General features: G+C 59.6%; 106 protein-coding genes and 1 pseudogene (1 of these 107 cut by a window edge). 47 read left to right on the forward strand and 60 right to left on the reverse strand.

The window, feature by feature from the left end; translation table 11 throughout:
• From dnaA to gyrB, 4 genes are read left to right on the forward strand one after another with little or no spacing between them, the layout of a single operon-like run.
• Entirely contained in the window at nt 1–1,518 is a 1,518-nt protein-coding gene (gene dnaA / locus ACA054_RS00005; RefSeq protein WP_497687646.1) for a chromosomal replication initiator protein DnaA, read from the forward strand.
• 38 nt (nt 1,519–1,556) lie between these two features.
• On the forward strand, nt 1,557–2,660 hold the full coding sequence (gene dnaN / locus ACA054_RS00010; RefSeq protein ID WP_020797992.1) for a DNA polymerase III subunit beta: 1,104 nt from the start codon (nt 1,557–1,559) through the stop codon (nt 2,658–2,660).
• A 20-nt stretch (nt 2,661–2,680) separates the two neighbouring features.
• A complete protein-coding gene (gene recF, locus ACA054_RS00015) occupies nt 2,681–3,784 on the forward strand; it encodes a DNA replication/repair protein RecF (protein WP_497687647.1) in 1,104 nt (367 codons plus the stop codon).
• A 5-nt stretch (nt 3,785–3,789) separates the two neighbouring features.
• Nucleotides 3,790–6,207, forward strand: a complete 2,418-nt coding sequence (gene gyrB / locus ACA054_RS00020) for a DNA topoisomerase (ATP-hydrolyzing) subunit B (protein ID WP_497687648.1) — start codon at nt 3,790–3,792, stop codon at nt 6,205–6,207.
• A 264-nt stretch (nt 6,208–6,471) separates the two neighbouring features.
• Here gyrB and ACA054_RS00025 read toward each other — a convergent pair whose 3' ends face one another.
• The 4 genes from ACA054_RS00025 to glyQ form a co-directional block, all read right to left on the reverse strand.
• On the reverse strand, nt 6,472–7,251 hold the full coding sequence (locus ACA054_RS00025) for a lysophospholipid acyltransferase family protein (RefSeq protein WP_497687649.1): 780 nt from the start codon (nt 7,249–7,251) through the stop codon (nt 6,472–6,474).
• Nucleotides 7,252–7,317: 66 nt separating this feature from the next.
• Nucleotides 7,318–7,851, reverse strand: coding sequence for a D-glycero-beta-D-manno-heptose 1,7-bisphosphate 7-phosphatase (gene gmhB / locus ACA054_RS00030; protein WP_497687650.1), 534 nt, complete (start codon nt 7,849–7,851; stop codon nt 7,318–7,320).
• 6 nt (nt 7,852–7,857) lie between these two features.
• Nucleotides 7,858–9,912 carry a glycine--tRNA ligase subunit beta gene (glyS, locus tag ACA054_RS00035; RefSeq protein WP_497687651.1) on the reverse strand — a complete coding sequence of 685 codons (2,055 nt, stop codon included), beginning with the start codon at nt 9,910–9,912 and terminating at the stop codon, nt 7,858–7,860.
• The gene (glyQ, locus tag ACA054_RS00040; RefSeq protein ID WP_008155694.1) at nt 9,909–10,862 is read right to left on the reverse strand and encodes a glycine--tRNA ligase subunit alpha; all 954 of its coding nucleotides are present in this window, start codon (nt 10,860–10,862) and stop codon (nt 9,909–9,911) included. The genes glyS and glyQ overlap by 4 nt, the downstream gene beginning before the upstream one ends.
• Nucleotides 10,863–10,943: 81 nt before the next feature.
• Between glyQ and tag the strand changes: the two genes are divergently transcribed.
• Nucleotides 10,944–11,501 carry a DNA-3-methyladenine glycosylase I gene (gene tag / locus ACA054_RS00045; protein ID WP_497687652.1) on the forward strand — a complete coding sequence of 186 codons (558 nt, stop codon included), beginning with the start codon at nt 10,944–10,946 and terminating at the stop codon, nt 11,499–11,501.
• Nucleotides 11,502–11,541: 40 nt separating this feature from the next.
• Nucleotides 11,542–12,429 carry a lysophospholipid acyltransferase gene (locus tag ACA054_RS00050; protein ID WP_497687653.1) on the forward strand — a complete coding sequence of 296 codons (888 nt, stop codon included), beginning with the start codon at nt 11,542–11,544 and terminating at the stop codon, nt 12,427–12,429.
• A 25-nt stretch (nt 12,430–12,454) separates the two neighbouring features.
• On the opposite strand, the gene ACA054_RS00055 is transcribed toward ACA054_RS00050, so the two are convergent.
• The 5 genes from ACA054_RS00055 to def form a co-directional block, all read right to left on the reverse strand.
• Nucleotides 12,455–12,769 (reverse strand): tetratricopeptide repeat protein, encoded by a 315-nt coding sequence (locus ACA054_RS00055; RefSeq protein ID WP_497687654.1) that lies wholly within the window; start codon nt 12,767–12,769, stop codon nt 12,455–12,457.
• Nucleotides 12,770–12,893: 124 nt separating this feature from the next.
• Complete coding sequence (gene trkA / locus ACA054_RS00060; protein WP_020798000.1) at nt 12,894–14,267, reverse strand: Trk system potassium transporter TrkA; 1,374 nt, start codon at nt 14,265–14,267, stop codon at nt 12,894–12,896.
• A gap of 22 nt (nt 14,268–14,289) precedes the next feature.
• Nucleotides 14,290–15,600 carry a 16S rRNA (cytosine(967)-C(5))-methyltransferase RsmB gene (gene rsmB / locus ACA054_RS00065; protein WP_497687655.1) on the reverse strand — a complete coding sequence of 437 codons (1,311 nt, stop codon included), beginning with the start codon at nt 15,598–15,600 and terminating at the stop codon, nt 14,290–14,292.
• Nucleotides 15,597–16,556, reverse strand: a complete 960-nt coding sequence (gene fmt / locus ACA054_RS00070; RefSeq protein WP_497687656.1) for a methionyl-tRNA formyltransferase — start codon at nt 16,554–16,556, stop codon at nt 15,597–15,599. The genes rsmB and fmt overlap by 4 nt, the downstream gene beginning before the upstream one ends.
• Nucleotides 16,557–16,625: 69 nt before the next feature.
• Nucleotides 16,626–17,132: a peptide deformylase gene (def, locus tag ACA054_RS00075; RefSeq protein WP_008064647.1), complete on the reverse strand. Its 507-nt coding sequence runs from the start codon at nt 17,130–17,132 to the stop codon at nt 16,626–16,628.
• Between the two features lie 172 nt (nt 17,133–17,304).
• On the opposite strand from def, the gene ACA054_RS00080 reads away from it, so the two are divergent.
• The 3 genes from ACA054_RS00080 (at nt 17,305) to tsaC (ending at nt 20,129) form a co-directional block, all read left to right on the forward strand.
• Entirely contained in the window at nt 17,305–18,330 is a 1,026-nt protein-coding gene (locus ACA054_RS00080) for a LysM peptidoglycan-binding domain-containing protein (protein ID WP_497687657.1), read from the forward strand.
• An 80-nt stretch (nt 18,331–18,410) separates the two neighbouring features.
• The gene (gene dprA, locus ACA054_RS00085) at nt 18,411–19,517 is read left to right on the forward strand and encodes a DNA-processing protein DprA (RefSeq protein WP_497687658.1); all 1,107 of its coding nucleotides are present in this window, start codon (nt 18,411–18,413) and stop codon (nt 19,515–19,517) included.
• A 54-nt stretch (nt 19,518–19,571) separates the two neighbouring features.
• On the forward strand, nt 19,572–20,129 hold the full coding sequence (gene tsaC, locus ACA054_RS00090) for an L-threonylcarbamoyladenylate synthase type 1 TsaC (protein WP_497687659.1): 558 nt from the start codon (nt 19,572–19,574) through the stop codon (nt 20,127–20,129).
• A 96-nt stretch (nt 20,130–20,225) separates the two neighbouring features.
• On the opposite strand, the gene ACA054_RS00095 is transcribed toward tsaC, so the two are convergent.
• Nucleotides 20,226–21,203, reverse strand: a complete 978-nt coding sequence (locus ACA054_RS00095) for an NADPH:quinone reductase (RefSeq protein ID WP_497687660.1) — start codon at nt 21,201–21,203, stop codon at nt 20,226–20,228.
• A gap of 163 nt (nt 21,204–21,366) precedes the next feature.
• Here ACA054_RS00095 and hemF point away from each other — a divergent pair, with 163 nt between their 5' ends.
• A complete protein-coding gene (gene hemF, locus ACA054_RS00100) occupies nt 21,367–22,281 on the forward strand; it encodes an oxygen-dependent coproporphyrinogen oxidase (RefSeq protein WP_497687661.1) in 915 nt (304 codons plus the stop codon).
• Nucleotides 22,282–22,294: 13 nt separating this feature from the next.
• Nucleotides 22,295–23,116 (forward strand): shikimate dehydrogenase, encoded by an 822-nt coding sequence (gene aroE, locus ACA054_RS00105; RefSeq protein ID WP_497687662.1) that lies wholly within the window; start codon nt 22,295–22,297, stop codon nt 23,114–23,116.
• 122 nt (nt 23,117–23,238) lie between these two features.
• Here aroE and ACA054_RS00110 read toward each other — a convergent pair whose 3' ends face one another.
• From ACA054_RS00110 to betC, 3 genes are all read right to left on the reverse strand, one after another.
• Nucleotides 23,239–24,807 carry a SulP family inorganic anion transporter gene (locus ACA054_RS00110; RefSeq protein ID WP_497687663.1) on the reverse strand — a complete coding sequence of 523 codons (1,569 nt, stop codon included), beginning with the start codon at nt 24,805–24,807 and terminating at the stop codon, nt 23,239–23,241.
• Nucleotides 24,808–24,947: 140 nt separating this feature from the next.
• Nucleotides 24,948–25,868 (reverse strand): choline ABC transporter substrate-binding protein, encoded by a 921-nt coding sequence (locus tag ACA054_RS00115; protein ID WP_497687664.1) that lies wholly within the window; start codon nt 25,866–25,868, stop codon nt 24,948–24,950.
• Between the two features lie 16 nt (nt 25,869–25,884).
• Entirely contained in the window at nt 25,885–27,399 is a 1,515-nt protein-coding gene (gene betC, locus ACA054_RS00120; RefSeq protein WP_497687665.1) for a choline-sulfatase, read from the reverse strand.
• Nucleotides 27,400–27,513: 114 nt separating this feature from the next.
• On the opposite strand from betC, the gene ACA054_RS00125 reads away from it, so the two are divergent.
• Nucleotides 27,514–28,464 carry a choline sulfate utilization transcriptional regulator gene (locus ACA054_RS00125; RefSeq protein ID WP_497687666.1) on the forward strand — a complete coding sequence of 317 codons (951 nt, stop codon included), beginning with the start codon at nt 27,514–27,516 and terminating at the stop codon, nt 28,462–28,464.
• Here the strand turns inward: ACA054_RS00125 and ACA054_RS00130 are convergent.
• Complete coding sequence (locus tag ACA054_RS00130; RefSeq protein WP_497687667.1) at nt 28,461–29,123, reverse strand: NAD(P)-dependent oxidoreductase; 663 nt, start codon at nt 29,121–29,123, stop codon at nt 28,461–28,463. The genes ACA054_RS00125 and ACA054_RS00130 overlap by 4 nt on opposite strands.
• A gap of 85 nt (nt 29,124–29,208) precedes the next feature.
• Between ACA054_RS00130 and ACA054_RS00135 the strand changes: the two genes are divergently transcribed.
• Nucleotides 29,209–29,535 carry a DOPA 4,5-dioxygenase family protein gene (locus tag ACA054_RS00135; protein WP_497687668.1) on the forward strand — a complete coding sequence of 109 codons (327 nt, stop codon included), beginning with the start codon at nt 29,209–29,211 and terminating at the stop codon, nt 29,533–29,535.
• On the opposite strand, the gene ACA054_RS00140 is transcribed toward ACA054_RS00135, so the two are convergent.
• Complete coding sequence (locus tag ACA054_RS00140) at nt 29,536–29,937, reverse strand: GFA family protein (protein ID WP_497687669.1); 402 nt, start codon at nt 29,935–29,937, stop codon at nt 29,536–29,538.
• A 419-nt stretch (nt 29,938–30,356) separates the two neighbouring features.
• Here ACA054_RS00140 and ACA054_RS00145 point away from each other — a divergent pair, with 419 nt between their 5' ends.
• The 9 genes from ACA054_RS00145 to ACA054_RS00185 all read left to right on the forward strand — a co-directional run bounded on the left by ACA054_RS00145 (nt 30,357) and on the right by ACA054_RS00185 (nt 40,692).
• Entirely contained in the window at nt 30,357–31,664 is a 1,308-nt protein-coding gene (locus tag ACA054_RS00145) for a CitMHS family transporter (RefSeq protein WP_497687670.1), read from the forward strand.
• Nucleotides 31,665–31,749: 85 nt separating this feature from the next.
• A complete protein-coding gene (locus tag ACA054_RS00150; protein WP_497687671.1) occupies nt 31,750–32,517 on the forward strand; it encodes a TerC family protein in 768 nt (255 codons plus the stop codon).
• Nucleotides 32,518–32,820: 303 nt separating this feature from the next.
• The gene (locus tag ACA054_RS00155; RefSeq protein ID WP_497687672.1) at nt 32,821–34,479 is read left to right on the forward strand and encodes a Na/Pi cotransporter family protein; all 1,659 of its coding nucleotides are present in this window, start codon (nt 32,821–32,823) and stop codon (nt 34,477–34,479) included.
• A 177-nt stretch (nt 34,480–34,656) separates the two neighbouring features.
• Entirely contained in the window at nt 34,657–36,033 is a 1,377-nt protein-coding gene (locus ACA054_RS00160) for a M16 family metallopeptidase (RefSeq protein ID WP_497687673.1), read from the forward strand.
• Between the two features lie 64 nt (nt 36,034–36,097).
• Nucleotides 36,098–37,126: a DUF5924 family protein gene (locus ACA054_RS00165; protein ID WP_497687674.1), complete on the forward strand. Its 1,029-nt coding sequence runs from the start codon at nt 36,098–36,100 to the stop codon at nt 37,124–37,126.
• Nucleotides 37,127–37,180: 54 nt separating this feature from the next.
• The gene (locus ACA054_RS00170; RefSeq protein ID WP_497687675.1) at nt 37,181–38,329 is read left to right on the forward strand and encodes an ABC transporter permease; all 1,149 of its coding nucleotides are present in this window, start codon (nt 37,181–37,183) and stop codon (nt 38,327–38,329) included.
• Nucleotides 38,326–39,129, forward strand: a complete 804-nt coding sequence (locus tag ACA054_RS00175) for an ABC transporter ATP-binding protein (RefSeq protein WP_497687676.1) — start codon at nt 38,326–38,328, stop codon at nt 39,127–39,129. Before ACA054_RS00170 ends, ACA054_RS00175 begins: the two co-directional genes overlap by 4 nt.
• A 1-nt stretch (nt 39,130) precedes the next feature.
• Nucleotides 39,131–40,069: an MlaD family protein gene (locus ACA054_RS00180; protein WP_497687677.1), complete on the forward strand. Its 939-nt coding sequence runs from the start codon at nt 39,131–39,133 to the stop codon at nt 40,067–40,069.
• Complete coding sequence (locus ACA054_RS00185) at nt 40,066–40,692, forward strand: ABC-type transport auxiliary lipoprotein family protein (RefSeq protein ID WP_497687678.1); 627 nt, start codon at nt 40,066–40,068, stop codon at nt 40,690–40,692. Before ACA054_RS00180 ends, ACA054_RS00185 begins: the two co-directional genes overlap by 4 nt.
• A gap of 119 nt (nt 40,693–40,811) precedes the next feature.
• Here the strand turns inward: ACA054_RS00185 and ACA054_RS00190 are convergent, their stop codons facing one another.
• The 5 genes from ACA054_RS00190 to ACA054_RS00210 all read right to left on the reverse strand — a co-directional run bounded on the left by ACA054_RS00190 (nt 40,812) and on the right by ACA054_RS00210 (nt 45,254).
• Nucleotides 40,812–42,041 carry a nucleoside recognition domain-containing protein gene (locus ACA054_RS00190; RefSeq protein ID WP_497687679.1) on the reverse strand — a complete coding sequence of 410 codons (1,230 nt, stop codon included), beginning with the start codon at nt 42,039–42,041 and terminating at the stop codon, nt 40,812–40,814.
• 232 nt (nt 42,042–42,273) lie between these two features.
• Entirely contained in the window at nt 42,274–43,605 is a 1,332-nt protein-coding gene (gene gltP, locus ACA054_RS00195) for a glutamate/aspartate:proton symporter GltP (RefSeq protein ID WP_497687680.1), read from the reverse strand.
• 658 nt (nt 43,606–44,263) lie between these two features.
• Nucleotides 44,264–44,728, reverse strand: coding sequence for an inhibitor of vertebrate lysozyme family protein (locus ACA054_RS00200; protein WP_497687681.1), 465 nt, complete (start codon nt 44,726–44,728; stop codon nt 44,264–44,266).
• 2 nt (nt 44,729–44,730) lie between these two features.
• Nucleotides 44,731–44,895, reverse strand: a complete 165-nt coding sequence (locus ACA054_RS00205; protein ID WP_020798027.1) for a DUF1328 domain-containing protein — start codon at nt 44,893–44,895, stop codon at nt 44,731–44,733.
• Between the two features lie 71 nt (nt 44,896–44,966).
• Nucleotides 44,967–45,254, reverse strand: a complete 288-nt coding sequence (locus tag ACA054_RS00210; protein WP_497687682.1) for a hypothetical protein — start codon at nt 45,252–45,254, stop codon at nt 44,967–44,969.
• Nucleotides 45,255–45,688: 434 nt separating this feature from the next.
• Between ACA054_RS00210 and algB the strand changes: the two genes are divergently transcribed.
• Together algB and ACA054_RS00220 are read left to right on the forward strand one after the other, a co-directional pair.
• Nucleotides 45,689–47,035: a sigma-54-dependent response regulator transcription factor AlgB gene (algB, locus tag ACA054_RS00215; RefSeq protein WP_497687683.1), complete on the forward strand. Its 1,347-nt coding sequence runs from the start codon at nt 45,689–45,691 to the stop codon at nt 47,033–47,035.
• A gap of 10 nt (nt 47,036–47,045) precedes the next feature.
• Complete coding sequence (locus ACA054_RS00220) at nt 47,046–48,836, forward strand: KinB sensor domain-containing domain (protein ID WP_497687684.1); 1,791 nt, start codon at nt 47,046–47,048, stop codon at nt 48,834–48,836.
• 7 nt (nt 48,837–48,843) lie between these two features.
• Here the strand turns inward: ACA054_RS00220 and ACA054_RS00225 are convergent, their stop codons facing one another.
• The 7 genes from ACA054_RS00225 to ACA054_RS00255 all read right to left on the reverse strand — a co-directional run bounded on the left by ACA054_RS00225 (nt 48,844) and on the right by ACA054_RS00255 (nt 56,100).
• Nucleotides 48,844–50,460 (reverse strand): EAL domain-containing protein, encoded by a 1,617-nt coding sequence (locus ACA054_RS00225; RefSeq protein WP_497687685.1) that lies wholly within the window; start codon nt 50,458–50,460, stop codon nt 48,844–48,846.
• A 75-nt stretch (nt 50,461–50,535) separates the two neighbouring features.
• Nucleotides 50,536–51,315 carry an N-acetylmuramoyl-L-alanine amidase gene (locus ACA054_RS00230; protein WP_497687686.1) on the reverse strand — a complete coding sequence of 260 codons (780 nt, stop codon included), beginning with the start codon at nt 51,313–51,315 and terminating at the stop codon, nt 50,536–50,538.
• 102 nt (nt 51,316–51,417) lie between these two features.
• Nucleotides 51,418–53,409 carry a GGDEF domain-containing protein gene (locus ACA054_RS00235; RefSeq protein WP_497687687.1) on the reverse strand — a complete coding sequence of 664 codons (1,992 nt, stop codon included), beginning with the start codon at nt 53,407–53,409 and terminating at the stop codon, nt 51,418–51,420.
• On the reverse strand, nt 53,406–54,284 hold the full coding sequence (locus ACA054_RS00240) for an endonuclease/exonuclease/phosphatase family protein (RefSeq protein WP_497687688.1): 879 nt from the start codon (nt 54,282–54,284) through the stop codon (nt 53,406–53,408). Before ACA054_RS00240 ends, ACA054_RS00235 begins: the two co-directional genes overlap by 4 nt.
• Before the next feature lie 12 nt (nt 54,285–54,296).
• Nucleotides 54,297–54,938, reverse strand: a complete 642-nt coding sequence (locus ACA054_RS00245) for a thiol:disulfide interchange protein DsbA/DsbL (protein WP_497687689.1) — start codon at nt 54,936–54,938, stop codon at nt 54,297–54,299.
• A gap of 198 nt (nt 54,939–55,136) precedes the next feature.
• The gene (locus tag ACA054_RS00250) at nt 55,137–55,766 is read right to left on the reverse strand and encodes a c-type cytochrome (protein WP_497687690.1); all 630 of its coding nucleotides are present in this window, start codon (nt 55,764–55,766) and stop codon (nt 55,137–55,139) included.
• A gap of 43 nt (nt 55,767–55,809) precedes the next feature.
• Nucleotides 55,810–56,100 carry a c-type cytochrome gene (locus ACA054_RS00255; protein WP_497687691.1) on the reverse strand — a complete coding sequence of 97 codons (291 nt, stop codon included), beginning with the start codon at nt 56,098–56,100 and terminating at the stop codon, nt 55,810–55,812.
• Between the two features lie 191 nt (nt 56,101–56,291).
• Here ACA054_RS00255 and yihA point away from each other — a divergent pair, with 191 nt between their 5' ends.
• Complete coding sequence (gene yihA, locus ACA054_RS00260; RefSeq protein ID WP_046818665.1) at nt 56,292–56,936, forward strand: ribosome biogenesis GTP-binding protein YihA/YsxC; 645 nt, start codon at nt 56,292–56,294, stop codon at nt 56,934–56,936.
• A 336-nt stretch (nt 56,937–57,272) separates the two neighbouring features.
• Here the strand turns inward: yihA and polA are convergent, their stop codons facing one another.
• Complete coding sequence (polA, locus tag ACA054_RS00265; RefSeq protein ID WP_497687692.1) at nt 57,273–60,080, reverse strand: DNA polymerase I; 2,808 nt, start codon at nt 60,078–60,080, stop codon at nt 57,273–57,275.
• A 74-nt stretch (nt 60,081–60,154) separates the two neighbouring features.
• Here polA and ACA054_RS00270 point away from each other — a divergent pair, with 74 nt between their 5' ends.
• Together ACA054_RS00270 and ACA054_RS00275 are read left to right on the forward strand one after the other, a co-directional pair.
• Complete coding sequence (locus tag ACA054_RS00270) at nt 60,155–60,445, forward strand: DUF2782 domain-containing protein (protein WP_497687693.1); 291 nt, start codon at nt 60,155–60,157, stop codon at nt 60,443–60,445.
• A gap of 59 nt (nt 60,446–60,504) precedes the next feature.
• A complete protein-coding gene (locus tag ACA054_RS00275) occupies nt 60,505–61,455 on the forward strand; it encodes a homoserine kinase (protein WP_497687694.1) in 951 nt (316 codons plus the stop codon).
• 136 nt (nt 61,456–61,591) lie between these two features.
• On the opposite strand, the gene ACA054_RS00280 is transcribed toward ACA054_RS00275, so the two are convergent.
• Entirely contained in the window at nt 61,592–62,512 is a 921-nt protein-coding gene (locus ACA054_RS00280) for a zinc ABC transporter substrate-binding protein (RefSeq protein ID WP_497687695.1), read from the reverse strand.
• Nucleotides 62,513–62,578: 66 nt separating this feature from the next.
• On the opposite strand from ACA054_RS00280, the gene ACA054_RS00285 reads away from it, so the two are divergent.
• From ACA054_RS00285 to ACA054_RS00300, 4 genes are read left to right on the forward strand one after another with little or no spacing between them, the layout of a single operon-like run.
• Complete coding sequence (locus ACA054_RS00285) at nt 62,579–63,061, forward strand: Fur family transcriptional regulator (RefSeq protein WP_497687696.1); 483 nt, start codon at nt 62,579–62,581, stop codon at nt 63,059–63,061.
• Nucleotides 63,061–63,846, forward strand: a complete 786-nt coding sequence (gene znuC, locus ACA054_RS00290; RefSeq protein ID WP_497687697.1) for a zinc ABC transporter ATP-binding protein ZnuC — start codon at nt 63,061–63,063, stop codon at nt 63,844–63,846. The genes ACA054_RS00285 and znuC overlap by 1 nt, the downstream gene beginning before the upstream one ends.
• Nucleotides 63,839–64,627 (forward strand): zinc ABC transporter permease subunit ZnuB, encoded by a 789-nt coding sequence (gene znuB, locus ACA054_RS00295; RefSeq protein ID WP_497687698.1) that lies wholly within the window; start codon nt 63,839–63,841, stop codon nt 64,625–64,627. The genes znuC and znuB overlap by 8 nt, the downstream gene beginning before the upstream one ends.
• Before the next feature lie 37 nt (nt 64,628–64,664).
• Entirely contained in the window at nt 64,665–65,381 is a 717-nt protein-coding gene (locus ACA054_RS00300; protein WP_497687699.1) for a PA5502 family lipoprotein, read from the forward strand.
• 95 nt (nt 65,382–65,476) lie between these two features.
• Here ACA054_RS00300 and katE read toward each other — a convergent pair whose 3' ends face one another.
• The gene (gene katE / locus ACA054_RS00305; protein ID WP_497690403.1) at nt 65,477–67,636 is read right to left on the reverse strand and encodes a catalase HPII; all 2,160 of its coding nucleotides are present in this window, start codon (nt 67,634–67,636) and stop codon (nt 65,477–65,479) included.
• A 189-nt stretch (nt 67,637–67,825) separates the two neighbouring features.
• On the opposite strand from katE, the gene ACA054_RS00310 reads away from it, so the two are divergent.
• From ACA054_RS00310 to ACA054_RS00320, 3 genes are read left to right on the forward strand one after another with little or no spacing between them, the layout of a single operon-like run.
• The gene (locus tag ACA054_RS00310) at nt 67,826–68,833 is read left to right on the forward strand and encodes a methionine ABC transporter ATP-binding protein (protein ID WP_497687700.1); all 1,008 of its coding nucleotides are present in this window, start codon (nt 67,826–67,828) and stop codon (nt 68,831–68,833) included.
• On the forward strand, nt 68,833–69,507 hold the full coding sequence (locus ACA054_RS00315; RefSeq protein WP_497687701.1) for a methionine ABC transporter permease: 675 nt from the start codon (nt 68,833–68,835) through the stop codon (nt 69,505–69,507). Before ACA054_RS00310 ends, ACA054_RS00315 begins: the two co-directional genes overlap by 1 nt.
• A 59-nt stretch (nt 69,508–69,566) precedes the next feature.
• Nucleotides 69,567–70,340 (forward strand): MetQ/NlpA family ABC transporter substrate-binding protein, encoded by a 774-nt coding sequence (locus tag ACA054_RS00320; RefSeq protein ID WP_497687702.1) that lies wholly within the window; start codon nt 69,567–69,569, stop codon nt 70,338–70,340.
• 156 nt (nt 70,341–70,496) lie between these two features.
• Here ACA054_RS00320 and ACA054_RS00325 read toward each other — a convergent pair whose 3' ends face one another.
• From ACA054_RS00325 to ACA054_RS00345, 5 genes are read right to left on the reverse strand one after another with little or no spacing between them, the layout of a single operon-like run.
• Nucleotides 70,497–71,132 carry an SCO family protein gene (locus ACA054_RS00325; protein ID WP_497687703.1) on the reverse strand — a complete coding sequence of 212 codons (636 nt, stop codon included), beginning with the start codon at nt 71,130–71,132 and terminating at the stop codon, nt 70,497–70,499.
• Nucleotides 71,129–72,028 carry a heme o synthase gene (gene cyoE, locus ACA054_RS00330; RefSeq protein WP_497687704.1) on the reverse strand — a complete coding sequence of 300 codons (900 nt, stop codon included), beginning with the start codon at nt 72,026–72,028 and terminating at the stop codon, nt 71,129–71,131. Before cyoE ends, ACA054_RS00325 begins: the two co-directional genes overlap by 4 nt.
• Complete coding sequence (locus tag ACA054_RS00335) at nt 72,016–73,089, reverse strand: COX15/CtaA family protein (RefSeq protein ID WP_497687705.1); 1,074 nt, start codon at nt 73,087–73,089, stop codon at nt 72,016–72,018. Before ACA054_RS00335 ends, cyoE begins: the two co-directional genes overlap by 13 nt.
• Nucleotides 73,090–73,099: 10 nt before the next feature.
• Nucleotides 73,100–73,693 (reverse strand): PA_0111/PP_0108 family redox-active disulfide protein, encoded by a 594-nt coding sequence (locus ACA054_RS00340; RefSeq protein ID WP_497687706.1) that lies wholly within the window; start codon nt 73,691–73,693, stop codon nt 73,100–73,102.
• Nucleotides 73,659–74,399 (reverse strand): SURF1 family protein, encoded by a 741-nt coding sequence (locus tag ACA054_RS00345; RefSeq protein ID WP_497687707.1) that lies wholly within the window; start codon nt 74,397–74,399, stop codon nt 73,659–73,661. The genes ACA054_RS00340 and ACA054_RS00345 overlap by 35 nt, the downstream gene beginning before the upstream one ends.
• A gap of 72 nt (nt 74,400–74,471) precedes the next feature.
• Here ACA054_RS00345 and ACA054_RS00350 point away from each other — a divergent pair, with 72 nt between their 5' ends.
• Nucleotides 74,472–74,675 (forward strand): twin transmembrane helix small protein, encoded by a 204-nt coding sequence (locus ACA054_RS00350; protein ID WP_008064738.1) that lies wholly within the window; start codon nt 74,472–74,474, stop codon nt 74,673–74,675.
• Between the two features lie 96 nt (nt 74,676–74,771).
• Here ACA054_RS00350 and ACA054_RS00355 read toward each other — a convergent pair whose 3' ends face one another.
• The 4 genes from ACA054_RS00355 to coxB all read right to left on the reverse strand — a co-directional run bounded on the left by ACA054_RS00355 (nt 74,772) and on the right by coxB (nt 79,150).
• Nucleotides 74,772–75,659, reverse strand: a complete 888-nt coding sequence (locus tag ACA054_RS00355) for a cytochrome c oxidase subunit 3 (protein ID WP_497687708.1) — start codon at nt 75,657–75,659, stop codon at nt 74,772–74,774.
• Between the two features lie 25 nt (nt 75,660–75,684).
• Entirely contained in the window at nt 75,685–76,236 is a 552-nt protein-coding gene (locus ACA054_RS00360) for a cytochrome c oxidase assembly protein (RefSeq protein ID WP_497687709.1), read from the reverse strand.
• Between the two features lie 105 nt (nt 76,237–76,341).
• Entirely contained in the window at nt 76,342–77,940 is a 1,599-nt protein-coding gene (gene ctaD / locus ACA054_RS00365; protein WP_497687710.1) for a cytochrome c oxidase subunit I, read from the reverse strand.
• Between the two features lie 82 nt (nt 77,941–78,022).
• Entirely contained in the window at nt 78,023–79,150 is a 1,128-nt protein-coding gene (coxB, locus tag ACA054_RS00370) for a cytochrome c oxidase subunit II (RefSeq protein WP_497687711.1), read from the reverse strand.
• A 369-nt stretch (nt 79,151–79,519) separates the two neighbouring features.
• Here coxB and ACA054_RS00375 point away from each other — a divergent pair, with 369 nt between their 5' ends.
• Entirely contained in the window at nt 79,520–80,170 is a 651-nt protein-coding gene (locus tag ACA054_RS00375) for a hypothetical protein (RefSeq protein ID WP_497687712.1), read from the forward strand.
• 101 nt (nt 80,171–80,271) lie between these two features.
• Here ACA054_RS00375 and ACA054_RS00380 read toward each other — a convergent pair whose 3' ends face one another.
• From ACA054_RS00380 to ACA054_RS00390, 3 genes are all read right to left on the reverse strand, one after another.
• Nucleotides 80,272–81,798, reverse strand: coding sequence for a SulP family inorganic anion transporter (locus tag ACA054_RS00380; RefSeq protein WP_497687713.1), 1,527 nt, complete (start codon nt 81,796–81,798; stop codon nt 80,272–80,274).
• 90 nt (nt 81,799–81,888) lie between these two features.
• Nucleotides 81,889–82,620 (reverse strand): carbonic anhydrase, encoded by a 732-nt coding sequence (locus tag ACA054_RS00385; protein WP_046818688.1) that lies wholly within the window; start codon nt 82,618–82,620, stop codon nt 81,889–81,891.
• Nucleotides 82,621–82,862: 242 nt separating this feature from the next.
• Complete coding sequence (locus tag ACA054_RS00390) at nt 82,863–83,921, reverse strand: PA0069 family radical SAM protein (protein WP_497687714.1); 1,059 nt, start codon at nt 83,919–83,921, stop codon at nt 82,863–82,865.
• A gap of 193 nt (nt 83,922–84,114) precedes the next feature.
• Here ACA054_RS00390 and ACA054_RS00395 point away from each other — a divergent pair, with 193 nt between their 5' ends.
• Nucleotides 84,115–84,420 carry a hypothetical protein gene (locus ACA054_RS00395; RefSeq protein ID WP_497687715.1) on the forward strand — a complete coding sequence of 102 codons (306 nt, stop codon included), beginning with the start codon at nt 84,115–84,117 and terminating at the stop codon, nt 84,418–84,420.
• Between the two features lie 60 nt (nt 84,421–84,480).
• Here ACA054_RS00395 and ACA054_RS00400 read toward each other — a convergent pair whose 3' ends face one another.
• Nucleotides 84,481–84,768, reverse strand: a complete 288-nt coding sequence (locus tag ACA054_RS00400; RefSeq protein ID WP_497687716.1) for a YheV family putative zinc ribbon protein — start codon at nt 84,766–84,768, stop codon at nt 84,481–84,483.
• A complete protein-coding gene (gene prlC, locus ACA054_RS00405) occupies nt 84,765–86,816 on the reverse strand; it encodes an oligopeptidase A (protein WP_497687717.1) in 2,052 nt (683 codons plus the stop codon). The genes ACA054_RS00400 and prlC overlap by 4 nt, the downstream gene beginning before the upstream one ends.
• A gap of 89 nt (nt 86,817–86,905) precedes the next feature.
• Here prlC and ACA054_RS00410 point away from each other — a divergent pair, with 89 nt between their 5' ends.
• Entirely contained in the window at nt 86,906–87,451 is a 546-nt protein-coding gene (locus tag ACA054_RS00410) for a gamma carbonic anhydrase family protein (RefSeq protein WP_497687718.1), read from the forward strand.
• Nucleotides 87,452–87,495: 44 nt separating this feature from the next.
• Nucleotides 87,496–88,146 carry an HAD family hydrolase gene (locus ACA054_RS00415; RefSeq protein ID WP_497687719.1) on the forward strand — a complete coding sequence of 217 codons (651 nt, stop codon included), beginning with the start codon at nt 87,496–87,498 and terminating at the stop codon, nt 88,144–88,146.
• A 100-nt stretch (nt 88,147–88,246) separates the two neighbouring features.
• Here the strand turns inward: ACA054_RS00415 and ACA054_RS00420 are convergent, their stop codons facing one another.
• The gene (locus ACA054_RS00420; protein WP_497687720.1) at nt 88,247–89,323 is read right to left on the reverse strand and encodes an aminopeptidase; all 1,077 of its coding nucleotides are present in this window, start codon (nt 89,321–89,323) and stop codon (nt 88,247–88,249) included.
• A 59-nt stretch (nt 89,324–89,382) separates the two neighbouring features.
• On the opposite strand from ACA054_RS00420, the gene ACA054_RS00425 reads away from it, so the two are divergent.
• Nucleotides 89,383–89,805 (forward strand): PA0061/PA0062 family lipoprotein, encoded by a 423-nt coding sequence (locus ACA054_RS00425; RefSeq protein ID WP_497687721.1) that lies wholly within the window; start codon nt 89,383–89,385, stop codon nt 89,803–89,805.
• A gap of 40 nt (nt 89,806–89,845) precedes the next feature.
• Nucleotides 89,846–90,265, forward strand: coding sequence for a PA0061/PA0062 family lipoprotein (locus ACA054_RS00430; RefSeq protein ID WP_497687722.1), 420 nt, complete (start codon nt 89,846–89,848; stop codon nt 90,263–90,265).
• A gap of 6 nt (nt 90,266–90,271) precedes the next feature.
• Here the strand turns inward: ACA054_RS00430 and ACA054_RS00435 are convergent, their stop codons facing one another.
• Nucleotides 90,272–90,505 (reverse strand): DUF1161 domain-containing protein, encoded by a 234-nt coding sequence (locus ACA054_RS00435; protein WP_497687723.1) that lies wholly within the window; start codon nt 90,503–90,505, stop codon nt 90,272–90,274.
• Between the two features lie 176 nt (nt 90,506–90,681).
• Nucleotides 90,682–91,113: an OsmC family protein gene (locus tag ACA054_RS00440; RefSeq protein ID WP_497687724.1), complete on the reverse strand. Its 432-nt coding sequence runs from the start codon at nt 91,111–91,113 to the stop codon at nt 90,682–90,684.
• Nucleotides 91,114–91,353: 240 nt separating this feature from the next.
• Between ACA054_RS00440 and ACA054_RS00445 the strand changes: the two genes are divergently transcribed.
• Nucleotides 91,354–92,355, forward strand: a complete 1,002-nt coding sequence (locus ACA054_RS00445; protein ID WP_497687725.1) for an LLM class flavin-dependent oxidoreductase — start codon at nt 91,354–91,356, stop codon at nt 92,353–92,355.
• A 59-nt stretch (nt 92,356–92,414) separates the two neighbouring features.
• Here the strand turns inward: ACA054_RS00445 and ACA054_RS00450 are convergent, their stop codons facing one another.
• Nucleotides 92,415–92,639, reverse strand: a complete 225-nt coding sequence (locus tag ACA054_RS00450; RefSeq protein WP_497687726.1) for a DUF1161 domain-containing protein — start codon at nt 92,637–92,639, stop codon at nt 92,415–92,417.
• Between the two features lie 122 nt (nt 92,640–92,761).
• A complete protein-coding gene (locus ACA054_RS00455) occupies nt 92,762–92,977 on the reverse strand; it encodes a dodecin (protein WP_008027736.1) in 216 nt (71 codons plus the stop codon).
• A 156-nt stretch (nt 92,978–93,133) separates the two neighbouring features.
• On the opposite strand from ACA054_RS00455, the gene ACA054_RS00460 reads away from it, so the two are divergent.
• Nucleotides 93,134–93,460: an ElaB/YgaM/YqjD family protein gene (locus tag ACA054_RS00460; RefSeq protein WP_077185133.1), complete on the forward strand. Its 327-nt coding sequence runs from the start codon at nt 93,134–93,136 to the stop codon at nt 93,458–93,460.
• Here the strand turns inward: ACA054_RS00460 and ACA054_RS00465 are convergent.
• Nucleotides 93,433–94,350 carry a LysR family transcriptional regulator gene (locus ACA054_RS00465; protein WP_497687727.1) on the reverse strand — a complete coding sequence of 306 codons (918 nt, stop codon included), beginning with the start codon at nt 94,348–94,350 and terminating at the stop codon, nt 93,433–93,435. The genes ACA054_RS00460 and ACA054_RS00465 overlap by 28 nt on opposite strands.
• A gap of 125 nt (nt 94,351–94,475) precedes the next feature.
• Here ACA054_RS00465 and trpB point away from each other — a divergent pair, with 125 nt between their 5' ends.
• From trpB to ACA054_RS00480, 3 genes and pseudogenes are all read left to right on the forward strand, one after another.
• Nucleotides 94,476–95,711, forward strand: coding sequence for a tryptophan synthase subunit beta (trpB, locus tag ACA054_RS00470; RefSeq protein ID WP_497687728.1), 1,236 nt, complete (start codon nt 94,476–94,478; stop codon nt 95,709–95,711).
• A complete protein-coding gene (gene trpA, locus ACA054_RS00475) occupies nt 95,711–96,523 on the forward strand; it encodes a tryptophan synthase subunit alpha (protein WP_497687729.1) in 813 nt (270 codons plus the stop codon). The genes trpB and trpA overlap by 1 nt, the downstream gene beginning before the upstream one ends.
• Nucleotides 96,524–96,628 (forward strand): annotated as a pseudogene (locus tag ACA054_RS00480) (anti-virulence regulator CigR family protein); the annotation flags it as partial. It lies immediately after the preceding gene.
• Between the two features lie 60 nt (nt 96,629–96,688).
• On the opposite strand, the gene ACA054_RS00485 reads toward ACA054_RS00480, so the two are convergent.
• From ACA054_RS00485 to ACA054_RS00530, 10 genes are all read right to left on the reverse strand, one after another.
• On the reverse strand, nt 96,689–98,650 hold the full coding sequence (locus ACA054_RS00485; RefSeq protein WP_497687730.1) for a DUF7844 domain-containing protein: 1,962 nt from the start codon (nt 98,648–98,650) through the stop codon (nt 96,689–96,691).
• Entirely contained in the window at nt 98,647–98,967 is a 321-nt protein-coding gene (locus tag ACA054_RS00490; RefSeq protein WP_020798084.1) for a DUF2388 domain-containing protein, read from the reverse strand. Before ACA054_RS00490 ends, ACA054_RS00485 begins: the two co-directional genes overlap by 4 nt.
• A 28-nt stretch (nt 98,968–98,995) precedes the next feature.
• Nucleotides 98,996–99,313 (reverse strand): DUF2388 domain-containing protein, encoded by a 318-nt coding sequence (locus ACA054_RS00495; protein WP_497687731.1) that lies wholly within the window; start codon nt 99,311–99,313, stop codon nt 98,996–98,998.
• Nucleotides 99,314–99,420: 107 nt separating this feature from the next.
• A complete protein-coding gene (locus ACA054_RS00500) occupies nt 99,421–99,738 on the reverse strand; it encodes a DUF2388 domain-containing protein (RefSeq protein WP_497687732.1) in 318 nt (105 codons plus the stop codon).
• Nucleotides 99,739–100,076: 338 nt separating this feature from the next.
• Complete coding sequence (locus ACA054_RS00505; protein ID WP_007902752.1) at nt 100,077–100,292, reverse strand: DUF1127 domain-containing protein; 216 nt, start codon at nt 100,290–100,292, stop codon at nt 100,077–100,079.
• Between the two features lie 319 nt (nt 100,293–100,611).
• Nucleotides 100,612–102,105 carry a succinyl-CoA:acetate CoA-transferase ScpC gene (scpC, locus tag ACA054_RS00510; protein WP_497687733.1) on the reverse strand — a complete coding sequence of 498 codons (1,494 nt, stop codon included), beginning with the start codon at nt 102,103–102,105 and terminating at the stop codon, nt 100,612–100,614.
• Nucleotides 102,106–102,319: 214 nt separating this feature from the next.
• On the reverse strand, nt 102,320–103,753 hold the full coding sequence (locus ACA054_RS00515) for an NAD(P)(+) transhydrogenase (Re/Si-specific) subunit beta (protein WP_497687734.1): 1,434 nt from the start codon (nt 103,751–103,753) through the stop codon (nt 102,320–102,322).
• The gene (locus ACA054_RS00520; RefSeq protein WP_497687735.1) at nt 103,750–104,106 is read right to left on the reverse strand and encodes an NAD(P) transhydrogenase subunit alpha part 2; all 357 of its coding nucleotides are present in this window, start codon (nt 104,104–104,106) and stop codon (nt 103,750–103,752) included. The genes ACA054_RS00515 and ACA054_RS00520 overlap by 4 nt, the downstream gene beginning before the upstream one ends.
• An 11-nt stretch (nt 104,107–104,117) precedes the next feature.
• Nucleotides 104,118–105,239 carry a Re/Si-specific NAD(P)(+) transhydrogenase subunit alpha gene (locus ACA054_RS00525; RefSeq protein WP_497687736.1) on the reverse strand — a complete coding sequence of 374 codons (1,122 nt, stop codon included), beginning with the start codon at nt 105,237–105,239 and terminating at the stop codon, nt 104,118–104,120.
• Between the two features lie 435 nt (nt 105,240–105,674).
• Nucleotides 105,675–106,574 (reverse strand): LysR family transcriptional regulator, encoded by a 900-nt coding sequence (locus tag ACA054_RS00530; protein ID WP_497637369.1) that lies wholly within the window; start codon nt 106,572–106,574, stop codon nt 105,675–105,677.
• A gap of 157 nt (nt 106,575–106,731) precedes the next feature.
• On the opposite strand from ACA054_RS00530, the gene ACA054_RS00535 reads away from it, so the two are divergent.
• On the forward strand, nt 106,732–107,500 hold the 5' portion of the coding sequence (locus ACA054_RS00535) for an acyl-CoA dehydrogenase (protein WP_497687737.1). The gene runs 413 nt beyond the window's last position; 769 of the gene's 1,182 nt are visible here — the first part of the coding sequence; the start codon lies at nt 106,732–106,734; its stop codon lies beyond the right edge, outside the window.

Here is a 107,500-nt window from a genome sequence, read left to right on the forward strand (position 1 = left end):
GTGTCAGTGGAACTTTGGCAGCAGTGCGTGGAGCTTTTGCGCGAGGAGCTGCCTGCCCAACAATTCAACACTTGGATCCGTCCACTACAGGTCGAAGCCGAAGGCGACGAGCTGCGTGTCTATGCGCCCAATCGTTTCGTCCTGGACTGGGTCAACGAGAAATACCTGAGTCGCGTCCTGGAATTGCTCGACGAGCACGGCAACGGTATGGCACCTGCGCTTTCCTTATTAATAGGCAGCAAACGCAGCTCTGCTCCGCGCGCCGCGCCAAATGCGCCGCTGGCCGCCGCGGCGGCGTCCCAGGTTCAGGCTGCTGCGGCCGCTTCCGCGCCTGTGGCTGCGCCTGCATCTCCGACCAAGCGTGCGACGCAAAAAGCCGCTGAGACCGAGCTTGAGCCTTCGCGTGACAGCTTCGACCCCATGGCCGGTGCCAGTTCGCAACAGGCTCCGGTTCGCGCCGAGCAACGCACTGTTCAGGTTGAAGGCGCGCTCAAACACACCAGCTACCTGAACCGCACCTTTACCTTCGAAAACTTCGTTGAGGGTAAGTCCAACCAACTGGCCCGGGCCGCGGCCTGGCAAGTGGCGGACAATCCCAAGCACGGTTACAACCCGCTCTTCCTTTATGGTGGTGTAGGTCTGGGTAAAACCCACTTGATGCATGCTGTGGGTAACCATCTATTAAAGAAGAATCCGAATGCCAAGGTCGTGTACCTGCATTCCGAGCGTTTCGTGGCTGACATGGTCAAGGCCCTGCAGCTGAACGCGATCAACGAATTCAAGCGCTTCTACCGTTCGGTGGATGCGTTGCTGATCGACGACATTCAGTTCTTCGCCCGCAAGGAACGTTCCCAGGAAGAGTTTTTCCACACCTTCAACGCCCTGCTTGAAGGTGGCCAGCAGGTCATTCTTACCAGTGACCGCTACCCGAAAGAAATCGAAGGCCTTGAAGAACGCCTGAAGTCGCGCTTCGGCTGGGGCCTAACGGTAGCTGTGGAGCCGCCGGAACTGGAAACCCGTGTCGCGATCCTGATGAAGAAGGCCGACCAGGCCAAGGTCGAACTGCCACACGATGCAGCGTTCTTCATTGCCCAACGCATTCGCTCCAACGTCCGCGAACTGGAAGGTGCGCTCAAACGCGTGATCGCCCATTCGCACTTCATGGGTCGCGATATCACCATCGAGTTGATCCGCGAGTCCCTGAAGGATCTGTTGGCGCTGCAAGACAAACTGGTCTCTGTGGATAACATTCAGCGCACCGTCGCTGAGTACTACAAGATCAAGATCTCGGATTTGTTGTCCAAACGTCGTTCGCGTTCGGTTGCCCGTCCACGCCAGGTCGCCATGGCGTTGTCCAAGGAACTGACCAACCACAGCCTGCCGGAAATCGGAGATGTGTTTGGTGGACGTGACCACACGACTGTTTTGCACGCCTGCCGCAAGATCAACGAACTTAAGGAATCCGACGCGGACATCCGCGAGGACTACAAGAACCTGCTGCGTACACTGACCACTTGATGAACACCAGCGCAGCTTTTAAGGCAAGGGACTAGACCATGCATTTCACCATTCAACGCGAAGCCCTGTTGAAACCCCTGCAACTGGTCGCAGGCGTCGTCGAGCGCCGACAGACCTTGCCGGTGCTTTCCAACGTGCTGCTGGTTGTCGAAGGCCAGCAACTGTCGCTGACCGGTACCGATCTGGAAGTCGAGCTGGTCGGTCGTGTGCAACTCGAAGAGCCTGCTGAAACAGGTTCCATCACCGTGCCTGCACGCAAGCTGATGGATATCTGCAAAAGCCTGCCGAACGATGCGCTGATCGATATCAAGGTCGATGAACAGAAGCTGGTGGTGAAGGCTGGCCGTAGCCGCTTTACCCTCTCGACCTTGCCGGCCAACGATTTCCCTACCGTTGAAGAAGGCCCGGGCTCGCTGACGTGCAGCCTTGAACAAAGCAAACTGCGTCGCCTGATCGAGCGCACCAGCTTCGCCATGGCCCAGCAGGACGTACGTTACTACCTCAACGGCATGCTGCTGGAAGTCTCCGCAGGCGTTATTCGCGCCGTGGCCACCGACGGTCACCGCTTGGCGATGTGCTCGATGCAGGCTGATATCGGCCAGCCGGATCGCCACCAGGTTATCGTACCGCGCAAGGGTATCCTTGAGCTTGCACGTTTGCTGACCGAGCCAGACGGTATCGTCAGCATTGTCCTGGGTCAGCACCATATTCGCGCTACCACCGGTGAGTTCACCTTCACCTCGAAACTGGTCGATGGCAAATTCCCGGACTACGAGCGCGTCCTGCCAAAAGGCGGCGACAAACTGGTGCTCGGTGATCGTCAGGCGCTGCGCGAGGCCTTCAGCCGCACGGCGATTCTTTCCAATGAGAAGTACCGTGGCATCCGTCTGCAACTGGCCCCGGGTCAGCTGAAGATCCAGGCGAACAACCCGGAGCAGGAGGAAGCGGAGGAAGAAGTTGGTGTTGAGTACAACGGCGGCTCCCTGGAAATCGGCTTCAACGTCAGCTACTTGCTCGACGTTCTGGGTGTGATGACCACCGAGCAGGTCCGTCTGATCCTGTCCGACTCCAACAGCAGTGCGCTGGTACAAGAGTCCGACAACGACGACTCGGCCTACGTCGTCATGCCGATGCGTCTGTAATCATGTTCAGCAGAAGCTAGATGTCCCTAAGTCGCGTCTCGGTCACCGCGGTGCGCAATCTGCACCCGGTGACCTTCTCCCCCTCCCCCCGAATCAATATTCTTTACGGCGCCAACGGCAGCGGCAAAACCAGTGTCCTGGAAGCCATTCACCTGCTGGGGCTTGCTCGTTCGTTTCGTAGCACCCGATTGTTGCCTGTCATTCAATACGAACAATTGGCGTGCACGGTATTTGGCCAGGTCGAGTTGGCCGAAGGCGGACACAGCGCCCTGGGCATTTCGCGGGATCGCCAGGGGGAGTTCCAGATCCGGATCGACGGACAGAACGCGCGTAGTGCGGCGCAACTGGCCGAGATCCTGCCGCTGCAGTTGATCAACCCGGACAGCTTCCGCTTGCTGGAAGGCGCGCCGAAGATTCGCCGACAGTTCCTCGACTGGGGCGTGTTCCACGTGGAACCTCGTTTCATGTCCACCTGGCAACGCCTGCAGAAGGCCCTGCGCCAGAGAAACTCTTGGCTGCGGCATGGTACACTTGACGCCGTTTCGCAAGCGGTTTGGGACAGGGAACTGTGCCAAGCCAGCGCTGAAATAGATGAATACCGCCGCGCCTATATCAAAGCCTTGAAACCGGTATTTGAACAGACCTTGAGCGAACTGGTTGAGCTCGAGGGTCTAACGCTCAGCTATTACCGGGGCTGGGACAAAGACCGTGAACTGAGCGCTGTGCTCACCGGATCCCTTCAGCGGGATCAGCAGATGGGGCATACCCAGGCAGGACCGCAACGTGCTGATTTGCGCCTCAGATTGGGCGCTCACAATGCCGCGGACATCCTGTCCCGAGGACAGCAAAAGTTGGTGGTCTGTGCATTGCGGATCGCCCAAGGTCACCTGGTCAGCCAGGCCCGTCGCGGTCAGTGTATTTATCTGGTGGATGACTTGCCGTCCGAACTGGACGAGCAGCACCGTCGCGCGCTTTGCCGCTTGCTGGAAGACTTACGCTGCCAGGTGTTTATCACCTGTGTAGATCACGAATTATTGAGGGAAGTCTGGCAGACGGAAACGCCAGTCGCCCTGTTCCACGTGGAACAGGGCCGTATCACCCAGACCCACGACCATCGGGAGTGAAGGCATTGAGCGAAGAAAATACGTACGACTCAACGAGCATTAAAGTGCTGAAAGGCCTGGATGCCGTACGCAAACGTCCCGGTATGTACATTGGTGACACCGACGATGGCAGCGGTCTGCACCACATGGTGTTCGAGGTGGTCGATAACTCGATCGACGAAGCGCTCGCCGGCCACTGCGACGACATCAGCATCATCATTCACCCGGATGAATCCATCACCGTTAAAGACAACGGCCGTGGCATCCCGGTAGACGTGCACAAAGAAGAAGGCGTTTCGGCAGCCGAGGTCATTATGACCGTGTTGCACGCCGGCGGTAAGTTCGATGACAACTCCTACAAAGTATCCGGCGGTCTGCACGGTGTAGGTGTGTCGGTTGTGAACGCCCTGTCTGAAGAGCTTGTCCTCACCGTTCGCCGCAGCGGCAAGATCTGGGAACAGACTTACGTCCACGGCGTTCCGCAAGAGCCGATGAAAATTGTCGGTGACAGCGAGTCCACCGGTACGCAGATTCACTTCAAGCCTTCGGCTGACACCTTCAAGAACATCCACTTCAGCTGGGACATCCTGGCCAAGCGGATTCGTGAACTGTCCTTCCTCAACTCCGGCGTTGGCATCGTCCTCAAGGATGAGCGCAGCGGCAAGGAAGAACTGTTCAAGTACGAAGGTGGCTTGCGCGCGTTCGTTGAATACCTGAACACCAACAAGACTCCGGTCAACCAGGTGTTCCACTTCAACATCCAGCGTGAAGACGGCATCGGCGTAGAAATTGCCCTGCAGTGGAACGACAGCTTCAACGAGAACCTGTTGTGCTTCACCAACAACATCCCGCAGCGCGACGGCGGTACCCACCTGGTGGGCTTCCGTTCTGCCCTGACACGTAACCTCAACACCTATATCGAAGCCGAAGGTCTGGCGAAGAAGCACAAGGTTGCGACCACCGGTGATGATGCCCGTGAAGGCCTGACCGCGATCATTTCGGTAAAAGTGCCGGACCCGAAGTTCAGCTCCCAGACCAAAGACAAGCTGGTCTCTTCCGAAGTGAAGACCGCGGTCGAACAGGAAATGGGCAAGTACTTCTCCGACTTCCTGCTGGAAAACCCGAACGAAGCCAAGCTGGTTGTCGGCAAGATGATCGACGCTGCACGTGCACGTGAAGCGGCGCGCAAGGCCCGTGAGATGACCCGCCGCAAAGGCGCGCTGGACATCGCTGGCCTGCCGGGCAAACTAGCTGACTGCCAGGAAAAGGACCCTGCCCTCTCCGAACTGTACCTCGTGGAAGGTGACTCTGCTGGCGGCTCCGCCAAGCAGGGACGTAACCGTCGGACCCAGGCCATCCTGCCGCTGAAGGGCAAGATCCTGAACGTCGAGAAGGCGCGCTTCGACAAGATGATCTCTTCCCAGGAAGTAGGCACCTTGATCACCGCGCTGGGCTGCGGCATCGGCCGGGACGAGTACAACATCGACAAGCTGCGTTACCACAACATCATCATCATGACCGATGCTGACGTCGACGGTTCGCACATCCGTACCCTGCTGCTGACCTTCTTCTTCCGTCAGTTGCCGGAGCTGATCGAACGCGGCTACATCTACATCGCTCAGCCACCGCTGTACAAGGTCAAGAAGGGCAAGCAAGAGCAATACATCAAAGACGACGAGGCCATGGAAGAGTACATGACCCAGTCGGCCCTGGAAGATGCGAGCCTGCACCTGAACGAAGAAGCACCTGGTATCTCCGGTGAAGCGCTTGAGCGTCTGGTGAATGACTTCCGTCTGGTGATGAAGACCCTCAAGCGTCTGTCGCGCCTGTACCCACAGGAGCTGACCGAGCACTTCATCTACCTGCCTGCGGTGAGCATGGAGCAACTGTCCGATCACGCAGCGATGCAAGATTGGCTGGCTCAGTATGAAGTTCGCTTGCGCACCGTCGAGAAGTCCGGCCTGGTATACAAAGCCAGCCTGCGTGAAGATCGTGAACGTAACGTCTGGCTACCAGAGGTCGAACTGATCTCCCACGGCCTGTCGAACTACGTCACCTTCAACCGCGACTTCTTCGGCAGTAACGATTACAAGACTGTCGTTTCGCTAGGCGCTCAACTGAGCACCCTGCTGGACGACGGCGCGTACATCCAGCGTGGCGAGCGCAAGAAGCCGGTGACCGAGTTCAAGGAAGCCCTTGAATGGCTGATGGCTGAAAGCACCAAGCGTCACACCATCCAGCGATACAAAGGTCTGGGCGAAATGAACCCGGATCAGCTGTGGGAAACCACCATGGACCCAAGCCAGCGCCGGATGCTCAAAGTGACCATCGAAGACGCTATTGGCGCGGACCAGATCTTCAACACCCTGATGGGTGATGCGGTCGAACCTCGCCGTGACTTCATCGAAAGCAACGCCCTGGCGGTTTCCAACCTGGACTTCTGATCGCGGGTATCTCGCCAAACGAAAAAGGCCAACGTCACGCGTTGGCCTTTTTTGTGTCAAAAAATAAATCTTCTGCAAGAGTGAAACACCCACATTACAGGCATAAAAAAACCGGCTATATGAGCCGGTTTTTTTGCGCCCGAAAAAAACTTATGCACGTTTTTCGGGTTTTTTACTGTTTAAGAAATATCTATATAAATCATCAAGTTAGAAACAAAACAGAGCGCTATTCTCACAAACGATACACAGGTTATCCACAGAACCTCAGACAACCGCCTGATCGTTGGCAACCGGCGCTTTGGGGGCCGGTGGCAGAGAGCCCATTTCCCTTTGCATCTGCTCGTTCCAGGCCTGAACCCGATCGTTCAGATCGGCGATGGCGCGTGGTCCGCTACCTTCGGCATACATGGGTGCGCCGATGATCACGGTGATGACACCCTGCTTCTTCTTCCAGCCGGCTTTCGGCCAGAACTTGCCAGCGTTGTGTGCAATCGGCAGGACCGGCAGTTCGGCATTGACCGCCAGCGCCGTACCGCCGCGTGAGAATTTGCCGATGGTGCCGTAGGGAACGCGTGTGCCTTCGGGGAAAATCAGCACCCAGACGTTATCCTTGAGCAACTCATGGCCTTTCTTGGCGACATGCTTGAGTGCCGCTTTTGGGTTGTCCCGGTCGATGGCGATCGGACGCAGCATGGCCATGGCCCAGCCGAAGAAAGGCATGTAGAGCAATTCGCGCTTGAGCACTTGGCTCAATGGCTCGAAATAGGCTGAGAGAAAGAATGTCTCCCAGGTGCTCTGGTGGTTCGACTGAATCACGCAGGGCTGTGCCGGCACGTTCTCGGCACCCTTCACTTCGTAGCTAATACCCAGGAACACCTTGCTCAGCCACAAGGCGCAGCGGCACCAATATACGTTGATGAACCGATAGCGCGCCTTGAACGGCAGAAATGGCGCGATAAAAAAACTCAGGCTGCACCACAGCAAAGAGCTGGTGCCTAGCAGCAGGTAAAAGAGGAATGTTCTGATGGCCTGCAGTATCGACATGGCGACGTTTACCGTTACGGGCAATGCCCGACTGTTCAAGCGCACTCCCGATCTGTCGAAAGCGCTCTAATTGTGGATAAGTTCTGCGGCAATCGCCGCCAGATCGTCGAAAATCAAAGTGCCTGCCGGTAGGGTCTTGCCCAAAGTCTTTTCGCCTTTCCCGGTCTTAACTAAAACTGGCTGAGAATCGACGGCTTTGGCGGCTTCCAGGTCACCGAGACTATCGCCGACGAACCATAGATTTGTCAGCGATACGTTGTAATGTGCGGCGATGCTTTTCAACATCCCGGGTTTGGGCTTGCGGCAATCGCAGCCTTCGTCCGGCCCGTGCGGGCAATAGACGATCAGCCCGACTTCACCACCCTGCTCGGCCACCAGCGAGCGCAAGCGCTCGTGCATGGCGTCCAGGGTGGCGAGATCGTAATAGCCGCGAGCGATGCCCGACTGGTTGGTGGCGACCGCCACCGTCCAGCCGGCCTTGCTCAACTGCGCGATGGCTTCGATCGAACCGGGGAGTGGAATCCACTCCTCCACCGACTTGATGTAAGCGTCGGAGTCGTAATTGATCACCCCGTCCCGATCGAGAATCAGCAGTTTCAATCAGTCTTACCCCAGCAACGAAATATCGGCGACGCCGAGGAACAAGCCACGCAGACGCGCCAGCAGTGCATAACGGTTCGCGCGCACATTGGCGTCTTCCGCGTTGACCATCACCGCTTCGAAGAACGCATCCACCGGCTCGCGCAATGCGGCCAGGCGTGCCAGCGATTCGCTGTACTGACGCGCCGCAGCCATAGGCTGGACGGCCTGGTCAGCCTGCTGGATTGCCGAGTACAGGGAGAACTCGTTGGCATTGTCGAAGTACTTGGCTTCTACCACGGTCGGCACCGAGCCTTCGACCTTGCTCAGCAAGTTCGATACGCGCTTGTTCACCGCCGCCAGGGCCGCGGCTTCCGGCAACTTGCGGAAGGCCTGTACCGCTTGCACGCGCTGGTCGAAGTCCAGGGCCGAGCCCGGGTTCAAGGCGCGAACCGACAGGTAGGTCGCCACGTCGACGCCTTCATCCTCATAACGGGCACGCAGACGGTCGAAGATGAATTCCAGCACTGCGTCGTTGAGGCCGGCTGCCTTGACCTTGGCACCGAACGCATTCACGGCGAAGGCCACGGCGTCGTTCAGGTCCAGATCCAGTTGTTTCTCGATGAGGATACGCAGCACACCCAATGCGGCACGGCGCAGTGCGTACGGGTCTTTGCTACCGGTCGGCAGCATGCCGATACCGAAGATACCCACGAGGGTGTCGAGCTTGTCGGCGATGGCCACGGCCGCACCGGTCAGGGTGGCTGGCAGTTCGGCACCGGCACCGCGCGGCATGTACTGCTCGTTCAGGGCCAAGGCGACGTCTTCCGGCTCGCCGTCATTGAGGGCGTAGTAGTAACCGGCGACACCTTGCATCTCCGGGAACTCGCCGACCATTTCGGTCGCCAGGTCGCATTTCGACAGCAAGCCTGCGCGAGCGGCCCACGAAGCGTTGCCGCCAATACGCGCAGCGATGTAGGCGGCGAGTTTGGAAACGCGTTCGGCCTTGTCGTAGACGCTGCCGAGTTTTTCCTGGAACACCACGTTCTGCAGGCGCTGGTTGAAGTCTTCGAGCTTCTGCTTCTTGTCTTGCTTGAAGAAGAACTCGGCGTCGGTCAGGCGTGGGCGAACCACTTTCTCGTTACCAGCGATGATCTGCTGCGGGTCTTTGCTTTCGATGTTGGCCACGGTGATGAAACGTGGCAGCAACTTGCCGTCGGCATCCAGCAGGCAGAAGTACTTCTGGTTGTCCTGCATGGTGGTAATCAGCGCTTCTTGCGGCACGTCGAGGAAACGCTCCTCGAACGAGCACACCAGCGGCACCGGCCATTCGACCAGTGCGGTCACTTCATCGAGCAGGGCTGGCGGAACGATCGCCGTGCCTTCCTGACGGGTGGCCAGCTCTTCGGTGCGCTTGCTGATGATGTCGCGACGCTCGTTGGCGTCGGCCAGCACGTAAGCGGCACGCAGGTCGGCCAGGTAGCTGGACGGCGAACCGATACGCACGTTTTCCGGATGGTGGAAGCGGTGACCACGGGATTCACGGCCGGACTTCTGGGCGAGGATGGTGCAGTCGATGACCTGGTCACCGAGCAGCATCACCAGCCACTGGGTCGGACGCACGAACTCTTCCTTGCGCGCACCCCAACGCATGCGTTTCGGGATCGGCAGGTCGTTCAGCGAATCTTCGACGATGGTCGGCAGCAGGCTCGCGGTCGGCTTGCCGGCGATACTCTGGCTGTAGCGCAGTTTCGGACCGCTCTGATCGATTTCGCTCAGGTCGACCCCGCACTTCTTGGCAAAGCCCAGTGCCGCTTGGGTCGGGTTGCCTTCGGCATCGAAAGCGGCCTGACGTGGCGGGCCATCGAGGTTGATGCTGCGATCAGGTTGCTGGGTGGCCAGCGAGGTGATCAGCACCGCCAGACGGCGCGGCGCGGCATAGACGGTTTTGGTCTCGTAGTTCAGGCCGGCAGCTTGCAGGCCCTTGTCGATACCGGCAAGGAACGCCTCGGCCAGGGTGTTCAGGGCCTTGGGTGGCAGCTCTTCAGTGCCCAGTTCAACCAGAAAATCCAGAGCACTCATTGTGCAGCCTCCAGCTTGGCCAGTACTTCGTCACGCAGGTCCGGGGTCGCCATCGGGAAGCCCAGCTTGGCGCGAGCCAGCAGGTAGGCTTGCGCAACGGAACGCGCCAGGGTGCGTACACGCAGGATGTATTGCTGACGCGCGGTCACGGAAATCGCCCGGCGCGCATCCAGCAGGTTGAAGGTGTGGGACGCCTTCAACACCATTTCGTAGCTCGGCAACGGCAGCGGCTGGTCGAGTTCGATCAGGCGCTTGGCTTCGCTCTCGTAGAAATCGAACAGTTCGAACAGTTTTTCGACGTTGGCGTGTTCGAAGTTGTAGGTCGACTGCTCCACTTCGTTCTGGTGGAACACGTCGCCGTAGGTGACCTTGCCCATCGGGCCGTCAGCCCAGACCAGGTCGTAGACCGAGTCCACGCCTTGCAGGTACATGGCCAGGCGTTCCAGACCGTAGGTGATCTCGCCGGTCACCGGGTAGCACTCGATGCCGCCCGCTTGCTGGAAGTAGGTGAACTGGGTCACTTCCATGCCATTGAGCCAGACTTCCCAGCCCAGACCCCAGGCGCCGAGGGTCGGCGATTCCCAGTTGTCTTCGACGAAGCGGATGTCATGCACCAATGGGTCCAGGCCCACGTGCTTGAGGGAGCCCAGGTACAGTTCCTGGAAGTTGTCCGGGTTCGGCTTCAACACCACCTGGAACTGGTAGTAGTGCTGCAGACGGTTCGGGTTTTCGCCGTAGCGGCCGTCAGTCGGGCGACGACTTGGCTGCACATAAGCGGCGTTCCAGGTTTCCGGGCCAATGGCGCGCAGGAATGTTGCGGTGTGGAAAGTGCCGGCGCCTACTTCCATATCGTAGGGCTGAAGTACCACACAACCTTGCTCGGCCCAGTATTGCTGGAGGGCGAGGATCAAGTCTTGGAAGGTACGCACGGCTGGCGTAGGCTGGCTCACGAAATTCACCTGTTTCTTGGGCTGCGATTTAAAGAGCGGGAGTATACCCGATTCGTTGCTGCGCACGCCCCCTGGAGCCTTATGCCACGCTGCTTTTGGTGTTCCGAAGATCCGCTGTACATGGCTTATCACGATCAGGAGTGGGGCACGCCGCTACGCGATGCGCAGGCATTGTTCGAGTTGCTTTTGCTCGAAGGGTTCCAGGCCGGCCTTTCCTGGATCACGGTGCTACGCAAACGCGAGCATTATCGCCAGGTGATGTACGGCTTCGACGTGCAGCGCGTGGCGCAGATGAGCGACGCGGAAATCGATGAATTGATGCTTGATCCGGGGATCATCCGCAATCGCCTCAAGCTCAATGCGGCCCGGCGCAATGCCCAGGCCTGGATGGCGCTGGAGGACCCGGTGGCGTTTCTGTGGTCATTTGTCGGCGGTGTGCCGAAGATCAATCATTTCAAGGATCGCAGCGAAGTGCCGGCCATCACGCCCGAGGCGGTGGAGATGAGCAAAGGCTTGAAAAAAGCCGGGTTCACCTTCGTTGGCCCAACCATCTGCTACGCGCTGATGCAGGCTTCGGGCATGGTCATGGACCATACCCGGGATTGCGATCGCTACGCGCTGCTGGCGAACGGCGGTTAGAATAGCCGCCTCGCGCACAGCACAAGATCAGGAGTGACCTGTGGATAAGTTGAAAGGCGCCTTGCTGGTAGGCGCTCTGCGGCTGTTTGCCCTGCTCCCGTGGCGGGCAGTACAAGCCGTGGGCTCGGCGATAGGCTGGGTCATGTGGAAAACCCCGAACCGTTCCCGCGACGTGGTGCGGATCAATCTGTCCAAGTGCTTTCCCGACATGGACCCCACCGAGCGTGAGCGCCTGGTGGGCCAGAGCCTCAGGGACATCGGCAAGTCCCTGACCGAAAGCGCCTGCGCCTGGATCTGGCCGGCCCAGCGTTCCATTGACCTGGTCCGCGAAGTGGAGGGCCTCGACGTATTGAAAGACGCCCTCGCCTCCGGCAAAGGCGTGGTGGGCATCACCAGTCACCTGGGCAACTGGGAAGTGCTCAACCACTTCTATTGCAGCCAGTGCAAACCGATCATTTTCTATCGCCCGCCGAAATTGAAAGCGGTGGATGAATTGCTGCAAAAGCAACGGGTGCAGCTGGGCAACAAGGTGGCCGCCTCCACCAAGGAAGGCATCCTCAGCGTGATCAAGGAAGTGCGCAAAGGTGGTGCAGTGGGGATTCCCGCTGACCCGGAACCGGCCGAATCCGCCGGGATCTTCGTGCCGTTTTTCGCCACCCAGGCGTTGACCAGCAAGTTCGTGCCGAACATGCTCGCCGGTGGCAAAGCGGTTGGCGTGTTCCTGCATGCGCTGCGGTTGCCGGACGGTTCGGGATACAAGGTGATCCTGGAAGCCGCGCCCGAGGCCATGTATAGCACCGATACCGCCACTTCTTGTGCAGCCATGAGCCAGGTCGTCGAGCGCTATGTGAGGGCGTATCCGAGCCAGTACATGTGGAGCATGAAGCGCTTCAAGAAGCGTCCACCGGGTGAAGAACGCTGGTACTGAGTCGGATGGCTTGCGCTATCTCTGATCAGTGTGCCTGACGGTCGAGCTTCTTCAGAAATACTGTCATTTCCTTCTCGGCCTGTTTGTCGCCGTGGTTTTGGGCGGCTAACAGGCCTTTCTCCCAGGCTTGTCGCGCCGCAGCAAAATCCGCCAGCGCCAGATGAGCCTTGCCTAACAGTTTCCAGGCGGCCGAATACTTCGGATCGATCTCGACGCAGCGCTGGAAATGCTCAACTGCCTTGGCGTTTTCCCCAAGATCCAGGTAACCCTTGCCCAGGCCGAAGCGCAGCAATGTGTTATCCACACCCTTGGCGAGCATTTTTTCCAGGGATTCGATCATGGGTGACACCTCTTGTGATCGTTCCCACGCTCTGCGTGGGAACGCCTCAATGGACGCTCTGCGTCCGCTTTGGGACGCGGAGCGTCCCGGGCTGCATTCCCACGCAGAGCGTGGGAACGATCAGTTAGAAGAAGCTGAGTCCGACATGGAACAGCTTTTCCACATCGCGAATATGCTTTTTATCCACAAGGAACAGGATCACATGGTCGCCGGCGGCGATCACGGTGTCATCGTGCGCGATAATGACCTCTTCATCGCGAATAATGGCGCCAATCGTCGTACCTGGTGGCAAGCCGATATTCTCGATGGCCTTGCCAATGACCTTGCTCGATTTCGCATCGCCATGGGCAATGGCCTCGATGGCTTCAGCCGCACCGCGGCGAAGTGAGTGCACGCTGACGATATCGCCGCGACGCACGTGCGCCAACAAGGTGCCGATGGTCGCCAGTTGCGGGCTGATGGCGATGTCGATGTCGCCGCCCTGGATCAGGTCGACGTAGGCCGGATTGTTGATGATGGTCATCACCTTCTTCGCCCCCAGGCGCTTGGCCAGCAGCGATGACATGATGTTGGCCTCGTCATCGTTGGTCAGGGCCAGGAAGATGTCCGCGTCGGCGATGTTCTCTTCCAGCAACAGGTCACGGTCGGAGGCACTGCCCTGCAACACCACGGTGCTGTCGAGGGTGTCCGAGAGATGACGGCAACGTGCCGGATTCATTTCGATGATCTTCACCTGGTAACGGCTTTCGATGGCTTCGGCCAGGCGTTCCCCGATCTGCCCGCCACCGGCGATGACGATACGCTTGTAGGTCTCGTCGAGACGGCGCATTTCACTCATGACGGCACGAATATTCGCCCGTGCGGCAATGAAAAACACTTCGTCGTCCGCTTCGATCACTGTATCGCCCTGAGGCAGGATCGGCCGGTCGCGACGAAAAATCGCGGCCACGCGGGTTTCGACGTTCGGCATGTGTTCACGCAGTTGGCGCAGTTGCTGGCCCACCAGCGGCCCGCCGTAATAGGCCCGCACCGCGACCAACTGCGCCTTGCCCTCGGCGAAGTCGATCACCTGCAAGGCGCCCGGGTGCTGGATCAGGCGCTTGATGTAATTGGTGACCACTTGCTCGGGGCTGATCAGCACATCCACCGGGATCGCTTCGTTGTCGAACAGTTCGTTGCGGGTCAGGTACGCCGCTTCACGGACGCGGGCGATCTTGGTCGGTGTATGAAACAGGGTATGGGCAACCTGACAGGCCACCATGTTGGTTTCATCGCTGCTGGTCACGGCGACCAGCATGTCGGCATCGTCGGCGCCGGCCTGGCGCAGAATGCTCGGCAGCGAACCGCGACCCTGTACCGTGCGGATGTCCAGCCGGTCACCGAGATCCCGCAGGCGTTCGCCGTCGGTGTCGACCACGGTAATGTCATTCGCTTCGCTTGCCAGGTGCTCCGCCAGCGAACCGCCGACCTGCCCTGCTCCGAGGATGATGATTTTCATCCAGTCACTCCGTTGAATCCGTTTAACCGCGTGCGGCGGCGATCTTGATCAGCTTGGCGTAGTAGAACCCGTCGTGGCCGCCTTCCTGGGCCAGCAATTGCCGCCCATGGGGCTGCTTGATCCCGGCCGTCGTGGCCAGGTCCAGTTCGCGGGCGCCCGATGTGCGAGCGAGGAAGGCCTCGATCACTTCGGTGTTTTCGGTCGGCAGCGTGGAACAGGTGGCGTAGAGCAGGATGCCGCCGACTTCCAGCGTCATCCACAGGGCATCCAGCAATTCGCCTTGCAGCGACGCCAGCGCGGCAATGTCATCGGGCTGGCGAGTCAGCTTGATGTCCGGGTGACGGCGAATCACGCCGGTGGCCGAGCACGGCGCATCGAGGAGGATGCGCTGGAAGGGCTTGCCGTCCCACCAGGTGGCGGTGTCGCGGCCGTCGGCGGCGATCAGTTCGGCACTCAATTTCAGGCGTTCGAGGTTCTCGCGTACCCGTACCAGGCGTTTGGCTTCAAGGTCCACCGCTACCACGCCGGCCAGTTTGGGTTCGGCTTCGAGGATGTGGCAGGTCTTGCCGCCAGGTGCACAGCAAGCATCGAGCACGCGTTGGCCCGGCGCCAGATCCAGCAAGTCGGCGGCCAGTTGGGCCGCTTCGTCTTGCACGCTGATCCAGCCTTCGGCGAAGCCTGGCAGGCTGCGCACGTCGGCGGCTGCGTCGAGGATGATGCCGTCGCGACTGTACACGCAGGCACTGGCGGCAATTGCAGCTTCAATGAGCAACCCAAGGTAGGCATCACGGCTGTGATGGCGGCGGTTGACCCGCAGGATCATGGGCGGGTGCGCGTTGTTCGCCGCACAAATGGCTTCCCACTGCTCGGGCCAGAAGGCTTTGAGCGACTTCTGCAGCCAGCGCGGGTGAGCGGTGCGCACCACCGGGTCGTGTTCCAGCTCGCTCAGCAGGGTTTCGCTTTCCCGCTGCGCGCGGCGCAGTACGGCATTGAGCAAGGCCTTGGCCCAGGGCTTTTTCAGCTTGTCGGCGCAACCAACGGTTTCGCCGATCGCGGCGTGGGGCGGAACGCGGGTGTAGAGCAGTTGGTAGAGACCGACCAGCAACAGGGCTTCGACATCGGCGTCGGCAGCCTTGAACGGTTTTTGCAGCAGCTTGGCCGCCAGCGCCGACAAGCGCGGCTGCCAGCGAGCGGTGCCGAACGCCAGATCCTGGGTGAAGCCGCGATCACGGTCTTCGACCTTGTCCAGTTGCGTCGGCAGTGAACTGTTGAGCGAGGCTTTTCCGTTCAGGACAGCGGCGAGTGCCTTGGCGGCGGCTAGACGCGGGTTCATTGAGCGTCCACCGCTTGACCGAGGACGGTGCCAATGGCGAATTTCTCACGGCGGCTGTTGAACAGGTCGCTGAAGGCCAGCGCCTTGCCACCGGGCAATTGCAGGCGGGTCAGGCACAGGGCCTGCTGACCGCAGGCGACGATCAGCCCGTCCTTGCTGGCGCCGAGAATTTCACCCGCTGCGCCCTGCCCTTCGACAAGGTTCGCCGCCAGCACTTTCAACGCTTCGCCGTTCAGTGTGCTGTGGGTGATCGGCCAAGGGTTGAAAGCGCGAACCAGACGCTCCAGCTCAACCGCTGGACGCGTCCAGTCGATGCGCGCCTCGTCCTTGTTCAATTTGTGTGCGTAGGTGGCCAGGCTGTCGTCCTGCACTTCACCTTCCAGCATACCGGCGGCGAGGCCGGCAATCGCCTGGACCACGGCGGGCGGACCCATTTCGGCCAGACGGTCGTGCAGGCTGCCACCGGTGTCCTCGGCGCTGATCGGCGTGATGACTTTCAGCAGCATCGGCCCGGTGTCGAGGCCGGCTTCCATGCGCATCACCGTCACGCCGCTTTCGCTATCGCCGGCTTCGACGGCGCGCTGGATCGGCGCCGCACCGCGCCAGCGAGGCAGCAGCGAAGCGTGGCTGTTGATGCAGCCCAGGCGCGGAATATCCAGTACCACCTGCGGCAGGATCAGGCCGTAGGCAACCACCACCATCAAGTCCGGCTTCAGCGCGGCCAATTCGGCCTGGGCGTCTGCATTGCGCAAGGTAGGGGGTTGCAACACCGCAATATTGTTTTCAAGGGCGAGTTGCTTGACCGGGCTCGGCATCAGCTTTTGCCCACGCCCCGCCGGACGATCCGGCTGGGTGTAGACCGCAACGATCTCGTAAGGGCTGTCGAGCAGGGCCTTGAGGTGTTCGGCGGCGAATTCCGGGGTGCCGGCAAAGACAATGCGCAGTGGCTCAGTCATGAAAGCTCTCGATTACAAAGCATCTTGAAAAGAAAAAGGCTTGCCGCAGCAAGCCTTTGAAGAGGGGCATCAAGCGTTCTGGCGGTGAAGTTTTTCCAGTTTCTTCTTGATACGGTCGCGTTTGAGCGTGGACAGGTAGTCGACGAACAATTTGCCGTTGAGGTGGTCGCATTCGTGCTGGATGCAAACGGCGAGCAGGCCTTCGGCGATCAGTTCGTAAGGCTGGCCATCGCGGTCCAGGGCCTTGACCTTGACCTTCTGCGGGCGATCGACGTTTTCGTAGAAACCCGGCACCGAGAGGCAGCCTTCCTGGTATTGCTCCATCTCGTCGGTCAGGGGCTCGAACTCGGGGTTGATGAACACCCGTGGTTCGGTGCGGTCTTCGGAGAGGTCCATCACGACGATACGTTTGTGCACGTTGACCTGGGTCGCGGCGAGGCCGATGCCTGGCGCTTCATACATTGTTTCAAACATATCATCGACCAGCTGACGCACTTCGTCGTCCACTACGGTCACTGTCTTGGCGATCGTACGCAGGCGTGGGTCAGGGAATTCGAGGATGTTTAAAATGGCCATAAGCTTTGATTACTGCACGTGTGAAGTAAAGTCGGGTCGATGGCCTGGCCGCTCCGAAGATGCAGGCTACCGTTGTAAAACGTAGCTCCCTTCTTTTTATAAGCAAGCCGGGAGCGAGCCATTGAGGGCTCTGGCGTTTCACGCGAATGCACATAATAAAGGGATTCATCGCATGAGGAAATCACTACTCGCCCTGCTCCTTCTGGCCTCGGCAGGTTTTGCGCACGGGCAAGTGCAACTTCGGGAGGGTTTTCCACAGCAGTACACCGTGGCAACGGGCGACACACTCTGGGACATATCGGGAAAATATCTGCGTGAGCCGTGGCGGTGGCCGCAACTCTGGCAGGCCAATCCACAGATAGAAAATCCGAATCTCATCTATCCCGGTGACACGTTATCGCTGGTCTACGTCAACGGCCAGCCGCGACTGACCCTCAATCGCGGCGCCTCGCGGGGCACCATCAAACTGTCGCCACAGGTGCGCAGCAGTCCGGTGGCCGACGCGATCCCGAGCATCCCGCTGAAATCGATCAACAGCTTTTTGCTGAGCAACCGCATCGTCGACAAGGCCGAGGACTTCGACAAGGCGCCTTATATCGTTGCCGGTGATGCCGAGCGCGTACTCAGCGGCACAGGCGACCGTATCTTCGCCCGCGGCCACTTCGACCCGGCTCAACCGATGTACGGCATCTTCCGCCAGGGCAAGGTCTACACCGATCCGCAGACCCAGGAGTTCCTGGGCATCAACGCCGACGACATTGGCGGTGGCGAGATCGTCGCCACCGAAGGCGACGTCGCGACCCTGGCGCTGCAACGCACGACCCAGGAAGTTCGCCTCGGCGACCGCCTGTTCAGCGGCGAGGAGCGCTCGATCAATTCGACCTTCATGCCCAGCGCGCCCGATACCCAGGTCAATGGCCTGATCATTGACGTGCCACGCGGGGTCACGCAGATCGGTGCGCTGGACGTGGTCACCTTGAACAAGGGGCAACGCGACGGCCTGGTCGAAGGGAATGTCCTGGCAGTAATGAAAACCGGCGAAACCGTGCGCGACCGGATCACCGGCCAGCCCTTGAAAATTCCCGATGAACGCGCCGGCCTGCTGATGGTTTTTCGTAGCTACGACAAGCTCAGCTATGGGCTGGTGCTGATTGCCTCACGTTCTTTGGCCGTGCTGGACAAGGTGCAAAATCCTTAGCTCACTTCACAAGTTACCAACAGAGTTATCCACAGCTTATTCCCGTTTCGACGGGTGCTCATAACGATCAAGGATGATCCATGTCGATACCACCTGTTACACCGGTTTCCCCTGCGGAACTGGAAGCGCGTTTACGTCTGCACCGTCTGCCGGAACTTGGCCCGGCGCGTTTCAGGAAATTGCTGGAAGCCTTCGGTTCGGCGTCCAAAGCCATCAGTGCACCTGCCAGTGCGTGGCGAGCATTGGGCTTGCCGCAGGTGTGTGGCGAGGCCAGGCGCGCCCCGGAAATTCGTGACGGCGCCAGCCACGCATTGGCCTGGATAGAGCGTCAGGACCAGCATTTACTGATGTGGGACCAGCCCGACTACCCGGCGCTGCTGGCGCAAATCAGCGATGCGCCGCCGTTGCTATTCGTGGCGGGCGATCCGCAGATTCTGGAAAAACCACAGCTGGCGATGGTCGGCAGCCGTCGTGCTTCACGGCCAGGCATGGACACCGCCACCGCGTTTTCCCGCAGCTTGGCCGGTGCCGGGTTCGTCATCACCAGCGGTCTGGCCTTGGGGATCGATGCTGCCGCGCACCAGGCGGCACTGGATGTCGGCGGCCGAACGGTGGGGGTACTTGGCACGGGGCTTGAAAACTTTTATCCACAGCGCAATCGTCGACTGGCGGACGCCATGATCGCGTCGGGCAGCGCGGTGCTCTCGGAGTTTCCGCTGGACGCCGGTCCCAGCGCCAGCAACTTTCCCCGACGCAACCGGATCATCAGCGGATTGTCCTTGGGCGTGCTGGTGGTCGAAGCCAGTGTTGCTAGTGGTTCGTTGATCACGGCCAGGCTGGCGGCGGATCAGGGGCGCGAGGTGTATGCGATTCCTGGGTCGATTCATCATCCCGGCGCTCGCGGTTGCCATCAGTTGATCCGCGACGGCGCCGTGTTGGTGGAGACCATCGAGCATATCCTTGAAGCCTTGCGTGGCTGGCAGCAGCTGCCGTTTTCAGCAGAAACACCCGCGGTCGCAACGAGCCATCCGCTGCTGACGCTGCTTCATGCCGCCCCCCACACCAGTGAAGCGCTGGCCGATGCCAGTGGTTGGACTTTGCCCAAGGTCCTGGCGACGTTGACGGAGCTGGAAATGGATGGCCGCGCTGTCTGCGAAAACGGGCGCTGGTTTGCGCGGGTAAGCTAGGTTTTACAAGGAAGATCGGTAAACTGCGCAGAGCCTTATTCTGGAGAGTTTTTCATGGTCAACAGTTGGCGTGTGCAGCAAGCCGCACGAGCAATTCGCGCAGGGGCGGTGATTGCCTACCCAACCGAAGCTGTCTGGGGTCTGGGTTGCAACCCGTGGGATGAAGAGGCAGTGGATCGTTTGCTGCTGATCAAGGGTCGGTCTGTGGACAAGGGCCTGATCCTGGTGGCCGACAATATCCGCCAGTTCGACTTCCTCTTTGAAGACTTCCCCGAGCTGTGGATGGACCGCATGGCCAGTACCTGGCCGGGGCCGAACACCTGGCTGGTGCCGCATCAGAACATGTTGCCGGAGTGGATTACCGGTGTGCATGAAACGGTGGCATTGCGGGTCAGCGATCATCCTCAGGTGCGGGATTTGTGCGCGCTGGTAGGTCCGCTGGTGTCGACGTCCGCCAACCCCCAGGGCCGGCCGGCGGCGCGCACGCGGATTCGCGTGGAGCAGTATTTCCGTGGTCAGGTTGACCTGGTGTTGGGTGGGAACCTGGGTGGGCGCAAGAACCCGAGTGTTATCCGGGATCTGGCGACCGCGCATGTTGTGCGCCCCGACTGATACCGCGTCGCGCCCTTCGCGAGCAGGCTCGCTCCCACATTGGTTTTGTGTCGATCATAAAAACCTGTGGGAGCGAGCCTGCTCGCGAAGGGGCCATCAAGGCAACAAAATGACCGAACCGGTTGTACGCCGCGCCGACAACTCGGTCTGCGCCTTCGCCGCTTCAGCCAATGGATAACGCTGGCTGATGTCCACGGTCAGCTTGCCGCTGATGATCATCTCGAACAACTCATCGGCCATGCGCTGCAGGTTCTCGGCATTGTTGGCGTAGGTCGCCAGCGTCGGTCGGGTGACATACAACGAGCCTTTCCCCGCCAGAATCCCCAGGTTCACCCCGTCCACCGCCCCGGATGCATTACCGAAGCTCACAACCAGCCCACGAGGCGCCGCGCTGTCGAGCGAGGTCAGCCAGGTGTCCTTGCCGACGCCGTCGTACACCACCGGGACCTTTTTGCCGTCAGTCAATTCCAGTACGCGTTGTGCGACGTTTTCATGGCTGTAGTCGATGGTCGCCCAGGCACCATTGGCCTTGGCCAGTGCGGCTTTGTGCGCGGAACTCACGGTGCCGATCAACTTCACGCCCAAGGCCCTGGCCCATTGGCAGGCCAGGGAACCGACACCACCGGCAGCGGCGTGGAACAGGATGGTTTCGCCACCCTTGAGTTCATAGGTCTGACGCAGCAGGTACTGCACGGTCAGGCCCTTGAGCATCACACCGGCTGCCTGTTCGAAACTGATAGCGTCCGGAAGGTGTACCAGGTTGGCCTCGGGCAGAACGTGAACCTCGCTGTAGGCACCCAACGGGCCGCTGCCGTAAGCCACCCGATCTCCGACCTTGAACCGGGTCACTTCGCTGCCGACCGCCTCGACCACGCCCGCGCCTTCCGCGCCGACACCCGATGGCAGGGACGGTGGCGGATAGAGGCCGCTGCGGTAATAGGTGTCGATGAAGTTCAGGCCGATGGCCTTGTTGGTCACGCGGACCTGCTGCGGGCCGGGCTCGGCGGGCTGGTAATCGACATACTCAAGCACTTCGGGGCCACCATGGGCACGGAACTGGATACGCTTTGCCATCTGCACTCTCCTGAGATTGTTTTACCAAGCGCCCTATCGGACTCCTAAGCGTGACCTGCGTCAACTGCGACGAGCGCATCGGCGGTGGTATGCTACGCGCCCATTTGCGCAGGCTGAGCTCCGATGGAGCGCCGCGTAGCTTTGCCCGATCCAAGGTGATGTCATGACTACCCGCACCGAGGCCGTAAAAGCCTACCTGCTCGACCTGCAAGACCGTATTTGCACTGCCCTGGAGGCCGAAGACGGTGGCACGCGTTTCGTCGAAGATGCCTGGACACGGCCTGCCGGCGGTGGCGGACGCACACGAGTGATCGAAAATGGCGCGGTCATCGAAAAGGGCGGCGTCAACTTTTCCCACGTCTTCGGCAGCGGTTTGCCGCCGTCGGCCAGCGCCCATCGACCGGAACTGGCCGGGCGTGGCTTCGAGGCCCTGGGCGTGTCACTGGTAATCCACCCGCACAACCCGCATGTACCGACTTCCCACGCCAACGTGCGGTTTTTCATCGCCGAGAAAGAAGGCGAAGAGCCGGTCTGGTGGTTTGGTGGCGGCTTCGACCTGACGCCGTACTACGGCAACGAAGAAGATTGCGTGCACTGGCACCGCGTCGCCGAGCAGGCCTGTGCGCCGTTCGGTGCGGATGTCTACCCGCGTTACAAGGCCTGGTGCGACAGCTACTTCCACATCAAGCATCGCCACGAACCCCGGGGTATCGGCGGCTTGTTTTTCGATGACCTGAACGAGTGGGACTTTGACACCAGCTTCGCTTTCATGCGTGCCATCGGTGATGCGTACCTCGAGGCGTATCTGCCGATCGTGCAGCGCCGCAAAAACGACGCCTATACCGCCAAACAGCGGGAGTTCCAGGAGTTCCGTCGTGGGCGTTACGTCGAGTTCAACCTGGTCTACGACCGTGGCACCTTGTTCGGCCTGCAATCGGGCGGACGTACCGAGTCGATCCTCATGTCGCTGCCGCCGCAAGTACGCTGGGGTTACGATTGGAAAGCCGAGCCTGGCAGCGAAGAAGCGCGCCTGACTGAATATTTCCTGCAAGACCGCGATTGGTTGGCCAAGGCCTGAACGAGGAATCCAGATGGACCGTTACGTCGTATTCGGTAACCCGATTGGCCACAGCAAATCCCCGTTGATTCATCGTTTGTTCGCCGAGCAGACCGGGCAGAAACTCGACTACAGCACTTCGCTGGCGCCGCTCGATGATTTTTCCGGCTGTGCCCGGGCGTTTTTCCTCGAAGGCCGTGGCGCGAATGTGACGGTACCGTTCAAGGAAGAGGCTTATCGCCTGGCCGACAGTCTGACGGCGCGGGCGCAACGGGCCGGCGCGGTGAACACCCTGAGCAAACTGGCCGATGGCAGCTTGCTGGGCGATAACACCGACGGTGCAGGTCTGGTACGGGACCTGACGGTCAATGCCGGTTTCAGCCTCAAGGGCAAGCGCATCCTGCTGCTCGGTGCCGGCGGCGCAGTGCGCGGCGCGCTGGAGCCATTGTTGGCCGAGCAGCCAGCTTCGGTGATCATTGCCAACCGTACGGTGGACAAGGCCGAGTTGCTGGCGGAACTGTTCTGCGACCTGGGCCCGGTATCGGCCAGTGGTTATGACTGGCTGCAAGAGTCGGTGGACCTGATCATCAATGCGACGTCCGCGAGCCTGTCAGGCGATGTTCCGCCGATTGCCAGCAGCCTGATCGAACCGGGCAAGACCCTTTGCTACGACATGATGTACGGCAAGGAGCCGACCTCGTTTTGCCGTTGGGCCAGCGAACACGGCGCCGCGGTATCGATGGATGGACTGGGGATGTTGGCCGAGCAGGCGGCGGAAGCCTTCTTCCTGTGGCGCGGGGTGCGCCCGGATACGGCGCCAGTGTTGGCCGAGCTTCGTCGGCAACTGGCCGCATAAGCCCCCCCTGTGGGAGCGAGCCTGCTCGCGAAGAACCCAAGGACAACGCATGCATCCTGAATGCACGCGTTATCGTTGACGTCCATCGCGAGCAGGCTCGCTCCTACACGTATTAGGTTGTTTCAATCCTCAAAGCGGATCGGGCATTTCTCTGCCCCTTCCAGCTTCCTCAATTCATCCACCACCTGTGGCCGAGCCCGGCGCAGGGTCAGGCTGCGGTCCTGGCGCAGCAGCCGCCGCGCTTCCTGATGCAGCATCTCCACCCCTGAATAGTCGATGAAGTTGATCTGCTGCGCCTCGATCACCACGCGTGCACCGTGCATTCGTTGCAGGCGAACTTGCAGGTAATGGCTGGCGCCGAAAAAGATCGAGCCGCCGACCCGCAGGATATCTTCATCGCCGTCGCGTAAATGCTGCACGCGTGGTTGCGAGGTGCGCTTGAGGTAAAAGAACAGCGACGCCAACACCCCGGCATAGATCGCCGTCTGCAGTTCCAGCAGCAGCGTGGCGATACAGGTCAGGCCCATGACCACGAACTCGGCGCGGCTGACCCGCAGCAACGCACGAATGCCACGATGATCCACCAGGCCCCAGGCGATCAGCAAAATGCTGCCGGCCATGGCCGGGATAGGAATGTGTGCGATCAGACCGGCACCGAAGATGGCGAACAACGCCACCCACAAGGCCGAAAAGACTCCCGCCAATGGCGAACAGGCCCCCGCTTCGTAGCTCAGGCCTGAGCGGGTGAAGGAACCGGCCGAGAGCGATCCGGAAAAAAACGCACCGACGATGTTGGACAAGCCTTGGGCGCGGACTTCCTGATTGGCGTCGAGCAACTGCTGCGAGCGCGCCGACAGCGAGCGGGCTATCGACAGGCTGGTGACCAGCCCGAGCATCCCGACCGCCACGGCACTGGGCAGCAGGCGCAGGATCAGGTCGAGGTCCAGCGGCAGTGGGCTAAAAGGCGGCAACTTGCCGGTGAAGGCGCTGACCAGTGCCACATGACCGAACATCGAGGGCCAGAGCCAGACCAGTAGTGCACCCAGGACCAGGGTAATCAACAGCGTCGGCCAGCGCGGCAAGCACAGCTTGAGGATCACGCCGACCACGACGGTGGCCAATCCGAGTATGAGCGAAGGGTTATCCACTTCGCCGAGGTGTCTGAGCAACGTGATGAAACTGTCCAGTGCGGTGGCCTGGCTGGGCAGGTCCAGCCCCAGCAGGTTGGGCAACTGGCCAACGACAATCACCACGGCCGCGCCGAGGGTGAAGCCAAGCACCACCGAATGAGAGACGAAATTGACCAGCGCACCAAAGCGCAGCAAACCCAGCAACCACTGGAAAACCCCGGCAAGGAAGGTCAGCAACAGGATCACGGTGACGTAGTCCTGCGTCGTCGGAACGGCCAGAGGACTGACGCTGGCGTACAAAACGATGGAGATGGCCGCCGTCGGACCGCAGATCAAATGCCACGACGAGCCCCACAGACAAGCGATCAGCACCGGGATGATCGCTGCATATAAGCCGTATTCCGGTGGAAGACCGGCAATCAATGCGTAGGCAATGGATTGCGGCAACGCGAGAATCGCGCCACTGAGGCCGACGATCAGGTCACGCCCGACGCTGGCGCGGGTTTGCCGGGGTAACCATGTGAGGAATGGGAAGAGTGAATGGCGGCTGGGAAGGGCCATGGGTCCTCTCGGGTTAGGTTTAACACAAGGGTATCAGCACCAGACATTGTGGGAGCGAGCCTGCTCGCGAATGCGGAGTGTCAGCCGATATATATTTCGGATCTGACGGCCCTTTCGCGAGCAGGCTCGCTCCCACAGATTTAGAGCTTGGCTTTGACCGCCGGCAATGCATCCTTGCCATCCACGGTCTTCACGCCATCGAGCCACTTATCCAGCACTGCCGGGTTGGCCTTGATCCACGCCTTGGCCGCATCGGTATTGCTGACTTTCTTGTTCGCCACCTCGGCCATGATGCTGTTCTCCATCTCCTGGGTGAAGCTCAGGTTGGTGAGCAGCTTGCCGACGTTCGGGCAGGCCTGTGCATAACCTTTGCGGGTCAGGGTGTGGACGCTACCGGTGCCACCGAAGTATTTCTCGCCGCCTTTCAGATAATGCATTTTCAGCTGCACATTCATCGGATGCGGCGTCCAGCCGAGGAAGGTCACGAACTTCTGTTTCTTCACCGCGCGGGACACTTCCGCCAGCATCGCCTGCTCGCTGGACTCGACTAGTTTCCACTGACCCATGCCGAAATCATTTTTCTTGATGATCTCTTGCAGCGAAATGTTTGCCGGTGCGCCAGACCCGATGCCGTAAATCTTGTGGTCGAACTTGTCGGCGAACTTGTCCAGGTCGGCAAAGTCATGCACACCCGCGTCCCAGACGTAGTCCGGGACAGCGAGGGTGAACTCGGTGCCGTCGAGGTTCTTCGCCAATTGGGTGACGTCACCGGTGGCGACGAACTTGTCGTAGAAGCCCTGCTGCGCCGGCATCCAGTTGCCGAGGAAGACATCCACCTGGCCGTCTTTGAGCCCGCCGAAGGTGATCGGCACCGCGAGGGTGTCGACCTTGGCCTTGTAGCCCATGCCGTCCAGCAGAAACCCGGTGATGGCGTTGGTCGCGGCGATGTCGCTCCAGCCCGGGTCGGCCATTTTCACCGTCTCGCAACTCTGATCGGCATAAACCGATGCACTGCCCAGGGCCAGGAGCCCGACCGTCAGTACTGTGGATAACCTTTGCATGGACTTCCCCTTAACATTATTGGTTTTGGCAGGGTTGTGGATAACGTGCTTTGCGCTCCAGATCGTCGAGGTCGATGTGATTGCGCATGTACTGCTGACTGGCGTCCACCAGTGGCTGGTGATCCCAGCTCTTCAGCTTTCCGATGGTCAGGGCTTCGGCGACGAAACGCCGGCGCCGCTGGCTCGCGAGCACCTGTTGGCGAATTGCCGGAATGTCCCATTTGGCGCGCGCTTCGGCGAGAAAATCGTCGAACAACTGGCGATGTTGCGGCGACTGGCTGAGTTCTTCCAGTTCCCGTGGGTCATTGTTCACGTCGAAGAGTAGGCAAGGGTCGTCTTCACTGTAGATAAATTTGTAGGCGCCACGGCGAATCATCATCAGCGGGCCGATGGTGCCTTCGGCCATGTATTCGCCAAACACTTCGTCGTGACCGCCCTGCCCTTGCAGGTGCGCAACCAGCGAACGGCCATCCAGCGGCAAGCCCGGTTCGAGGGAGCCGCCGGCCAGTTCTACGAAGGTCGGCAACAAGTCGGCGGTGGACACCGATGCACTGACCCGGCCGGCGCCGAATTGCCCTGGAGCACTTATCAACAGCGGCACGCGGGCTGCCATCTCGTACCAGTGCATTTTGTACCAGAGGCCACGTTCGCCGAGCATGTCGCCGTGGTCGCCCGAGAACACGATGATCGTGTCATCAATCAGCCCGGTATCCTCGAGAGTTTGCAGAAGTTTGCCGACGTTGCTGTCGATATAGCTGCAAGCACCGAAGTAGGCGCGACGAGCGTCGCGGATTTTATCCACAGGCAGGGGCTTGTCCCACAGGTCATAGACCTTGAGGAGTCGCTGGGCGTGCGGATCGAGATCGTGTTGATCCGGTGTTTCAGGCAACGGGATGTCAGCGTCGTCGTACAGGTCCCAGAAAGCCTTGGGAATCGTGTACGGGTCGTGGGGGTGAGTCATTGAAACAGTCAGGCAAAACGGCTGGTCGCCATCCTCGCGAATGTGGTCGAACAGGTACTGCTGGGCCTTGAACACCACCTCCTCGTCGAAATCCAGTTGATTGGTGCGCACGCAGGGGCCTGCCTGCAGCACCGACGACATGTTGTGGTACCAGGTCGGACGCACGTCTGGTTCGTCCCAGTTCACCGCCCAGCCGTAGTCGGCCGGGTAGATATCGCTGGTCAGGCGTTCTTCATAGCCGTGCAATTGATCGGGACCACAAAAATGCATCTTGCCCGACAGCGCGGTGCGGTAGCCGAGGCGCCGCAGGTAATGGGCGTAAGTCGGTACATCGGCGGGGAAATCGGCCGCGTTGTCATAGGCGCCGATCTTGCTCGGCAGCTGACCGCTGACCAGGGTAAAACGCGAAGGCGCGCACAGCGGGCTGTTGCAGTAAGCGCTGTCGAACACCACGCCATCAGCGGCGAGGCGGCTCAGATTAGGCAGTTTGATGGGCGAAGGACCATAGATCGGCAACATTGGCGCGGCCATTTGATCGGCCATGATGAAAAGAATGTTCTTGCGCTTCATGTGATCGCGGCATTCCATAGTGGATGTTTATGCGAGAGTGCTGGGATCGAGCATGAAACCCACACACTTTGCGGTAAAGCCCATGGGCGGCAATGACTAGGATAAGCACAGCTTATGTATGACGCGCTTGGTGACCTTTCTCTGGATTTGCTCCGCGCTTTCGAATCGGCGGCCCGTCAGCGCAGCTTCACGGCGGCGGCGGTCGAGCTCGGCACCACGCAGCCGGCGATCAGCCAACAGATCAAGCGTCTGGAAGAGCAGTTGGGGACTCGACTGTTCGACCGCATCTATCGCGGCATCGAACTGACCGAGGCGGGGACCATCCTTTTCGAGCAGGTTCAGCTTGGTTTACAGAATATCGACGCAGGATTGAGCGCAATCAGCGCTCAACATCAGCATGAAGTGCTGCAGGTCGCGACCGACTTTGCCTTCGCCGCCTATTGGCTGATGCCTCGGTTGCACCGCTTTCACGCCGCCAATCCACAGGTCGACGTAAGCCTGGTCACCAGTGAGCGCAGCCACAACATGCTGCGCAGCGATATCGATGTGGCGGTGCTCTTCGGCGATGGTCGCTTCAAGCAGGGCGAGAGCCATTGGCTGTTCAGCGAGGAAGTGTTCCCGGTATGCAGCCCGCAACTGTTGAATGAGCGCGCCCTGCCCTTGTCCGCTCAGTCGTTGCTGGAGTTTCCGCTCCTGCACCTGCGTGGCGAGAACAGCAGTCACTGGTTTGACTGGAGCGGGGTCTTCCGCGAGTTGGGCATCACCTCGCCCCCGGCACCCGGCCAATTGCGTTTCGACAATTACACCTTGCTGATTCAGGCCGCCATTGGCGGTCAGGGCGTGGCCATTGGCTGGCGGCACCTTGTGGATAACTTGCTGGCCCAAGGCTTGTTGTGCCGGCCGATTGCCGAGTCGGTGATCTCCAGGCTCGGTTATTACGTGGTCTTGCCCCAGCGCAAACGGCGTGGCGCGTTGATTCAGCAGTTCGTCGACTGGTTGATGGCTGAGCAGGCCAGCAGTGTGCAATCGTTGAACGGGATGGCGCTGCCCTCCATTGCGGTTTAGCTGTCGGTCGCAACGAAATTGACGTGCTCGCCGATATGCAGGTTCAGGTGCAGCTCATCAGCGATCCCCACCGCCGTGCGGGCCAAGCGCGCGAGCGGTTCGGCCAGTCCCGGCTCAAGGTTGCCGCTGATCTGACTGAAATGCTCAATGGTCAGCCCCGGCACCCCGTGTGGCGCATTCACCATCGTCCAATGCAAAGAACTGGTTTGTAGCGCCTCTCGGATTTCTTCCGCGGCGTGCCGTTGCAAGCTGTCTTCTGTCTCTGGTTCATCCAATACGTCGAAATCACCCACCAGAAACAAGCGAGCGATATTTGCCGCCTGCATGCCGTCGACCAACGCATCAACGGCAAGCACTTGTTCGACCGGCCCTGGCACGATGGTTTTTTCCACGTGTTCGCTGTTGAATGGCAACCCTGGTGCGTCTAATAAACAGATGACTGCCGAACTGCCGGCCACGCTTTGCTTGACCCGTAGCGCATCGAACAGGTCGCCGGTCTTGGTACGCAAGCCCGGGCGAGGCGCCAGCGCCGTCAAGTCATCGAGAATGGCGATCACTTCATGTTGGCGCCGCAGCATTTCAGCCATCAGCGCACTGCCCAGGCTACTCATGGCACCATAAAGCACCACTTTCACCACCGGGGTTTCGGCATTTTTCATGGCTGGGCTCCGTTGATTCCGGGGGTATATGGCGTGTGACCTGCAGGAAACGGTGAGGGTTCGACTCGGTTTTAGAGGGATTAAGATGCAACGGATCAAGGGCTACCACGCCCATGTCTATTTTGATGCCAGCACCATCGACCAGGCGCGGGCCCTGTGTGAGCAAGCGGCGCAAATGTTCCCGCTGAAAATGGGCCGGGTACACGAACGCCCTGTCGGTCCGCACCCGGACTGGAGCTGCCAACTGGCGTTCGGCCCCGAGCTGATCGGTGATGTACTGCCGTGGCTGGCGCTCAACCGCAAGGGGCTGGTGGTGTTCCTGCACCCGGACACCGGCAACGATCTGCTGGATCACAGCGAGCACGCGATCTGGATGGGCGCGATTCGGCCGCTGGACCTGTCTATTTTCTGATCAGAGCGTTTCTTCGGCTTCGCCTGGCAAATGCTCATCCAGGTGCAGCCACGGCAGGCGGCTGTCGGTCCAGATGTGCCGTTCGGCCGGGGCCTGTTCCGGGTGGTCGAGGGTGGCGATGGTCACGTCGATGCTATCCGGGCTCAGGTGGTTCACAAATGCCAGTTGCGCCCCACAGTTGCCGCAGAAGTATCGCGCGCAGGTTGACGAAGAGTCATACCGCGCCGGCGTCCCGGCCAGCCATTGAAAGCTGGATGCCGGCACAGTGATCCAGGTGGTCACGATCCCGCCGCTGACCCGCCGGCAAATCGAGCAATGGCAATGGGCGATATCGTGCAAAGGCCCGCTGAATTGATAGCGCAGTTGCCTGCAGTGGCAGCCGCCTGTATGAAATTCGCCCATGCTGTTTCCTCCTGATGCGTTTTCACTGACGTCTTCGCGAGCAGGTTCGCTCCCACAGGGGATCTGTGCCGTACTCAAAATCATTGTGGGAGCGAGCCTGCTCGCGAAGGACACGACTCGGTTTCCCTCCCTGCCCCAGTCCGACGACCGGTTGTACATCCGGTCAATGCTTTCATCGGCGAAAGCTGGCTGAAAGCTTCCCCGATTAGGATCGCCCTCACTGCCGGCAACAGACCGGTTGGCTAAAGCGAGTGTTCGATTGTTCGCCCGGCCCATTTAACAACAACAATGGTGACCCTGATGTCCTCTTCTATCCGCCGCTTCGCTGCAACTCCGCCCGTACGCCTCGTGCTTCCCGTTCTGCGCTGATCCCGTCCGATCCGCCCATTCCCTAGCCGCGCTACGCCTGGAGTATTCCCATGCTGACTTTCCTTGGCTTCGCCATGGTCATCACGTTCATGTTCCTGATCATGACCAAGCGCCTGTCCGCGTTGATCGCCCTGATTATCATCCCGATCGTTTTCGCCCTGTTCGGCGGTTTCGGCCCGAAAATCGGCCCGATGATGCTCGAAGGCATTACCAAGCTCGCGCCAACCGGTGTGATGCTGATGTTCGCGATCCTGTACTTCGCCCTGATGATCGACTCCGGCCTGTTCGACCCGGCCGTGCGCAAGATCCTCAAAATGGTCAAGGGCGACCCGTTGAAAGTATCGGTGGGTACCGCCGTGCTGGCGCTCGTCGTTTCCCTCGATGGTGACGGCGCGACCACCTACATGATCTGCGTGGCCGCCATGCTGCCGCTCTACAGCCGCATCGGCATGAGCCCGCGGATCATGGCCGGCTTGATCATCCTCGCCGGTGGCGTGATGAACATGACCCCGTGGGGTGGCCCGACCGCCCGTGCCGCCAGTGCGCTGCACGTGGACCCGTCGGACATCTTCGTGCCGATGGTTCCAGCGATGGCGGCCGGTGTCCTGGCCATCCTTGCTATTGCCTACTTTTACGGCAAACGTGAGCGCGCGCGTCTGGGTGAATTGCACCTGGTGGGCGATGAGATCGATCACAGCGAGATCACCGTCTCGCAATTCCCGGATGCCCGTCGTCCGAAGCTGATCTGGTTCAACGGCGCCTTGACCCTGGGCCTGATGTGCACCCTGATCGCCGGTCTGTTGCCGCTGCCGGTTTTGTTCATGGTGGCGTTCAGTATCGCGATGATCGTCAACTACCCGTGCCTGCAACAGCAGAAGGATCGCGTCGCGGCCCACGCCGGTAGCGTGCTGGCGGTGGTCGGGCTAATCTTTGCCGCGGGCATCTTCACCGGTATCCTGTCGGGCACCGGTATGGTCGATGCCATGTCGAAAAGCCTGCTGTCGGTGATCCCGGATTTCCTCGGCCCGTACCTGGCGGTGATCACGGCGTTGGTGAGCATGCCGTTCACCTTTTTCATGTCGAATGATGCATTTTATTACGGCGTGTTACCGGTACTTGCCGAAGCCGCCAGCCATTACGGTATAACCGCGGTGGAAATGGCACGTGCCTCGATCGTCGGTCAGCCCGTCCACTTGTTGAGCCCGCTGGTACCATCGACTTACCTGTTGGTGGCCCTGGCCGGCATCGACTTTGGTGATCACCAGCGCTTCACCCTGAAGTGGGCAGTGCTGGTTTGCATGTGCATACTGGTCGCTGCATTGCTGATGGGGATTTTTCCGCTGTTCAGCACTCTATAAGCCCAAGACTCACCATGACGGGTCCAGGCTTTGTTGTTTGAAGCCTGGGCCCTTCGTGGTTTAACACTCGCTCAAAGGAATACACATGGAATGGCTGACCAACCCTGAAATCTGGGTTGCCTTCTTTACCCTGACCGCCCTGGAAATCGTCCTGGGTATCGATAACATCATCATGATTTCGATCCTGGTCAGCCGCATGCCCAAGCACATGCAGCAGCGCACCCGGATTTTCGGCCTGGCGCTGGCCATGGTCACGCGGATTCTGTTGCTGCTGTCGATCACCTGGGTCATGCGCCTCACCGCCGACCTATTTGAGGTGTTCGGCCAAGGTATTTCCGGGCGTGACTTGATCCTGTTCTTCGGTGGACTGTTCCTGCTGTGGAAGAGCTCGCAAGAGATGTATCACGCACTGGAAGGTGAAGACGAAACCCACGACGAGCCTTCGCTCAAGGGCGGCAACTTCCTCTACACCATCATCCAGATCGCGATCATCGACATCGTGTTCTCCCTGGACTCGGTGATCACCGCCGTCGGCATGGTCTCCCACGTACCGGTCATGGTTGCGGCGATTGTCGTGGCGGTGCTGGTGATGATGCTGGCCGCGGGCACCATCAGCGCGTTCATCGACAAGCACCCGTCGCTGAAGATGCTGGCGCTGTCGTTCCTGCTGCTGGTCGGTACCGTGCTGATTGCCGAATCCTTTGAAGTGCACCTGCCAAAAGGCTACGTCTACTTCGCCATGGCGTTCTCGCTGGCGGTGGAAGCGATCAACATCAAGATGCGCACTGCGATGATGAAAAAGAAGAAGCAGCAAGACCCGGTGAAACTGCGCAAGGACGTTCCGGGTCAGTAACCCGAATGCTTGTAGGAGCGAGCTTGCTCGCGAAGAACGCATGGACGACGCGTGTGTTCTGAATGCACGCGTTATCGTTAACGACCATCGCGAGCAAGCTCGCTCCTACATTGATGGGGCCTTCGGGCCCCTTTTTCTTGTCTGCATCAAACTATTTTCATGACGGCTTTGTTTCAATCGCTTCTTTAGCTATGCGATGCTGGCGCCAAGACCGTTAGCCAACTACAGCTTAAGTACAGAACGTAGAACGTCGCGGCACCGCTAACTTGCCCCTCTGGGGCGCTACCACCACAGGGGGCCTGCATGCTCACCCTGCTCAATTTGCTCTCAGCCGTAGCCTTGCTGATCTGGGGCACGCATATCGTCCGAACCGGCATCTTGCGGGTCTACGGCTCCAACCTGCGCCACGTCATCGGCCAGAACATGTCCAAGCGCGGGCTCGCGTTCATTGCCGGGATCGTGGTGACGGCGATGGTCCAGAGCAGTAACGCCACGGCGATGCTCGTCACGTCGTTTGTCGGTCAGGGCCTGATGGCGCTGACCCCCGCTCTGGCAACCATGCTCGGGGCCGATGTCGGTACGGCATTGATGGCACGGGTGCTGACTTTCGACCTGTCATGGCTCTCGCCACTGCTGATTTTTCTCGGGGTGATTTTCTTCCTGTCGCGCAAACAGACGCGGCTCGGCCAAATGGGCCGCGTCAGCATCGGCCTGGGGTTGATCATTCTGGCGCTTCAACTGATCGTCGAAGCGGCCGCGCCGATCACCCACGCCCAAGGGGTGAAGGTGATTTTCGCCTCGCTAACCGGCGATATTTTGCTCGACGCCCTGGTCGGCGCACTGTTCGCGATGATTTCCTACTCCAGCCTGGCGGCGGTCCTGCTGACCGCGACCCTGGCTGGCGCCAGTGTGATCAGCTTGCCGGTGGCCATCGGCCTGGTGATCGGCGCCAACATCGGCAGCGGCGTTCTGGCGTTCCTCAGCACCAGCATGCAGAATGCCGCCGGCCGCCAGGTGGCGTTGGGCAGTCTGTTGTACAAGATGATCGGCCTGTTGCTGATCATTCCGGTGCTCGACCCCTTGGTGCACTGGATCGACAGCCTGGATTTCAGCCCTCAGGAAATGGTCATCGGCTTCCACCTGCTCTATAACACTGCGCGTTGCCTGATCCTGCTGCCCAGCGTCGGGCCGATGGCCAGATTCTGTGCGTGGATACTGCCCGAGCGCCCGCAAACCAACGGTATGGCCAAACCCCGGCACCTTGACGCGACAGCATTGGTCACGCCAAGCCTGGCGTTGGCCAACGCGGCCCGGGAAACCCTGCGCATGGGCGATCTGATCGACGAAATGCTGGAGGCCATGCTCAACGTGCTGCACGGCAAGCAAACTGCAGTGACCCAGGAAATGCGTCGTCTGACCGATGACGTCGAGGCGCTCTACAGCGCAATCAAGCTGTATCTGGCGCAAATGCCCCGGGAAGACCTCAGTGACCAGGACAGCCGCCGCTGGGCGGAAATCATCGAACTGGCGATTAACCTCAAACTCGCCAGCGACTTGATCGAACGCATGCTGCGCAAAGTCCAGCAGCAGAAAACCTCCCAGCGCCGGTCGTTTTCCGAGGTGGGGCTGGAAGAGTTGGCCGGGCTGCACAGCCAGTTGATTTCCAATTTGCGCCTGGGTTTGTCGGTTTTTCTCAGTGCCGACAAGGAAAGTGCCCGCCAGTTGCTGCGTGAGAAACGTCGCTTTCGCGCACAGGAACGCCGCCTGGCCCACGCGCATGTCAGCCGTTTGCAACGTAAAATCGTGCAAAGTATCGAGACCAGTTCGCTGCACCTGGAGCTGATTGCCGACATGAAGCGTTTGAATTCGCTGTTTTGCAGCAGTGCCTACGTGGTGTTGGAAACGTCTGACACCGGGGCGCTGGCGGTCGACGATTTGGCTGACATCACACATTCGCCTTGAACGTCTGGCACGGTGGTCAGTCAGTAACATTGGTTCAGCCTCAAGGCCGCTATCGCGAGCAAGCTCGCTCCCACAGTGGATTTGCAGTGCTCACAAATCAAATGTGGGAGCGAGCTTGCTCGCGATAGCGGAAGGAAGGACGAAACGGATCTCCGATTGATTGCCGGGAAGCTCGTTATGCGTTGTCTGTTGTTCGCCTGTCTGTTGCTTGGCTCACTCCCTTCGTTTGCCCTGGATCGCTTCCAGGTCGAGGGCTACACCCTGCGCAACGGTTTGCAGTTGTTGCTCAAGCCTGGCCCCGAACGCGGCCACGTGGCGATTCGCCTGGTGGTCGGCGTCGGCATCGATGATTTCGGTTGCGCCGATAAAGAACTGCCGCACCTGCTCGAGCACTTGCTGTTCAGCGGCATCGACGCCAGCGGTGAAGGCGGCCTGGAGGAGCGCATGCAGGCGCTGGGTGGCGAGTGGAACGCTTTCACCAGCAACGCCGACACCACCTTCGTGATCGAAGCCCCGGCGAAAAACCAGCGCAAGGTGCTTGACCTGCTGCTGGCGCTACTGACGCAGACCCATTTCGACGACGACGCCATCCACGCCGCCAAGCAAGTGGTCGAGCGTGAAGACGGCGGCCACTACACGCACCTGCAACGCTGGCTGGATCGCCAGGACCTGGGCAATACCGCCAGCAAACAACTGGCCGTGGAACTGGGCCTCAAATGCCCCGAACGCGCGGAGGTCGATCACCTGACCCGCGAACAACTGGAGAACGTGCGCAAGGGCTGGTACGCGCCCAACAACATGACACTGATCGTCGTCGGCGACCTCGACCGTTTACTGCCGGCCTATCTGGATCGGGCTTATGGCGCGCTGACCGCCATCGACCCGACAGAGCACCCGCCCCTGCCACAAATCCAGGCCAGTGCTGCCCATGAGCGCAGCCTGATTCGCGGCTTCGTCGGTGGCGGGGCCAAGCTGCACTGGCTGGTACCGGAGCCGGTACTGGACGATCAGCACGACGAAACCTTCGACCTGCTCAAGGACTATCTGGACTGGGCACTCTATCGCCAGTTGCGCCTGGCGCACGGCTTGTCCTATGGCCCCTGGGCCGAGCGCGAGGTGTTTGGCGGTGTTGGCTTCATGAGCCTGAATGCCGATCTGGATCGCGACGACGTTGCCGAAGCGCAAAAGGTGCTGGATGAATTGAAGGCCGGTTTGCTCAAGGACGGTCTAAATGCCGAGACCTTCAATCGCCTCAAACAGGCCGCCATCGCTCGCCAGGCCTGGGCGGTGCAAGGCACCAGCGCGCTGGCTGATTACTACTGGAGCGCCTTGGGAGACTACGAAGACGGCCGTTTCGCCAATCCGGTCAAGGAGTTGCAAGGTGTGACGCTGGCGGAAGCGAACAAGGCGATGCGCGAGTTGCTCCTGCAACCGGGATATTTGCGGATCGAGAAGCCGTTGCTGAGTTATGACCAGTTAATGTGGGCGATTGCCGGGGTGTTGGGGTTGTTGGTGTTGAGCTTGGTGGCATGGCGTTTTCATCGCAGAAAGTAAGCACTTTCGCGGATGAGGCGGTAACCTGTCAGGGATTTTTCCTACGACTACTGTGAACCGCCGAATGCCGACCCTGACCCTTATCGTCCAGCGCATCCTCGAACTGATGAAGCGCTATCCCGGGGTCATTGCGGTCGGAGGTTTCATCTCCGGGATCGGCAGCTTCATCCTGGTGGATCGCCAGCAGGGTCTGGCGAGCTGGATCACCACCATCATGCTGATCAGCTGGATCTGGCTGATGCTGGAAAACAGCCTGACCAAGCTGTTCACCAGAATCTTCAAGCGGGAAATCCCCCAGCCACTGCTGCGTTATGCGACGCAGATGATTCACCAGGAAAGCCTGTTCTTCGTCCTGCCGTTCTTTTTCATCACCACGACGTGGAACAGCGGCCAGTTGTTCTTCACCGGGCTGCTGGGTATCGCGGCGCTGATTTCCATCATCGACCCGCTCTACTACAAGTGGCTGGCACCGCGGCGCTGGGCGTTCCTGGCACTGCACACCCTGACCCTGTTCGCCGCCCTGCTCACCGCATTGCCGGTCATCATGCACCTGACCACCGCGCAAAGTTTCAAATGGGCACTGGGCATCGCCGTGCTGTTGTCGTTCCCGAGCCTGGCGTCGATCTTTCCGATCCGCACCGTGCGCAACGCCCTGGCGATCCTCAGTATTACCGTGGGGATCGGCGGTGTCGGTTGGGTGCTGCGTTCGTGGGTGCCGCCGGCGACCCTGTGGATGACCGACGTGGCCATCAGCACGCAGATGCAGGATCGCACCCCTGGCGCCAGCCTCGATGAAGTTAGCGTCGAGCAGATTCGCGGCGGCGGACTCTATGCCTACACGGCGATCAACGCGCCGCGTGGCCTGGACGAGCGGATTTATCACGTCTGGCAATTCAACGGCAAAGAGGTCGATCGCATCCCTCTCGATATCCACGGTGGGCGCAAGGAAGGCTACCGGGCCTGGACCCACAAGCAGAACTTCCCGGGCAACCCGGCAGGCAAATGGCAAGTTCGGGTACTGACCGAAGACGGCCAATTGATCGGTGTGTTGCGCTTCAAGGTGGCTGACAGCACACCGGTCAAAGAAAAGTAAGGCAGTTCGTGCTATTACGTAGCTCTGCGTAACAGCCGAAAAAGCACGGAGCTTATGACCAGCAGCACAGTGGCCGGCAATGCCCAATTGGACACCTCGCACTCCCCGCCTCAGATACGGGTGACGGGGGACTGGACGCTTGCCCATTACGCCGACCTCAAGCGCCTGAGCGAAAAGCTCGAAGGCCAGTACGACGACAGCACCCGCATCGATCTCAATGGCCTCGGCGCCCTTGATACGGCCGGCGCCTCGCTACTGGTGGAACTGCTGGGTTCCGAGCGCCTGGGCCGCTCCGCCGAACATCCTGATTGCACCCTCTCCTCTGCAGATCGCGCGTTGTTGCAAACGGTCTATCAGTCGCTGACGGATTTCTGCGTGCCGCTAAAGGAGCCGGAGATCAGCGTCGGCATTCAATTGCTGACCCGCATTGGCCGCGCGGTGGACACGGTCTGGCAGGACACCCTGCAACTGCTGGGGTTCGTCGGCCTGATTCTGGAAACCATCGTTCGTGGTCTGTTTCGTCCCAGCCGCTGGCGCATCACGCCGATGGTGGCGCACATCGAACAGACCGGCCTCGACGCCGCGCCCATCGTTGCCCTGCTGACCTTTCTGGTGGGCGCTGTGGTGGCGTTTCTCGGGGCGACGGTGCTGACCACGTTTGGCGCCAGCGTGTTCACCGTAGACCTGGTGGCGTTTGCCTTCCTGCGCGAATTCGGCGTGCTGCTGACCGCAATCCTGATGGCCGGGCGCACCGCCAGTGCATTCACCGCGCAAATCGGTTCGATGAAGGCCAACGAGGAAATCGACGCTATCCGCACCCTGGGCCTCGACCCGATGGAGTTGCTTGTGGTGCCGCGGGTCCTGGCCTTGCTGGTCGCATTGCCGATGCTGACTTTTCTGGCGATGGTCTCGGGGATCATCGGCGGCGGCGTCGTCTGCGCGGTCTCGCTGGATATTTCGCCGGCGATGTTCCTGTCGCTGCTGCAATCGGACATCGGCGTTCAGCACTTTCTGGTGGGGATCGTCAAAGCACCGATCTTCGCGTTTCTCATTGCTGCGATCGGTTGCCTGGAAGGCTTCAAGGTCAGCGGCAGCGCCGAGTCTGTCGGCGCCCACACCACCTCCAGCGTGGTGCAGTCGATTTTCGTGGTGATTGTGCTCGACGCCGTGGCCGCGCTGTTTTTCATGGAGATGAGCTGGTGAGTCGTTTACCCCGAGCGCCCGCCGAGGCAGTGATCGAAGTCCGTGGGCTGTGCAATCGTTTCGGTAGCCAGAGCGTGCACGAGAACCTCGATCTGGATCTGTACAAGGGCGAGATCCTTGCCGTGGTCGGCGGTTCCGGCAGCGGTAAATCGGTGCTGCTGCGCAGCATTGTCGGTTTGCGTCAGCCCAGCGAGGGCGTGGTAAAAGTCTTCGGTAAAAACCTGCCGAACCTGCCCGAGCACGAGCGGTCCCTGATCGAACGGCGCTTCGGTGTGCTGTTCCAGAAAGGCGCCCTGTTCTCTTCGTTGACCGTGACCGAAAACGTCGCCCTGCCCCTGATCGAACACGCGGGTTTGAGCCGCGACGATGCCGAGCACCTGGCGGCGGTGAAACTGGCCCTGGCCGGCTTGCCGTTGTCGGCGGCGGACAAGTACCCCGCGTCCCTGTCCGGCGGCATGATCAAGCGTGCGGCGCTGGCGCGGGCCTTGGCGCTGGACCCGGACATCCTGTTCCTCGACGAGCCCACCGCCGGTCTCGATCCGATTGGTGCCGCCGCCTTCGATCAACTGATCCTGACCCTGCGTGATGCCCTGGGCTTGAGCGTGTTCCTGGTGACCCACGATCTGGACACGCTCTACACCATCACCGATCGGGTGGCGGTGCTGGCGCAAAAGAAAGTGCTGGTGGCCGATGCCATCGATGTCGTCTCGGAAACCGACGACGCGTGGATTCACGAATACTTCCATGGCCCTCGCGGCCGCGCGGCGCTGAGTGCCGCTAAACAACTCAACGAGGTCTGACATGGAAACCCGAGCCCATCATGTATTGATCGGCCTGTTCACCGTGATTGTGGTGACCGGCGCCCTGCTCTTCGGCCTTTGGCTGGCCAAGTCCAGTGTCGACACCGAGTTCAAGGATTACGAGGTCGTGTTCAACGAGGCGGTCAGCGGTCTGTCCAAGGGCAGTTCGGTGCAGTACAGCGGGATCAAGGTCGGCGACGTGGTGTCGCTGCGCCTGGACCCGAAAGATCCGCGCCGGGTGCTGGCGCGGATCCGTCTGGGCGGCGATACCCCGATCAAGGAAGACACCCAGGCCAAACTGGCGCTGACCGGGGTCACCGGGACATCGATCATCCAGCTCAGCGGCGGCACGCCACAAAGCCCGACGCTCAAAGGCAAGGACGGCAAACTGCCGACCATCGTCGCTTCGCCCTCGCCCATCGCCCGTTTGCTCAACGACAGCAACGACCTCATGGCCGGGGTGAACATGCTGATGCACAACGCCAACCTGATGTTTTCTACGGAAAATATCGAGCGCATCAGCAAGACCCTGGAGCATCTTGAAGCCACCACCGGCACCATCGCCGACCAGCGTGGCGACATCCGTCAGGCGATGCAGCAATTGGCGTCGGTCGGCAAGCAGGCCAGCACCATGATGGAACAGACGTCGGCGTTGATGCGCAACGCCAACGGCTTGCTCAATGATCAGGGCAAGCAGATGTTCGGCAGCGCCGAACAGGCCATGAAGTCGCTGGAACAGAGCACCGCGACGATCAACAAACTGCTGAGCACCAATCAGGACTCGCTCAATAGCGGCATGCAGGGCCTCAATGGCCTGGCCCCGGCGGTGCGTGAACTGCGTGAAACCCTCACCTCGTTGCGCGCCATTTCTCAACGTCTGGAATCCAACCCCAGCGGCTACCTGCTGGGCAGTGACAAGAGCAAGGAATTCACCCCATGAAGCTGACCCGCCTCGCCCTCCTCGCCGGCTTCACCCTGATCAGCTCGTGCTCGATTCTGCCCAAGTCCGAACCCTTCGATCTCTATCGACTGCCATCGGCGCAAAGCAGTACATCGACCACTCACGTCACGCCACAGCGCTGGTCGTTGCGTCTGAACAAGCCCCAGGCCAGCGAAGCGTTGAACAGCCCGAATATTGCCGTCATCCCCCAGGGCGACGTGATCAGCAGCTACAAGGGCTCACGCTGGAGCGATCCGGCACCGGTATTGGTGCGCAATCGGCTGCTCGATGGTTTCCAGCGTGATGGTCGGGTGACGCTGCTCAGCACGGATGACAGCAACTTCCAAGCGGATCTGGAGCTGGGCGGCAGTTTGCAGGCGTTTCAGACGGAGTATCAGGGCACCAGCGCCAGCGTGATCGTGCGCCTGGATGCCTTATTGGTGCGCGGTTATGACCAGCGAATCCTCGCCAGCAAACGCTTTGAAGTGCGCCGGCCGTTGAGCAATGTGAAAGTGCCGGCGGTGGTGGCCGGATTTGGCCAGGCCAGCGATCAACTGACGGCGCAGGTGGTGGCGTGGGCGGTTGAGCAAGGGCAGAAAGTCGCGCCTCCATCAAGACCATAACCCCGACACAGCGCCAAATGTGGGAGCGAGCCTGCTCGCGAAGGCGTCTTGTCATTCAACATTGATGTTGGCTGATACACCGCTTTCGCGAGCAGGCTCGCTCCCACAGGTTTCCTCTATCAGCCGAAGAACCAGTAGCAGACTCCAATCGCGCCCAGTACGCCGGCCAACTCGGCCAGCAACGCACACCCCACCGCATGCCGCGCTCGCTGGATGCCCACCGCGCCGAAGTACACCGCCAGCACATAAAACGTGGTTTCGGTACTGCCCTGAATCGTCGCTGCTACCAACGCCGGGAAGCTGTCCACACCCGACGTTTTCATCGTTTCGATCAGCATCGCCCGGGCGGCGCTGCCGGAGAACGGCTTGACCATCGCAGTAGGCAGCGCATCGACAAAGCGCGTGTCCCAACCGGCCCATTCCACCAGGTGCCGTATACCGTCCAGACCAAAATCCAGGGCGCCGGACGCCCGCAACACGCCGATAGCGCAGAGCATCGCCACCAGGTACGGCAACAAGTTCTTCGCCACGTCGAAACCTTCTTTGGCGCCTTCGACGAACGCTTCGTAAACTTTCACCTTACGCAACGCGCCAATCACCAAAAACAGCATGATCAAGCCAAATAGCGTCAAGTTACCGAGGATCGACGACAAACCTGCCAGTGCAGTGGCTGACATCGTCCCCAGAAGCGCCATGAAACCACCGAGGGCAAGGGCGCCGGGAATCAAATACGCCAGCACCACCGGATCCCAGACACGCAGGCGTTGCATGAAGGCTACGGCCAGGAAGCCGACGATGGTCGAGCAACTGGTGGCGAGCAGGATCGGCAGGAACACCAGCGTCGGGTCGGGCGCGCCTTGCTGGGCGCGGTACATGAAGATCGTCACCGGCAGCAGGGTCAGGGAGGAGGCGTTGAGCACCAGGAACAGGATCTGCGCGTTACTGGCGATCGTATCGCTGGGGTTGAGTTCCTGCAGGGCCTTCATGGCCTTGAGGCCAATGGGCGTGGCGGCATTGTCCAGGCCCAGGCCGTTGGCGGCGAAGTTCAGGGTAATGAGGCCGATGGCGGGGTGGCCGGGCGGGACCTCCGGCATCAGGCGCAAAAACAGCGGGCCGAGGGCACGGGCCAGCCATTCAACTATTCCGGCTTTCTCGGCGATCCGCAGAAAGCCCAGCCACAGGGTGAGAGTGCCGAACAGCAGGACCATGACCTCGACGGACAACTTGGCCATGGCGAAGATGCTTTCCACCATCGCCGCGAAGATCCCGGCGTTGCCGCCGATCAGCCATTGCGCCAGCGCCGACACGGCAGCCACGATGAAGAAGCCAAGCCACAGGCCATTAAGCATCAGTCAAATCCCCCAAAAGATGCGCGAATGATAGCGGGGTGGCCAGAAACGACAAACCCCGGATTTCTCCGGGGTTTGCCTGGCACTGCTTGCAGGGATCACTGTGGGAGCGAGCTTGCTCGCGATGACTGACTCACAGGCAACATTGATGTCGACTGATCTACCGCTATCGTCGGAACGCCGCCCGGAGCAAGCTCGCTCCCACAGAAAAGCCCATCTCCACAGGTTTTGCTTAGTTGTTGGAAATTTCACCAGCCGGCAGCTTTTCCTTGCTGCGCCAGTGCGGCAGGGAGTTCCAGTAACGCTGGCCCTTGGCATCGTCATACATGCCTTCCCAACGGGAGATGACCAGTACGGCCAGGGCGTTGCCGATAACGTTCAAAGCGGTACGTGCCATGTCCATGACACGGTCGACACCGGCGATGAATGCCAGGCCTTCGAGCGGGATACCGACGCTGCCCAGGGTAGCCAGCAGCACCACGAAGGACACGCCCGGAACGCCGGCAATGCCTTTGGAGGTGACCATCAGGGTCAGTACCAGCAGCAATTGCTGGCTGATCGACAGGTCGATGCCGTACAGCTGGGCAATGAAGATGGCTGCGATGCTCTGGTACAAGGTCGAACCGTCCAGATTGAACGAGTAACCGGTTGGCACCACGAAGCTGCAGACGGCTTTGGGCGCGCCATAGGCTTCCATCTTCTCGATCACGCGCGGCAGCACGGTCTCGGAACTGGCGGTGGAGTAGGCCAGTACCAGTTCATCCTTGAAGATGCGCATCAGCTTGATCACCGAGAAGCCGAACAGGCGAGCGATCAGGCCCAGCACCACGAAGGCAAAGAAGGCGATAGCGAAGTAAACCAGGATCACCAGTTTCGCCAGCGGCAGCAGGGAAGCGAAGCCGAAGTTGGCCACGGTCACCGCGATCAGTGCGAACACGCCGATCGGCGCGTAGTTCATGATCATGTGAGTGACCTTGAACATGCTTTCCGAGACGCCCTGGAACATCTTCACCAGTGGCTCGCGCAGGTCCGCCTGCAGGCTCGACAAACCGAGACCGAACAGCACGGAAAAGAAGATGATCGGCAGCATTTCGCCGCGGGCCATGGCCGCGAAGATGTTCGACGGGATCAGGTTGAGGATGGTTTCGATGAACGCGTGTTCGTGCTGAACCTCAGCCGCCGTGGCCTGGTACTTGGAAATGTCCACAGTGCCCAGGGTGCTCATGTCGATGCCGGCACCTGGATGGAACAGGTTGGCCAGCAGCAGACCGACCACGATGGCGATGGTGGTGACGATCTCGAAGTAAATAATGGTCTTAAGGCCAATGCGCCCTAGTTTCTTGGCGTCACCGACGCCAGCAATGCCGACGATCAGGGAAGAGATGACGATCGGGATCACGATCATCTTGATCAGACGGATAAAGATATCGCCTGCCGGTTGCAGGACGTTGCTGATCCACCAGGCTTTTTCGGCACTGAAATGGTTTAGCAGCGCACCGATTGCAATCCCCAATACCAGACCGATGAGGATCTGCCAGGCGAGGCTAAGCTTTGCCTTCTTCATATCTTTACCCTTACTTCAGTTTGACTCGGACAGATGCAAGAACGGCTTCGCTTGTGGCGAAAACGTCAGTGCACCTGTCCCCGTATAAGGAGCCCCGGAGCGCTTGTTAATGGCTCTCTGGCAGGCGAAAAAAGGCGCAACTATTCCGATGCAAGGAAGCGGCGTCTAATGCCGTAAACGCCTACCCTATGCCGAATCGGCATGAGGTTTTTTGAGTGAAACGCGCGTCCCAACCGGTCCGAATGCGACATATTGGCAGGCATAAGTGCCGTGAACCGGCCATCACAGGGCAGGTTGTATGTTTTTTGAACAGAGGGGAGGGGCGTCAAAATGACAGAAAATCGCAAGATGGGCGCAGAGACTTGAGCGCAAAAGAAAGGCGATTTTTCTCGATGTACGGTCGCTTATGAAGCCTCTGGAGAATATTTCCCGCAGGCGCTTTGAGCCTTCAAGCTCTACGCAAGCCCGTCGAGCCGCGGTCGGCTGGCGAACTTGCGTGGCAGCTTTACCCTGACCCGGCCCTTACGCAGGCACTCCCTGTACCCGTAGGTCACTCCGCCCCTGAAACAGGCAGAACGTCCCGACCCCTTGGTCATGCGCCTGCCTTCCTCGGGTGGCGCAGGGGAAAGAAGCGGTGCGCCTCTTTCGCGTCTTGAACTCAATACCACTTTGGATCTTTTTTCAGCTGCTCCATTAACAAGTCCTGCATACCTTGGTCCGGTTTTCCGAGAAAACGGTAGTTGGCATGCCGTGTCGGTGACTTGTCGGCCGGTAACCCTGCGGATACCTCGACCAGCATTGCGTAGGCCTCTTTTTTGTCGAAGCTGACGGCGACGATCAAGCGTTCCTTAGTACAGCTTGCCTGCGATGCGCACAGCGGTCCTACCAGATACTTGTCGCCATCCTCTTCAACGGCATTCATCTGTTCGGCATCGCCGGACAGGTTCATCACCCATTCCGGCAGGCGTTCTTCCTTCTTCACTACGCCTTGCCATGTCTCACGGTACTGCGGGTCAGCGATCAAGAGTTCGTTGACCCGTGCCTGCCCATCATTGGCGGCGATTGTCATGGCACTACCGCCCAGTAGCAGGGCGGCTGCCAGTGTCTTAAGCGAAACGCTCACGTTCACCCTCGGCCGCGACGGCTAAAGAAGAAGGAAGCAATGAACATCACCAGGAACACGACAAAGAGAATCTTGGCGATACCCGTGGCGGTGCCCGCGATACCACCGAAGCCCAAGACTGCGGCGACAATGGCAATGATCAAGAATGTGATTGCCCAGCTCAACATGGTGATTCTCCTTACGTTTCTATTTAAAGGTATTGCTTTCCCGGCGCGTCGAGCGCACCAAGTCGATGTGTTTAGAACACCCAGCGTTCCTGACGCGGCGTCTCGTTTGCCGGCTGCGCCTGGTCGACGTCAATCATTCTCATCGGGGTGTTGTCTACCAAACCGCTGCCTGCCGCGCTGAAGTGGGTTTGGGTAGGACGCTCATACGATACGCGTGGGGCTTCTGGCTGCCGGCTCTGTTCCCACAGAAGAAACTGTTGACCGGCGATCAAGGTGATCAACAGTGCAAGTACCGCAAACAAGCCTTGCTGAACATGCAGTGGCGAGAAATGCAATTGGGCGGCACGTTGGTGATTCATCCTGAAGCTCCTCCCACGCTGGGGAAATCGGGTTGAGGGCGTTTGTTGCTGCCCTGCGTTAATCAGGTTATTGCAGCCTGCATGCCAGATTTTTTCCTTTAAAAAAACTTTTTAAAACAATGAGTTACAGTAGCGGTGTGATAGTGGGCCTACGCATCCTGCACGATGAGCCCTCGTGCGGTCGTGCGTAATGCACGACTCTTCTGAAAGACATCGCAATATTTTTGAATTGAGAGGAGGGCGCGGCTGTCAGAAATGGACGCAAGGCATCTCTGATAAGCGGTTTTCCTTTGGTAGAAGCGCCAACCCGGGCGCTGAAGCGAAGGGTCAGGAGATAGCTACCCTGCCAGGGCAGGAATGGATCAGAATAAACCATGCAACTTGCCCGATTTTTCCGGGACTAACCAAGATCATTCGTTAAGGAGCGTAGGAAAATGGAATCCGCCACTGAGCATCAAGGCCGCATTCTTCTGGTGGATGATGAGTCTGCCATCCTGCGAACCTTCCGCTATTGCCTTGAAGATGAAGGCTACAGCGTGGCGACCGCTAACAGCGCTGCGCAAGCGGAAGCCTTGCTGCAACGTCAAGTCTTCGACCTGTGCTTCCTGGATTTGCGCCTGGGAGAGGACAACGGTCTGGACGTTCTGGCACAGATGCGCATCCAGGCCCCGTGGATGCGCGTGGTGATCGTTACCGCGCATTCGGCCGTGGACACAGCCGTGGATGCGATTCAGGCGGGTGCCGCCGACTATCTGGTCAAGCCGTGCAGCCCCGATCAGTTGCGCCTGGCCACGGCCAAACAACTGGAAGTGCGGCAATTGTCGGCACGTCTGGAGGCCCTGGAGGGTGAGGTACGTAAGCCCAAGGATGGCCTGGACTCCCACAGCCCGGCGATGAAAGTCGTGCTCGAGACTGCCCGCCAGGTGGCCAGTACCGACGCCAACATCCTGATCCTCGGCGAGTCCGGCACCGGTAAAGGCGAGCTGTCCCAAGCGATTCACGGCTGGAGCAAGCGCTCGAAAAAGTCCTGTATCACTATCAACTGCCCGTCGCTGACTGCCGAACTCATGGAAAGCGAGTTGTTCGGCCACAGCCGGGGTGCATTTACCGGCGCCAGTGAAAGCACCTTGGGGCGCGTCAACCAAGCCGATGGCGGGACGTTGTTTCTTGACGAAATCGGCGATTTTCCCTTGGTTTTGCAACCAAAGTTGCTGCGTTTCATTCAAGACAAGGAGTACGAGCGAGTGGGTGACCCGGTCACCCGTCGGGCCGATGTGCGCATTCTCGCGGCGACCAACCAGAACCTCGAAGACATGGTCCGCGACGGCCGTTTCCGCGAAGACCTGCTGTATCGCCTCAACGTCATTACGCTGCACCTGCCGCCACTGCGCGAACGCCGGGAAGACATTCTCAACCTCGCCGACCGGTTTCTGGCCCGTTTCGTCAAGGAATACGCACGTCCGGCTCGGGGCTTCAGCGACGAGGCCCGTGAAGCGCTCTTGGGTTACCGCTGGCCGGGGAACATTCGCGAGCTGCGTAACGTGGTGGAGCGTGCGAGCATTATTTGCCCGCAGGAGCGGGTCGAGATCAGCCACCTGGGCATGGCCGAAGCGCCGATCAATAACGCCCCGCGTATTGGTGCCCCGTTAAGTCTGGATGAGCTGGAAAAAGCCCATATCGGTGCCGTGCTCGCCACCGCGGGTACCCTGGATCAAGCCGCCAAGACCTTGGGGATCGACGCGTCAACGCTGTACCGCAAGCGTAAGCAGTACAACCTGTGAGTCATCAGCGATGAAGCTGGCGATGAAGTTGCAAACTCGTCTTTTCCTCAGCATTTCCGCGCTGATCACTGTCGCATTGCTTGGGTTGCTGCTCGGTCTTGTCAGTGTGTTGCAGATGGCCGGGAGCCAGGAAGCGCTGGTGCGCAACAACTTCGTCACCCTGGATCTGGGGCTCAAGCTGCGACAGACGTTGGGCGATCAGTTGATCATCATGCTCAGCGATAAATCCGATCCGGCCGCCTTCGAAGCATCCAGGCAGCGTTACCTTGAACTGTTGGAGGAGGGGATTGCCCAGGAGCCGTCGGGTGAAAACCCAGAACACGGTTTCAAAAAGGCCAAGGCCGACTATCTGAACTTTATACGTGCGTATGAGGTGTCCGCTGATCCGACACGCGTGCTCAGCGGAAACGATGAGCTGACCGAAAAATTCAATGTGCTGCGCAATGGGTTGATTGTCGAACACAAGCGGGCGCTGGATGACATCAGCACCGTCGAACGCAGGGCGCGAGAGCGAGCGCTGCTGATCGCCGGGCTGCTTGGTTTGGTTGGGCTGGCGGTGTTGATCATCGGCTTCGTCACCGCGCACGCCATCGCCCGGCGTTTCGGTGAGCCCATCGAGGCCCTGGCGCAGGCAGCGGATCATATTGGCCAGGGTAATTTCGACGTCACGCTACCGGTGTCCTCGGCCGTGGAGCTGAATCAGCTCACCCGGCGCTTTGGCATCATGGCCGAGGCGCTCCGCGAACATCAGGCCACCAACGTCGATGAGCTGCTGGCGGGACAGCAGCGTTTGCAGGCGGTGCTCGACAGCATTGACGATGGCTTGCTGATGATCGATCGCCAGGGGCATCTGGAGCACCTCAACCCTGTAGCGCAGCGTCAGCTGGGCTGGGACACCGATCGACTCGGGCGAGGTTTGGGTGAGGCGCTGGAGCACCCCGAACTCGATGAACAACTGCAGCTGGTACTGCGTGGCGGTACGCTGGAACGTATGCCGGATGACCTGAATATCGAGGTCGATGGCGAGACGCGGTTGCTGACTTATAGCCTGACGCCGGTGATTCATACCCAAGGGCATATCCTCGGTGCGGTGATGGTGCTGCACGATGTGACTGAACAACGAGCCTTCGAACGGGTGCGTAGCGAGTTCGTCTTGCGCGCCTCCCATGAGCTGCGCACGCCCGTTACCGGCATGCACATGGCATTTGGCCTGTTTCGCGAGCGTGCGCATTTCCCGAAAGAATCCCGGGAAGCGGACTTGCTGGACACGGTAAACGAAGAAATGCAGCGGCTGATGCAGCTGATCAACGACTTGCTGAATTTCTCTCGCTACCAGAACGGCTTGCAGAAACTCACCCTGGCGCCATGCTCCATCGAGGATTTGCTGGAGCAAGCGCAGATTCGCTTTACCGACGGTGCGCAAGAGAAGGGCGTCGAGCTATTGGTAGAAGTCCAGGGACCCTTGCCACGGCTGCAAGCCGATCAGCCGCAATTGGACCGGGTGCTCGACAATCTGATCGATAATGCGCTGCGCCATACCACCACCGGCGGACTGATACGCCTGCAGGCCAGGCGCCATGGGGATCGGGTCATCATCAGCGTCGAAGATAATGGTGAAGGCATCGCCTATGGGCAACAGGGCCGGATCTTCGAGCCCTTTGTCCAGGTCGGCCGCAAGAAAGGCGGGGCCGGGCTCGGTCTGGCATTGTGCAAGGAAATCGTGCAGCTGCATGGTGGGCGGATGGGCGTTTACTCGCGACCGGGGCAGGGGACTCAGTTCTATATGACGTTGACGGTGTAAGCGCTTTTTACGCTTCGTCATCCAGGCGTCGACCGGCCAGTCGGCGACCTCGGGTTATCAGCTCAATGAACTGCACCGCACTCAGTGCATGAGCGAACAGCCAGCCCTGGCCGAACTTCACCCCCTCACTGCTCAGGAGCTTCGCCTGGGCTTCATGCTCGATACCCTCGGCAATCACCTTCAAGTGCAGTGACTGGGCCATGTGAATGATATGCGGGGCGACACCGCTGCTCGCCGCGTCATGGCCCAGCGCATCGATGAAAGCCTTGTCGATCTTGAGGCAATCCACCGGCAGGGTTTGCAGGTAGGCGAGGCTGCAATAGCCGGTGCCAAAGTCATCGATCAGTACCTGATGCCCGACATCCCGCAACGCTTGCAGGTTTTCCCGGGCCACCACCACATCGATCAGTCCGCGTTCGGTGACTTCGAAGGCAATCTGCTTGGCCGCGACCCGGTGCAGGGTCAACAGGCGCGCCATCACTTGGCCGATCCGCGGGATCATGACATCGCAGGCGGCCAGGTTGACCGAGATGTACAGCTGCGGATTGGCCCGCAGCAGTTGCCCCAACTGCTCAAGCAGGCGTTGGAGGACAAAGTCGGTCATCTGGCGGATCTGCCCGGTGTTCTCTGCCATCGGGATGAACAGGTCGGGACTGGTCAGGGTGCCATCCGGCCGTCGCCAGCGCAGCAAGGCCTCGGCCCCAACGCAGTTGCGGCTGTCGAGGTCGAAAATCGGTTGATACAGCACCTGCAACTCACCTCGGCGGATGGCGCCAGTCAGTTCAGCGTCCAGTGACTGACGCTGACGCACCAGCAAAAACACCAGAAAGCCCACGCACAGTGCCAATAGCAGGCAGGCGGGCAGCAACCACCACCACACGGGCGGTATATGCGTGCCACTGCGCGGGGTGATCAGTACCAGTTGGTATTCCGGGTTGTCGGTAGGCATGCGGTAAATCAAGCGTGTCTGGGTGACTTGCAGCGCATCGCGGCTTTTCGGCGGCCAGTGTCCGCTCTTCGGTGGCCAGGCTTGTGCGACGCCCAGTACCGGAATCGCCCGGGCGCCGTGGTCCAGTACCACCAGCAAGCTGCTTCCTGGCGACAGATCGACCATGTCGGTCAAATGGCCGCGAGACGTCGCGACCCGGAAGTTGCCGCGTCCAAGCATCAGGGCGGCACGGTTTTCATCGGGCTCGGTGGTGGTGTTCAACCAGTAGCTGTAGGTGGGGCCATTGATGTCCGGTGGGCGTATCAGTGACAAACCTTCCTGGCGCGGACGGTTGGAGCAGATTCGCGAGGCGTCCATGTAGGCCGCCTCATAGACGAAGCGATAATTGAAGCTGACTTGCTGCAGGGTCGCGATCATGTCGTCATCGCAGCTACGCAGCGGCTGGGCTTCCAGGTCATCAAGGCTTTCGCGCAATTGCCCGAACAGTTGCTCCAGTCGAGCGAGAAAGCGTTCACCCTGGGCGTTCATTTCCCAGCTTTCGTTTTGCTCAACCTGGTGAATGGCGACAAAGTAGCTGCCGGCCATCATCAACGTAGCGCTCAAGACAGCAGCCAGCATCGCCAGAAACCAAGGGCGATAGAACCAACTGCGGAGTGTCTCTCGAGCAATAGTCATTATGGAATATCCGACGGATTACCAATGAGTTATAGCTGCTGTTTGAGAAACGTGCTGACCGTCGGGCGATCGTCATTATTTTGTCTGAATTAAAACCTGAAGCAGCGCTGCCGTTTGTGCGTCCGGAGTACCGTCATAACGCGACGGTCGGAAATGCATCTGGAAGGCCGCCAGCACGTGGCGGGTAGCGACGTCCAGTTCGCCGGTTTGCGGCGTATCATAACCGGCGCGTGCCAGTTGTGCCTGGAACCAGCTGATGCTCGGCAGCTGTGTTTCGAACCGGGTTTGCTGGCGGGCTACGGCTTGCTCGTTCGGCCATATGCCGATCCCTTGCTCGGCCAGGCGTTTCCAGGGGAACAGAGGGCCCGGATCAAGCTTGCGCAAGGGGGCGATGTCGCTATGGCCGACAATGTTGCGAGGGCTGATTGCGTAGCGCTGGCTGATGTCCTTGAGCAGGACGATCAGGGACTGCACCTGCGCTTCGGTATAGGGATACCACAGGCGCCCGGTCGGGGTGTCCTTGAAGCCTGGATTGACGATTTCGATGCCGAGGGAGCTGGAGTTCATCCAGGTCCGGCCTTGCCATTGGCTTTCCCCGGCGTGCCAGGACCGCAGGTTTTCATCCATCAGCTTGTAGATGGTCGCGTTCTTGTCATCGCCAACCAGGTAGTGGCTGCTGACGTCGCCGTGGGTCAGCAGTTGCAGCGAGCGCTCCAGCGAGGCCGAGGTGTAGTGGAGCACGACGAACTGAATACGACTGTCGTGATTGGCCGAAGCATGGCTGGTGTCGTAGCGGGGACCGCTGGCACAACCGGCCAACAGGATCAGCGACACGATGAGAGCAAGATATTTCATGGGGAAGCCAACACGCTAGAGACAGTAATGCAACAGTGTAACGTACTGTCTTGTGCGTGTTGGGCCATCGCAACGATTTGAATAAAATGAAGCAACAAGCCTTCAGCCCAGCTCCACCCGGTTGCGCCCGGCGTTTTTTGCGCGGTAAAGCGCCTGATCGGCTCTTTTCAGCACCACATCGCTGTGCTCGCCGGGCCTGAATGCCGCCAGGCCTATGGAGAGGGTGACGGTCACCGGTTCACCCCTGAAGTGAAAAGGGCAGGCTTCGATAGAGGCGCGTAGGGTCTCTAGGAGTTTCATGCCGTTCGCCGGGACTGTGGACGGCATCAGCAGGACAAACTCCTCGCCGCCAAACCGCGCAATGAAATCCGTTGCGCGCAGGCGCTTGCGCAGCACACTGGCAATGATTTTCAGGACTTTGTCGCCCGCCAGGTGCCCGTAATTATCATTGATACGCTTGAAGTGATCGAGGTCGAGCATGGCCAGCATCAGCGTGTTGCCGTGCTGCTGCCATTGGCCGATCTCATACTCCAGGCGCTCGCTCCAGGCCGCGCGGTTGGGCAGGCTGGTCAGCGGGTCGATCAAGGCTTTCTGGCGTTGCTCTTCGAGGTGCTCGCGAAAGCCCTGGGCTTCCTGTTCCATGTGGGCAACCCGTTCGGCCAGGCTGTGCAGGCGGGCCGCCACCTCCTGCTCGCGCTCGTCGCGCTGCTGGCGGTGCTGGTCCATGGTGCCGAGCAAGCCTTCCAGATGGTTTTCCAGCACGTGCTTGAGATCATCCAGGTCCGCTGCTTCCTGCACGCTGCTCTGCAAACCGTCGACCTGTTCGCGAATCTGCGTGTCCATTGCATGTGCGGCGGATCGGCTGTCGGCATGGCCGGCGCTGGCGGCCTGCAGGTTGCTCTGGAACGATTCCAGGCGTTCGTTGAGCCGTTGCAGATAGGCTTCGAATTCGTGTTGGCCACCGTCGGAAATTGCCAGCATCAAGGTGGCTAGATCGTCGAGAATCGGCAGTAACTCGTACCAGTTCAGGCCATTTTTCAGACGTTCACGCATTGATTCGGCTTGTGGACGATGACGCTCGGGTACCGTCAGGTCGTCAAGCAAGCCCAACAAGGTGTCTTCGATGTGTTTGGCCACCGAGCTGTAGGACGGTTCGGGCGAGTCGGGCAGGGCGTAGAGCATGTCTTGCTCGGGCTGCTGCGGATCGATGGCAGCCAAAACCTGGGCCATGGGCGAGGGCAGCGGCAGGGTGTCTAGCAGCACCACCGGGCTCAATTCGTCGGGATTGACTGCCGGTTCAGCCTGGGTGGTGGGTGTGACGGCAGGTGCGGATGGTATCTCGGATTGCTGCGAATCGGCTCCGACCATCACTTCGGCAGGCGGGGCGGGCGCTGGCTGCGGCTCAAGGGCTGGCGCAACAGCAGCAGGCCGGGTTGCATCCGGTATGTCCCGGATCTGCTGCGGCACGGTGTCGGCAATGACTGGCTGGGTCGCGACCACAGGCGCCAAAACGGTTTCGCCCGTCTGCGCGACAATTGCCAGCTCTGCGGGGGCGGGCGCCTCATCGGCGTCACGATGACCGAACAGCCGTTGCAACAGTCCCGGGCGTTCGGGTTCCCCCGGGCTCTCCAGCTGGCTGAGGGCCTTGCTTTGCAGTCCGCTCAGCTCGCCGAGCAGCAACGGGATCTCGCGCGCCTGGCTAACGCGACTATCCAGTTGTTTGGCGAAGTGCTTGAGGGGACGGCTCACTTCCCGGGGCAGCGGCAATGTTTGCAGCTGCGTGACCAGGGCGGTGAGTGCGGCGCTGGTCTGGTTGACCCGGGTTTCCCGACGCTGCTCGGAGTCGAGTACGGCTTTTTCCAGGCGTGGCAGCAGGGCGGCGAGTCCGGCGTCCATGTCGTCGGTGCGCACGACTTCGCGCATCTCCTTCATGCATTGGTCAACGACGCGGTCGGTGCCTTCTGCTGCCAGCGTGCTGCGCACCAGGCCCCGGCGCAACAGGTCGAGCCGGGCATCCCAGCGACGTTCGAGCTTTTCCTGTTGTTCGATGCTTTGGAGGTATTTCTCTTTCCAGCGCTGTGCTTCGTCGCTCATTCATGGGATCCGCGGGGGGCAGGACTCAACGCGGGCAATGCATCGGCCGTGAGCGAACCCGGCAGACGAATCTCTACCGCGACCGGCAGGTGATCGGAAATGGGTTGCGCCAGCACTTCGACCTTTTCAAGGGTCAGGCTCGGGCTCAGCAGAATATGGTCCAGGCAGCGCTGCGGGCGCCAGCTGGGGAATGTCGCATCCAGTTGCGGGGCCAGCAGGCCGAGGTCGCGCAACGGGGAGTTTTGCAGCAGGTCACTGGCATGGGTGTTCATGTCACCCATCAATACCTGGTGTTTGTAGCCACCAATCAGCTCGCGGATGTAAGCCAGCTGCAGGCTGCGGGCACGAGCGCCCAGTGCCAGGTGCATCATGACCACCACCAGCGCTTCCGGGCCTTCGCCGAAGCGCACCAGAATCGCGCCGCGACCCTTCGGCCCTGGCAACGGATGGTCCTCGATCGCCCACGGGCGCAGGCGACTGAGCACACCGTTGCTGTGCTGGCCCAGGCGACCGAGATTGCGATTGAGTTGTTGATACCAGTAGGGAAAGGCGCCGAGCTGGGCCAGGTGTTCGACTTGGTTGACGTAGCCTGAGCGCAGGCTGCCGCCATCGGCTTCCTGCAGGGCGACCAGGTCGAAGTCGCCCAGCAGATTGCCGATCTTTTGCAGATTGTCGGCACGCCCGGTGTGCGGCAACAGATGTTGCCAGCCCCGGGTCAGGTAATGCCGATACCGCTCGGTGCTGATACCGACCTGGATATTGAAGCTGAGCAAGCGCAGACGGCTGTCTGCGGGCAGGCCCGTCGATTCCAGATGATGCTCGTTGACCCGCGGATCATGCAGGCCAACGATGCGATCGGTTCCCCAGCGGCGCATGGCTGGCGCCTCTTAGTTGGCGGCAGCCTTGTTAGCCGCTCGCTCTTGGTCGACCAGTTTATCGGCCAGTTGCAGGGCTTGCTCGGCACCGCCGGCCGAACCTACGTCAAAACGATACTTGCCGTTGACGACCATAGTCGGCACACCAGAGATTTCATATTTCTTTGCAAGTTCTTTGGCTTTGTTGATCTGGCCCTTGATGGCGAAGGAGTCAAAGGTAGCCAGGAACTTGTCCTTGTCGACGCCCTGGGTGGCCAGGAAGTCCGCCATGTCATTCTTGTCGGTGAGTTTCTTGTGCTCTTTCTGAATGGCTTCGAACACTGCGGCGTGGACCTTTTGCTCGACGCCCATGGCTTCGAGGGTCAGGAACATCTGGCCGTGCGCATCCCATGGGCCGCCGAACATGGCCGGAATACGCACGAAGTTCACGTCGGAAGGCAGCTTTTCAACCCATGGGTTGATCACGGGTTCAAAGGCGTAGCAGTGCGGGCAGCCATACCAGAACAGCTCCACCACTTCGATCTTGCCAGGCACGGCGACCGGCACCGGATTGCTCAGCTCGACATAAGGTGCGGCGGGGGCTTCAGCGGCTTGGGCAGTCATGCCGAACAGGCTGGCAGCGGCAAAAACGGCGCTGATGATCAGATTACGCATGCTTTACTCCTGGACAAATTTTATCGCCTCGCGGACCTGATTTCAGACAGGTCATGGCGGGCTGAGTTCTGTAGTGTAACGGCAGCGGCCACAAAAAAGGGCGGCCAAAGCCACCCTTTTTATACTTGCTGTGACGGATTAATCGAGCGTTAACGTCGCAAGAGTTATACGCCTTGCGCAACGCCCGATGTATCGGTCTTAGTGCAGGCCCTGGATGTAGCTGGACACTGCGGCGATGTCTTCGTCACTCAGCTTTTTGGCAATGCTCTGCATCGGTTTGGTATCGCCGTCGTTATTGCGACCACCTTCTTCCTTGCGGAAGTCGGTCAGTTGCTTGGCGACATATTGAGCGTGTTGGCCGCCCAGGTGCGGGAAGCCGGCGGCTGCGTTGCCGGTGCCGTTTGGCGAGTGGCAGCCGGTGCACGATGGCAAGCCCTTGGCCAGATCGCCGCCGCGGAACAGTGCTTCACCGCGGGACACGACTTTCGGGTCGGCGGCGCCGACACTGCCCTTCTGACTGGCGAAGTAGGCGGAGATGTCCGCCAGATCCTGGTCGCTCAGGTTGGTCAGCAGGCCAGTCATTTCCAGAACGGTGCGCTTGCCCGACTTGATGTCGTGCAACTGCTTGGTCAGGTAGCGTTCACCCTGGCCTGCCAGTTTTGGAAAATTAGGTGCCATGCTGTTGCCATCCGGGCCATGACAGGCGCCACACACGGCGGCTTTTGCCTGGCCTGCGGCGGCGTCACCAGGTTTGACTGGCTCACCTGCAGCATGGGCAATGCCGGAGATCCCCACGGTCAACAGCAGACTCACGATCAATTTGTTCATCAGCTAATCCAACTACGGCTAAGGGTTAAGTTATGGACCGGGTTTACTCGCTCATCCAGTGGATGATGGCTTGGTAATCCTCGGCACTGCAGTCCATGCACAAACCACGCGGCGGCATCGCCTTGAAACCCTGGGTCACGTGTTGCACCAGCGTCTCCATACCTTTCGCCAACCTCGGCGTCCAAGCTTCCTGATCGCCCTTGCGGGGCGCCATGGGTAGTTGGCCGGAATGACAGGCACCACAAACACGGTTGTACACAGCTTCCGGATCCTGTGTAGCCTGAGCGCTGTAAAGCGGCATCAAGACTCCGGCAGCTAGCAGCCAGTTCGTCATAAAACGACCTTTTCAGGGTTGAGAGCGATCTGCGTTCTAGTGCGCAATCAAGGTCTGTCGCTCTCGTGAACTTCATCCTGCGACGGGACAAAGCGCACACAAAATCTGCGGCATTATATACTGGCGTCACTGAAACGGAAGCGACACTGCTTGCCGCACCCATTCCTGGCGCCGCCCACATCGGAAATCCCATGCAACTCAAGAATCCCATCCTCGGTCTGTGCCAACAGTCCACCTTCATGCTCAGCGCCGCCAAAGTCGACCAATGTCCGGATGACGAGGGCTTTGAAGTCGCCTTCGCCGGGCGTTCCAACGCCGGCAAGTCCAGTGCTCTCAACACCCTGACGCATGCCAGCCTGGCGCGCACCTCTAAAACGCCGGGGCGCACGCAACTGTTGAACTTCTTCAAGCTAGACGATGAACGCCGTCTGGTCGACCTGCCGGGCTACGGTTATGCAAAAGTGCCGATCCCGCTCAAGCAACACTGGCAGCGTCACTTGGAAGCCTACCTGGGTGGTCGAGAGAGTTTGAAAGGTCTGATCCTGATGATGGACATCCGTCACCCGATGACCGACTTCGACCTGCTGATGCTCGATTGGGCCGTCGCAGCCGGCATGCCGATGCACATTTTGCTGACCAAGGCGGACAAGCTGACCTACGGCGCGGCCAAGAACACGCTGCTCAAGGTGCAGTCGGAAATCCGCAAGGGTTGGGGCGATGCCGTGACGATCCAGTTGTTTTCTGCGCCGAAACGCATGGGCCTGGAAGACGCCTACACTGTATTGGCAGGCTGGATGGAACTGGCGGACAAGGGCGCCGAAGAAGTCACCGGATAAGTGTGTAAAAAACTGTCTGAGGTGCGGTCAGGCCCACACGGCATGATCGCAGCAGGCGGTTTTCGACAGGCAAAAAAAACCCCGGACTTCTATGGGGAGGGGGAAGTTCCGGGGTTCAAGTTCTAGACCGCTAGGGCGGGGTCCAGATATCTGCCAACACTTAACACAACATAGGAGCATCGAAGGGCTTCACCAGCCATTCAGTAAATCTGAGTGGCCGTGGCCAGATTAGTTCAGTTTATTTTCAGATGCGTTGGAATAACCCCAAGAACCTTTCGGACTAAGCAGCCCTCGAGCGGTCTGCCGCGGCATCATGCCGCAGCAGAGTCTGGCGACTCAGTGAGCCTCATCCCAGTTATTGCCCACCCCGACCTCGACCAGCAGTGGCACATCCAGTTTCGCCGCACCGCTCATGTGCAGGCGAATCTCATCGCTGACGTGTTCGACCAGGTCCTCGCGCACCTCCAGTACCAATTCATCGTGGACCTGCAGGATGACCTTGGCGTCCAGGCCCGACGAGGCCAGCCAGTCATCCACGGCGACCATGGCTTTCTTGATGATGTCGGCCGCTGTGCCTTGCATCGGCGCGTTGATTGCCGTGCGTTCGGCGGCGGCACGCTCCTGGGGCTTGTTGGAATTGATCTCCGGCAGGTACAGCCGCCGCCCGAAGAACGTTTCCACGTAGCCTTGATCCGCGGCCTGGGCGCGGGTGCGGTCCATGTACTCACGAACGCCGGGGTAACGGGCAAAGTAGGTATCGATATAGGCCTTGGCCGTCTTGGTATCGACGCCGATGTCCTTGCCGAGTTTCTGCGCACCCATGCCGTAGATCAGGCCGAAGTTGATCGCCTTGGCGCTGCGCCGCTGGTCGGAGGTGACCTGGTTCAACTCGACCTTGAAAACTTCGGCAGCGGTTGCGGTGTGCACGTCCAGGTTATTGCGGAACGCATTCATCAGGCCTTCATCGCGAGACAGGTGCGCCATGATCCGCAGTTCGATCTGCGAATAGTCCGCTGCCAGCAGCTTGTAACCGGTCGGTGCGACGAAGGCTTGGCGGATACGCCGCCCTTCCGCGGTGCGCACCGGGATGTTCTGCAGGTTCGGGTCGCTGGAAGAGAGTCGCCCGGTGGATGCCACGGCCTGGTGATAGGAGGTGTGAATGCGCCCGGTGCGCGGGTTGATCTGTTCCGGCAGACGGTCGGTGTAGGTGCTTTTGAGCTTGCTCATGGAGCGATATTCCATGAGCACCTTGGGCAGTCGATAGTCGTCCTCGGCCAGCTTGGCCAGCACTTCTTCGGCGGTGGAGGGTTGGCCCTTGGCGGTCTTCTTCAGCACCGGCAGACCGAGCTTTTCGTAGAGGATGACGCCGAGCTGCTTGGGTGAGCCCAGGTTGAATTCCTCACCGGCAATCTCGAAGGCTTCGCGCTCCAGCGCCACCATCTTGTCGCCAAGTTCGATGCTTTGCACGCCCAGCAGTGCGGCATCCACGAACGCGCCTTGGCGTTCGATACGTGCGAGCACCGGTACCAAGGGCATTTCGATGTCAGTCAGCACGCTGGCCAGGGTCGGGATGGCGGCCAGCTTCTCGAACAAGGCCTGGTGCAAGCGCAAGGTGATGTCCGCGTCTTCGGCGGCATAAGGGCCGGCCTGCTCCAGCGCGATTTGATCGAACGTCAGCTGCTTCACGCCTTTGCCGGCGATGTCCTGGAAGCTAACGGTGGTGTGATCCAGGTACTTCAGCGCCAGGCTGTCCATGTCGTGACGGGTGGCCGTGGAGTTGAGCACATAGGACTCGAGCATGGTGTCGAAGGCAATGCCGCGCACCGTGATGCCGTTCTTCTGGTCACCGCCGATGGAGCAGTTGGCCAGGATATTCAGATCAAACTTGGCGTGCTGGCCGACCTTGAGCTTGTCCGGATCTTCCAGGGTCGGCTTGAGGGCGCGCAAGACGGTGTCGCGATCCAGCTGCTGTGGCACGCCGATGTACGAGTGAGTCAGCGGAATGTAAGCCGCTTCGTTGGCCTGCACGGCGAAAGACAGGCCCACCAATTGCGCCTGCTGCGCGTCGATGCCGGTGGTTTCGGTATCGAAGGCAAACAGTTTGGCGTTGCCGAGTTTTTCCAGCCAGACGTCAAATCGCGCTTGATCAAGGATGGTTTCATAGCGTGTTTCAGTGCTTGGCTCGGCGGCTTCGGCCTCGACGGCGCTGAACAGATCGACTGTCGGTTCAGGCTCGGCGGCGGCGCTGCTCAGCTCAAGGCGTTTGGCGTCACGCTGCAGGTCGTTCATCCAGCTCTTGAATTCGAGCAGGCTATACAGCTCGGCGAGCTTGTCGTGATCCTCAGGACCCATTTGCAAGTCGTCGAGGCCAATGTCCAGCGGCACATCGACCTTGATGGTCGCCAGTTGATAGGAGAGGAACGCCATCTCCTTGTGCTCTTCGAGCTTGGCCGGCAGGGTCTTGGCACCGCGGATCGGCAGGGTCGGGACGATGTCGAGCTGCGCGTAGAGCTCGGTCAGGCCGCCATTCACGCCGACCAGGAGGCCGGAAGCGGTCTTTGGACCAATGCCTGGAACGCCTGGAATGTTGTCGGAAGAATCGCCCATGAGTGCCAGATAATCGATGATCTGCTCGGGAGCGACGCCGAATTTCTCCTTCACGCCCTCTACGTCCATGCTGCTACCGGTCATGGTATTGACCAAGGTAATGTGACCGTCGACCAGTTGCGCCATGTCCTTGTCGCCGGTGGAGATGACCACCGGGCGATCGGCCGCCGCGCTGCTGCGGGCCAGCGTGCCGATCACGTCATCGGCCTCGACGCCTTCGACGCACAACAGCGGGAAGCCCAGGGCGATCACGCTTTGATGCAGGGGCTCGATCTGCACGCGCATGTCGTCGGGCATGCTCGGACGGTTGGCCTTGTATTCGGCGTACATGTCATCGCGAAATGTCCCACCCTTGGCGTCGAACACCACAGCGAAGGGACTGTCCGGGTACTGCTTGCGCAGACTCTTGAGCATGTTCAACACGCCCTTGACGGCGCCGGTGGGCAGGCCTTTGGACGTGGTCAGCGGTGGCAGTGCGTGAAAGGCGCGGTACAGGTAAGAAGAACCGTCCACCAGGACGAGGGGGGCTTGGCTCATGAGCAGGATCAACCTTTTCGGCGGGTCCGGCGCTAGAATAGCGGGACCGTTGACGACAAAGGGACAAGGTTATCATGCGCACACTAAATCGCCTGTTGCTGGCTGGCTTGTTTACAACCGTTCCACTGTCCGTCATGGCGGCGGATGATGCGCCGACACCGGAGCCTGAAGTCACGATTCGCACGGAGGGCGATAAAACCATCCAGGAATACCGCCAGAACGGTTTCCTGTATGCGATCAAGGTTACGCCGAAGGGTGCGCCGCCGTATTTTCTGGTGCGCGCGGACGGGACCGATGCGAACTTCATCCGCTCGGATCAGCCGGATATGCTGATACCGTCGTGGAAGATCTTTGAGTGGAAGTAGTTTCTTAATTTCAATCGGCGTTGGCTCCAGAGCAGCGCCTCGTACTGGCAGTTTTAATCATGTCTGTGTTTACCCCCTTGGCTCGGCCCGAGCTGGAAGCTTTTCTCGCCCCTTATGGCCTCGGCCGCCTGCTTGATTTCCAGGGGATTGCCGCCGGTAGCGAAAACACCAATTTTTTTATCAGCCTGGAGCAGGGCGAATTCGTCCTGACCCTGGTCGAGCGCGGCCCGGTCCAGGAGATGCCGTTCTTCATTGAATTGCTCGACGTGCTGCACCAGGCAGACCTGCCGGTGCCTTACGCCCTGCGTACCACCGACGGCGTGGCCCTGCGCGAACTGGCCGGCAAGCCTGCGCTGTTGCAACCGCGCCTGGCCGGCAAGCACATCAAGCAGGCTAACGCGCAGCATTGCGCCCAGGTGGGTGAGTTGTTGGCTCACCTGCACCTGGCGACCCAGGCCAACATGATCAAGCGCAAGACCGATCGTGGCCTGGACTGGATGCTGGAAGAAGGCACGCAGTTTCTCTCGCACTTGAAACCGCAGCAGAAGGATCTGTTGCAACGGGCACTGGAAGAAATCACCGAGCAGAAAGAGAAAATTCTGGCGTTGCCACGCGCCAACATCCACGCCGACTTGTTCCGCGATAACGCGATGTTCGAAGGCACGCACCTGACCGGGCTGATTGATTTCTACAACGCCTGCTCGGGGCCAATGCTCTACGACGTGGCGATTGCCTTGAACGACTGGTGTTCCGACGATGACGGCTTGATCGACGGCCCACGGGCGCGGGCGTTGCTGGGGGCTTATGCCGCGTTGCGTCCATTCACTGCGGCCGAGGCCGAGCTGTGGCCGACCATGCTGCGGGTGGCGTGCGTGCGCTTCTGGTTGTCACGCTTGATCGCGGCGGAGTCTTTTGCCGGGCAGGACGTGTTGATCCACGATCCGATGGAGTTTGAGCTGCGGTTGGCGCAGCGGCAGAAGGTTAATACACCGTTGCCGTTCGCCCTTTAAACCGCCAGCCGGATCAAGCCTGGATACATTCCCTGTGGGAGCGAGCTTGCTCGCGATAGCGGTGGAACAGTCGACATAAATGTTGAATGTCCCGACCCAATCGCGAGCAAGCTCGCTCCCACAGGTTTTGTGTTGGCTACAACGACTCCAGACACCCCGCCAGATCATTTCCCAACTTCTCCAGCACCTGCTCATACCCCTGAGCCGTCGCCGGCGTATACCCGCCCAGCGCATCCAGCTCCGCCAGTTTCACCGGTAAACCGGATACCAGGGTTTCCGCCAGGCGTGGGCGCAGCGGTGGTTCGCTGAATACGCAGGTCTTGCCGATTTCCTGCAACCGCGCGCGCATTGCCGCAACATGCTGGGCGCCGGGCTGTACTTCGGCTGCGACACTGAACACGCCGGCGTGCTTCAGGCCGTAGGCGTCTTCGAAGTAGTCGAACGCTTCGTGGAACACGAAGTAAGGTTTGCCTTCGACACCTACCAGACGTTTTTTCAGGCGCGCATCTAGCGCATCGAGGCGCTCGTCAAATGCCTTGAGGTTGCTCTGGTAGCGCGCCGCGTTGACCGAGTCGGCTGTAATCAAATCCGCAGCCATTTTCGCCGCGATAACCCGGGCGTTGGCCGGCGATAGCCACAAATGCGCATCCAGGGTACCTGGGCGGTGATCGTGGTCATGTTCGTCGGCTTCTTCAGCGTGAGAGTGATTATCTTCGGCGAAATGTCGCAGTTTCAGGCCGGGAAGGTCCTGCACCGCAACGCTCGGCAAGGTACGACCATTGAGCACCCGCGGCATGAAACCTTCCATGTCCGGCCCGATCCAGTACAGCAGATCCACCGATTGCACCTTCCGTACGTCGGATGGGCGCAAGGCATAGTTATGCGGTGAGGCGCCGGGTGGCAGTAAGACTTCCGGGATCGCCACGCCGTCCTGCACAGCAGCGGCGATCAGCTGTAGCGGTTTGATGCTGGTGAGGACCTTGACCTCGGCTTGCGCCGAACCGATCAGCAGAAAACTTGCGAAAATTGCGACAAAGATGGAAAAAAGTCGGGACACGATGACCACTCGAAGAGGCGAGAACGGGTAACATAATAACGTCTCTCACAAAACTCGTCGCCGCTCATGCCTAAAACACCGATAGCCAGCCGTCCCCACGACCACTCTCATTGCGTTCACAGCGCTTTGTCTGAGGCCGATGCCTTGTGCGCACGCCAGGGCTTGCGCCTGACCGCGTTGCGTCGGCGGGTGCTGGAACTGGTGTGGCAAAGCCACAAACCGCTGGGGGCCTACGACATTCTAGCGGTCCTCAGTGAGCAGGACGGTCGCCGGGCCGCGCCACCAACGGTTTACCGCGCGCTGGACTTCCTGCTGGAAAACGGCCTGGTACACCGTATCTCCTCGCTCAATGCCTTCATCGGCTGCAATCACCCGGCGCACGCCCACCAAGGACAGTTCCTGATCTGCCGTGAATGCCACGCCGCTATCGAACTCGAACAGAAATCCATCAGCGACGCGATCATCGCCAGCGCCAAGGACGTCGGGTTTGTCGTCGAAGGCCAGACCGTTGAAGTGATCGGTCTCTGTTCGGGTTGCCAGGAGGCTTGATGAGCAACGCGCTGATCCGCCTCGAGCAGGTTGCCGTCACGTTTGCCGGGCAACCTGTGCTGGATAACATCGAACTGAGCGTCGAGCCAGGGCAGATCGTGACCCTGATCGGCCCGAATGGCGCCGGCAAGACCACCTTGGTGCGCGCCGTACTCGGCCTGTTGAAACCCGACAGCGGCAGCGTCTGGCGCAAGCCGAAACTGCGGGTCGGTTACATGCCGCAAAAGCTGCATGTCGATCCGACCCTGCCGCTCTCGGTGCTGCGCTTCTTGCGCCTGGTACCGGGAGTGGACCGTGCGATGGCCTTGGCCGCGCTCAAGGAAGTCGGCGCCGAGCAAGTGATCGATAGCCCCGTGCAAAGTGTTTCCGGCGGTGAAATGCAGCGCGTTCTGCTGGCCCGGGCTTTGTTGCGTGAGCCTGAGTTGCTGGTGCTCGACGAACCGGTACAAGGTGTCGACGTGGCCGGTCAGGCCGAACTCTATAGCCTGATCACCCGCCTGCGGGACCGTCACGGCTGCGGTGTGTTGATGGTTTCCCACGATCTGCACTTGGTGATGAGCACCACCGACCAGGTGGTTTGCCTGAATCGCCATGTCTGCTGCTCCGGCCACCCCGAGCAGGTCAGCGGTGATCCGGCATTTGTCGAACTGTTCGGAAAAAACGCACAAAGCCTGGCGATATATCACCACCACCACGACCACGCCCACGATTTGCACGGCTCGGTGGTCAAGGCGCCCCCATCGGGCCATAACCATGTTCACGGAGATAGCTGCAAGCATGGCTGATTTTCTGCTCTACGCCCTGCTTGCAGGTTTGGCTCTGGCGGTTGTGGCGGGCCCCTTGGGTTCCTTCGTGGTCTGGCGGCGCATGGCCTATTTTGGCGACACCCTGTCCCACGCGGCATTGCTGGGCGTGGCGTTGGGCTTTCTGCTCGATGTCAGTCCGGCTGTTGCAGTCACCGTCGGCTGCTTGCTGTTGGCGGTGTTGCTGGTGACCTTGCAACAGCGTCAGCCGCTGGCCTCCGACACGCTTTTGGGAATTCTTGCACCCAGCACTCTCTCTTTAGGCCTGGTGGTACTAAGCTTCATGCACGAAGTGCGGATCGACCTGATGGCCTATCTGTTCGGTGACTTGCTGGCGATCAGTCCGACCGATCTGGCGTGGATCCTCGGTGGTAGCGCCGCGGTGCTGGCGTTGTTGGTGACGTTGTGGCGACCATTGCTGGCAATCACTGTGCACGAAGAGTTGGCGAGGGTCGAAGGGCTGCCGGTGGCGGGGTTGCGCCTGGCACTGATGCTGTTGATCGCCGTGGTGATTGCCGTGGCAATGAAAATCGTCGGTGTGTTGCTGATCACCTCGTTGTTGATCATTCCGGCCGCTGCGGCACAACGTCACGCCCGCTCACCGGAGCAGATGGCACTGGGCGCCAGCCTGCTGGGCATACTCGCCGTGTGTGGGGGGCTGGCGCTGTCCTGGTTCAAGGACACCCCGGCGGGCCCGTCTATTGTAGTGACGGCCGCCGCGCTGTTTCTGCTGAGTTTTGTTCTGCCCCGTCGAGGGGTGTAGACTTGCTCGTTTTTTGCGCAAATAGAGAGTCGCAGGAATGAAGTCGTTCGCCTCCCGTTATCTGCTCCTTGTCGCATTTTCTTTGCTGCTGGGCGCTTGCCAAAGCACGCCACCGGCAGCCACCGAGGCCACGGATGCGCGGGCCACGGCCATTGCACAGCTGGAACAAAGCCTGGCCAGCAGCGAGCTGGCGACGGCCGAGGGTCAATTGGCGGCGTTGCAGGCCGAGTCACCCAACGATCAATCCCTTGAGCAATACCAGCGTCAACTGGCGGAAGCGTATCTGCTGCGTAGCCAGATCGTCCTGCAAAAAGGTGACGTGAACGCTGCCGCCACCGCCTTGAGCCGTGCCCGCGCGCTGATGCCCAAGGCTCCGGCACTGACCGGCGGGGTCAATGGCGCCATCGCCCAGGCTCGCAAGGCTGAACTGGAAAAAGCCGAAGCGGCGCTCAAGGCTGCCGAAGCCCAGCCTAAAGCCAAGGTCATCGACCTGACGGCCGAGAGCACCACGGTTGCATTGAATATCAACGATATGGCTAAACTTCGGCGCCAACTGGATGCTATCGCCGCCGATGTGGTGAATTTTCAGTGTGATGTGAGCATCCAGGCACCGCGTACCGACGATTACCCTTGGTTGGCAAACTTACTGACCAAGCGGGTGAAAAAGCTTGATCCGCAGTTTGATCTGAATCTGGAGCGGCAGATTATTCGCAGCGTTCCGGCGCAGATGGTTCTCAGTCCTCGCAAATCTTAAAAAGCTTCGCGAGCAGGCTCGCTCCCACAAGGATCACGCTGAACTTGTGGGAGCGAGCCTGCTCGCGAAGAGGTCACTCCTGTCGATACAACACTTCAGGCCGGAATTCCCTTAGCCTTAGGCTCCCTATCCCAAACCCGATGCTGCGCGATCGCCGCAAAAAACGGCTTGGCCAACTTGCCATCCGCGCCCACGATCAAACCTGCATCAACCTCCAGTTTCAACACATCCAGCAACTGCTTCGCCTCGCCGTGCAGCGTGATCGCTTTCAAGTGTTTGTAGGCTTCGAGCAGATAATGCAATGCCACGCCGTCCGTGCTCAGCGCCTTGATCGAGGCCGCTCCACCCGGCACGAACACCGCGTCGAACGCAATGGACGGCATGCCCTCCATTGATGCATCCACCGGCAGCATTTTGCCGTCAGCGGTCGTGACCGGTGCCGAGGTAGGACCGAGCAATTTGGCGTGAGCACCTTCGGCTTCCAGCGCTTTTTTCATCGCATCGACCGCATCGCCATCGACGCCGTTGGCCGCGAGAATCGCCACTTTTCGGGTTTTGATATCGCCCGGCAGCAAGTTGGCCTGGCTCAGGGCCGGCGAACGATCCAGAGAGATCTTCGGCACGTCGACCGTTCCGGCTTTTGGTGCTGGCAGGCCAAGGTTATGCGCCACGCGCTTGGCCAACTCCAGATCGATGTTGGCCAGGATCTCGTTCACCTCACGCGCGCGGATGAATTCCCGTTCGACCTTGCCCAACTCAAAGCTGTACGCCGAAATGATGTGCTCCTGCTCGTGCTTGCTCATGCTGTGGAAAAACAGCCGGGCCTGGGAGAAGTGGTCGCTGAAAGACTCGCTGCGCTGACGAATCTTGTTGGCGTCGATGCGCTCCGGATAACTCTCGAAGCCGCCGTCTTGTGCGGCAGCTGGCGTCTCTTTCGGCCAACCGCCGTCGATGGAATTCGGTTCGTAGGACGTGCGCCCCCTGTCGATAGTGGTGCGATGCAACGCATCACGCTGGCCGTTGTGGAACGGTGCTACCGGACGGTTGATTGGAATTTCGTGAAAGTTCGGCCCACCGAGTCGGCTGATCTGCGTGTCGGTGTAGGAAAACAGCCGACCTTGCAGCAGCGGATCATTGGAGAAATCGATCCCGGGCACGATATGCCCCGGGCAGAAAGCAACCTGCTCGATTTCGGCAAAGAAGTTGTCCGGGTTGCGGTTGAGCGTCATTTTCCCCAGTGGCGTAATGGGAACGAGCTCTTCAGGAATCAACTTGGTGGGGTCGAGGATGTCGAAATCAAAGGCGTGTTCGTTTTCCTCCTCGATGACCTGTACGCCGAGTTCCCATTCCGGGTAGTCCCCCATCTCGATGGCTTCCCAGAGATCGCGGCGGTGATAATCGGTGTCTTTACCCGCCAGTTTCTGCGCTTCATCCCACACCAGCGAGCAGGTCCCGGCGGCCGGGCGCCAGTGGAATTTGACGAAGCGCGATTTTCCTTCGGCGTTGATCAAGCGGAAGGTATGCACGCCGAAGCCTTGCATGCTGCGCAGGCTTTTCGGGATGGCCCGGTCGGACATGGCCCAGATCACCATATGGGCTGATTCGGGTTGCAGTGAGACAAAGTCCCAAAACGTATCGTGGGCCGAGCCGCCAGTAGGGATTTCGTTGTGAGGCTCGGGTTTTACCGCGTGGACAAAGTCGGGAAACTTGATGGCGTCCTGGATGAAAAACACCGGCATGTTGTTGCCCACCAGATCGAAGTTGCCTTCATCGGTGAAAAACTTCACGGCGAAACCTCGTACGTCCCGCACGGTATCGCCAGAACCACGGGGCCCCTGCACTGTAGAAAAACGCACGAATACCGGCGTTTTCTGCGCCGGATCTTGCAGGAAACCGGCCTTGGTCAGTACGGAGTGGTTCTCGTAAGACTGGAAGAAACCATGGGCACCGGTACCGCGGGCATGCACGATGCGCTCGGGGATGCGCTCATGGTCAAAGTGCGTGATTTTCTCACGCATGATGAAATCTTCCAGCAGCGACGGCCCACGGGCGCCGGCTTTCAAGGTGTTCTGGTTGTCTGCCACCTTCACGCCTTGATTGGTACGCAAGGCCTGACCTGTGGCGTCTGAGCGGAATTTTTCCAGGCTATCGAGCTTGGTGTTGGTGTTGCTGCGGTCCAGGGTATCGGTCCCGGCCAATGCGCTCTTTGGGGCGGCAGGCTTCTTGGTGCTCATCAGGCATGACTCCTCGGGAATTTTTTCGAGTGGCCTAATTAGTGACTGATGGTGTTTTGCGCCGTTCCCTTTATCTGACCTTTGATCGCGTTATTGCCAAATGACTGGTCGAATGCGAAATAAATGCTAAGAACTACTATACGGACAGGCTAAAATGCGCGCCCGGCTAACCGCTGATCCTTTTCTAACGCGCCCCACAAGGTTCGCTACGTGATCGAGTTTCAAAACGTCCATAAAACCTACCGCGTCGCCGGTAAGGATATCCCCGCCCTGCATCCGACCAGTCTGACGATAGAGAATGGTCAGGTCTTTGGTCTGATCGGCCATTCCGGTGCGGGAAAAAGTACTCTGCTACGTCTGATCAATCGCCTGGAAAACTCCAGCGGCGGCAAGATCATCGTGGACGGCGAAGAAGTCACGGCGCTCGACGCCAACGGCCTGCGCCGTTTCCGTCAGCAGGTCGGGATGATCTTCCAGCACTTCAACTTGCTGGCGTCCAAGACCGTTGCCGACAACGTTGCGCTGCCGCTGACACTGGCGGGTGAAATGTCCCGCGCCGAGATCGACCAGCGTGTCGCCGAATTGCTGGCGCGGGTGGGTTTGTCCGACCACGCCAACAAGTACCCGGCGCAATTGTCCGGCGGGCAAAAACAGCGCGTCGGCATTGCCCGCGCGCTGGCGACCAAGCCGAAAATCCTGCTGTGCGATGAAGCCACCAGCGCCCTCGACCCGCAAACCACGGCGTCAGTCCTGCAATTGCTGGCCGAGATCAATCGTGAGCTGAAGCTGACCATCGTGCTGATCACCCATGAAATGGACGTAATTCGCCGGGTCTGCGACCAGGTCGGTGTGATGGACGCGGGTGTGATCGTCGAGCAAGGTTCGGTGGCCGAGGTGTTCCTGCATCCCAAGCACCCGACTACCAAGCGCTTCGTACAAGAAGACGAGCAGATCGACGAAAGCGAACAGCGTTACGACTTCGCTCACGTGCCAGGCCGCATTGTGCGTCTGACCTTCCAGGGCGAAGCGACCTACGCGCCGCTGCTGGGTACCGTCGCTCGTGAAACCGGTGTGGACTACAGCATCCTGGCCGGTCGTATCGACCGCATCAAGGACATCCCTTACGGGCAACTGACCCTGGCCGTGACCGGCGGTGACATGGAAGCGGCTTTCGCCCGCTTCACCGCGGCCGACGTCCACATGGAGGTGCTGCGCTAATGGAAGCCCTGACAAGTTTCTTCGCCAACATCGACTGGTTCGAAATCTGGCTGGCCACCGTCGATACCTTGCTGATGCTCGGTGGTTCGCTGTTGTTCACCGTGTTGCTGGGTCTGCCGCTGGGCGTGCTGCTGTTCCTCTGCAGCCCGCGTCAGTTGCTGGAAGCCAAAGGCGTCTACGCGATGTTGTCCCTGGTGGTAAACATTCTGCGTTCGCTGCCGTTCATTATTCTGTTGATCGTGATGATTCCGTTCACCGTGTTGATCACCGGCACTTCCCTGGGGGTCGCCGGCGCGATCCCGCCGCTGGTGGTAGGTGCCACGCCGTTCTTCGCACGACTGGTTGAAACCGCCCTGCGCGAGGTGGATCGCGGCATCATTGAAGCGACCCAGGCCATGGGCGCGACGACGCGGCAGATCATCACCAATGCCTTGCTGCCCGAAGCCCGTCCGGGCATCTTCGCGGCTATTACGGTGACAGCCATTACTCTGGTGTCCTACACGGCGATGGCCGGTGTGGTCGGTGCCGGTGGTTTGGGTGACCTGGCGATCCGGTTCGGTTACCAGCGTTTCCAGACCGATGTAATGGTGGTCACCGTGGTGCTGCTGCTGGTGCTGGTTCAGGTATTGCAAACCGTCGGCGACAAATTGGTCGTCCACTTTTCCCGTAAGTAAGAAATGAGCCGGCCATTCGCTGGCAGGTGCCAAACGGGCACCCACATGGAGTTAGCTGAATGAAAAAAATACTCGTCGCATTCGCTGCCGTTGCAGCCTTTTCCGCCCACGCCGCCGACACCCTGACTGTCGCCGCGACCCCGGTTCCGCACGCGGAAATCCTCGAATTCGTTAAACCGGCCCTGGCCAAGGAAGGCGTGGACCTGAAGGTCAAGGTCTTCACTGACTACATCCAGCCAAACGTGCAGGTCGCGGAAAAGCGCCTGGACGCCAACTTCTTCCAGCACCAGCCGTACCTGGCTGAATTCAACAAGGCCAAGGGCACCAACCTGGTCTCGGTTGCCGGCGTGCACCTGGAGCCACTGGGCGCTTACTCCAGCAAGTACAAGACCCTGGAAGAGCTGCCAAGCACCGCCACCGTGGTGATCCCGAACGACGCCACCAACGGCGGCCGTGCGCTGCTGCTGCTGGCCAAGGCCGGTGTGATCAAGTTGCAGGATTCGAACAACATCCTGTCGACGGTCAAGGACATTACCGAGAACCCGAAGAACCTGAAATTCCGTGAGCTGGAAGCCGCGACCATCCCGCGCGTGCTGACCCAGGTCGACCTGGCGCTGATCAACACCAACTACGCGCTGGAAGCCAAGCTCGATCCGTCCAAGGACGCGCTGGTCATCGAAGGCAGCGACTCGCCGTATGTGAACATCCTTGTTGCCCGTCCGGACGACAAGGACAGCGAAGCGATGAAGAAACTGGTTGCCGCGCTGCACAGCCCGGAAGTGAAAGCCTTCATTCTCGAGAAGTACAAAGGCGCGGTAGTGCCGGCGTTCTGATCTGAAGCTTTAACGAAAAATGGGGCGCATTGAATGCGCCCCATTTTTTTATGCCTGAAACACCGTCCCCTTGTAGGAGCCAGGCTTGCCGGCGAAGGCGACCTCACCGGCCCCTTCGCCGGCAAGCCTGGCTCCTACTGAAAGGGATGGTGGTGTTTATTGGCGGCTAAGCATCACCGGCAACTGCGCCACCAGCTTCACATTGTTCAATGGCGCGCGAATGAACCCACGCTGCGTCCCGTCCGGGCCGATGACCGCCAGGTTGCCGCTGTGGTCAACGGTATAGTTCGGCTTGCTGGTATCGGCCGGAATGAACGGAATGCTCACGGCATTGGCGACTTTTTGTAGATCTTCAATTGAGCTCGCCGTCAGGCCGACAAACTGCGGATCGAAGTAACCCAGGTACTGCTTGAGCTGCTTGGGTGTATCGCGGTTCGGATCGACACTGACCAGCACGATCTGCAACTTGTCCACCGCCTCGGGCGGTAGCTCACTCTTGATCTGGCGCAGTTGGGCGAGGGTGGTTGGGCAGATGTCCGGGCAGAAGGTATAGCCAAAGAACAGCAGCGACCACTTGCCTTTGAGTTCGTTGATCGCCACCGGCTTGCCGTCCTGGTCGGTCATCGTCACGCTTGGCAGATTGCGGCTTTGCGGCAGCAGAATGATGCCGGCGTCGATCAGCGCCGTCGGATCGCCCTGGCCTTTGCCGGTGAGCACTTTGTTGATGGTCAGGCCCAGGACCAGCGCGATCAGGGCGACAAGGATGAAGACGGTTTTCTGGGTTCGAGTCATAGGTTCAACAATAAGTAGTGGTCAACGAGCAGGGCGATGAACAGCAGGAACAAGTAGTAAATAGAGTACTTGAAGGTGTTGATCGCCGCGTGCGGCCGAGTGCCACGGTACAGCACCACGGCCCATTGCAGGAATCTGGCGCCAAGACCGATGGCGCAGATCAGGTAGAGCAGGCCGCTCATGTGGATCACGTAGGGCATCAGGCTTACGGCCAGCAGCGCGCAGGTGTAAAGCAGGATGTGGATTTTGGTGTAGTGCTCGCCGTGGGTTACCGGCAGCATCGGGATGTCGGCCTTGGCATATTCCTCCTTGCGATGGATCGCCAGCGCCCAGAAGTGCGGCGGGGTCCATGCGAAGATAATTAATACCAGCAGCAGCGGTTCGGCGCTGACGTGGCCGGTTGCCGCGGTCCAGCCGAGCAGCGGCGGAGCGGCACCGGCCAGGCCTCCGATGACGATATTCTGCGGCGTCGCGCGCTTGAGGAAACCGGTGTAGACCACTGCGTAGCCGAGCAAGGAGGCTAGGGTCAGCCATGCGGTCAGCGGATTGGTGAAGGCCAGCAACAAGGCCTGACCGAGCAGTGCCAGCACCAGGGCAAAGGTCAGTGCCGCAGCCGGAGACACCCGGCCTTCGGCCAGCGGCCGCTTGTGGGTGCGTGCCATGACCGCATCGATCCGTCGATCCACCACATGGTTGACCGCTGCCGCACCGCCCGCACACAAGGCAATGCCCAGGTTGCCGAACACCAGCACGGTCCATGGCACTCCGGCGCGCGTCGCGAGGAACATCCCCACCAGCGAAGTGATGAGCATCAGCACCACCACTTTCGGTTTGGTCAGTTCCAGGTAGTCACGCCAGATCGCCTGGCTGTGACGCTCGCCGATTAGAATCGCCATGGCATCTCTCCTTTTATTGTTATGGGCCCGGCTGAGTGTTTACGCGGGCTGAAGCGCCAGCGTGTCGGTTGCTTGACCCGAACCAGGCTGGTTCGGGCGTGGTAATTGACCAGCACCATCGTCAGCAACAGCGCTGCGCCCCCGGCGTTGTGGGCGACGGCAATCGGCAGCGGCAGATGCAACAGCACGTTGCTGATGCCCAGGGTGATTTGCGCCGCGAGGACGATCAGCACCAATCCCGCGAGCCGCGTCATACCGACGACTTTCAGTTGCCAAGCGAGGCCGAGCGATACGAGGGTCACCAGTAATGCGCCGATGCGATGCGTCAGGTGAATCGCGGTGCGGGCATCGCTGTCCAGTTGTCCACCGAGGTAGTTGGGGCCGATGTGTTGGGTCAGGTGAAAACCATTGGCGAAGTCCGCCGGCGGCAGCCATTGACCATGACAGGTCGGAAAGTCGATGCAGGCCACGGCGGCGTAGTTGGAGCTGACCCAGCCACCCAGGGCGATTTGTGCGATCACTAGCAACAGCCCGGCCGTCGCCCAGTACTGCAGGCGTCGCGGCACCGTCAGCGCGGGTAGCACGCCGGACAGGCGCAAGGTCAGCAGAAACAGCAGGCTCAGGGTCGCAAAGCCGCCAAGCAGATGCCCGGTGACCACCTGCGGCCAGAGCTTGAGTGTCACCGTCCACATGCCGAACGCCGCTTGGGCGATCACCACCGCCAGCAGGAACAACGGCAGCTTCACCGGTTGTCCTGGATGCCGGCGATGGACCCAGGCACGCCCGGCCAGCACCGAGATCAGCAGCCCCAGCGTGCCGGCGAAGTAGCGGTGGATCATCTCGTTCCAGCCTTTATGGGCTTCTACAGGCGTGTCTGGAAAATGCAATTCGGCATGGGCCAGTTGCGCTTCGCTTTTCGGCACGCTGATAAAGCCGTAGCAGCCCGGCCAGTCCGGGCAGCCCAGGCCTGCGTGGGTCAGGCGGGTATAAGCACCGAGCAACACCACAATCAGTGCCAGCAAGGTGGCAAACAGCGCGAGGCGAAATCCAGGCTTGGCCATGACGATGCCCTTATCCGATGTTCGACAGTTTCAACAGGTGGCGCAGGTCATTGAGCAGATCCTTGCCTTTGACGGACGGGTCGTAGCGCAGCACCAGATTGCCGTGGGGGTCGATGATCCACAGTTGTGGCACCGCCTTGTCACCGGTGGTTTTATTGAAGGTGCTCACGTCCAGCCGATAGCGCTGCAGTTGAGGATACTCCCGCGTCAGCTTGGCGTCGTAATCAGTGCTCAGCGGCTGTGCGGCGGCAATGGCGTGGCTGGCGCGCCCGGCATCGCGGCCCAGGCCAATCTGGACCTGCCGCGCCAGGTACACCAGTTGCTGACAGTCCACCGCACACTCCTTGGGTGCGGTCACCAGTAACTGCCAGCGTTGTTCATCGGCCTGTACGCCAAGGTCGGCGCGGGTCTGGCCGTTGCCGATCAGCTCGCCGTGGTAACTGCGACCCTCCGGCACCCAGAACTGCAGTTTGTACATGCCGGTGGCAAGGATCATCGGACCGATCACCCCGAGCACAATCAGCAGCAGTTGCAGGCGACCCTTACGCCGACTCGCCGGCGTTTTGGCCTCAGACATGCTGGGTGGATTCATGGCCGCTCCCATGGTGTTTCTCCTTTGCGTTGTGCCAGCCGAGGTAGAGATAAAGACCGAACAGGGCGATCGACATGGCGAACCACTGCACGGCATAAGCGATGTGTTTTTCCGGCCCCGTGGCCACTACCGGCCAATCGGCTTGATAAGTGGCGGGCCCCTTTTCGGCGCGTAGTTCGTAGGCGAAGCCTTCACGATTGAGGGCCGTCCAGAGCTTGGCCGGGTCAACGATGGTCACCAGTTGTGGCCAGGTTGAGGTGCTCGGATCAGCGTGCAACTGGAAGGTGGCGCCGGGGGAAACGTAGACCCAGGCGTCGAGACTCAGGGCCTGGGCGGGTGTGTCGAACTGCGGCGGGGTGCGCCGGTCCGGCCATGGCAGCCAGCCACGATTGACCAGCAGCCACAGCCCGGTGGCCTGATCCCGGAACGGTTGCAACAATTCGACCCCGACCTTACCGTCACGCTGGCGGTTATCCAGCAACAGGCTGTGGCCGGCGTCGAACTGGCCGTGCAGGTGAACCCGGCGGAAGGCTGGATCTGCGGTGTGTTGCAGCTCGGTGCTGGCCATCGGTTCGGCGGCCCGGCGCTCGGTGTAGCTTTGCAGCAGCGCGCTTTTCTCCGCGCCCCGGCTCAATTGCCAAAACCCGAGCGACACCAGCAGCGGCAGCAGCAGCGCAACCACCAATGTCGGAATGATGCCCGGCCGAAAGCGCTTCATGGCGTCGCCAGAAAGTTGGTCATCGCGATAGCTATACTCAAGTGCATCGCTTGTCCCCCCCGGAGTCCCACCATGCTCAAAGCAGCCATCGTCCTGATGCTGATTGCCACGGTTGTCAGCCTGTTCAGCGGCCTGTTTTTTCTGGTCAAGGACGACAGCAGCTCGAACCGCCTCGTCATTGCCTTGAGTGTTCGTGTAGCGCTGGCCGCGATCACCGTCGGCTTGATCGCCTGGGGTTTTTTCAGCGGCCAGCTGGTGTCCCATGCCCCTTGGTAACTGTAGGAGCGAGCTCGCTCGCGATGGTAGAGAACGATAACGCGGGGAACCTGACACCCCGCGATGCTCTCGGGTTCTTCGCGAGCATGCTCGCTCCTACAGCACATATACGAAAACGAACAGCCCGATCCACACCACATCCACGAAGTGCCAGTACCAGCTGGCGGCCTCGAAGGCGAACTGGTGCTCGTTGTCGAAGTGGCCACGCATGACCCGCATCAGCATCACGAACAGGATGATGGTACCGATCGTCACGTGGGCGCCGTGGAACCCGGTGAGCATGAAGAACGTGGCGCCGTAGATGCCCGAACCGAGGGTCAGGCCCAGTTCGTGGTAGGCATGGATGTACTCTTCGGCCTGAAAGCCGAGGAACGCACAGCCCAGTAGCACGGTGAGCGCCAGCCAGATCTTCAGTGCACCGCGATGGCCTTTTTTCAAGGCATGGTGGGCGATGGTTACGGTCACGCTGGAGCTCACCAGCAACACGGTGTTGAGCAGCGGCAGGCCCCAGGGGCTGATGACATCCTTGGGCGGCGGAAAGAGTTTGGAGTCCGGGTTGTTCAGCAGTGGCCAGGTCCACTCGAAGGCAGGCCACAGCATGTTGGCGAGGCCTTTGGCGCCTTCGCCACCGAGGGCGGGACCGGACACGTGGCGCACATAAAACAGCGCGCCGAAGAAGGCGATGAAAAACATCACCTCCGAGAAAATGAACCAGCTCATGCCCCAGCGGAACGAGCGATCCATCTGCGCGCTGTACAAGCCGCTGCGACTTTCCTTGATCACCGTACCGAACCAGCCAAAGAGCATGTAGGCCAGCAGCAGGCCACCAACGAAAAAGATCAGCGGGCCGTGGGATTCCGGCCGCGCCGCTTTCAGATCATTGAACCAGGTGGCCAGGCCGAACACGGTGACGAACATCCCGACCGTGGCGATGATCGGCCATTTGCTCTGGGCCGGAACGTAATAATGTTCATGAGTTGCCATTTATTGTTCTCCTTATCGGGCACGCTCAACCGCCAGTATTTACTGCGACCGGTGGATGTCGGGCGGTGATATCGAACAGCGTGTAGGACAGCGTCAGGTGCTTCACATCCTTGGGCATGTCACGGTCAACGATGAAACGTACCGGCATCTCGATCCGTTGACCGGGCTGCAGCACTTGCTGGGTAAAGCAGAAGCATTCGGTCTTGTGGAAGTACGCCGCCGCCGCGCTGGGTGCGATGCTCGGTACGGCCTGAGCGCTCATCGGGCGATCGGTAGGGTTGTGCGCGATGAAGATCATCTCGTTCACTGCCCCGGGGTTGGCCGTCAATTCATCGTGCTTGGGATAGAAATCCCAGGACATGTCGGCGGAGTTGGTCGACAGGAACTGCACGCGAACCTGCCGCGAGGTATCGACCGTTTGTTCGCCCTTGTACTGCCCGGCGGTCTTGCCGTTGATGCCGAATGCCTTGCACATCACGTCGTAGATCGGCACCAGGGCAAAGCCGAAGACAAACATCGCTACCACCACCAGTAACAGGCGGGTGACCAGTTTCTTCATCGAAATCGAGTCAGCCATGATTTTGAACCTCTGCCGAGAACCCTGTGGGAGCGAGCTTGCTCGCGATGGCGGTGTATCTGGCACACCGCGTCGCATGAATCGCGAGCAAGCTCGCTCCCACAGTCATTTCACTTCCGGCGGCGTGGTGAAGGTGTGATACGGCGCCGGTGAAGGGACGCTCCATTCCAGGCCTTCGGCCCCGTCCCACGGTTTGGCCGGTGCTGGCGGGCCACCGCGAATAGTCTTGATCACGATGAACAGAAAGAAGATCTGCGTTGCACCGAACATGAATGCGCCGATCGACGACACCATGTTGAAGTCGGCGAATTGCAGGTTGTAATCCGGAATCCGCCGCGGCATTCCCGCAAGCCCGACGAAGTGCATCGGGAAGAAGGCCATGTTCATGCCGATGAACGACAGCCAGAAATGCAGCTTGCCGAGGGTTTCGTCGTACATGTGGCCGGTCCATTTCGGCAGCCAGTAGTAGGCCGAGGCGAAGATCCCGAAGATCGCCCCCGGCACCAGTACGTAGTGGAAGTGCGCGACCACGAAGTAGGTGTCCTGGTACTGGAAGTCCGCCGGGGCGATGGCCAGCATCAGCCCGGAGAAACCGCCAATGGAGAACAGGATCACGAACGCCACGGCGAACAGCATCGGCGTCTCGAACGTCAGCGAACCCTGCCACATGGTACTGGCCCAGTTGAACACCTTGACCCCGGTGGGTACCGCGATCAGCAACGTGGCGTACATGAAGAACAGCTCGCCCACCAGCGGAATGCCGACCACGAACATGTGGTGCGCCCAGACGATGAACGACAGGAACGCGATACTCGCCGTGGCGTAGACCATCGAGGTGTAGCCGAACAGTGGTTTGCGCGAGAAGGCCGGAATGATCGAGCTGACGGCACCGAAGGCCGGCAGGATCATGATGTACACCTCGGGGTGGCCGAAGAACCAGAACACGTGCTGGAACAGCACCGGGTCACCGCCGCCAGCGGCGCTGAAGAAGCTGGTGCCGAAGTGGATGTCCATCAGCATCATCGTCACGCAACCGGCCAGTACCGGCATCACCGCGATGAGCAGGAACGCGGTGATCAGCCAGGTCCAGACGAACAGCGGCATTTTCATCAGCGTCATGCCGGGGGCGCGCAGATTGAGAATGGTGGCGATCACGTTGATCGCACCCATGATCGAACTGATCCCCATCAGGTGGATGGCGAAGATGAAGAACGTCACGCTTTCCGGCGCGTAGGTCGTCGACAGCGGCGCGTAGAACGTCCAGCCGAAGTTGGGTCCGCCTCCCGGCGTGAACAGGGTCGAAACCAGCAGGATGAACGCCGCCGGCAACAGCCAGAAGCTGAAGTTGTTCATCCGCGGCAGCGCCATGTCGGGTGCGCCGATCATCAGCGGGACCATCCAGTTGGCGAGGCCGACAAAGGCCGGCATCACCGCACCGAAGACCATCACCAGGCCGTGCATGGTGGTCATCTGGTTGAAGAATTCCGGCTGGACGATCTGCAGCCCTGGCTGGAACAGTTCGGCGCGAATCACCATCGCGAACGAGCCGCCGAGCAGGAACATGGAAAACGCAAACCACAGGTACAGCGTACCGATATCCTTGTGGTTGGTCGTCAGCACCCAGCGCATCAGGCCTTTGGCGGGGCCGTGGGCGTGCTCGTGGGCGGTGCCGGTCTGAACATGGTCATCGACTACAACAGTCATGTCCTGTCTCCTGCAAACAGATGGGCTGGGCAGGCCGGGGCGTGATGCCCCGACCGGTTCCTAATGTGCGCAATAGACCGGGTCATTTGCTTTCCGCCTGTTTCAGCTCCAGCACTTCTTTGGGAGTGACCATGTCGCCCTTGTTGTTGCCCCAGGCGTTACGTTCATAGGTCACGACCGCTGCGATATCGACTTCCGACAACTGCTTGCCGAACGCCGCCATGGAGGTACCAGGCTTGCCATGGAAGACAATGCCCAGGTGATCCTTGATCGGTCCGGTGGCGATTTTCGAGCCCTTGAGCGCCGGGAACATCGGCGGCAAGCCTTGGCCTTCGGCCTGGTGGCAGGCCACGCAGGTGGTGTGATAGACCTTGTCGCCGCGCTCTTTGAGCTCGTCGAGGGTCCATTCCTTGCTGGTCAGTTCCTTGAGTTGTGCAGCTTCGGCCTTGCGTTCAGCCAACCATTTTTCGTAATCGGGCTTGTCCTTGACCTCGACCACGATCGGCATGAACCCGTGATCCTTGCCACAAAGCTCGGCGCATTGGCCGCGGTAGACGCCGGGTTTTTCGATACGGGTCCAGGCTTCGTTGACGAACCCCGGGATCGCATCGCGCTTGACCGCGAACGCCGGCACCCACCAGGAGTGGATCACGTCGGCGGAGGTCACCAGGAAGCGCACCTTGGCGCCGATCGGAAGCACCAGGGGCTTGTCGACCTCGAGCAGGTAGTGCTCGGTCTTGGCTTCCTTGTTGTGGATCTGATCGGCGGGAGTGGCCAGGTTGCTGAAGAACTCGACGTCCTGGCCCAGGTACTTGTAGTGCCATTTCCACTGATATCCGGTGACCTGGATATCAATATCCGGCTCACTGGCATCGTACATCTTGATCAGGGTGGCAGTCGCCGGAACCGCCATGGCCACCAGAATGATGAAGGGCACGATGGTCCAGAGGATTTCGACGGTGGTGCTCTCATGAAATTTTGCCGCCACCTGCCCGGTAGAGCGGCGGTGCAGAATCATCGACCAGAACATGGCGCCAAAGACGATGATGCCGATCACTACACAAATCCAGAAAATGGTCATGTGCAGGTCAAACACAGCGTGACTGATTTCAGTCGCTCCCGGCGCCATATTCACAGTCCAGGCCGCTTGCGCCGGGCTGAAAATCGACCACAACAGGAGGCCCATCCAGACATGTGGATGTCGCATCATTGCGGGTTCCCCTTATCGTTCTTTTTATCCCGCCGGCTTTCACCTGCGGCAAGGGAGCGGCTGCATCAGACTACGAACTTGAATCGCCGGGCCTTGCTGCATTGCAGTCGGGCGTCATCAGCTAACTCCATTCCAACCCGAGTATAGACAGCGACTCTCACCTCGCAATGTGCTGGCGTAAATCATCTGAAACAGCATTAACTTGCATTGCAGGGCACGAATGGAGAAGGATGCAGACGAGTGGTGGCAAACCGATATAACGGAGACGTCTCAAGGATGAAACAATTATGACAAATGCGTCTTAGCATTTTTCGTATGCCAGCTAAGTTATGTCTTCCCTATTTCATTGCCTTGTTTCCTGGAGTTTTCATGAACACCGCCGCATTGCGCGAGCAGATCCAAAAAGCCCGACAACACGAAGCCGAGACCGGCCTGCTGACGCGTCAGCTGGAAACCCAATTGCCTCATCTACACCGCGCGATCCAGTTACCGGAGGCTGATGCCAACGGTGTGCTGGCGCGTTTTGTCGCCGCCTACATCGACGAAGTGCCTGACCTGCTGGATGCAGCCAATGAAGTCGCCAGGGAAGCGGGTATCGAATCGCAGGTCAAACCTGTGCTGAAAATTGCCGAGCAGTACTTCCTCCAGCCGCCGGCGATCATGGCCGGGCACGTCGGGCTCGACAGCCTGCTGGACGAAGCCTATCTGGCGCACCGGTTCGTCGAAGAGGTCAATGACCTGTACATCAAGCATCTTGGCCAGCCACTGATCCCCTTGGACATGACCGTCGCCAACCTGATTGCTCATCAATTGATCGGTGAGGAGTTCGCTAACCAACTGGATGAAGCGGTGCATCACGCCATCGACGAGATGCTTAACGAAGCCAGCTTTGCGCTGGAATCGGTAGAAGCCTACCGCGACAAACTCAGCAGCCCGGACACCGGCGCTGCGTGGAAACGCTGGCCGTGCATGTCCCGCCGCCTGGGCGTGGGCCTGGATCTGGATCAAACCGTCGCATAACTCCATCCCCTGTAGGAGCCGGCTTGCTGGCGATCCAGACGACGCGGTCTGCCTGACACACCGCGTCGCCTGGATCGCCAGCAAGCCGGCTCCTACAAGGTTTAGGCAGTGGAGCCTACGCCGGTGTTGGTCCGCACCCGCCCTTCCAACCTGCGCTTCAACCCCCGCGCTTCAATTAACAACTTCGAACCCTTGGCCGCATTCGCCCGCCCCCATTCCTCCAGCAACTCCAGGCACGAGTGATCGATGTAGGTCAGGTTGTTGAGCGGCACATGCACCGTCGCACCCGGCGCAATGCTGCCCAGTACCCGGGTCAGCGCCGGCACCTTGAGAAAAGTCGCCGCCCCCACCAGACGCAGCTCCATTTCGCCGTCCTGTGGAAGGTCGATCAGGCTTATTTTCAGCCGTGAAGCTTTCAGCGCCAGTTTCACCAGGGTCAAGCCGAAGCCGACCAGTACACCTGTCAGCAGGTCAGTGAAGATGATCGCCAGTGCTGTCGCGGCGTACGTGAACATCGGCATCCGACCGTATCGACCCAACCCGCGAAAAGCCTTGAGATCGACCAGTTTGAAACCCGTATAAACCAACACACCGGCCAGGCTCGCCACCGGAATGCTTTGCAGCACGCTCGACAGCAACAACACGAACGCCAACAGCCACAATCCGTGGAAAATGGTCGAGTAGCGAGTGGTGGCACCGGCCTGGACGTTGGCCGAGCTGCGTACGATCACCCCGGTCATCGGCAACGCGCCGAGCAATCCGCAAAGCATGTTGCCGACGCCTTGTGCAGACAGCTCGCGGTCGAAGTCCGAACGTTGACCACTGTGCATGCGGTCCACGGCGGCGGCGGATAGCAGGGTTTCGGCACTGGCGATGAACGCTACCGCGAACGCCGCGATCAGCAGCGTGGGGTCAGCCAGGTTCAGCAAGTCCGCAGGTTTCAGCCAGTCGATGGCTTCGGCCAGGTTGGCCGGCACTTCCACCCGTTTGACTTGCAGCGCCAGGACCAGGCTGACGACAGTAGCGATCCCTACGCCAAGCAGCGCGCCGGGAACGAAGCGCAGGGAATGGGGACGCAGCTTTTCCCACAGCCACATGACAGCGATCGTTCCCAACCCGAGCAAACCGGCCTGCCAGCCTAAGGATGGCAAAGCCTGAGCCACGGCGGCCGGGAAGGCTGCCAGGTTATCCAGTCCTGAAGGCTTGGGCGTGGCGTCCAGCATCACGTGCACCTGTGACAGGACGATCAACACCCCGATCCCGGCGAGCATGCCGTAGACAACGGCGGGTGCTGTCACGCGAAACCAGCAGCCCAGTTTCAACCGACCGGCGACCAGTTGTAGAAAGCCCGCCAACAGCAGGATCGGCCCGAGCATGACCACACCATGCTGGCGTACCAGTTCGAACACCAACACCGCCAGACCTGCCGCCGGGCCGCTGACTTGCAACGGCGAGCCGGCCAGCCAACCGACCACCAGTCCACCGATGATCCCGGTGATCAGGCCTTTGGCGGGTGGCAGTCCCGAAGCAATGGCAATGCCCATGCACAGGGGCAGGGCGACCAGAAACACAACCACCGAAGCCAACAGCTCCCGTGGCAGCACAGCTTTAAGTTGCGCAGCACGCATGATGATTCTCCCGAAGTTTTCTTCAGGCATGGCGAAGCCGGGCTGCCTGATCGGCAGCCTCGACTAAACCACACAGGTATTTAGGAGGATTTAGAAGCGCGCTTTGGGCGTCGCGACCGGAATAGGCAGGCTGCCATTAAGCGGCAGGAAACAACCCTTGTCGGCGTCGTAGGCTTTTATTTCGCTGGTTTCGATGTTGTAGACCCAACCGTGGATAAACAACTGACCATTGGCCATGCGCGAGGCTACCGAGGGGTGAGTGCGCAAATGCTGCAACTGCGCGATCACATTTTCCTCGGTGAGGATGTGCATGCTTTCGTTTTCGTCAGCGCAGTTGCAGTTTTCCTGGACCATGGTCTTGGCCACTTCGGCATGCCGCAGCCAGGCTTTGACCGTGGGCATCTTTTCCAGGCTCTGCGGGTTGAGTACCGCGCGCATTGCGCCGCAATCGGAGTGCCCGCAAATGATGATGTGATGCACGCCAAGTGCCAGCACGGCGTACTCGATGGCCGTGGAAACACCACCGTTCATTTGCCCGTAAGGTGGCACAACGTTACCGACGTTGCGGGTCACGAACAGGTCGCCGGGGGCGCTGTGGGTGATCAGTTCGGGAACGATACGCGAATCGGCGCACGCGATGAACATGGCTCGCGGCCGCTGGGCCGTGGCGAGTTTTTTGAAGAGTTCTTCCTGTTGCGGAAAGATCTCATGATGAAAATGCAAAAAGCCGTCAACGATATGCTGCAGCGCTGCATCGGCGGTTTCCGCCTCAGGTTGGGCAGAAGCCGACGCAGCCAACGGCTGTTTATCCTTGTCACTCATGATTCATCCTCTTTGGCGGAGTCAGGGATAATCCCGTTTTGTCCGGTGTGAAGCCAGTGGCTGTTTAAAAAACATCCAGATCGTCAAGCTCGACCCGTCAGTCACTCGATGAACAAGGTAGCCGTCGAATCTTAACTCAAACTGAAAAGAACGCTCTAGAACCTGTGTTCCAGGTCACAAAAAACGTGACTGGTCCAAGATCTGAGCGCGTTCCCCAGTATTCAACCATAGGCCAATTGTCCTCAAATCAGTGACATTTGGCGACCCGGCGGACAAAAGGCTTCGCAGTCCAGGTTAAAACCTTCCCGATGGTTGAGCCCCAGGCGCTTGATGGCTTTGGCAAAACGTTGTGCCAACAAATCGGCAAAGGGGCCTTCACCGCGCATGCGTGCGCCGAAGCGACTGTCGTATAGCTCGCCGCCACGGCTTTGGCGAATCAGGCTCAGGACATGGGCCGCACGTTGCGGATAGTGGGCAGCCAGCCATTCTTCGAACAAGGGCGCGACTTCCAGGGGCAAACGCAACATCATGTAACCGGCGCTCTGTGCTCCAGCGGCATGGGCCTCTGTGAGCAGGTTTTCGATTTCGCTGTCGTTGATCATCGGAATCATGGGCGAACACAGCACACCGACCGGAACCCCCGCTTCGCGCAACACCCTGATCGCCCGCAGTCGGGCCTTGGGGGCCGCAGCGCGGGGTTCAAGGATGCGTTTGAGCTCGTCGTCCAGTGTGGTCAGGCTGATCATCACCGCCACCAGCCTTTGTCGGGCCAATTCGGCCAGCAGGTCCAGATCGCGCAAAATCAACGAACCCTTGGTAACGATTGTCACCGGATGACGGTAGCGCAGCAGCACTTCGAGGGTTTGGCGGGTGATCTTGTACTCGCGCTCAATGGGCTGATAAGGATCGGTGTTGGACCCCAGGTTGATGGGCGCACATTGGTAGCCACGCCTGGAGAGCTGTTCCTCCAATATGTCCGCAGCATTGGTCTTGGCGATCAGCTTCGTCTCGAAATCCAGGCCTGGTGACATGTCCCAATAGGCGTGGCTGGGCCGCGCATAACAATAGATGCAACCGTGCTCGCAGCCTCGATAAGGGTTGATCGATCGATCGAAGGGCAGGTCCGGTGAGTTATTGCGGGTGATGATGGTTTTCGCGGTCTCGATGGACACCTCGGTGCCTTGAGTCATCGGCGCTTCCTGGTACCAGCCGTCATCCTCGGCCACCGAGCGATGGGGTGCGAAGCGGTTGTGCGGGTTGGTCGCAGTGCCGCGACCGCGAGGGGGCAATGGCGTGTTCATGGGGAAAGCTCGTGCGCTGTATATTTATACAGTATACGCAGAAGACTCAAGTGACCAGTGCCGTTCGGCAGCTCTTCGGCTTGGTCGCAGTCATTGAACGATACATATCGCGTCTGGTTGATTCGCTCCAGGCACCGGTATTGTTGCGGTCGCTCCACGCATTGACGTGAGTTTTAATTAAAAGGATTTAATGATGTCGATTCTTAATCGCCGCGGTATTTTTTTGCAAAAACTTGGTCCGACTGTTGTCAATCCCAATGAAGTACTTGTATCAATGCAGTTCGCATTGAAAGAAGAGGGTTGGGATGCTGAAAACTCCACGCAGACCACCGCTTTGCTGGACTCCACCACCCTCATTGCATCTTCAAATGATGGGGGGCGGTCATTCAAGATCCGTAACTTCAATAAAGATGTCGATGGTGACGGCGATATCGACGCCGAGGACATGGTGAAACTGCTGGAGCTGGCCAAAGCCTATGTCAGCATTTCCACGCCTTGACTGAAACTCGATTAGCGACACCTCTCACGACATTGCGCCGTGAAAGGTGTCGTTTTCTACTCAGTGTTGTTCGTCAGGCTTTTTCTTCAGCTTCGGATTCGGAAAAAACTGCACGGCCTGAACCTTGGTGTCCGCAACCTTGAGTGCGGAAGTATTGACCCGGGTGCCCAGTTCCTTGGGAACGGACAAGCCTTGTTCATTCAGCGTATCGGAATAACCGCAGGCCACGCATTCGCGATGCGGTACGTCGTCTTCGCTCCACATCATCAACTTGTCGGGCTCGCTGCAGGCCGGGCAAACCGCGCCGGCGATAAAGCGTCGTTTGGTAATCACGGGACCCTCACTCATGCTGCCGCGCCCTCACTCAGGCCGCTGTGGCGCAAGAGTGCGTCAATCGACGGCTCACGACCACGGAAGTCGATGAACAGCACCATCGGCTCTTGAGAACCGCCGCGCGCCAGGATCGCTTCACGGAACGCCCGGCCAGTGTCGGCATTAAGCACGCCTTCTTCCTCGAACTTGGAGAAAGCATCGGCCGAGAGCACTTCAGCCCACTTGTAGCTGTAGTAACCCGCCGCGTAACCACCAGCGAAAATGTGCGCGAAACTGTTAGGGAAACGGTTGTAGACCGGAGGACGCATCACCGACACCTCGTCGCGCACGCCTTCAAGCACTTGCAGCACGCTGCGACCGTCACCGTGGGTGGCGTGCAGTTCGAAGTCGAACAGCGAGAACTCCAGTTGGCGGACCATCATCAGGCCGGACTGGAAGTTTTTCGCCGCGAGCATTTTCTGCAACAGGTCCTGCGGCAGTGGTTCGCCGGTTTCATAGTGACCGGAGATCAGCGCCAGCCCCTCTGGCTCCCAGCACCAGTTTTCCATGAACTGGCTTGGCAGCTCGACTGCGTCCCAGGCCACGCCGTTGATGCCGGACACCCCGGCGTGTTCGACGCGGGTCAGCAGGTGATGCAGGCCATGACCGAACTCGTGGAACAGGGTGGTGACTTCATCGTGGGTCAGCAGCGCAGGCTTACCGCTGTCGGCTGGAGTGAAATTGCACACCAGGTTGGCTACCGGGCTCTGCAATACACCCTCGGCGGTGCGACGACGATCACGAGCACCATCCATCCAGGCCCCGCCGCGTTTGTTGGCGCGGGCGTAAAGGTCGAAGAAGAAGCGGCCGACGTGCTGGCCGTTTTCCTTGATTTCGAACAGGCGCACATCCGGGTGCCAGGTGTCGAAGCCTTGCTGCTCGGCGATCTCGATGCCGTACAGGCGCTGAACGATGGCGAACAGGCCACTGAGCACCTTATCGATCGGGAAGTAGGCGCGCAGGGCTTCCTGGGCAACGCTGTAACGCTGCTCGCGAAGTTTTTCGCCGTAGAAGCCGCTGTCCCAGCTTTGCAGGTCCGGGCAGCCTTGTTCGGCGGCGTATGCCTTGAGCTGTTCCAGGTCCTGGGCGGCGAACGGTTTGCTGCGCTTGGCCAGGTCGCGCAGGAAACTCAGCACCTGATCGCTGGATTCGGCCATTTTGGTGGCCAGGCTCAACTCCGAGAAGCTGGCGAAGCCCAGGAGTTTTGCCAGTTCCTGACGCAGGTCGAGGATTTCCTGCATGACCGGACCATTGTCATTCTGACCGGCATTCGGACCTTGATCCGACGCACGGGTGCAGTAGGCGGCGTAGACTTCTTCGCGCAGGGCGCGGTCGAGGGCGTAGGTCATCACCGCGTAGTAGCTCGGGAATTCCAGGGTGATCAGCCAGCCATCGAGATCCTTGGCTTGCGCGGCGGCGGCCATTTGCGCCTTGGCCGAATCGGTCAGGCCGGCGAGGGCGGCTTCGTCGGTGATGTGCTTGGTCCAGGCCTGGGTGGCATCCAGCAGTTGGTTGGAGAAGCGGCTGCCCAGCTCCGACAGTTTGCTCTGCACTTGGGCGTAACGCTTCTGCTCGGCTTCCGGCAGGTCGATACCCGACAGACGGAAATCGCGCAGGGCGTGTTCCAGGATAGTTTTCTGCGCTACGTCGAAACCGCCGGCTTCCGGGCTGTTGGCCAGGGCCTCATAGGCCTGGAACAGTTCACGGTTCTGGCCCATTTCCGTGGAGTAGGCGCTCAATGCCGGCAGGCAAGCCTCGTAGGCTTCGCGCAGTTCGGCGCTGTTGCACACGGCATTCAAGTGGCTGACCGGACTCCACGCAGCACCCAGGCGGTCGTTGAGCTCGTCCATTGCCAGCACCAGGCCGGCCCAGGTCGGTTGTTTTCCCTGGGTCTTGAGAATCTCGATAATGGCGGCGCGGTTGTCAGCCAGGATCTGTTCAATGGCCGGTTGCACGTGCTCGGCACGGATCGCGGAGAACGGCGGCAGGTCGTAGGACTGCAAAAGAGGGTTGTTCACGCTCACGGTTGGCACCTTGGCTGGAAGAAACATGCAGCCATCTTAATTACAATCGACGCTCACCGCAGCTATCAGCAACAGAGAGAAATCCTATCGTGAACTTTCGCAAGTACCAGAATCACACGCCATTGCTCGGCAAGGGCGCTTTTGTCGACGGCTCGGCGGTGGTGATCGGCGATGTCGAGATCGGCGAAGACAGCTCGGTATGGCCATTGACGGTGATCCGCGGCGACATGCACCGCATCCGCATCGGTGCGCGTACCAGCGTGCAGGACGGCTGCGTGCTGCACATCACCCATGCCGGGCCGTTCAACCCCGACGGTTACCCGTTGCTGATTGGCGACGACGTGACCATCGCCCACAAAGTCATGCTGCATGGCTGCACAGTGGGCAGCCGGGTTCTGATCGGCATGGGCAGCATCGTCATGGACGGCGCGGTGGTCGCCGATGATGTCATTATCGGTGCCGGAAGCCTGGTACCTCCGGGTAAACGCCTGGAAAGCGGTTTTCTGTATGTGGGCAGCCCGGTGAAACAGATCCGGCCACTGACCGACAAGGAACAAGCCTTTTTCACTTACAGCGCGGCGAACTACGTGAAGCTCAAGGATCTGCATCTGGCCGAAGGCTACGACCGGATCTAAGCCGCTGGAAACGAAAAGCGCCTCGCTACTGCCCAGGAATTTTCATGCATTACCAAACCGTTCTGTTCGACCTTGATGGCACCCTGACCGACCCGCGCGAAGGTATAACCCGTTCGATTCAGTTTGCCCTGGGCAAGCTGGGCATCGATGAACCCGACCTGACCAAGCTTGAACACTTCATCGGCCCGCCCTTGTTGCAGGCCTTCATGCAGTTCTATGACTTCGACGAGGCCAAGGCCTGGGAGGCGGTGAACTTCTACCGTGAACGCTTCAAAGTCACCGGGTTGTACGAAAACCGTGTGTTCGACGGTGTCACACCGTTGTTGGAAACGCTCGGTGGACAAGGGCGACAGTTGTACATCGCGACCTCCAAACCCTGGGTTTTCGCCCGGGAAATCGCTCGGCATTTCGACTTCGCCAAACACTTCAAGGTGATCTACGGTAGCGAGCTGGACGGCACCCGGACCAATAAAGTCGAACTGATCGCCCACCTGGTGGCCGAAGAAGGCCTCGACCCGGCCCGTACCCTGATGATCGGCGACCGCAAGCACGACCTGATCGGTGCGCGCAGCAACGGACTGGATGCGGCAGCGGTGGGTTATGGGTTTGGCAGTCGGGAGGAGTTGAGTGCCGAAGCTCCGACTTATCATTTTGAAACGCTGGACGAAATGCATCAGGCGTTTTTGCGGGGTTAATTGTATCGCCTTTGCTGTAGGAGCCAGGCTTGCCGGCGAAGAACGATAACGCGGGGTGTCAGATGTACCGCGGCGCCTGGTTCGCGGGCAAGCCTCGCTCCTACAAACCCTGCAACGCCTTCAAAACCGCTTTACGCTGTTCAATCAGCATCACCCCAAGCCGCTCGACCTCCGCATAAAACATCACCCAATCCCCATTCACCTGCTTGAACAGGGCGTCAAACGCCGGCACCCATTGGTCATACAGGCCAAACGGCAGCAATCGCGCATTGTTCATCGGCGCATTGATCCACACGTCGTAGCGTTTGTCCCCAGCCCATTGTTTATCACGCATCTGTCGGTATTCGGCGCGCAACTGTTCGAACGCCTCAGCTTTACGCTGCCGCATTTGCTCGGGCGGCAGCTGTAGGGTGTACAGCTTTTCAAGCCGGGTGCGGGTGTCCAGAATCAGCTGAATGAATTGGTCCCGTTGTTGAGCATGTGTCCCACTTTCGGGCGGCAGGCTACGGTAAGCCCGCCACTGGCGGGTACCTTCCTGCTCGACGAAGGTGGCGAATGACTCGTTGAACTCAGTGTCATCCTTCACATAAATGCGCTGATGCGCGAGCTCATGGAAGATCAGCGTGGCCAGGCGTTCATCGCCCCAGCCCATCATTGAGTTCATGATCGGATCGTTGAACCAGCCCAGGGTCGAATAGGCTTCTACTCCACCGATGGACACGTCCATGCCCTGCAGGCGCTGCAGCGCCGCCTCACCGCGAGCCGCGCTCTGGCTGTAATAACCGCGATAGGCCACGCAGCCGGCGATGGGGAAGCAATGGTTTTGTGGCTTCAGGGAAAATTCCGGTGTGACAAACACGTTCCAGACTACATAGGGACGGCCAATGTCGGCGTACAAGCGGTAACTCTGATTGTCCGGCAGGTGCAGTTGCTGGCTGGCGAAAGTCCGGGCCCTTTGTGATTGGGCCAGGTGTGCACGCAGTTTCTGATCGCGCTGTGGATCGGCAATCACCTGGGCAACGGGCTCCCGTGCCCGCAGCAATTGCAGCTGACCACTGGCCAACTGACTGTAGTAGTTGATGCTGGAACAACCGTTGAGCAACAAAAACAACACACCCGGAAACAAAATGCGTAAAACGCGATCAAGTAACCCATGGCTTCGATGCGGCCTGATCAAAATAAAAAATCCCTGGAGAGTCTGCTCGCAAGACTATCCCGCTTGACTGGAGCTCCGCTATGCGCAAGTTGATGCTGACGGGAGGCCTGCTGATGCTGGCCGGTTGTGCTGGATTCGGATTACCTCACCATGATCCGACGCAAGCATGGATCGATCTGGAATCGCATCAGGAAGACACGGCCCTGCTGGCGGTCGAGGTGGACAACAAAGCGGCCACCGACAAGCGCTATTTCGAGGTTCAACCCGGCAGCCATGAGCTGACCGTTCGCTACCAGTTCCCGGTCCAGCCCACCAATATCGGTCCCGATGCCGAACCGCTGTGGCGAGACTGCCAGATGAATGTGAAATTCAACGACTTCAACGCGGGTGAGCGCTATCAACTGCAAGCGGGGAATATCGGCTTCCGGCCATGGGCCAAGCTTTATGATCAACAACGAAAAGTGATTGGCCAGGGCACACCGGCGGGCTGCCAACGGACCTGATCGGCGCTATTCTGAATATCCCGACATTGGGACATTCATCATGCGCAGGTTGATGCTGTTACTGGCCGCAAGTGCTGTGGCCGGCTGTTCGACGCCGATGCCGGCGGCCAATCCGCACATGGCGTGGGTCGACTTCTCTACGCCATTCCCCAACGATAAATTACTGATGGCCGAGCGATTGGATAACCAGCGCTTGCGCGACGGGCGTTTTTTCCAGGTCACTCCCGGTAGCCACGAGCTGACCGTGCGCTTCGATTTTGAAGTGCCGGGCGGGGGCTCGGACTTGTTCGGCGGTTCCACGGAGCGGCTGTGCTACATGATCGTCAAATACGATCATTTCGAAGCCGGTCAGCGTTATCTGTTACAGGCCCGGTCCATGGCATTCACTCCTGAAGCGCGCCTGTATAACGCCAGGCGAGAGATCGTCGCCGAAACGAGCCAGATCAACTGTGTGCCCTAAGACCGGTCAGCGGTCATTCCTCTGGTAGATGATTTTCTTCGTGCCGCCTTCGCATGAGCCCACGATCATGTTCTTATCGTGCACTTCGTCATTGGTAACGATTTCCAGGGTGTAGGACATTACCCTTTGTGCCTGGATCTTGGCTTCGATTTCGGCCTTGAGTTCTTCACAAGGTTTTGGTGCGGCCAGGGCCGAAGTGGCCAGAGCGCAACAGATAACCGCCAGGGCAAAACGTTTCATGGTTGAAGCTCCCTTGAGGCAGCGCGCACAGTTCATGCGTTTTTGCTGCTGTCATTTATTCGACCACAGTTTTACCGGGCAAATCTGGCCTTACGCAAAAAAATCCAAGCCTTCGGCAACGCCTGCAAGGTTACAGGTGCTGCCGAAGTTGGCGATCTTTCAGGTCCAGGTCGAAATTAGCTGACCAAAGTCGCATCCAGGCTGATTTTCGCCTTCAGCACCTTGGATACCGGGCAGCCCTCTTTGGCCTTGTTACTCAACTCATCGAACTGCGCCTGGCTCGCGCCGGGGATTTTTGCCTTGAGAATCAATTTTACGGCCGTGATCGCAAAACCACCCTCTACCTGGTCCAGGGTCACTTCGGCGTTGGTATCGATGCTGTCTGCCTTGAGGCCGGCCTCACCGAGAATCATCGAAAACGCCATGGAGAAACAGCCCGCGTGGGCCGCACCGATCAACTCTTCCGGATTGGTGCCCTTGCCGCCTTCAAAGCGGGCCTTGAAGCCGTAGGGCGCGTCCCTGAGCACCCCGGTTTCCGTGGAAATCGAGCCGATGCCAGTTTTCAGATCACCTTCCCAGTGGGCCGATGCTTTCTTTGTGATAGCCATGCCTGTCTCCTCAAGGTCCGGCACGAAGCGTCGCGCCGTTGTGGTTTCGGTCGGTAGGGTTCTGAGGATAGACCGGGGATCAAAGTTCAGCGCATCTGATCGGTCCGCTTTTTTGGTAGGAAATTTCGCCGTGCTATTGAAACTCGGGTATATGCCCTCATTGCATGAAACACGCTTATGGATTCGGCAGGTTTTCGTTTGTAACAAGAAACCTGCACCCTCAATTGGAGAAGCAGGTTTATGAAACGACTGTCCGATATCAAGTTCTCGACCCTCGACCTGGTGCCCGTGCGGGAGAACGGCAGCGCCGCCCAGTCGCTGCGCAACTCGCTGGACCTGGCGCAGCACGTCGAGAAATTCGGCTATAACCGCTTTTGGGTTGCCGAACACCACAACATGGACGGCATTGCCAGTTCTGCGACCTCCGTGCTGCTCGGCTATCTGGCCGGTGGTACTTCAACCATCCGTGTCGGGTCCGGCGGGGTAATGTTGCCCAACCATGCACCGCTGGTGATCGCCGAACAATTCGGCACGCTTGAAAGCCTGTATCCGGGGCGCATCGACCTGGGGCTTGGCCGTGCGCCCGGTTCCGATCAGATGACGGCCCGTGCACTGCGCCGCGAGCGTTCTGGCAGCGCTGACGACTTTCCGGAAGATGTGGCCGAACTGGTGCGTTACCTCGGCCCGCGTACGCCGGATCAGCGCATCATCGCGATGCCGGGGACCGGTACGAATGTGCCTATCTGGCTGCTGGGTTCAAGCCTGTTCAGTGCACAGCTGGCAGGTGAGCGAGGTTTGCCCTACGCCTTCGCGTCACATTTCGCTCCGCGTTTGATGCATGAGGCAATTCGCGTCTACCGCAATCATTTCAAGCCTTCTTCAGTGCTGGACAAGCCTTACGTGATGCTCGGCGTGCCGCTGGTGGCCGCCGACACGGATGAACAGGCCGACTACCTGGCGACCTCGGTATTCCAGCGCATTCTCGCCCTGATGCGTGGTCAGAGCCTGGTGCAACGCCCGCCGGTGAAAACCATGGACGGGCTGTGGCTGCCACATGAGAAAGAAGCCGTCAGCGATTTCCTGGGCTTGGCGATGATCGGCAGCCCGCAAAAAATTCGCGCCAGGCTGGAAGTGCTGATCGAGCAGACCCAGGCCGACGAACTGATTTTCACCTGCGACCTGTACGAACACGCGGATCGTCTGCATTCCTATGAGCTGCTGGCGCAAGTCATGAAGGGCTGATCACGCTAAGCGCAAAAAGCCGACGCTGGCGTCGGCTTTTAGCTAGCAATCGGTTGGGGCTACCGTTTGTAGATTATTTCCTTGCTGCCCTTCTCGCAGGTGCCGACGACTTTTCCGTCAGCCTTACTGCCTTTATCGACAATTTCCAGCGAATAACCGGAAATGCCCTTGGCATCGAGTTTTGCAGCGATCTCGGCTTTCAACTCTTCACAGGACTTGCCGCCGTCAGCTAAGGCAGTACCCGCCAGGCTCAACAAACCTACCGCCAAAATAAACTTCTTCATCGGTCGTATTCTCTGGTCGGATCAAAAAAAGGCATCCAGCCATTGGCCGGAAAACGCAGCGAGCGCATTGCCATTCCCTATGGCACTCGGCCAGCGCGCAAGTTCAGAAGACTAGACCAACGTCAGCTGCTGGCAATCCGGAACCCGACCTTGAGCGTCACCTGAAAGTGCGCAGCCTTGCCGTCCTTGATATGGCCGCGGGTTTCGGTCACTTCAAACCATTCCATGTACTTGAGACTTTTACTGGCCTCGGCCAGCGCGTTGTTGATCGCGTCTTCAATGCTGCTGGTCGACGAGCCGACGAGTTCGACTTTCTTATAGGTGTGATGATCAGTCATGGCTTTCTCCTTAGGGTGTGAAATACAGCCTAGCAGTGATTTTCTGTCTTACTCCCTCGGTCGGTGCGACATGGAAGCTCACATTTACTGCACTTTCTCGAGTCCCTGAAGTCCCAACCAACACACGCCACTCATCAACAATGCAGGAGAGCCACCATGGCCAACAGCTCGTTACGTAAAGCCTCATTGCAAAGCATGGAAGCGGAGATCGAGAGTCTGCTCAAATCCTTGGAAAGCCTGAAGGACGACGCCTCGGACGAGTCGCGTAAAACCCTCAAGGTGCTTAAAGGCAATGCGGAGAACGCTTTGAGGCATTCGCGCCATCTGCTCACGGATGCCTATGAGGAGGTTAAGGTCAAAACCCGTGAAACCGGAATTGCCACTCGGGATTACGCACAGGAGCACCCTTGGACGACTGCCGGTGTTGCCGTCGGTGCGTTGGGCCTGCTGGCGGCCTACCTGCTGTTTAAACGCGGGGAATGATCGGTCTGGCGCAGCTCATTCTTGAGCCATTGCGCCAGTTGCCTGGCGCGCCCGTCCGCGGCGCGCTTGGGTAGCCACAAGGCCAGGTGAGCGGGTGTTTCGCAAAATCCCCAAGGGGCGACCAGGCGACCTGCCTTCAAGTCCTCGACCACCAGCGGCTCGGGGGCAATCGCCACACCCAGCCCGGCCACGGCCGCTTCCAACAAGTAATACAAATGTTCGAAACCCTGCCCGTACTTCAACGCTTTGGCGTCGAGGCCGCTTTGTTGTGCCCAACTGGGCCAGGCTTGCGGTCGCGAAGTGGTGTGCAGCAAGGGTTCAGTGAGCAGCGCTGTGGCCGGCGCCGTTTTCAGGCGCTCATAACCGGCGAACCGTGGGCTCATGACCGGGCCGATTCGTTCGCTGGCCAGTTCGAAGACCTGCATATCAGCGGGCCAGGGCGGTTCTGCAAACACCAACAGGGCATCCAGGCCCGGGCGACGGGGATCAAGATCGCCTTCGCCGGCCGACAGGTGCAAGCGCAGGTCGGGCAGGTCAGCGTTCAGCCGCCCCAGGCGCGGGATGAACCAGCGCGCCAGCAGGCTTCCCGAGCAGCCAAGGACGAACGGCGCATCGGCGGTGCTTTGCGTGAGCTCGGCGCACACGGTGCGCAAGCGCTCGAACGCTTCAGCACTGGCGTCGCGCAAACGCACGCCGGCATCTGTGAGTTTCAGGCCGCGCCCGTCCTTGACGAACAGACTTACACCGAGGTGTTCTTCAAGCACTTTCAGCTGCCGGCTGACCGCACCATGAGTAACGTGCAGCTGTTCGGCGGCCTGACTGACGCTGTTCAGGCGGGCCGTGGCTTCGAAGGCGCGCAGGGCGTTCAACGGTGGGAGGTCGTGGCTCATGTGATCTGTGAGTTTTCCTGACAGGTTGCAGCGATCTTATCGGTTTTCAGCTCAGGGCGTCAGGGGTAGAGTGAAGCCCACTATCTCTTTATGCATCAATCCTACGCATTCAACTGGAGCGCCAAATGACCCAGACTAATCTGCGCAACGGCCCTGACGCCAACGGCCTGTTTGGCGCGTTCGGCGGCCGTTATGTTGCCGAAACCCTGATGCCGTTGATCCTCGATCTGGCCCGTGAATACGAAGCGGCCAAGGAAGATCCTGCATTCAAGGAAGAACTGGCCTACTTCCAGCGCGACTACGTCGGTCGTCCAAGCCCGCTTTATTTCGCCGAGCGTCTGACCGAGTTCTGTGGCGGCGCAAAAATTTATCTCAAGCGTGAAGAGCTCAACCACACCGGCGCGCACAAGATCAACAACTGCATCGGCCAGATCCTGCTGGCGCGACGCATGGGCAAGAAACGCATCATCGCCGAAACCGGCGCCGGCATGCACGGTGTGGCAACTGCCACCGTGGCCGCGCGTTTCGGCCTGGACTGCGTGATCTACATGGGTACTACCGACATCGAACGCCAGCAGGCCAACGTGTTCCGCATGAAGCTGCTGGGTGCCGAAGTGATTCCGGTGGTAGCCGGTACCGGCACGCTGAAAGATGCGATGAACGAAGCCCTGCGTGACTGGGTGACCAACGTCGACAGCACCTTCTACCTGATCGGCACCGTGGCCGGTCCACATCCTTACCCGGCGATGGTTCGCGACTTCCAGGCCGTGATCGGCAAGGAAACCCGCGACCAGCTGCAAGCCCAGGAAGGCCGCCTGCCGGACAGCCTGGTGGCGTGCATCGGTGGCGGTTCCAACGCCATGGGCCTGTTCCACCCGTTCCTGGATGACAAGAGTGTAGAGATCATCGGCGTGGAAGCGGCCGGCTACGGCATCGAAACCGGCAAGCACGCGGCCAGCCTGAACGGCGGCGTACCGGGTGTACTGCACGGCAACCGCACCTTCCTGTTGCAGGACGACGATGGCCAGATCATCGACGCCCATTCGATCTCCGCTGGCCTCGACTACCCGGGCATCGGCCCGGAACATGCCTGGTTGCATGACATCGGTCGTGTCCAGTACACCTCGGTGACCGACGATGAAGCGCTCGCGGCATTCCACCAGTGCTGCCGCCTGGAAGGGATCATTCCTGCCCTGGAAAGCGCCCATGCCCTGGCTGAAGTGTTCAAGCGCGCGCCGACCCTGCCTAAGGATCACCTGATGGTGGTCAACCTGTCTGGCCGTGGCGATAAAGACATGCAAACCGTGATGCACCACATGGAACACTCTCAACAAGAGCAGTCAAAGCAGGAGAAACACTGATGAGCCGCCTGCAAACGCGTTTTGCCGAACTCAAGGAACAGAATCGCGCCGCCCTCGTGACCTTCGTCACCGCTGGCGACCCGGGCTATGACACCTCCCTGGCAATCCTCAAGGGCCTGCCAGCAGCGGGTGCCGACGTGATCGAGCTGGGCATGCCCTTCACCGATCCGATGGCTGACGGGCCTTCGATCCAGCTGGCCAACATCCGTGCCCTGGGCGCCAAACAGAACCTGGCGAAAACCCTGGAAATGGTTCGTGAGTTCCGCAAGGACAACAACGAAACGCCGCTGGTGCTGATGGGTTACTTCAACCCGATCCATAAATATGGCGTGCCGCGGTTCATTGCCGAGGCGAAAGAAGCCGGTGTCGATGGCCTGATCGTGGTCGACATGCCGCCCGAGCATAACGGTGAACTGTGCGACCCGGCGCAGGCTGCAGGGATCGATTTCATCCGCCTGACCACACCGACCACTGATGATGTGCGTCTGCCAACAGTCCTCAATGGCAGCTCCGGGTTTGTGTATTACGTATCGGTGGCCGGTGTGACCGGTGCTGGCGCGGCAACCCTGGAGCACGTCGAAGAAGCGGTGGCGCGTCTGCGTCGTCATACCGACCTGCCGATCAGCATCGGTTTCGGCATCCGCACGCCGGAGCAAGCGGCGAACATCGCGCGTCTGGCTGATGGCGTGGTGGTGGGTTCGGCGTTGATCGATCAGATCGCCAATGCCGTGACACCGGAGCAAGCGGTGGATGGTGTGCTGAGCCTGTGCTCGGCGTTGGCCGATGGCGTGCGTAAGGCTCGCGTCAGCTGAGGACCGGTGCGTCAGACGACTCACGACCATCACGACTATTTCGTCCGTGGTGCTCCGCCGCCTCCAGGCATTCACCTGGAGCGCCTTCGGCCACTGCCCCGTGGCTAGCTCTGAACAGCGTGTAGCAAAAGGCTTCGCGGCGGTGGCGTCGCGAAGCCTTTTGTTTTACGGCAACTGCAAACCACCCGCAGCCTTGTGCAACTTGCGCAGGTGCTCGCCAATCTGTTTAACGTTGGCCTCGTTGGCCGCCATTTCGGCTGCACGGTCTGGATCGAGCAGCGCTCTGACTTCCTTGTCCAGGTCCCCGGTCAATGCCTGAAGCTGCTTCTGCCGCAGGCTGCTTTCCGATTCCAGACGTTGCCATTCAGCAGGCTGCGGCAAGCCATATCCGCCGCTGCCGAGCAATTCCGCCGGACGACTGAGGAAACCGCTGCTATCGAGAATTTGCCTCAGTGTCGCGTTGGCTTTGTCCATTCCGCCGTTTTTCAGTTCACGGGCACCCAGGTAACGTTGTTTGACCTCGTCCTGGGCCAGGAGCAATTGCTGGCGATAGCTTGCCTGCTCCAGCAGGAGCAATGCCGCGCTGGTGCGTAAATCTGCCTGATCGAACCATTGGCGGCGTTCCGCTGCGGACAGGGACAACCAGTCTTCGACCTTTTCCTGTTTGATCGGCAGGTGCTTTCTCAATACCTCGAACATCGCTTGATAGCGATCGCGGAAAGAGTCAAAGCGATAACCCAGGCGCAGTGCCTCACGTGGATCGTCCAGCACGCTGGTATCGGCCAGCCCGCGACCCTTCAGCACTTCCAGCAAACCATTGGGCATGATGTTGTCGAGAGCCACCAATTTTGAGTTGTTGGTGCCGCCACGCAACAACTTCAGCTCTTCCACAGCGCAGTTGTTTGACAGGAAGAAGTAGTTGCCGTCGTAACTCCAGTGCATCTCGGCGGCACGTTCCACCACGTTTTCAATCTCGTCACGAGACAGGTTCAGCGGCACGGAAGCGAGGCTGCGCAGTTCGGTCTTGGTGTATTCGTCGATCACCTGGGCCAGTGGCAACACGAACAGGCGTGACGGGTATTTACCCACCAACCCATCCCAACTCGATAGCTGCACGTCGCCTACGAATGCGCGGTAGGACAGTACCAGGTGCTGGTCCAGGTCCAAGCGGCAATCCGGGCCGCGGGGCCGGCCCGGTGCGCAGATCACCAGGCGTAACATGCTGTGGCCCCAACGGCTGACCCAGTTCTGGTTGGCCTCAGCCAGTAGATAATCGACGGCGTAGACTCGCTCGGGATCGACCTGGCCCAGAGGCGTCTTGGCGAAGTCATTGCCGGCGTTGAGGAATGCGAAGGTCTTGCCGCAATCGCCTTTGGCGGCGGGTGCCCAGCCGAAGTGCGCCTTGTAGTAGCGGTACAGCGCAGGGCGACGACAGGCGTAGCTCGGGTCGAGGAGGAAATACTCCATGTTGACCGCGACGAATTCCTTGGGGCTGCTGGTCTCGTAGATATCCGGGCTACGGACAATCTGGCGGTTGTGCTGTTCGCGCTCGCCACGCCGGCCAACATACTGCTGCCAGCCGGCGAGGTCGAGCAGGCGCGGGTCGTCGCTGAGCGTGAAACGGCGCCCTGATTGCCCACGGCATTGATCGGGAATACCCACTAGCCCCGAACTGCTGTCTTGTCGGGTACAGCGTTGGATCAGCGTGCGCTCCGCATTCGGCCAGAGGCGCGAGCGGTCATAAATGTGGGTCAGCTCATGCAGCACCGTGGCGAGCATTTCCCGGCGCACAGTGCCATGGGGGCGATAGGTTTTCTTGGTCGCGGCGCTGCCATCCGTGAGACTGGCCAACAACTTGCGATTCAGATCGAGCTCGGAAACCAGCGATGCCTGGCCATAGGCATCGCTGCGCATGTTATCGGTCCAGCCGACGTCGATGCGCCGGTCGAGTTGCTCGATGAACCGCGGCGGCAATGCCTGCATGGCTTCATCGAGCAACGCTTGGCTCGCCTGCTGTTGCGCGGGGGTCAGGCCTTCGGTCTTGAGATGGAGTTCCAGGTCGGCGTGGGCCGTGCTGCCGAACAGCAGCATGACCCCGGCCAACAGCCAGGTAGCTGGAGACCTCACAGTGCGAGGATGGCTTCGGCGAGATCCTGATCACTGGCATCGCGGGCTTCTGGAACGCGAGTGCGCAACAAATTGAGAGCGGATTCCAGGTGCGCACCACGAATATCGCCGTTGCTGGCGACGAAACTGGCGGCATCGTCCTGGGCTTCGCGGACGATTTTCGAGTCGCGGATCGACGTCGTGGTGTCGGAAGTGAAATCCAGCGTGCGCTGGGTGGCACGAATGAGGATGTTGCTGGTGGCAACCAGGGTTTGGGCCTGGGCCACATCAGCCAACAACAGCAGGCCAAGGGTGGCAACAATCAGCGGGTTACGCATGGAACGACTCCGGAGAAACTTGGGATAACTATTGGACGAGAATTGCCTGTGCCAGTTCAAGGTCGCTGGCATGAAGTTTTGGCTGGGCCTGACGCAGGTAAGCCATGGCCGATTCCAGATGTGCGCCTCTCATTTGGCCATCACTGGCGATGAATGCCGCGGCATCATCCCGGGCGGCGAGGAGCAGTTTATGGTCGAAGGGGGCAGACGTCACCATGCCCGTGGCATAACTGCTGGCCACAATGCCTTGGGTTGACAGGTTAAACGCGTCGAAGGCATGAGCCGCCCCCGAGTAGCAGGCTGCTAGAAATATTGGAGCAATCAGCAGATTCGAAAGAAAACGCATGAGACTCGACAGTTGAATGTGAGTCCCAAGGCTAGCGCAAGGCCCGGGCTAGAGCCAGTGCTGAAACATTGGGACACGCCACGCGTGTCCCCCATCGCGGCAAACGCTTAGATGGTCAGGATGGCCTGCGCCAGCTGTGCGTCTGTTGCGTTCAGTTGTGGAGCCTGATGGCGAATGTGATCGAGCGCGCTTTCCAGTTTTACACCACGGATGGTGCCTTCGCTGGCGACGAAGCTGGCAGCGTCGTCACGGGCCGCGAGCACGACCTTGTCGTCTTTGAACGAAGACGTGACGTCGGAGGTCGCGTCAGACGTGGCTTTGAGTGCACCGACGACGGCATCGGTGGTCACGATGAAGCTGGTGGCGTGGGCATTGGCAGCCACGGCAAGCAGGGCTGCAGCGCTGAGCAGACGAAGACGGGACATGGTGTAACTCCTTTGGATAAGACGATTAAGAGGTGGCGCAGTGTCTGATGATCAGACGCCAAACACTCGGGGGGCGCCACGTTCTGGCTTGATATTAGGCCTGAGCAGGCCGTTTCGAACAGCCTATAAGAGAAAAGGTTGCTAGAAATCAGTTTGACCGCATGAAAGTCCATTTTAAAACTGTAACGGTCTACTCACAAAATATTAAAACTGTACCTGCTTGCGCGCTAATAGCGCCTAAAACGACAAAGCCCGTCGTGGTTTCCCACGACGGGCTCTGTTTGTTCAATTCGGGTTGCTGGCAGTAGACCCTGCAGGTCAGAGCCAGCGACGCTGATTTAGCGCCAGAACGGCTTGCTCAGCTCTTCGTAGCGTTGTGCTTCGCTAATCCCGGCGTCAGCCAGCAGACGCGAATCCAGGCGAGCCAGTTGGTGGCGGCTGGAGATGCGGCGCTGCCACAGCATCAGGTTGGCGATAACGCGCAGAGGCATGGAAGCCTGGGTTTTTGCAGCGGTGTCTTCGAAGAACAGTTCGGAACTGAGTGTACGTTCCATGGTTTTCATCCTTCCGCTTATGGCGGGATTAGGTAGTGGCTTAACTGGTGCCCATGATCCTCTTGTTTGCCTAGCCTCTGTAGATACAGTTCATCTGTATTGTGAGAGCTCAGTTAACTGTTTATAGGGGGTGTACTGGTAAAAAATGAGGCAACTGTACCTATCTGCTCCAATATGGTGCAATATTGCTCGTATGGGTAGAGAGTGTAGGAGAAATCGGTAGGAATTGACCGGTACAGCAGTACAGTTTTTGGCAGGAATCTGCTTGGCAACAGCAAGCTGACGAAACTGTGTTTGCGTCAGCTGCTATCTGTACCAATCAAACCGCGATCATTCTCTCGGTTTCTTCCAGGTTCATGTGCCAGCTCAGAGCATCACGCAGGATATGCGGCGTGTGCCCGCCGATGGCGCAGGCCGCCGTGAAATAGTCGTTCAGTGCCTGGCGATAATCCGGGTGTACGCAGTTGTCGATGATGACACGCGCCCGCTCCCGAGGTGCAAGGCCGCGCAGGTCCGCCAGGCCGACTTCGGTGACGAGGATGTCGACATCATGTTCCGTGTGGTCAACGTGGCTGACCATCGGAACCACGCTGGAAATCGCCCCGCCCTTGGCAATCGACTTGGTTACGAAGATGGCCAGGTGCGCGTTGCGCGCGAAGTCGCCCGAGCCGCCAATGCCGTTCATCATCCGCGTGCCGCAGACATGAGTGGAGTTGACGTTGCCATAGATATCGAACTCAAGGGCGGTGTTGATGCCAATGATGCCGAGGCGACGGACCACTTCAGGGTGATTGGAGATTTCCTGCGGGCGCAGGACCAGTTTGTCCTTGTAGCGCTCCAGGTTGCCGAACACGTCAGCGTTGCGCCGGCTCGACAAGGTAATCGAACTGCCGGAGGCAAAGCTCAGCTTGCCGGCGTCGATCAGGTCGAACGTCGAGTCCTGAAGTACCTCGGAGTACATCGTCAGGTCTTCGAATGGCGAATCGATCAGGCCGCACATCACCGAGTTGGCGATGGTGCCGATACCGGCCTGCAGCGGGCCGAGTTTGTTGGTCATGCGCCCGGCGCTGACTTCTTGCTTGAAGAAGTTGATCAGGTGATCGGCGATGGCCTGGGTATCCACATCCGGTGGCAGCACGGTGGACGGTGAGTCGGACTGGTTGGTGATCACGATCGCGACGATCTTTTCCGGCGGAATCGGGATGGCGGTGCTGCCAATGCGATCATCGACCTTGACCAAAGGAATCGGCGTACGGGTCGGACGATAGGTCGGGATATAGATGTCGTGCAGGCCTTCGAGGTTGGAGTTGTGCGCCAGGTTTATCTCAACGATCACGTGCTTGGCGAAAATCGCGAAGCTGGCCGAGTTGCCCACGGAAGTAGTCGGCACGATGTGGCCTTGCTCGGTAATGGCCACGGCTTCGATGACCGCGATGTCTGGCAGCTTCAGTTGCTGGTTGCGCAGTTGCTCGACGGTTTCCGAGAGGTGCTGGTCAATGAACATCACTTCGCCGGCGTTGATCGCCTTGCGCAAGGTGCTGTCCACCTGGAATGGCATGCGTCGTGACAGTACGCCGGCCTCAGTGAGCTGTTTGTCGAGGTCGTTGCCCAGGCTGGCGCCGGTCATCAGGCTGATCTTCAGCGGTGTGACCTTGGCCCGTTCGGCCAGTGCGTGGGGTACGGCCTTGGCTTCGCCGGCGCGGGTGAAGCCGCTCATGCCGACGGTCATGCCGTCCTCAATCAGAGCGGCAGCCTCGGCGGCGCTCATCACTTTATCCAACAACGAAGGCAGGCGAATACGGTCACGGTACATGGATTGTTATCTCGGGCAACGGGTAGCAGGACGTGCAGTCTAGTGAATTTCACGGCGCTGTGTCCCGCTACCAAGGTCGCAAAAGAGGCGTCTATTCCGGGGCTTTCAAGCAAAACACCGTTACTGGATCGGTAATAAAGCAGCGGTTTGTCCGACGATTTGCGCAAACAAAAACGCCCCGACAAGTCGGGGCGTTCGTGTTGCTGGCGGAGGGTTAATCGACAGCTTTGACCATGTCTTCGATGACCTTTTTAGCGTCGCCGAACACCATCATGGTTTTGTCCAGGTAGAACAGTTCGTTATCCAGGCCGGCATAGCCGCTGGCCATCGAGCGCTTGTTGACGATGATGGTCTTGGCTTTGAACGCTTCGAGGATCGGCATGCCGGCAATCGGCGATTTCGGATCGTTCTTCGCGGCCGGGTTGACCACGTCGTTGGCGCCTAGCACCAGCACCACGTCGGCCTGGCCGAACTCGGAGTTGATGTCATCCATCTCGAACACCTGGTCATAAGGCACTTCGGCCTCGGCCAGCAGTACGTTCATGTGGCCAGGCATACGACCGGCGACCGGGTGGATCGCGTACTTCACGGTCACGCCGCGATGGGTCAGCTTCTCGGTCAGTTCTTTCAGTGCATGTTGCGCCCGTGCTACCGCCAGGCCGTAGCCCGGAACGATGATCACGGTGTCGGCGTTGGTCAGCAGGAAGGTCGCGTCGTCAGCCGAACCGGATTTCACCGGACGAGCTTCCTTGGCGCCTGCAGGACCTGCGTCGGCGGTATTGCCGAAGCCGCCAAGCAGTACATTGAAGAAGGAGCGGTTCATCGCCTTGCACATGATGTACGAGAGGATCGCACCGGACGAACCTACCAGCGAACCGGCAATGATCAGCATCGAGTTGTTCAGCGAGAAGCCGATACCCGCCGCTGCCCAGCCGGAGTAGCTGTTGAGCATGGACACGACGACCGGCATGTCGGCACCGCCAATCGGGATGATGATCAACACGCCGAGCACGAAGGCCAGCGCCAGCATCACGCCGAAAGCGGTGTAGTCGCCGGTGAGCATGAAGGTCACACCCAGGGCCAGTGTGGCCAGGCCCAGCAGCAGGTTCAGCTTGTGCTGGCCACTGAACTGTACCGGTGCACCCTGAAACAGGCGGAACTTGTACTTGCCGGACAGCTTGCCGAAGGCGATCACCGAGCCAGAGAAGGTGATTGCACCAATCGCTGCACCGAGGAACAGTTCCAGGCGGTTACCGGCCGGGATCGCGTCACCGAGTTGCTTGACGATGCCCAGCGACTGCGGCTCGACCACGGCAGCCACGGCGATGAACACCGCTGCCAGGCCGATCATGCTGTGCATGAAGGCGACCAGTTCGGGCATCTTGGTCATTTCAACGCGTTTGGCCATGATCGACCCGGCAGTGCCGCCGATCAGCAGGCCGACGATCACGTAGACGATACCGTCCTGGGCCAGTTCGGCACCGAGCTTGTAGATCAAGCCGACCGTGGTGAGGATCGCCAGGCCCATGCCCAGCATGCCGAACAGGTTGCCGCGACGCGACGTGGTTGGATGCGAGAGTCCCTTGAGCGCCTGGATGAAGCAGACCGAGGCGATCAAATACAGGGAAGTAACCAGATTCATGCTCATGCTTGCTGCACCTCAGCCTTGATTGCTTCAGCCTTGGCTGCCGCAGCTTTTGCTGGAGCCGCTTTCTTCTTGAACATTTCCAGCATGCGCCGAGTGACCAGGAAGCCACCAAACACGTTGACCGCGGCCAGGGCCACGGCCAGGGTACCCATGGTCTTGCCCAGTGGAGTCACGGTGAGGGCGGCGGCGAGCATGGCGCCGACGATGACGATGGCCGAGATGGCGTTGGTGACGGCCATCAGCGGTGTGTGCAATGCAGGTGTCACGTTCCAGACCACGTGGTAACCGACATAGATAGCCAGCACGAAGATGATCAGGTTGTAGATACCGTCAGAGATCAGCATGTCTTCCATTGTTTTTATCCTCAGCCGTTCTTGCGCACGATCTGGCCGTCGCGGCACATCAGGCACGCGGCGACGATATCGTCTTCAAGGTTGATCACCAGTTGTCCTTCTTTATCGAACAACAGTTTCATGAAGTCCAGCAGGTTGCGTGCATACAGTGCCGAGGCATCGGCACCAACCGCGGCAGCCAGGTTGGTCGGGCCAGCGATGGTCACACCGTTTTGTACGACCACCTGATCGGCCACGGTCAGCGGGCAGTTGCCGCCCTGTGCCGCCGCAAGGTCGATGACCACCGAGCCAGGTTTCATCTGTGCCACGGTTTCCGCGCTGAGCAGCGTTGGCGCCTTGCGACCCGGAATCAGTGCAGTGGTGATGACGATGTCAGCCTGCTTGGCGCGTTCGTGCACAGCCACGGCCTGGCGCTGCATCCAGCTGGCCGGCATGGGTCGGGCGTAGCCGCCGACACCGACGGCGCATTCACGCTCTTCATCGGTCTCGTAAGGCACGTCGACGAACTTGGCGCCCAGGGATTCGATCTGCTCTTTCACCGCAGGGCGCACGTCAGACGCTTCGATCACCGCACCCAGGCGCTTGGCCGTAGCGATGGCCTGCAGCCCGGCAACACCAGCGCCGAGAATCAGCACCCGCGCCGCTTTCACGGTGCCCGCGGCGGTCATCAGCATCGGCATGAAGCGCGGATAGTGATGAGCGGCCAGCAACACGGCTTTATAGCCGGCGATGTTGGCTTGCGAGGACAGTACATCCAGGCTCTGTGCACGGGAGGTGCGAGGGGCGGCCTCCAGGGCAAAGGCGGTAATGCCGCACTCGGCCATCTTGGCGATGGTTTCGTTGTTGAACGGATTGAGCATCCCCACCACAACGGTGCCGCTCTTTATCAGCGCAAGCTCGCTGTCGCTGGGGGCGACCACCTTCAAAATCAGCTCTGCACCAAACGCCTCACTGGCGCTGCCAATGGCTGCACCAACGGCTTCATAGGCACTGTCGACAACGCTGGCATTGACGCCGGCGCCGCTTTGTACAGTGACCTTGTGACCCTGGCCGATCAGCTTCTTGATGGTTTCGGGGGTTGCAGCAACCCGTGTTTCACCGGTCTGGGTTTCGAGAGGAACACCAATGTGCACGTCAAATCTCCTGCGTGATCTTATTGAGTAAACCCATGCACTACGGATGGTGCGGCTGGGGCGGCCGATCAGCACGACCCCGCTAAATTCAAGCGGGGCGCGGCATTTTGCAGGCGAACTTTGTGCCCTTCAAGGGATTATGACGGGTGACGGAAAATTAACTACAAGTCACCCCGTGACCGAATGTCGCAACGATCTGGCTCTATCCCTTACAGACCGTGGCTTCCAAGGCACTTTTGCAATTTTTTCGAAATTACAAATCGTTACGCTGAATGAAGCGTCATTTCGTTGGATAAGTGGCTCAAAGCCACGTCTTCAGGCGCTTATGGCACGTTTGTACTGCTTCTGGGTACAGTCTGTGAAAATGCGACAAATACTTATATCTGTAGGGTTTTTAATTTGCTGACTACGAGGTCAGCTAATTGTTGAGAGCCTTTATCCCTCTAGGCTGTAGCTGTGCGCTTGATTCACCAGCCAATCTCGAAAAGCCCTTAAAGACGCAGATTCGACCTTTCGCTCAGGAATCATCAGGTAGTAGGCCTTGATGCTGGAGAGTGCCTGAGGGTTGGCGATCACCAGGCGTGCCTCGGCCAATTCGCGCTGAATCAGGAACGGCGGGATCAGCGCAATCCCCATATCGTGCATCGCCGCCTGGGCCAGCATGGAGAATAGCTCGTAGCGCGGTCCTGTCATGTCCCGCGGGACATTAAGATGCTGAGAGTCGAACCATTGGCGCCAGGCGTAGGGGCGGGTGGTCTGTTGCAGGAGGGGCAGGTCCGCGATTTCAGCGGGTGTCAGGGCATTTTTGTTGCCCAATAGGTTGGGGCTGCACACGGGCATCGGATTTTCACCCATCAACCTGTGGGATTCAGTACCCGACCAATCGGCATCACCGAAGTAGATCGCTGCGTCGAAATCGGTGTCGGCAAACAGGAACGGGCGCGTTCGGTTGGTCAGGTTGACCGTCACTTCCGGGTGTTTCTGCTGAAAGTCCTTGAGCCTGGGCAGCAGCCACTGGGTGCCGAACGTCGGAACCACGGCCAGTTCTATTACGTTGGCTCCCTGCTGGCCCATCACGGACAAGGTGTCACGCTCAACCGCATCGAGTTGAGTGGCAACCCGGCGACTGTAGGAAAGGCCCGCCTCCGTCAATTTGACCCCGCGTCGGGAGCGTCGGAACAGTTCCACGCTGAGGAACTCCTCGAGGCTGGCGATCTGTCGGCAAATTGCCCCCTGGGTCAGTGAAAGCTCCTGGGCTGCCTTGGTGAAGCTTTCATGGCGTGCGGCCGCCTCGAAGCTGATCAGGGCCGTGGTGCTGGGTATTTTCCTGCGCATGTACGTCAACCTCACTAATACATCGCCTTGAATGGGTTTTGCGACGTTTCGGAGTGAGAAATTAGCACAACAGTATGCGAAATCCTCGTTTGCCCCGACGTCGAACCCGGCCTAGGATCACTGCACGTTATTTGACCTGTTTCTAGAGGACACACTCATGGCCGGTAAAGCTAGCTTCAACTGGATCGATCCCCTGCTGCTGGATCAACAGCTCACCGAAGAAGAGCGCATGATCCGCGACACCGCTGCGCAGTTCGCTCAGCAAAGTCTGGCGCCGCGCGTTCTCGAAGCTTTCCGTCATGAAAAGACCGATCCGGCGATCTTCCGCGAAATGGGTGAAGTGGGCCTGTTGGGCGCAACCATCCCCGAGCAATACGGCGGCAGTGGCCTGAACTACGTCAGCTACGGCCTGATTGCGCGTGAAGTCGAGCGTGTCGACTCCGGCTACCGTTCGATGATGAGTGTGCAATCCTCGCTGGTGATGGTGCCGATCAATGAATTCGGTACTGAAGCCCAGAAGCAGAAATACCTGCCGAAACTGGCGTCGGGCGAGTGGATCGGTTGCTTCGGCCTGACCGAGCCAAACCATGGCTCCGATCCGGGTGCGATGATCACTCGTGCACGCAAAGTGGAAGGCGGCTACAGCCTGACCGGCAGCAAGATGTGGATCACCAACAGCCCGATCGCCGATGTGTTTGTGGTCTGGGGCAAGGATGATGCCGGCGATATCCGTGGCTTTGTTCTGGAAAAAGGCTGGAAAGGCCTAAGCGCCCCTGTGATTCACGGCAAGGTCGGCCTGCGGGCATCGATTACCGGTGAGATCGTCATGGACAACGTGTTCGTTCCGGAAGAAAACATCTTCCCCGACGTCCGTGGCCTGAAAGGCCCTTTCACCTGCCTTAATTCGGCCCGTTACGGCATCTCCT

Source organism: Pseudomonas sp. LBUM1653, assembly GCF_059716115.1.

Coding starts and splice junctions, on each gene's coding strand:
- dnaN (WP_020797992.1), top strand. CDS start 1,557: ATGCATTTCACCATTCAACGCGAAGCCCTGTTGAAACCCCTGCAACTG.
- recF (WP_497687647.1), top strand. CDS start 2,681: ATGTCCCTAAGTCGCGTCTCGGTCACCGCGGTGCGCAATCTGCACCCG.
- ACA054_RS00025 (WP_497687649.1), bottom strand. CDS start 7,251: ATGTCGATACTGCAGGCCATCAGAACATTCCTCTTTTACCTGCTGCTA.
- glyS (WP_497687651.1), bottom strand. CDS start 9,912: ATGAGTGCTCTGGATTTTCTGGTTGAACTGGGCACTGAAGAGCTGCCA.
- tag (WP_497687652.1), top strand. CDS start 10,944: ATGCCACGCTGCTTTTGGTGTTCCGAAGATCCGCTGTACATGGCTTAT.
- ACA054_RS00055 (WP_497687654.1), bottom strand. CDS start 12,769: ATGATCGAATCCCTGGAAAAAATGCTCGCCAAGGGTGTGGATAACACA.
- trkA (WP_020798000.1), bottom strand. CDS start 14,267: ATGAAAATCATCATCCTCGGAGCAGGGCAGGTCGGCGGTTCGCTGGCG.
- rsmB (WP_497687655.1), bottom strand. CDS start 15,600: ATGAACCCGCGTCTAGCCGCCGCCAAGGCACTCGCCGCTGTCCTGAAC.
- fmt (WP_497687656.1), bottom strand. CDS start 16,556: ATGACTGAGCCACTGCGCATTGTCTTTGCCGGCACCCCGGAATTCGCC.
- def (WP_008064647.1), bottom strand. CDS start 17,132: ATGGCCATTTTAAACATCCTCGAATTCCCTGACCCACGCCTGCGTACG.
- ACA054_RS00080 (WP_497687657.1), top strand. CDS start 17,305: ATGAGGAAATCACTACTCGCCCTGCTCCTTCTGGCCTCGGCAGGTTTT.
- dprA (WP_497687658.1), top strand. CDS start 18,411: ATGTCGATACCACCTGTTACACCGGTTTCCCCTGCGGAACTGGAAGCG.
- tsaC (WP_497687659.1), top strand. CDS start 19,572: ATGGTCAACAGTTGGCGTGTGCAGCAAGCCGCACGAGCAATTCGCGCA.
- ACA054_RS00095 (WP_497687660.1), bottom strand. CDS start 21,203: ATGGCAAAGCGTATCCAGTTCCGTGCCCATGGTGGCCCCGAAGTGCTT.
- hemF (WP_497687661.1), top strand. CDS start 21,367: ATGACTACCCGCACCGAGGCCGTAAAAGCCTACCTGCTCGACCTGCAA.
- aroE (WP_497687662.1), top strand. CDS start 22,295: ATGGACCGTTACGTCGTATTCGGTAACCCGATTGGCCACAGCAAATCC.
- ACA054_RS00110 (WP_497687663.1), bottom strand. CDS start 24,807: ATGGCCCTTCCCAGCCGCCATTCACTCTTCCCATTCCTCACATGGTTA.
- ACA054_RS00115 (WP_497687664.1), bottom strand. CDS start 25,868: ATGCAAAGGTTATCCACAGTACTGACGGTCGGGCTCCTGGCCCTGGGC.
- betC (WP_497687665.1), bottom strand. CDS start 27,399: ATGAAGCGCAAGAACATTCTTTTCATCATGGCCGATCAAATGGCCGCG.
- ACA054_RS00125 (WP_497687666.1), top strand. CDS start 27,514: ATGTATGACGCGCTTGGTGACCTTTCTCTGGATTTGCTCCGCGCTTTC.
- ACA054_RS00130 (WP_497687667.1), bottom strand. CDS start 29,123: ATGAAAAATGCCGAAACCCCGGTGGTGAAAGTGGTGCTTTATGGTGCC.
- ACA054_RS00135 (WP_497687668.1), top strand. CDS start 29,209: ATGCAACGGATCAAGGGCTACCACGCCCATGTCTATTTTGATGCCAGC.
- ACA054_RS00140 (WP_497687669.1), bottom strand. CDS start 29,937: ATGGGCGAATTTCATACAGGCGGCTGCCACTGCAGGCAACTGCGCTAT.
- ACA054_RS00145 (WP_497687670.1), top strand. CDS start 30,357: ATGCTGACTTTCCTTGGCTTCGCCATGGTCATCACGTTCATGTTCCTG.
- ACA054_RS00150 (WP_497687671.1), top strand. CDS start 31,750: ATGGAATGGCTGACCAACCCTGAAATCTGGGTTGCCTTCTTTACCCTG.
- ACA054_RS00155 (WP_497687672.1), top strand. CDS start 32,821: ATGCTCACCCTGCTCAATTTGCTCTCAGCCGTAGCCTTGCTGATCTGG.
- ACA054_RS00160 (WP_497687673.1), top strand. CDS start 34,657: ATGCGTTGTCTGTTGTTCGCCTGTCTGTTGCTTGGCTCACTCCCTTCG.
- ACA054_RS00165 (WP_497687674.1), top strand. CDS start 36,098: ATGCCGACCCTGACCCTTATCGTCCAGCGCATCCTCGAACTGATGAAG.
- ACA054_RS00170 (WP_497687675.1), top strand. CDS start 37,181: ATGACCAGCAGCACAGTGGCCGGCAATGCCCAATTGGACACCTCGCAC.
- ACA054_RS00180 (WP_497687677.1), top strand. CDS start 39,131: ATGGAAACCCGAGCCCATCATGTATTGATCGGCCTGTTCACCGTGATT.
- ACA054_RS00185 (WP_497687678.1), top strand. CDS start 40,066: ATGAAGCTGACCCGCCTCGCCCTCCTCGCCGGCTTCACCCTGATCAGC.
- ACA054_RS00190 (WP_497687679.1), bottom strand. CDS start 42,041: ATGCTTAATGGCCTGTGGCTTGGCTTCTTCATCGTGGCTGCCGTGTCG.
- gltP (WP_497687680.1), bottom strand. CDS start 43,605: ATGAAGAAGGCAAAGCTTAGCCTCGCCTGGCAGATCCTCATCGGTCTG.
- ACA054_RS00205 (WP_020798027.1), bottom strand. CDS start 44,895: ATGTTGAGCTGGGCAATCACATTCTTGATCATTGCCATTGTCGCCGCA.
- ACA054_RS00210 (WP_497687682.1), bottom strand. CDS start 45,254: ATGAATCACCAACGTGCCGCCCAATTGCATTTCTCGCCACTGCATGTT.
- algB (WP_497687683.1), top strand. CDS start 45,689: ATGGAATCCGCCACTGAGCATCAAGGCCGCATTCTTCTGGTGGATGAT.
- ACA054_RS00220 (WP_497687684.1), top strand. CDS start 47,046: ATGAAGCTGGCGATGAAGTTGCAAACTCGTCTTTTCCTCAGCATTTCC.
- ACA054_RS00225 (WP_497687685.1), bottom strand. CDS start 50,460: ATGACTATTGCTCGAGAGACACTCCGCAGTTGGTTCTATCGCCCTTGG.
- ACA054_RS00230 (WP_497687686.1), bottom strand. CDS start 51,315: ATGAAATATCTTGCTCTCATCGTGTCGCTGATCCTGTTGGCCGGTTGT.
- ACA054_RS00235 (WP_497687687.1), bottom strand. CDS start 53,409: ATGAGCGACGAAGCACAGCGCTGGAAAGAGAAATACCTCCAAAGCATC.
- ACA054_RS00240 (WP_497687688.1), bottom strand. CDS start 54,284: ATGCGCCGCTGGGGAACCGATCGCATCGTTGGCCTGCATGATCCGCGG.
- ACA054_RS00245 (WP_497687689.1), bottom strand. CDS start 54,938: ATGCGTAATCTGATCATCAGCGCCGTTTTTGCCGCTGCCAGCCTGTTC.
- ACA054_RS00250 (WP_497687690.1), bottom strand. CDS start 55,766: ATGAACAAATTGATCGTGAGTCTGCTGTTGACCGTGGGGATCTCCGGC.
- ACA054_RS00255 (WP_497687691.1), bottom strand. CDS start 56,100: ATGACGAACTGGCTGCTAGCTGCCGGAGTCTTGATGCCGCTTTACAGC.
- yihA (WP_046818665.1), top strand. CDS start 56,292: ATGCAACTCAAGAATCCCATCCTCGGTCTGTGCCAACAGTCCACCTTC.
- polA (WP_497687692.1), bottom strand. CDS start 60,080: ATGAGCCAAGCCCCCCTCGTCCTGGTGGACGGTTCTTCTTACCTGTAC.
- ACA054_RS00270 (WP_497687693.1), top strand. CDS start 60,155: ATGCGCACACTAAATCGCCTGTTGCTGGCTGGCTTGTTTACAACCGTT.
- ACA054_RS00275 (WP_497687694.1), top strand. CDS start 60,505: ATGTCTGTGTTTACCCCCTTGGCTCGGCCCGAGCTGGAAGCTTTTCTC.
- ACA054_RS00285 (WP_497687696.1), top strand. CDS start 62,579: ATGCCTAAAACACCGATAGCCAGCCGTCCCCACGACCACTCTCATTGC.
- znuC (WP_497687697.1), top strand. CDS start 63,061: ATGAGCAACGCGCTGATCCGCCTCGAGCAGGTTGCCGTCACGTTTGCC.
- znuB (WP_497687698.1), top strand. CDS start 63,839: ATGGCTGATTTTCTGCTCTACGCCCTGCTTGCAGGTTTGGCTCTGGCG.
- ACA054_RS00300 (WP_497687699.1), top strand. CDS start 64,665: ATGAAGTCGTTCGCCTCCCGTTATCTGCTCCTTGTCGCATTTTCTTTG.
- ACA054_RS00315 (WP_497687701.1), top strand. CDS start 68,833: ATGGAAGCCCTGACAAGTTTCTTCGCCAACATCGACTGGTTCGAAATC.
- ACA054_RS00320 (WP_497687702.1), top strand. CDS start 69,567: ATGAAAAAAATACTCGTCGCATTCGCTGCCGTTGCAGCCTTTTCCGCC.
- ACA054_RS00325 (WP_497687703.1), bottom strand. CDS start 71,132: ATGACTCGAACCCAGAAAACCGTCTTCATCCTTGTCGCCCTGATCGCG.
- cyoE (WP_497687704.1), bottom strand. CDS start 72,028: ATGGCGATTCTAATCGGCGAGCGTCACAGCCAGGCGATCTGGCGTGAC.
- ACA054_RS00335 (WP_497687705.1), bottom strand. CDS start 73,089: ATGGCCAAGCCTGGATTTCGCCTCGCGCTGTTTGCCACCTTGCTGGCA.
- ACA054_RS00340 (WP_497687706.1), bottom strand. CDS start 73,693: ATGGGAGCGGCCATGAATCCACCCAGCATGTCTGAGGCCAAAACGCCG.
- ACA054_RS00345 (WP_497687707.1), bottom strand. CDS start 74,399: ATGAAGCGCTTTCGGCCGGGCATCATTCCGACATTGGTGGTTGCGCTG.
- ACA054_RS00350 (WP_008064738.1), top strand. CDS start 74,472: ATGCTCAAAGCAGCCATCGTCCTGATGCTGATTGCCACGGTTGTCAGC.
- ACA054_RS00355 (WP_497687708.1), bottom strand. CDS start 75,659: ATGGCAACTCATGAACATTATTACGTTCCGGCCCAGAGCAAATGGCCG.
- ACA054_RS00360 (WP_497687709.1), bottom strand. CDS start 76,236: ATGGCTGACTCGATTTCGATGAAGAAACTGGTCACCCGCCTGTTACTG.
- ctaD (WP_497687710.1), bottom strand. CDS start 77,940: ATGACTGTTGTAGTCGATGACCATGTTCAGACCGGCACCGCCCACGAG.
- coxB (WP_497687711.1), bottom strand. CDS start 79,150: ATGATGCGACATCCACATGTCTGGATGGGCCTCCTGTTGTGGTCGATT.
- ACA054_RS00375 (WP_497687712.1), top strand. CDS start 79,520: ATGAACACCGCCGCATTGCGCGAGCAGATCCAAAAAGCCCGACAACAC.
- ACA054_RS00380 (WP_497687713.1), bottom strand. CDS start 81,798: ATGCGTGCTGCGCAACTTAAAGCTGTGCTGCCACGGGAGCTGTTGGCT.
- ACA054_RS00385 (WP_046818688.1), bottom strand. CDS start 82,620: ATGAGTGACAAGGATAAACAGCCGTTGGCTGCGTCGGCTTCTGCCCAA.
- ACA054_RS00390 (WP_497687714.1), bottom strand. CDS start 83,921: ATGAACACGCCATTGCCCCCTCGCGGTCGCGGCACTGCGACCAACCCG.
- ACA054_RS00395 (WP_497687715.1), top strand. CDS start 84,115: ATGTCGATTCTTAATCGCCGCGGTATTTTTTTGCAAAAACTTGGTCCG.
- ACA054_RS00400 (WP_497687716.1), bottom strand. CDS start 84,768: ATGAGTGAGGGTCCCGTGATTACCAAACGACGCTTTATCGCCGGCGCG.
- ACA054_RS00415 (WP_497687719.1), top strand. CDS start 87,496: ATGCATTACCAAACCGTTCTGTTCGACCTTGATGGCACCCTGACCGAC.
- ACA054_RS00425 (WP_497687721.1), top strand. CDS start 89,383: ATGCGCAAGTTGATGCTGACGGGAGGCCTGCTGATGCTGGCCGGTTGT.
- ACA054_RS00430 (WP_497687722.1), top strand. CDS start 89,846: ATGCGCAGGTTGATGCTGTTACTGGCCGCAAGTGCTGTGGCCGGCTGT.
- ACA054_RS00435 (WP_497687723.1), bottom strand. CDS start 90,505: ATGAAACGTTTTGCCCTGGCGGTTATCTGTTGCGCTCTGGCCACTTCG.
- ACA054_RS00440 (WP_497687724.1), bottom strand. CDS start 91,113: ATGGCTATCACAAAGAAAGCATCGGCCCACTGGGAAGGTGATCTGAAA.
- ACA054_RS00445 (WP_497687725.1), top strand. CDS start 91,354: ATGAAACGACTGTCCGATATCAAGTTCTCGACCCTCGACCTGGTGCCC.
- ACA054_RS00450 (WP_497687726.1), bottom strand. CDS start 92,639: ATGAAGAAGTTTATTTTGGCGGTAGGTTTGTTGAGCCTGGCGGGTACT.
- ACA054_RS00455 (WP_008027736.1), bottom strand. CDS start 92,977: ATGACTGATCATCACACCTATAAGAAAGTCGAACTCGTCGGCTCGTCG.
- ACA054_RS00460 (WP_077185133.1), top strand. CDS start 93,134: ATGGCCAACAGCTCGTTACGTAAAGCCTCATTGCAAAGCATGGAAGCG.
- ACA054_RS00465 (WP_497687727.1), bottom strand. CDS start 94,350: ATGAGCCACGACCTCCCACCGTTGAACGCCCTGCGCGCCTTCGAAGCC.
- trpB (WP_497687728.1), top strand. CDS start 94,476: ATGACCCAGACTAATCTGCGCAACGGCCCTGACGCCAACGGCCTGTTT.
- trpA (WP_497687729.1), top strand. CDS start 95,711: ATGAGCCGCCTGCAAACGCGTTTTGCCGAACTCAAGGAACAGAATCGC.
- ACA054_RS00490 (WP_020798084.1), bottom strand. CDS start 98,967: ATGCGTAACCCGCTGATTGTTGCCACCCTTGGCCTGCTGTTGTTGGCT.
- ACA054_RS00495 (WP_497687731.1), bottom strand. CDS start 99,313: ATGCGTTTTCTTTCGAATCTGCTGATTGCTCCAATATTTCTAGCAGCC.
- ACA054_RS00500 (WP_497687732.1), bottom strand. CDS start 99,738: ATGTCCCGTCTTCGTCTGCTCAGCGCTGCAGCCCTGCTTGCCGTGGCT.
- ACA054_RS00505 (WP_007902752.1), bottom strand. CDS start 100,292: ATGGAACGTACACTCAGTTCCGAACTGTTCTTCGAAGACACCGCTGCA.
- scpC (WP_497687733.1), bottom strand. CDS start 102,105: ATGTACCGTGACCGTATTCGCCTGCCTTCGTTGTTGGATAAAGTGATG.
- ACA054_RS00515 (WP_497687734.1), bottom strand. CDS start 103,753: ATGAGCATGAATCTGGTTACTTCCCTGTATTTGATCGCCTCGGTCTGC.
- ACA054_RS00520 (WP_497687735.1), bottom strand. CDS start 104,106: ATGGAAGACATGCTGATCTCTGACGGTATCTACAACCTGATCATCTTC.
- ACA054_RS00530 (WP_497637369.1), bottom strand. CDS start 106,574: ATGCGCAGGAAAATACCCAGCACCACGGCCCTGATCAGCTTCGAGGCG.